The sequence below is a fragment of the Paraprevotella sp. genome (assembly GCF_986071375.1).
Genome location: NZ_CFQRNQ010000007.1, coordinates 57,672 through 153,429, shown reverse-complemented (window position 1 = coordinate 153,429; position 95,758 = coordinate 57,672). Strand labels below are relative to the sequence as shown.

Annotated in this window: 53 protein-coding genes, 1 tRNA gene and 1 pseudogene (1 of these 55 running past the window's edge); 34 read left to right on the top strand and 21 right to left on the bottom strand. The window is 51.4% G+C overall.

Annotated features, from left to right (window positions below):
• The first annotated feature begins 195 nt into the window (after positions 1-195).
• The 4 genes from AC5RDV_RS05700 (at position 196) to AC5RDV_RS05685 (ending at position 6,796) form a co-directional block, all read left to right on the top strand.
• A complete protein-coding gene (locus tag AC5RDV_RS05700; protein WP_282747703.1) occupies positions 196-1,104 on the top strand; it encodes an AraC family transcriptional regulator in 909 nt (302 codons plus the stop codon).
• Positions 1,105-1,195: 91 nt separating this feature from the next.
• Positions 1,196-3,919, top strand: coding sequence for a GH92 family glycosyl hydrolase (locus AC5RDV_RS05695; RefSeq protein ID WP_282747704.1), 2,724 nt, complete (start codon positions 1,196-1,198; stop codon positions 3,917-3,919).
• Positions 3,920-3,930: 11 nt separating this feature from the next.
• Positions 3,931-5,682 (top strand): class I mannose-6-phosphate isomerase, encoded by a 1,752-nt coding sequence (locus AC5RDV_RS05690; RefSeq protein WP_282747705.1) that lies wholly within the window; start codon positions 3,931-3,933, stop codon positions 5,680-5,682.
• Between the two features lie 13 nt (positions 5,683-5,695).
• On the top strand, positions 5,696-6,796 hold the full coding sequence (locus AC5RDV_RS05685; protein WP_282747706.1) for an ROK family protein: 1,101 nt from the start codon (positions 5,696-5,698) through the stop codon (positions 6,794-6,796).
• A gap of 596 nt (positions 6,797-7,392) precedes the next feature.
• Here the strand turns inward: AC5RDV_RS05685 and AC5RDV_RS05680 are convergent.
• Positions 7,393-8,004: a hypothetical protein gene (locus AC5RDV_RS05680; protein ID WP_282747707.1), complete on the bottom strand. Its 612-nt coding sequence runs from the start codon at positions 8,002-8,004 to the stop codon at positions 7,393-7,395.
• 166 nt (positions 8,005-8,170) lie between these two features.
• Positions 8,171-10,399, bottom strand: coding sequence for a polyribonucleotide nucleotidyltransferase (gene pnp, locus AC5RDV_RS05675; RefSeq protein WP_282747708.1), 2,229 nt, complete (start codon positions 10,397-10,399; stop codon positions 8,171-8,173).
• Positions 10,400-10,584: 185 nt separating this feature from the next.
• Here pnp and AC5RDV_RS05670 point away from each other — a divergent pair, with 185 nt between their 5' ends.
• Positions 10,585-11,739: a TlpA disulfide reductase family protein gene (locus tag AC5RDV_RS05670; RefSeq protein WP_282747709.1), complete on the top strand. Its 1,155-nt coding sequence runs from the start codon at positions 10,585-10,587 to the stop codon at positions 11,737-11,739.
• A 20-nt stretch (positions 11,740-11,759) separates the two neighbouring features.
• Here the strand turns inward: AC5RDV_RS05670 and AC5RDV_RS05665 are convergent, their stop codons facing one another.
• Complete coding sequence (locus AC5RDV_RS05665; RefSeq protein ID WP_282747710.1) at positions 11,760-15,746, bottom strand: two-component regulator propeller domain-containing protein; 3,987 nt, start codon at positions 15,744-15,746, stop codon at positions 11,760-11,762.
• Positions 15,747-16,111: 365 nt separating this feature from the next.
• On the opposite strand from AC5RDV_RS05665, the gene AC5RDV_RS05660 reads away from it, so the two are divergent.
• From AC5RDV_RS05660 to AC5RDV_RS05645, 4 genes and pseudogenes are all read left to right on the top strand, one after another.
• On the top strand, positions 16,112-19,762 hold the full coding sequence (locus AC5RDV_RS05660; RefSeq protein ID WP_282747711.1) for a hypothetical protein: 3,651 nt from the start codon (positions 16,112-16,114) through the stop codon (positions 19,760-19,762).
• 94 nt (positions 19,763-19,856) lie between these two features.
• Entirely contained in the window at positions 19,857-22,037 is a 2,181-nt protein-coding gene (locus tag AC5RDV_RS05655; RefSeq protein WP_282747712.1) for a fasciclin domain-containing protein, read from the top strand.
• A gap of 77 nt (positions 22,038-22,114) precedes the next feature.
• Positions 22,115-22,825 (top strand): annotated as a pseudogene (locus AC5RDV_RS05650) (rhamnogalacturonan acetylesterase); the annotation flags it as partial.
• Between the two features lie 72 nt (positions 22,826-22,897).
• Entirely contained in the window at positions 22,898-24,259 is a 1,362-nt protein-coding gene (locus tag AC5RDV_RS05645; RefSeq protein WP_428388211.1) for a family 43 glycosylhydrolase, read from the top strand.
• A gap of 721 nt (positions 24,260-24,980) precedes the next feature.
• Here AC5RDV_RS05645 and AC5RDV_RS05640 read toward each other — a convergent pair.
• The 5 genes from AC5RDV_RS05640 to AC5RDV_RS05620 form a co-directional block, all read right to left on the bottom strand.
• Complete coding sequence (locus AC5RDV_RS05640) at positions 24,981-27,338, bottom strand: glycosyl hydrolase 115 family protein (protein WP_428388135.1); 2,358 nt, start codon at positions 27,336-27,338, stop codon at positions 24,981-24,983.
• Between the two features lie 50 nt (positions 27,339-27,388).
• Positions 27,389-28,996 (bottom strand): sialate O-acetylesterase, encoded by a 1,608-nt coding sequence (locus AC5RDV_RS05635; protein WP_282747713.1) that lies wholly within the window; start codon positions 28,994-28,996, stop codon positions 27,389-27,391.
• Between the two features lie 150 nt (positions 28,997-29,146).
• Positions 29,147-33,193 (bottom strand): beta-galactosidase, encoded by a 4,047-nt coding sequence (locus tag AC5RDV_RS05630; RefSeq protein WP_282747714.1) that lies wholly within the window; start codon positions 33,191-33,193, stop codon positions 29,147-29,149.
• 13 nt (positions 33,194-33,206) lie between these two features.
• Positions 33,207-35,915 (bottom strand): discoidin domain-containing protein, encoded by a 2,709-nt coding sequence (locus AC5RDV_RS05625; RefSeq protein WP_282747715.1) that lies wholly within the window; start codon positions 35,913-35,915, stop codon positions 33,207-33,209.
• A gap of 79 nt (positions 35,916-35,994) precedes the next feature.
• Positions 35,995-37,980: a beta-L-arabinofuranosidase domain-containing protein gene (locus tag AC5RDV_RS05620; protein ID WP_282747716.1), complete on the bottom strand. Its 1,986-nt coding sequence runs from the start codon at positions 37,978-37,980 to the stop codon at positions 35,995-35,997.
• A 444-nt stretch (positions 37,981-38,424) separates the two neighbouring features.
• On the opposite strand from AC5RDV_RS05620, the gene greA reads away from it, so the two are divergent.
• Together greA and AC5RDV_RS05610 are read left to right on the top strand one after the other, a co-directional pair.
• Positions 38,425-38,892, top strand: coding sequence for a transcription elongation factor GreA (gene greA / locus AC5RDV_RS05615; RefSeq protein WP_008629428.1), 468 nt, complete (start codon positions 38,425-38,427; stop codon positions 38,890-38,892).
• Between the two features lie 5 nt (positions 38,893-38,897).
• On the top strand, positions 38,898-39,305 hold the full coding sequence (locus AC5RDV_RS05610) for an HIT family protein (RefSeq protein ID WP_008629426.1): 408 nt from the start codon (positions 38,898-38,900) through the stop codon (positions 39,303-39,305).
• Positions 39,306-39,382: 77 nt separating this feature from the next.
• Here the strand turns inward: AC5RDV_RS05610 and AC5RDV_RS05605 are convergent, their stop codons facing one another.
• Positions 39,383-40,468 carry a mannose-1-phosphate guanylyltransferase gene (locus AC5RDV_RS05605; RefSeq protein WP_008629418.1) on the bottom strand — a complete coding sequence of 362 codons (1,086 nt, stop codon included), beginning with the start codon at positions 40,466-40,468 and terminating at the stop codon, positions 39,383-39,385.
• Positions 40,469-40,558: 90 nt separating this feature from the next.
• Positions 40,559-41,233 (bottom strand): nitroreductase family protein, encoded by a 675-nt coding sequence (locus AC5RDV_RS05600; RefSeq protein ID WP_021979398.1) that lies wholly within the window; start codon positions 41,231-41,233, stop codon positions 40,559-40,561.
• 203 nt (positions 41,234-41,436) lie between these two features.
• Between AC5RDV_RS05600 and AC5RDV_RS05595 the strand changes: the two genes are divergently transcribed.
• From AC5RDV_RS05595 to AC5RDV_RS05585, 3 genes are all read left to right on the top strand, one after another.
• Positions 41,437-43,980, top strand: a complete 2,544-nt coding sequence (locus tag AC5RDV_RS05595; RefSeq protein ID WP_282747717.1) for a glycoside hydrolase — start codon at positions 41,437-41,439, stop codon at positions 43,978-43,980.
• An 84-nt stretch (positions 43,981-44,064) separates the two neighbouring features.
• Positions 44,065-44,146: transfer RNA gene (locus AC5RDV_RS05590), tRNA-Leu, on the top strand.
• Positions 44,147-44,466: 320 nt separating this feature from the next.
• Positions 44,467-45,069 (top strand): DUF1349 domain-containing protein, encoded by a 603-nt coding sequence (locus tag AC5RDV_RS05585; protein ID WP_428388214.1) that lies wholly within the window; start codon positions 44,467-44,469, stop codon positions 45,067-45,069.
• A 567-nt stretch (positions 45,070-45,636) separates the two neighbouring features.
• Here the strand turns inward: AC5RDV_RS05585 and AC5RDV_RS05580 are convergent.
• From AC5RDV_RS05580 to ruvB, 5 genes are all read right to left on the bottom strand, one after another.
• Positions 45,637-46,419 (bottom strand): class I SAM-dependent methyltransferase, encoded by a 783-nt coding sequence (locus AC5RDV_RS05580; protein ID WP_276787462.1) that lies wholly within the window; start codon positions 46,417-46,419, stop codon positions 45,637-45,639.
• Between the two features lie 133 nt (positions 46,420-46,552).
• Positions 46,553-47,446: a glycerophosphodiester phosphodiesterase family protein gene (locus AC5RDV_RS05575; RefSeq protein WP_282747718.1), complete on the bottom strand. Its 894-nt coding sequence runs from the start codon at positions 47,444-47,446 to the stop codon at positions 46,553-46,555.
• Between the two features lie 102 nt (positions 47,447-47,548).
• Entirely contained in the window at positions 47,549-47,926 is a 378-nt protein-coding gene (gene crcB, locus AC5RDV_RS05570) for a fluoride efflux transporter CrcB (RefSeq protein ID WP_282747719.1), read from the bottom strand.
• A 13-nt stretch (positions 47,927-47,939) separates the two neighbouring features.
• Entirely contained in the window at positions 47,940-48,365 is a 426-nt protein-coding gene (ybeY, locus tag AC5RDV_RS05565) for an rRNA maturation RNase YbeY (protein ID WP_008629410.1), read from the bottom strand.
• A 14-nt stretch (positions 48,366-48,379) separates the two neighbouring features.
• On the bottom strand, positions 48,380-49,414 hold the full coding sequence (ruvB, locus tag AC5RDV_RS05560) for a Holliday junction branch migration DNA helicase RuvB (RefSeq protein WP_008629409.1): 1,035 nt from the start codon (positions 49,412-49,414) through the stop codon (positions 48,380-48,382).
• A 94-nt stretch (positions 49,415-49,508) separates the two neighbouring features.
• On the opposite strand from ruvB, the gene AC5RDV_RS05555 reads away from it, so the two are divergent.
• Genes AC5RDV_RS05555 through AC5RDV_RS05540 form a run of 4 tightly spaced genes read left to right on the top strand, consistent with a single transcriptional unit; the run spans position 49,509 to position 55,852 of the window.
• On the top strand, positions 49,509-50,744 hold the full coding sequence (locus tag AC5RDV_RS05555) for a nucleoside recognition domain-containing protein (RefSeq protein WP_282747720.1): 1,236 nt from the start codon (positions 49,509-49,511) through the stop codon (positions 50,742-50,744).
• A 21-nt stretch (positions 50,745-50,765) separates the two neighbouring features.
• Positions 50,766-52,268 (top strand): lipopolysaccharide biosynthesis protein, encoded by a 1,503-nt coding sequence (locus tag AC5RDV_RS05550; RefSeq protein ID WP_008629402.1) that lies wholly within the window; start codon positions 50,766-50,768, stop codon positions 52,266-52,268.
• A 5-nt stretch (positions 52,269-52,273) separates the two neighbouring features.
• Positions 52,274-53,668, top strand: coding sequence for a TIGR00341 family protein (locus AC5RDV_RS05545; RefSeq protein WP_008629400.1), 1,395 nt, complete (start codon positions 52,274-52,276; stop codon positions 53,666-53,668).
• A gap of 18 nt (positions 53,669-53,686) precedes the next feature.
• Positions 53,687-55,852 (top strand): S46 family peptidase, encoded by a 2,166-nt coding sequence (locus AC5RDV_RS05540; RefSeq protein WP_195995995.1) that lies wholly within the window; start codon positions 53,687-53,689, stop codon positions 55,850-55,852.
• Positions 55,853-55,931: 79 nt separating this feature from the next.
• On the opposite strand, the gene AC5RDV_RS05535 is transcribed toward AC5RDV_RS05540, so the two are convergent.
• On the bottom strand, positions 55,932-57,926 hold the full coding sequence (locus AC5RDV_RS05535; protein WP_008629397.1) for a DEAD/DEAH box helicase: 1,995 nt from the start codon (positions 57,924-57,926) through the stop codon (positions 55,932-55,934).
• Between the two features lie 215 nt (positions 57,927-58,141).
• On the opposite strand from AC5RDV_RS05535, the gene AC5RDV_RS05530 reads away from it, so the two are divergent.
• Both AC5RDV_RS05530 and AC5RDV_RS05525 read left to right on the top strand, forming a co-directional pair.
• Positions 58,142-59,074 carry a carbohydrate kinase family protein gene (locus AC5RDV_RS05530; RefSeq protein WP_282747721.1) on the top strand — a complete coding sequence of 311 codons (933 nt, stop codon included), beginning with the start codon at positions 58,142-58,144 and terminating at the stop codon, positions 59,072-59,074.
• A 181-nt stretch (positions 59,075-59,255) separates the two neighbouring features.
• Positions 59,256-62,480, top strand: a complete 3,225-nt coding sequence (locus tag AC5RDV_RS05525; protein ID WP_282747722.1) for a hypothetical protein — start codon at positions 59,256-59,258, stop codon at positions 62,478-62,480.
• A 95-nt stretch (positions 62,481-62,575) separates the two neighbouring features.
• On the opposite strand, the gene AC5RDV_RS05520 is transcribed toward AC5RDV_RS05525, so the two are convergent.
• From AC5RDV_RS05520 to AC5RDV_RS05510, 3 genes are all read right to left on the bottom strand, one after another.
• Complete coding sequence (locus AC5RDV_RS05520; RefSeq protein WP_282747723.1) at positions 62,576-63,592, bottom strand: outer membrane beta-barrel protein; 1,017 nt, start codon at positions 63,590-63,592, stop codon at positions 62,576-62,578.
• 724 nt (positions 63,593-64,316) lie between these two features.
• Positions 64,317-64,850: an LOG family protein gene (locus tag AC5RDV_RS05515; RefSeq protein ID WP_130893835.1), complete on the bottom strand. Its 534-nt coding sequence runs from the start codon at positions 64,848-64,850 to the stop codon at positions 64,317-64,319.
• Positions 64,851-64,882: 32 nt separating this feature from the next.
• Positions 64,883-65,863, bottom strand: coding sequence for a LuxR C-terminal-related transcriptional regulator (locus AC5RDV_RS05510; RefSeq protein ID WP_345894535.1), 981 nt, complete (start codon positions 65,861-65,863; stop codon positions 64,883-64,885).
• A gap of 240 nt (positions 65,864-66,103) precedes the next feature.
• Here AC5RDV_RS05510 and AC5RDV_RS05505 point away from each other — a divergent pair, with 240 nt between their 5' ends.
• From AC5RDV_RS05505 to AC5RDV_RS05465, 9 genes are all read left to right on the top strand, one after another.
• Positions 66,104-67,405, top strand: a complete 1,302-nt coding sequence (locus tag AC5RDV_RS05505) for a hypothetical protein (RefSeq protein WP_282747725.1) — start codon at positions 66,104-66,106, stop codon at positions 67,403-67,405.
• Between the two features lie 45 nt (positions 67,406-67,450).
• Positions 67,451-68,644: an imelysin family protein gene (locus tag AC5RDV_RS05500; protein ID WP_282747726.1), complete on the top strand. Its 1,194-nt coding sequence runs from the start codon at positions 67,451-67,453 to the stop codon at positions 68,642-68,644.
• 109 nt (positions 68,645-68,753) lie between these two features.
• A complete protein-coding gene (locus AC5RDV_RS05495; RefSeq protein ID WP_281528826.1) occupies positions 68,754-70,196 on the top strand; it encodes a di-heme oxidoredictase family protein in 1,443 nt (480 codons plus the stop codon).
• Positions 70,197-70,255: 59 nt separating this feature from the next.
• Positions 70,256-71,467, top strand: coding sequence for a porin (locus AC5RDV_RS05490; protein ID WP_282747727.1), 1,212 nt, complete (start codon positions 70,256-70,258; stop codon positions 71,465-71,467).
• A gap of 32 nt (positions 71,468-71,499) precedes the next feature.
• Positions 71,500-72,210: a hypothetical protein gene (locus tag AC5RDV_RS05485; protein WP_282747728.1), complete on the top strand. Its 711-nt coding sequence runs from the start codon at positions 71,500-71,502 to the stop codon at positions 72,208-72,210.
• Positions 72,211-72,217: 7 nt separating this feature from the next.
• A complete protein-coding gene (locus tag AC5RDV_RS05480; protein WP_040603150.1) occupies positions 72,218-73,357 on the top strand; it encodes a Rid family hydrolase in 1,140 nt (379 codons plus the stop codon).
• 29 nt (positions 73,358-73,386) lie between these two features.
• A complete protein-coding gene (locus tag AC5RDV_RS05475; RefSeq protein WP_282747729.1) occupies positions 73,387-75,435 on the top strand; it encodes a cytochrome c biogenesis protein CcsA in 2,049 nt (682 codons plus the stop codon).
• An 80-nt stretch (positions 75,436-75,515) separates the two neighbouring features.
• Entirely contained in the window at positions 75,516-77,903 is a 2,388-nt protein-coding gene (gene feoB / locus AC5RDV_RS05470) for a ferrous iron transport protein B (protein ID WP_130893828.1), read from the top strand.
• A 302-nt stretch (positions 77,904-78,205) separates the two neighbouring features.
• Positions 78,206-79,456 (top strand): M16 family metallopeptidase, encoded by a 1,251-nt coding sequence (locus tag AC5RDV_RS05465; protein ID WP_276787558.1) that lies wholly within the window; start codon positions 78,206-78,208, stop codon positions 79,454-79,456.
• Positions 79,457-79,630: 174 nt separating this feature from the next.
• Here AC5RDV_RS05465 and AC5RDV_RS05460 read toward each other — a convergent pair whose 3' ends face one another.
• A complete protein-coding gene (locus tag AC5RDV_RS05460; RefSeq protein WP_282747730.1) occupies positions 79,631-82,102 on the bottom strand; it encodes a M6 family metalloprotease domain-containing protein in 2,472 nt (823 codons plus the stop codon).
• A gap of 559 nt (positions 82,103-82,661) precedes the next feature.
• On the opposite strand from AC5RDV_RS05460, the gene AC5RDV_RS05455 reads away from it, so the two are divergent.
• The 5 genes from AC5RDV_RS05455 to AC5RDV_RS05435 all read left to right on the top strand — a co-directional run bounded on the left by AC5RDV_RS05455 (position 82,662) and on the right by AC5RDV_RS05435 (position 93,659).
• Positions 82,662-85,145 carry a leucine-rich repeat domain-containing protein gene (locus AC5RDV_RS05455; RefSeq protein WP_282747731.1) on the top strand — a complete coding sequence of 828 codons (2,484 nt, stop codon included), beginning with the start codon at positions 82,662-82,664 and terminating at the stop codon, positions 85,143-85,145.
• 97 nt (positions 85,146-85,242) lie between these two features.
• Positions 85,243-87,849, top strand: coding sequence for a zinc-dependent metalloprotease (locus tag AC5RDV_RS05450; protein WP_282747732.1), 2,607 nt, complete (start codon positions 85,243-85,245; stop codon positions 87,847-87,849).
• Positions 87,850-87,861: 12 nt separating this feature from the next.
• Positions 87,862-90,942 (top strand): SusC/RagA family TonB-linked outer membrane protein, encoded by a 3,081-nt coding sequence (locus AC5RDV_RS05445; protein WP_282747733.1) that lies wholly within the window; start codon positions 87,862-87,864, stop codon positions 90,940-90,942.
• Between the two features lie 25 nt (positions 90,943-90,967).
• Complete coding sequence (locus AC5RDV_RS05440) at positions 90,968-92,728, top strand: RagB/SusD family nutrient uptake outer membrane protein (RefSeq protein ID WP_282747734.1); 1,761 nt, start codon at positions 90,968-90,970, stop codon at positions 92,726-92,728.
• Positions 92,729-92,768: 40 nt separating this feature from the next.
• Positions 92,769-93,659, top strand: coding sequence for a T9SS type A sorting domain-containing protein (locus tag AC5RDV_RS05435; protein WP_008629343.1), 891 nt, complete (start codon positions 92,769-92,771; stop codon positions 93,657-93,659).
• A gap of 109 nt (positions 93,660-93,768) precedes the next feature.
• Here AC5RDV_RS05435 and AC5RDV_RS05430 read toward each other — a convergent pair whose 3' ends face one another.
• Positions 93,769-95,758: the 3' portion of an alpha-L-fucosidase gene (locus AC5RDV_RS05430; protein WP_282747735.1), read on the bottom strand. 1,145 nt of this gene lie beyond the right edge of the window; 1,990 of the gene's 3,135 nt are visible here — the last part of the coding sequence; its start codon lies off the right edge, out of view — the gene reads right to left on this strand; it ends in the stop codon at positions 93,769-93,771.

Genomic DNA, 95,758 nt, shown 5'->3' with positions numbered 1-95,758 from the left:
TAGAGCACCTGACTGTTAATCAGGGGGTCGTTGGTTCAAGCCCATCCTGAAGCGCAATCTACGAAGAGTGTTTGTCTACACGACAGGCACTCTTTCTTTTTTTAACGATTCTTCGTTCTCATTCTTTCGGCGGATTCTTTTAAAATCCGTATTTTTGCAATCCACATCATCCATTTACACCTTATTATATTATAGATGATAAAGATTAAAGAAGGATTCAAAAACGAAAGGGTAGTGTCTGTTTCGGAAAAGCTATTGGAGGAGTACAGGAAAGACCCCTTAGTTCGGAACCTCTATATCCGTAAAATAGGCTACTTTCCGCAAGCACGCTTCCACTTCATCCAAAAAGCCGACGGATGTGACTATGCCATGCTCATCTACTGTATAGATGGAAAAGGTTGGTATAAAATCAACGGCCAAACTTACATACTCCGAAAGAACGAGTTTGTCATCCTTCCCTCGGACACTCCTTACACTTTCGGTGCGTCATCCCGTAATCCTTGGAGTATTTACTGGCTTCATTTCCAAGGCACACAAGCCCACCGTTTCCTCCCTTCGGGATATGCCCCGCAGCCTCTACAACCGGGAGACGACTCCCGTATACAAGACCGCTTGCGGCTTTTTGACGAGATATTCCATAATTTCTCCATGAACTACCGCAAAGAATATATGCTGTATTCCTGCCTATGCCTATACCAATTTTTAGGTTCCTTCACTTTCCTGAAGCCCTACCGCAACATTACCTCTACTACGGGAAGTCCTTCTTTCGCTCACCGCGTTATCCGTTTTATGCATGAGAATGTGCAAAACAATCTCACTTTATCCCAACTTGCCGCACAATTCAAATACTCCCCCTCCCATTTCTCGGATATGTTCCGGCAGGAAATAGGTGGTTCTCCCATTCACTATTTCATTCAACTAAAGATGCAGAAAGCCTGCCAACTGTTAGAATTCAGCGAACTAAAAATCAATGAGATATCGCAATCCTTAGGTTTTGAAGACCCGGCCTATTTCTCACGGACTTTCTCCAAAATCATCGGTATCCCGCCCTCACTCTACCGAACGCAGGAAAACCAACGTCGGCAGTTGCACATCGTACCGTAAGAAAATACAAGCAAATCGGAACATAATCAAAGCCGCAAAATCCACAAAATGCTTTTCTTTGCATCAGTTTTTATTCTACATTTGAACGAATATGAAAAGAAAAAGCATTGGAATTGTTCTTTTAAGTGCACTTTCTCCTTACGCCATGAAAGCGACGAGCGACAACATCGCCCCTTTGGCCCAGATTACGGCTTCCTCGTCCATGGAAGGCTACGAAGCCTCCCGTGCCATTGACGGAATAATCCGGGTGTTCGACCAAGGTGAATGGCGTTCGCAAAGCCAAACCAATTTCTATGGCCAAATAGAATACCCTTCACTCACCTTGCAATGGGAAAAGCCCTACACCATCGGGGAAATCCTCCTCTACGACCGCCCGGACCCAGACAGCCACTTGGCCGGAGGAATTTTACATTTCAGCGACGGCAGTGAACTCAAAGTGTTTGAAATACCTAATGACGGAAGCCCCAAATCAATTAAGTTCCCTGCCAAGACGGTAGAGTGGGTCAAGTTTGAATCCACCGATGCCGACGGCCTCCATCCCGGACTGTCGGAAATAGAAGTCTATACCGCCAAAGATTCGCGCAAAGATTTCGTATCAAAAGTAGATCCTTATATCGAATCTGCCCGAGGACGCTATTTCTTTTTCGTCACCGGAAGCCAGCCTTTCGGCATGATTAGCGCTGCACCACTCACTCGTAACAAGAACCAGTACGGAGGAGGATACAACTACAATTCCACAGAGGTGTTAGGTTTCCCCCAAATTCACGACTGGATGCTTTCTGGCGTCACCCTGATGCCCACCACCGGTAAAGTAGACCCGACGCAAGGCGAACAAGGTTGGAAATCGCCATTCCGTCACGAGGGAGAAATCGTCCGTCCTGGTTTCCACCGGATGTTTTTGGAACGTTATCAGCTGTGGGTGGAACAAACAGCTTCCGACCGTGTCAGTTTCTACCGCCTGACCTACACCGGAAAAGAAGATAATATCCTCAACCTTCTACTCAACCTCGGAGGTTATGTATCCACATCCACAATGTTCAATGCCGATGTGCGTAAAACCGGAGACCGCGAAATCGTAGGTTCTGTTGATACGGGAGGACGTTTGTGGGGCGGTCCGGAAAGAATCAGGATATACTATGCCCTACGTTTTGACAAAGCCATGGGCTGCATGGACGGTTGGGATGGCACGCAACGTTTCCAGGACACCGACAGGCTGAAAGGCACAGGCACGCTCAACGCCCGCAACGAAGGCATGAGCTACTATGACGCTCCGACTTCCGGTGTAAGTCTCAAATATCCAGTAGCTACGGGCGACACGGTATTGGTAAAGTGCGCCATCTCCTATACCAGTGCCGAAAACGCCCTCGCCAATTTGGACTCAGAACTCACACACTGGAACTTCGACCAGGCTTGTGCCGACTCACGTGCGGAATGGAACCGTTATCTGGGGCGCATCGAAGTGAAAGGAGGTACGGAAGCTCAGCAGACCAAATTCTACACCGACCTTTGGCATGTCCTGTTAGGCCGCCACAAGATAGACGATGCCAACGGATGTTATCCGGATTACACCGACGGCACACGCCAAGGGTCACAAACGGTCAACGTGAAATACCATACCCGCACGCTGCCCAAAAACAACCAAGGACGGGCACGGTTCCACATGTACAGTTCGGATGCCTTTTGGCTTACGCAATGGAACCTGAACATCCTTTGGGGGCTGGCCTGGCCGGAAGTGCAGGACAACTTCGCTGCCTGCCTCGTGCAGTATGCCCGCAACGGCGGCCTGTTGCCGCGCGGTCCCGTGGCCGGAGGCTATTCTTACATCATGACCACTTGCCCGGCCACACCACTCATCACCAGTGCCTACCAGAAAGGCATACTCACCAAAGTGCCTGCCCAAGAGGCATTCTGCGTCATGGCATCCAACCACCGGGGCGGTGGCATGATGGGCAGCACGGACGAAATACGCGACTATGAACGTTTGGGCTACTTCCCCGGCCATGCAGGCAACACGATGGAAGCCGCCTTCCAAGACTGGGCATTAGGCCAGATGGCCCTCAAGATGGGAAAGAAAAAGGAAGCCCGTTACTATGACCGACGCAGCCACGGATGGACAGCCTTGTTACACCCCGAAAAGAAACTGGTGTTCCCCAAGAGCTCCAACGGCGAATGGCTGCATACCGACGGCCTGAGCGGATGGGGATGGACAGAATCCAACGCCTGGCAGGCCACTTGGTCGGTATCGCACGATATTGACCGGTTGGCCGACATGATAGGCGGAAAGAAGGAAGCAGCCCGCATGTTGAACCATGCCTTTGAACAAGCCGCCCCGCAATCATTCGTTTTCGGCTACACCGATGGCTACGTAAGCTATGCCAATCAACCGGGCTGTTCCAACGCACATGTGTTCAACCATCTCGACGCACCGCGCCTATGCCAGTACTGGGTACGACAAGTCAATGAAAAAGCCTATGGAGCCACTACACCGGATAAAGGATATGGCGGACACGATGAAGACCAAGGGCAGATGGGCGGCGTGAGCGCCCTGATGTCCATAGGACTATTCTGCCTGACGGGTACCTGCGACACTCACCCATATTACGATATCACGTCGCCCGTGTTCGATGAAATCATCATCCATCTCTCGCCCGACTATTACACAGGAAAGGACTTCCGTATCAAGACTTACCATAATTCTGCCGAAAATTGTTATATCGGCAAGAAACTGTTCAACGGGCAGCCCCTGGCCGACTTCCGCATCAGCCACAAGGATCTGACGCAAGGCGGACTTCTGGAATTATGGATGGAAAAATAAAAAACACAAATATGAGACAAAGCAATTACGACAAAACCCCATTCACAGCCGTGGAGGGGAAACTATGGAAAGGTTGGGAGGACATCTGCGGCGAAATCCGGCGCGTTTGTCCCACACGCCCCTGCGGACAGACTTACGTAATCCGCATCGAATGCTACCAAGGCGTACATCACGACGAACTGCGCGAAGCGTTTTCTTCGCTCTCCCCGTCCTTATGGATTGATACCGAAAGGCTGTTCAAGTCGCCCGGGACCATACAGGAAATGACCTTTCCTTATGTGACGGACGACCGCCTCTTCGGCTTCCGGTCACATTTCAAATATGCTGATTTTTTAGACCAAGAGAAGACGCGCGAGGCACAAGCCCTCATTGCCGCCACCGAAGGATGTGTTGTCGTCTACGGGCATGGCGCGGCCTTAGTGGCACCAGAAGCCGGCCTGACCGTATACGCCGACATGCCCCGTTGGGAAATACAGCAACGGGCGCGGCGGCACGAAATACACAATCTCGGCGTGGACAACCGCGCAGAAGAGCCTTCGCGGCATTACAAGCGCGGCTACTTCGTGGACTGGCTTGTATGCGACGACTTGAAGAAAAAGTTGCTGCCCACGGCAGATTATTGGTTAGACACCACGATTCCCGGCCGACCGAAGATGATTAAGGGCGACACGTTGCGCCTCGGGCTCGAACAGACCGCCCGGCGACCATTCCGCGTCGTGCCTTTCTTCGACCCTGCACCATGGGGCGGACAATGGATGAAAGAAGTGTGCGGCCTCGATCCTAAACAAGCCAACTATGGTTGGTGCTTCGACTGCGTACCGGAAGAGAACAGCCTCTTCCTGCAAGTCGAAAGCGAATTGTTCGAAATCCCTGCCAACGATTTGGTGTTCCACCAGACCCACGCCTTGCTTGGCGGTCCCGTAGAATCGCGTTTCGGACAAGACTTTCCCATCCGTTTCGATTTCCTCGATACCATGGGCGGCGGAAACCTGAGCCTTCAGGTCCATCCCACCACGCAGTATATCCGCGACACATTCGGCATCTATTACACACAAGACGAAAGTTATTACCTGCTCGATGCGGAAGAAGGAGCCACCGTCTACCTCGGCTTGAAGACCGGCACCGACCCTACGAAAATGATTGCCGCCCTCAACCGCGCACAGGAGACGGGCGAACCCTTCGAGGCAGAAAAGTACGTCAACCGCTGGCCTGCCCGCAAGCACGACCATTTCCTCATCCCCAACGGCACGGTACACTGCTCCGGAGCCGGAGCCATGGTGTTGGAAATCAGTGCCACGCCCAGCATCTTCACATTCAAGCTGTGGGATTGGGGACGCTTGGGACTGGATGGCCGCCCCCGCCCCATCAACATCGGGCACGGCTCTCATGTCATCCAATGGGAACGCCAGACAGACTTTGTCCGCCGGCATTTGGCCAACCACGTGGAACCTGTGGCCGAAGGCGAAGGTTGGCGCGAGGAACGCACAGGCCTGCATGAGAACGAATTCATCGAGACACGCCGCCATTGGTTTACCGGCACCGTGCGTCACCACACGGGCGGCGGCGTAAACGTACTCAACGTGGTGGAAGGCGACGAACTCATCGTAGAAAGCCCCACGCACGCCTTCGAGCCGTTTGTCGCCCACTATGCCGAGACATTCATTATTCCGGCTTGTGTGGGTGAATATACAATCCGTCCCTACGGAAGTTCCATAGGCCGGGAATGCGGCACGATTAAGGCGTACATCCGTTTCAAATCCTAAATACCGTATCGACATGAATTACACCCAAGACCCGCGTATCGTCCTGACGTTAGATGCAGGTGGTACGAACTTTGTGTTTTCTGCCATGGCTAACGGGCAGGAAATCGTCAGCCCTCTGTCTGTCCCCGCAGTGACAGACGATGCAGCACGGTGCCAACGCACATTGGCCGAAGGCTTCCGAAGCATCCGGGAAATACTGCCTTATGCTCCTTCGGCCATCAGTTTCGCCTTTCCGGGACCGGCCGACTACGCGCACGGCATCATCGGCGACCTGCCCAACTTCCCGGGTTTCCGGGGAGGCGTGGCCTTAGGCCCCTATCTGGAACACGTTTTCGGCATTCCGGTTTTCATCAACAACGACGGCAACTTGTTCGCTTACGGCGAAGCCCTGACCGGCATCATACCGGAAGTAAACGACCGGTTGAAAGCCTGCGGCTCGCAACGGCGTTACCACAACCTGATTGGTGTGACGCTCGGCACGGGTTTCGGGGCAGGCGTTGTCATCCGAAACGAGCTGCTCACGGGCGACAACTCTACCGGTGGCGACATGTGGTGCCAACGCAATCACAAGTATCCGGAATATATCGTGGAAGAAAGCGTGAGCATCCGTGCCGTGAAACATGTCTATGCCCGGGAATCCGGTTCAGCAGAAAACCTTTCCCCCAAGGATATCTTCCAAATCGCCGAAGGGACACGGAACGGCAATCCGGAAGCAGCCCGGGCAGCCTTTGCCGAACTGGGGCAAATGGCCGCAGAAGCCTTAGCTTCCGCCCTCACCCTGATAGACGGCCTTGTAGTCATTGGCGGAGGCTTGTCGGGTGCCTATAAATACATCCGCCCCGCCTTGTTTGAAGGTTTGCGCGGCACACTGGGCATGCGCGACGGCAGCCGTTTCCCCCGTTTGCAGATGGAAATATACGACTTGGAAGAAGAGAAAGAATTTGAAGCCTTCGCAACCACCCCAAAACGCCTCATTCCTGTCCTGGATGCCGACAGGACCATCCCCTATGACGCGTTCAAACGTACGGGAATAGCCCTCACCCGGCAAGGGACCAACCGTTCCATTGCCTTGGGAGCCTATACATTTGCCTTGCGGCAATTAGACAGGCCATGACATTTTGTTAATATTCCCATTCAGGAATCCCTTTTTTGTCCCCAAGGCCGGAAGCCGCCGGAAATACGCGATTCTCGCGGATTAGGGGACGGACAATTTGACAACCACCAGAGGCTCCAGCCTTTCACGAAACACAACGAAAAGGCACAACTTCCGCTGATATGAAAAAGGTAATGTAAGCATAAAACAAGATTCACAAGACAATCTGTCATTCCTTTTTAGCACAGCAAAACACCTCAAATAGAGAAAAAACGGGCCTCGGAGGTGCATCGCCACCCCGTTTTCGGGAAAACTTCGCACCGACATGCAGAGGGTTGGCGAACAACATGCGGACAAAAAAAATGTTTTTTCAGCCAAACGAAAAATCATTTGGCTGAGACTGAATCACAAATTCACTCAACAAATACAAAAAACAAACCGAAAACCGTCTAAAAGGTTAAAAGAACCAAACGAGAAGACTTCACAACCACTCTATTTACCTTCCTTTGCAGGATTCCGTTTTGACATTATGTCAGCCTCAGTCTAGCCTGAAAGACAAAATTAGGGGGCAGCCCCCGAAATCAGGAACCACCCCCACATCCCACGCCGAACCGGGATCAGCGGATGACCTCGCCTTGAGGTATCCGGTGTTTAGGTCGTAAATCTTCCACGTACAAGCCGGACATATGCTTTTCCGAACCGTCGAAATTAAAACGCGACTCACCGGAAGGTATAAAGAAATCCACGGTCTTCACTTTTTTGGGAAGCGGAGGGAAAACCAATACGAAACGAACAAACTTGTCCCTGCTGTCCTTTATCCAAAAACATGTATCCGTAGGATAATACTCCACTTCGCGCAACATGTAACGGTCGCCTCTCTTGTTGTCGATAATGGCCCATCCTGAATTAAAATTAAAAAACCACCAGTCCTCTGGGCAACGGTACGTAGCCGTGACATAAGTCGCGTCCTTCGCACGGTAAAGCTCATAAGCCCCCCTACCGAAAAGCACCTGCCCCTCTTGCTGATTCACTGTATAAGGTGCCTTATAGATAGGGAACGTGTGCTCATTGTCCATTCTGTAATAGGGCGAAGCCTTGCGTTCCTGATACAGCGCGGCACGGTTCTCCGGACGCATATCGTAGGCTCTCCGCCGGCTTATGGCACATGAACTCAGCCATAGCACAACCGCCAACATTCCTATAAGGCTTTGGGCACTATTCACACTCATAACATGTCCTTTTTGATGTCACTTTGCAAATATGACGTTTTTCTTATAGATAACCAAATATTTTCCCATAAATTTGAAAAGAAAAATATGAGTGTCTCCAAATCAAAAAGGCTGTCCGCAGGATAGCAGACAGCCTTTCGGTTATCATTTTCGTTGATGAAACAATTTATTCGCCTCCTTGTCCGTCATTGCGCGGGCGACGTTCGCGGCGTTCGCCTCTCTCAGGACGCTCGCGACGGACTGGACGCTCTACGTAGCCTTCCGGCTTTTCGAGCAACACGCGACGGGACAACTTGAACTTGCCTGTCTTCTGGTCGATATCCACCAGTTTCACCTGAATGTGGTCGCCTTCTTTCAGTCCGGCTTCTTCCACCGTTTCCAGACGCTTCCAGTCGATTTCGGAAATATGGAGCAAACCGTCGCGACCCGGCATGAATTCCACGAATGCACCGTAAGGCATCACGCTGCGAATCACACCGTCATACACCTCACCGACCTCGGGCACAGCCACGATAGACTTGATTTTACCCAAAGCTGCGTCTATCACGTCCTTATTGGCGCCACTCACCTGTACGACACCTACACCGTCTGTCTCCTCGATGGTAATGACAGAACCTGTATCCTCCTGGATACCTTGGATAATCTTTCCACCCGGGCCGATGACAGCACCGATGAATTCCTTCGGAATCGTAATCTGGACGATGCGGGGCACATGCGGCTTCAACTCCGGACGCGGTGCAGGCATGCACTCGGTCAGCTTGCCCAAGATGTGTTCACGCCCGGCTTTCGCCTGCATCAGGGCCTTCTCCAGAATCTCGTAACTCAAACCGTCGCACTTGATATCCATCTGGGTGGCAGTCAGACCGTCGATAGTTCCGGTCGTCTTGAAGTCCATGTCGCCCAAGTGGTCTTCGTCACCCAAGATGTCGGACAGCACGGCATACTTTTCCTCACCCGGATTCTTAATCAAGCCCATGGCAATGCCGCTGACGGGCTTCTTCATCGGCACACCGGCATCCATCAGCGCCAACGTCCCGGCACAAACCGTGGCCATGGAAGAAGAACCGTTGGACTCCAGGATATCGGACACGACACGCACCGTATAAGGGAAATCTTCAGGGATTTGCCCTTTCAGGCCGCGCCAAGCCAAATGGCCGTGACCGATTTCACGACGGCCCACGCCGCGTTGCGCCTTGGCCTCTCCCGTGGAGAACGGCGGGAAGTTATAGTGCAGTAAGAAACGCATCTTGCTTTGGTCGAGCACTTCGTCGATAATCTTCTCGTCCAACTTCGTACCGAGCGTACAGGTAGAGAGCGACTGGGTCTCGCCACGCGTAAAGATGGCCGATCCGTGGGGACCCGGCAGCGGACTTACTTCGCACCAGATAGGGCGGATGTCCGTAGTGGCGCGACCGTCGAGACGCTTGCCTTCGTCCAACACGCAACGGCGCATGGCATCGCGCTCCACGTCGTGGTAGTAACGGTCGATCATCGCGTTCTTCTCTGCCAATTCGTCTTCCGACAAGTCAGCGTGTGCTTCGGCATACGACAGTTTGAAGTTCTCGCGGATTTCCATGAAAGCATCCTCACGGGCATGCTTGTCGCGGTTGCCTTCCTGGGCGATACGGTACGCTGCGTCGTAGCAAGCCTTCTTCACTTCTTCGCGCAAGTCCTCATCGTTCACCTCATGGCAATACTCCCGCTTCACTTCCTTACCGGCTTCCTTCTCCAACTCTTTCTGGAGGCGGCACATCGGTTTGATGGCCTCATGGGCTACCTTCAAGGCGTTGAGCAAGTCCTGTTCGGTCACTTCCTTCATCTCGCCTTCCACCATCATGATGTTCTCTTCCGTGGCACCCACCATGATGTCCATGTCGGCCTGTTCCAACTGGGCGAAAGTCGGATTGACCACATACTCGCCGTTGATGCGTGCCACACGCACTTCGGATATCGGGCCTTCAAACGGTATATCGGAAACTGCCAATGCGGCAGATGCGGCAAAACCGGCCAATGCATCCGGCATGTCCACGCCATCGGCAGAATACAAAATCACATTCACATAAACTTCTGCGTGATAATTGCTGGGGAACAAGGGACGCAAAGCGCGGTCCACCAGGCGGCAGGTCAGAATCTCATAGTCAGAAGCCTTACCCTCACGCTTGGTAAAACCTCCGGGGAAACGGCCGGCAGCGGCGAATTTCTCTCTGTACTCTACCTGCAAAGGCATAAAATCTGTTCCGGGAACGGCATCTTTGGCGGCACAGACAGTGGCCAAGAGCATCGTGTTGCCCATAGTGAGCATAACGGCTCCATCGGCTTGTTTGGCCAATTTCCCGGTCTCGATGCTGATGGTTCTTCCATCAGGCAATTCGACTGTTTTCTTAATTACGTTCATTTGGTTTCTTAAAATGTTTCATCAATAAATCGGGCAAATGTACGCATAAATATTGATAAATCAGACTTAAAGCCCGTAAAAAATGGCACAACATGGCTTTTTTCCGAAAAAACCGTAGTTTCATACTCCGAGAGAAGCCGAAAGGCCCTATCTTTGTAAATGGTTTGTAAACACATGATGCCGAGATGAAAAAAATGACATTCGCCATGGCCGCCCTCATGATACTGGCTACGGCTTGTAAAGACAAGAAAGAACAATTTGAAATCAACGGACGGATTGCCGAAGCCGACGGCAAGACACTCTACTTCGAGGCTGTCACCTTGAACGGCATAGAAGCACTTGACTCTATCCGCCTGGACGAAAACGGCGACTTCCGTTTCCATGGCATGCGTCCTTTCAATCCGGAATTTTACCGCCTGCGTATCGACCGGCAAATCGTCAACTTGTCCGTAGACTCTACGGAGACCATACACGTGGAAGCCACGTGGCCCGCCATGGGCACCGGCTATGAGGTGGAAGGCTCACCCGACTGCCAAACCCTAAAGGAAATCAACGGCAAACTCATCGCCTTGCAACAATCCGTCAGGGACATCATGACCGACAAGACCCTGACGTTAGGGGAACAGGAACGGCTCGTCCGTGAAAAAATAGACATCTACAAGGAGGAAATGAAAAAGAAGTACATCATGGAAGCCCCTGCTTCTGCCCCGGCTTACTTCGCCCTGTTCCAGACCGTAAACGGAAGCCTCATCTTCAACCCGGTAAGCAATCCGGACGACATCAAGTTCGTGGGAGCCGTGGCCACGGCATGGGACGCGAACTATCCAGGCACCAACCGCACGGAAAACTTGCACAACATTGCCATACAAGGCATGAAGAACACCAAACGCCCCACTCCCGTATCATTGGCAGACATCGACCCGGAAAAGATATCCGCTTCGGGCATCATCGACATAGAATTGCCGGACATACACGGTAAAAACCGCAAACTTTCCGACATCAGGAATAAGGTCGTGCTGTTGGACTTCACTGCTTACTCCCTTCCGTCTTCACAAGAACGCATCATGCAGATGAGGGGACTTTACGACCGGTACGCCGCACAGGGATTTGAGATTTACCAAGTATCCATCGACCCCGATGAACATTACTGGAAAACGGCATGCGAACACCTGCCCTGGACTTGCGTCTATGAGAGCCGAGGAGAGGCTTCGGGCTATTTAGGCTCTTACCTCGTGCGCCGCCTTCCCACCTTCTTCCTCATCGACCGCCACGGCGACCTTGTGGCGCGGGACGAGCAAATAGAAGACTTGGAAAAAGCCATCGGGAAATTATGTGAATAGGGCATCACATGACACACGCCTTAACGCTTTGTGTATTTCGAGGGTGAAACGCCATATTCTTCCTTGAAGCAGCGTCTGAAATGACCCACATCGTTAAAACCGCTGGAGTATGCGGCTTCCGTCACGTTGAGCCCTTGTTCGGTCATCAGGTATAAACTGCGTTTCAGCTTTATCTTCCGGATGAACTCATTGCCCGACAGGCCGGTCAACCCTTTCAGCTTACGGTAAAGCGTGGACACGCTCATGTTCATCTTGTCGGCCATGAAAGGGATATCCAACTTATCCTGACTGATATGCTCCGTCACCACGTCGGTAAACCGACGGATAAACTCTTCGTCCAATTTGCTGAGACGAACCTCTCCGGCAGGCATTCCACGTTCTTCGTCTTTTGCCTTTCCCACAATCATCCGAGCCAGTTTCCTGCGCATGTCCAACAGGTTACGTACCCTGCTGTTCAGCAACGTGGCGCTGAACGGTTTGGTCAGATAAGAATCGGCACCGCTATCATATCCTTCTTCCTTGTCCCGGATGGAATCTTTGGCCGTCAGCAAAATGACCGGTATATGGCTGGTACGTACATCTTCTTTCACCCTCCGGCATAGCCCAATCCCGTCCATCTCCGGCATCATGATGTCGCTGACGATGATATCCGGCACAAGACGTTGGGCTTCCCTCCATCCCTCCCTGCCATTCATGGCTGTTACCACCCGGTATCCTTCATCGAAGGAAGAGGCCACGTAATCCCGGATATCATCGTTGTCCTCAACAACCAACACAAGCGGCCTGATGTCAGCCTCTTCCCCTTCGTCAGCCACATGCTCTCCGGCCATCTCCGCCGCAACTTCCGAATGGAGAGCCGACGGATAAACTTGGTCGGCCCAAAGGCGGAATACGAAAACGGAACCTTTCCCCGCTTCGCTTTCCACTCCCAGCACCCCTTCGTGCAAATCGGCCAAAGACTTCACCAAAGCCAACCCGATACCTGTACCTGAGGCCTGATGCTTTCCCTCTGCCTGGTAATAGCGGTCGAAAACATGAGGCAAGGCCTGAGGTGCAATCCCATATCCGGTATCGGACACGGAAATCTCGGCATACGGCCTTCCTTCTTCCTCTCCACGGCACAAACGCAAACATATATGCCCCTCCGGCGTATATTTCATCGCATTGCTCAATAAATTGTTCAGGATGGTTGTCACGACTTCCGCATCGAAATACATCCGGAACTCTTCTTCCGGAACTTCTATACGGAAATCCACTTTCGGGTTCCGGTTCAGTTCCTTGTAGCGCAAGCCTATCTCGGTCACCAAACGTCCCAATCTGCCTTTGGCCACCCGAAGCTGCCGGTTTTGCGTTTCCACCTTACGAAAATCCAACAATCGGTTAATCAGGTCGAGCAACTGCAAAGCACTCTTATGCACCAAACCGACTTTCTTGCGGTAAACGTCCGACAAATTCCCGTCTCCGGCCAAGTCTTCCAACGGGCCGAGTATCAAAGTGAGCGGCGTACGCAGTTCATGCGTGATGTTCGTGTAGAAACGAAGCCGCTCGTTGTTCAGTTCCTGTTCGTCGCGCATCCTTTTTTCTTCTGCCTCCATGGCGGCTTTGGCGGCTAATTTGCGTTTATAGGCACGCATCCAAAGCCACAAAGCCGACAAGGCCAGTAATCCGTAAAAAGTCCAGGCATACCAAGTCAGCCATAACGGAGGATGGATGCGGACAGACATCATAGCCACATTCTTTTCGTCCCACTCCCCATTCCTCAGCCTGGCCTTCACTCGGAAGGTATAAGTCCCGAAAGGCATGTTACGGAGCGTAATCTGGTTTTCCGCTCCGATATTAACCCATTCCCGTTCCAATCCTTCTATCTTGTAGGCATATTCCACCTGCCCGTTCTGTGCATAATCGGGCACGGAGAAACTTATACGGAAAGCATTGCGATGATAAGGCAATTCAATCTCCCCGTTTTCTCCCGGTAAAATCAATTTTCCGCCTCTCCCTGTACGGCTGTCCATTTCCCGGCACTCGATGATTTGTACACTGCCTGCACGGCGGGACATCGTATCCAATCCCAAAGGATTGAAACAGCAGATACCCTTCATCGAACCGAAATAAAGCGTACCATCCGCCCCCCGGCAAGCTGACCGTTCAACGAGATTTCCCATCGGGACCCCATCACGGTAATCATAATTCTCAAACCGCTGTTTCCGTTCATCCCAATGAGAGATGCCATTGTTGGTGGAAACCCATATCCTTCCATGCGAGTCTTCTTGAACGGAACGTATGAAAACGTCCTCCAAACCATGCTCATGACCATAAAAAAGAAATGAATCAGGACGGCGAGTGTCCCTGACATACCCCAACCCGGCACGCGTGGCAATCCAAACCCCGCCTCGGGAATCCTCGAACAGTGCATTTACGGAACCGTCCGGAAATCCCATATCGGTGTTCAGCTCAGCCGCTACACGCCGGTTACGGTCGAACACTTTAACTCCCCATCCATAAGTCCCGACCCAAAGCTTGCCTTGCCGGTCGCGAAGGATACCATACACGCTTTTTTCCTCCAACTGGCGATTCAGTTCCGTCTCCTTATGTATCTTTCCACCACTATAAGTATACAATCCCAATACGGTCCCCATCCAAACCTTTCCGTCCTCCCTAAAAAAGGTAAACACACTCAAGTCGCGCACATCCAAAGGCATACGCTCAATCCTTCCCGTCCGGACTTCCATCTTCAGGAGGTCGTTACCAGAAACACCTATCAACAAAGCCCCCATGCCGTCACCGACGATGGCACTCACCCATCCATAGAACCGTGACAAATAAGGCGACAAATCAAAACGTTCCAACAACCTGCCGCCGCGATACAAGAACAATTCATTTTCCCCGCCTACCCACAACCGGCCCTCTTCGTCCTTATACATCCCATACGCAGGCTTACTGCCCAAAGTCCGGAACAACGGACGATTGTGGCTGACAAAATCCAAGCCGCTGTTATAATTTCCAATCCAGATATTGCCAAATGAATCCTGTAGGATTTTGCGGATATTGCCGGACGAAAGTCCTTTCCCGTCCCCTTCCGGCAACAAGTTCTCAAAAACCACTTCTTCAGGATGCTTGAAAGCCATCTGGTGCAAATCCAAGATACTCACACCGCCCATATCGCAAGCGATCCAAAGTTTACCGTCCGCCATCTCACAAATGTCGTAAACACAATCCGACACCAAAGAAGAAGGATTACCCCGGCCATGCCGGAATACCGTAAAATTGCCGGCAAAGGGATTCCACAGGGCCAATCCCCGTCCGGTCCCTACCCAGATATGCCCCATGCGGTCTTTGCAGATAGCATATATCCTGTCCTCCGGCAAACTCTGCGGTGAAGCCGGATCGTGGAAGAACCGGCGTACGGTCTTACTCTTCAAATCCACCATGCTCAGCCCGCCGCGATTGTGACCGACATACAATATTCCGGCATCCTCGAAAGCACACAAATTAGAATGATAATCCAAATGGACGCCCATCTCGGACAAGGTGGAAAACTTTTGTGTACGGGTGTCAAAATGAATGGGATCCGCATGATGGGGTGTAATCCAAATCCCTCCGTCGCCGGCCTTTGCCAAATGCACCACATTCTCTAACTTTAAACCGTTACGGTTTTCGTAGGTACGGAAACATCCGGTTTGGCCATCCCAAGCACAAAGTCCACTGAACTTACCGCCAATCCACAACACATCTTCTGCCTCATCATAAAGGAGCGTGTTCAAGGCATCGGACGTAAGTCCCGAATCATGCGCTTTGTAGACCATGAAACTGTTTCCGTCGAAACGGTTCAGCCCGACATCCGTAGCGACCCAGATGCAACCACGCTTGTCTTGTGCCATGCCAAGCACAAAATTATTTGAGAGACCGTTTTCCACTCCCAAATGCTGCATATCGTATGGCCGGGCTGTCATAAGCGTCACATGGCATTCCCAAAGAAAAAGCATAAAAAAACAAACGTACCGTCTCATGGCCTTAGAATTTTACGATCCAGTTTTCCGCAAAGATATGATAAATTAAACGGTTCCACCATCCCATCGTATGCTTTTTGCAACAATAGCCCTCTTTTTGACCGATTTCACACTATCTGCATATCCCCATGGAGAGTTTGACGGAATTCCCCTTCTTTCAGAATGATTCCGCACGCTTGCCGAGGAAGCAAGCCATTAACTTTGCGTCAAGCAAACCAAATGGAAGTATATTCACCATTGAAATTGGTGGAATCAGTGTGTCTACTTCCTTGCTACGTCATTTAATTAATAAAAACAACACTGCGGCCCGTGCTACACACACACTGATTTAGCCCGGTCGGCAGACTAACTTCAATTCTAACGAAATGAGAAACAAATTACTCGTTGCCATGGCATTATGCAGCGCAACTTCATCCACGTTGCCCTTGTGGGCGTCTGAAAACTGGCCCGACCCGGCCTTGACCTTTGTTGACCCGGCTTTGACTCCCGACGAGAACGGAGGCGGTGTATATTATGTCTACCATGTAGCCACCCGGAAATTCATGTGCGATGGCAATTGGAAAAACAACTGGGGCACGGAACTCATCGTGGCCGAAGAGGGAAAGAAGGTCACACTGAGCTACGGGCAGGACTATGAACTGAGCCGCCGTCCCGTCACGGACGGGTCTTATAACGACGCATACGGTTGGCGCATGTCCATGATGGAGGGGAAGACGAACAGCAAGCTCCATGAATTCTACATTCCCAGCGAACTTGTACTCTGCGTGGACCATGACAAACAAGGACACATCCTGTGGAAAATCGTGAAACAAGACAATGGTGCTTACCGCATCAAAATCGCCGATGAAGATCCCCTATATGGTGAAAGCTCACAATATGCCGGATGTTACATCGGAATCAACGAAGGCGACTTCGGGGTCAACCCGTTAGTCATCGAAGGAACGGAAGGTGTCGTGAATCCACAATACGACTGGAAGTTTGTGGAACCAACTGCCTATGACATTTACCAAGCCAAAAAGAAGTTACAAGCCCAGTTAGACGCGGCAGACGCGGCAAACTTCCAAGACATAACGGATTATGCCAACCTTTATAAAAGTGAAAAGGCAACTGTCGAAGAACTGGAGAAAGCTACTGAAGATTTAAAAGCCGACATCTTGGATTTCAAATACAGTTCCGCTTCCGCCTCCAACCCTATAGAAGTAACAGAATTGATGGCAAATCCTTCATTTACGGACAACGACGAAGGATGGGACAAATGGAGGGAACCCGCCAATGAACAAGATAATTTCTCCCGTAAGACCGGTTCACATACGGCATCCGACGGCACGGAAATCTCTAATTTCTTCGAACGTTGGAATCCTTCCTCTCCTCAAAAGGATTGGTCTATCACACAAAACCTTACCAATCTGCCTGATGGAAAATACCGCCTGAAAGCCTATATATTCTGCCCAATCAACGAAGGGGACACCCAAGCCGAAGGACGTTACCTGTATGCCCGCACTTTGGTGGGCGAATCACGTCAGAAAGCCGAAATCACCCAAAGCAAAGTGTTCACTCCGACCACGTTGGACTTCTCCGTCGTGGGTGGTACGGCCACTGTCGGATTCCGTGTAGAAGGAGCTAATTCCCAATGGACAGCCGTGGACAACTTTTCCCTGCAATTCTTGGGCCAAGAAGGAGCACAAACCCTACATGACGTCTTAAAGCAAAACATTGCAGATGCAGAAACAAAATACGCCGAATACACAAATGCCAACGAGACATTCAGCAAAGACGGGCAACAAAAGTATGAAGAGACCATAAAGACAGCCAAAGAAGCGGCCAATAACCCGCAACTGGACAACGAAACCCTGATGGGAATCATCCAATCAGTCCAACTTCGCATGGATTCCTTGGCTTTGGATATTGCAGCTTACAAGACCCTGCAAGCCAAAAGCAATGAACTGGAAACCGCGTACGATGAATCTCCATACTCTGAAATCGGTTTGCCACCTTACGAAAAATATTTAGACGAACTGTTGGACAGCTATCGCCAAAAAACATTCAACCCCAACGAGGTGGACAGCATCCAACCGCGCGCCGACCGCATATTGAAGGAAGCCGTCGCAGAATCCTTGAAATCACCGGATGGCATCCGCGATGCCACCGGACTATTTACCAACACAAATTTCAGCAACGGCACCAACGGATGGACCAAATCGGGCAGCGGGCAACTCTCAAGCAAGCTCAACCGCATGGCAGAAGTATGGAACGCCAAAGACAGCGACTGCGAAGTGTACCAAGAAATCAACGGACTGCCCGAGGGCTCATATAAAATCACGATGCAAGGATATTATTCACCCAGTATCACCAATGCAAACAATTGGAAAGAGAACTGGGGAACAGAAGGAGACACGAGCAACGACATCCTGGCATTCCTGATGGGCAACGATGCCCAAGCCAAACTCTGCCACATCATGGACTACCCGATAGAGGAAAGCGCGCTGCCCGGCACCGATGGATTTGAACAGATTACATGGACTGACGACCCTGCCTACCAAAACAAATGGCTGACCAAGAATTCCGCCACATCGGCAGACTTGTTTGAAAACGACGAAACTTGTTACCTCAACAGCGTGGTTTGTTATGTAGGCCAGGATGGCAAGCTTCGTATCGGAATAAAAATAAAAGGTTCCGCCATCAGTTGGTGGGAATCGAGAGTGTTCTTCGACAATTTCAAAATCGAATATCTTGGTGCAGGCGACATGAGCGGAGCCACTTCAGCCATCAACGCATTGATAGAAAGTGCGGAAAGCATGCTCAATCAGGAAGACCTGACCACCCAGGAGGCGCGCAACAGCCTAACTGAAGCCATTTCTTCTGCCCGGGAAGCAATAGCTGCGGGCTTGACGCAAGAATCTTATGGCAAACATGTGAAGGCGTTGAACGAGGCTATCACGGCAGCTCAGAATGCCACTGAAGCCGCCACCAGATTCGATGCCTTGGTTACCTATCACGACATCAAATTCATGAGTACCGGAGATTACAGTTACGAGCAATTTGCCGGCACCCCGGAGTTCGATGCCTTTAAAGCCCTTATCGGCGAAAAAATGGTACCCGCTGTGGAAAACTTGCAATCCATGGACGAGATTGAAAGATTGACAGCTGAAATCAATGAGGCTTACAATAAAATGGTAGCGACTTCCATCGACGTATCGGGAGCAACACTCGACAGCCCGGCTGACATGACATCCATGCTGCAATCCCCAAGCTTTTCGGAAGTGAACGGGGACGGGGAAACCGTAGGTACCATACAGGGTTGGACTACAAACGGGAACCAATATGCCATGTCGGCCAACAACTATGAGTTCTACAACTTGAAAGAGGCCGACATCCATCAAACCGTTTACGGCTTGCCTAAAGGATATTACCGCTTGGCATTCGACGGATTATACCGTGCAGGCGATGCCATCCCTGCCGCCCTTTCACGACGGGAAGGCAAGGAACCGCAGAACGCACTGGTATATGCGGAATCCGGTGAAGGCAAATGGAACGAACCCTTGGCATCCATTTTCGAGGGCATGGGAGAATACAAATATACCACGGGCGACCAAGTCCTGCCGGATAGCCTTTTCCCCGAATCAAAAGCCTTGTACCACATCATAGTAAACAACGTATCGGGCGCTGACCTTGCATTCCAAGAAGGTTTGTATGCCGGTGACTTCTCGTTCTATGTATCCGAGACAGGACAGCCAGTCACGATTGGAGTGCGCAAAGACAGTCTTGTAGCCAACGACTGGGCCGTATTCGACAACTTTACATTATTATATTATGGCGACGGGGATACCAACAAGCCGGATGACTTCGAGTCGGCCATCGACGGTGTCACTGCCGAGGGCAAGGCCAAGATAGTAAGTTCAGCATGGTACACCCTTGATGGCGTGCGCGTGAAGGAACCAAGACAACGCGGCATCTACATCCGTCAAGACCTGATGGACGATGGGACACGGAAAGCCATAAAGGTTATGGTACGTTAACCCATGCCATAACAAAAGCTTGTTGAACAAGCCATTGGCGGCGTTAGGCATCCATTTGTTTAATTCTGCCAATGGCTTTAAAACTTCCAAAAAGATGAACAAAGACTGGCTCAAAACATTCAAATCTTGCTGCGTAGTCCTGTTTCTGGCCGCACAGATAAACGTATTCACCGGTTGCCAAGACGACCTGCCGGTCGACAGCTACTACACTTTCACCGGAGAAATGATGAGCGACTTCCTGAAAAACAGGGAAGATTTCAGCCTCTTCAGGCGCATCGTGGAGCGTGCCGGAAAGTTGGACTTCCTGGGTACCCGGGGCGCACGTACCCTATTCCCGCCCATAAACTCCGGTGTGGAAGCCTTCTTGAAAGAAAAAGGGTATGCTTCGGTCGAAGACATTCCCGTCTCCTATTGCGACACCCTGCTGAAAGCCTGTCTGGTGGAACGAATCATCTATACTTATGATTTAGGAAAGACCCAACAGGAAAACAACCAGTTAGACCTGCCCTTGATTATACAGACCGACGGCGACACATTGGATGCCAACCACATGGTGCTCAGCATCATCAACCGGCGTGCGGCCATCATCAACGAACTTAAAAACGACTCCGTGGAAAACGGCGTAGTACATCCTGTGGACAAAGTGCTGATTCCCAATACCAGTCTGGGAGCCACTTTATTGGATGAGAACCATAGCCAGTTTTCCATCTTCTATGAAGCCCTCCGGCGTACCGGACTGTTGGATTCTTTGGCTCGATACCGGGACGAAAGCTACGAGATATGGAAGGAGGACTATCCCCGATTCAAACCCAATATCGTCTGTGGCCACGACACGGACATCTTTACGGCCAAACGTCCCGACCACCGGTATAGCGGTTTCACCTTGCTGATTGTCCCGGACGAAGTCCTCTATGAAAAATACAGCGACCGCTTCAACGAAGACATGACCATGGAGGAGAAAATCGATGCCCTTTACCGGTTGGCAGAAGAAAAGTACGACGACCATGCAGCCGCAGAAATATTCGGATTAAACAAACCGGTGCCGGAAAACCCCGAAGGTAAGACCTATAAACAACTGTTCTGGAACAAGCATTCCCTGACCGACCGGCACAACCCGCTCAAAATGTTCCTTTCCTACCATATCCTCGACCGGCTCTTCGAGAGCACGGCCAAACTGGTAAACTGTTGGGGGGTGCACACCCAATATGCCAATCCCACCGAATGGATCAGCACCTTGCTCGACTTTTCCACCATCAAACTGGAAAAAGTATATTCGACCGTAGACCCTGCCGTGGAACATCCCACGGACTTCTACATCAATCATAGCGTGGCTAGCATTTACAACTCCGGCCAACGGGTACGCGGTGCACACTTGTCCCTCCCCGATGCCGACAACTTTTCACTCAACGTAGCCTATTATTACGTGGACGACGTATTGGCCTACGACGAGACCATGCGCAACAATGTCATGAACACGCGGATGAGAATCGATTTCTACACCGTATGGCCGGAACTGACAAACAATAAAATAAGGTTATGCGGCAACGTGACACAGCCATACGGCTCATACGACAACACGGAAAACGGGACAGAAGGTGGAGGATACAACTACTACATTCCCTCCAACTACATCAAAGGACTCAAAATGAACGAGAACGCCATATTTTTCGCCCAACGCCCTAAAATAGGCATGACTTCCGCATTCGACGATTGTGTCAGCATCTTAGGAACATACGACTTGACGTTCCAACTTCCCAACGTCCCCCCGGGCACGTATGAACTGCGTTTGGGATACGGCAGCATGCCCGACCGGGGCATCGTGCAGATGTACGTGGACAATGTACCCCAGGGACTACCGTTGGATATGCGCGAAGAAGGGGACAGCCCCATCATCGGAGGGCTTTACAACGGATGGAACGGGTGGCGGAACTCTGAAGAGAATGCCAATGGAATATATACCTCCGAAGAACTGGAAGAAAATGCCAGGGTCATGAAAAACAACGGTTACTACTGTGGCCCTAAGAGCCTCTATTCCGGCAACGACGGTACGAGCGGCCCCCAATACAGTGCCGCCAAATGTACTCTCCTTTATAACCTGAGGGCTACGCTGCGCCGCAAAATTTGCAACGTGAACATAAAGGCAAATACCCCCCATACCATGCGCATACGTTCGGTGTTCACCCCGACCGGAAGAGGAGTCTTCCATCTCGATTACATTGAGTTGGTGCCCCTCGGCATTTGCGGTCCCGGTGGCCTCGGAGAAGACCAATATTAACCTACCTGCAATATCCCCGAAGAAAGTTTCGCCACTTTCTCGGGGATACATACACGAATCTTACATCAACCCACAATATGCAATACAAACTTATCTTTTCATGCCTCGCATTCCTGTTCTTTTCCGCCTTCACCCTGAAAGAGAAGGCGGTTACCATTTTTTTGATTGGAGACTCTACCATGGCAGACCGGAGCACAGCTTCCGGAAGTCCGGAACGGGGATGGGGCCAAATGTTACCTTGTTTCCTCAACGGACGCATCCGTGTAGAAAACCATGCTGCATGCGGACGCAGTTCCTTAAGCTTCATCCGTGAAGGACGATGGCAGGCCGTACTCGACCGACTGCAAGCCGGAGACTATGTCATTATACAATTCGGACACAACGATGAGAAAACCGATACGGCATTACACACTGTGCCCGGAGGTTCTTTCGATGAAAATTTGAGACGGTTCGTGCGTGAAACCCGTGAGAAAGGGGCTCATCCCGTCCTGATGAACTCCATCGTAAGGCGTAATTACCCACCTACTCCGGAGACACCTCACCAATACATTTATGAAAAAGAGGGCAACACACTGGTGGACACACACGGTGAATACCTCTTGTCACCTCGCCGCATAGCCCACGAAATGGACGTGCCGTTCGTGGACATGGCCAAGCTGACCCACGACCAGGTCGCGGAAATGGGACCGGAACTATCTAAAAAACTGTTCATGTGGATACCGCCCGGACGATATCCTTCCTTACCGCAAGGCAAGGTAGACAACACCCATCTTAATATATGGGGGAGCAAAGTCTTTGCGGCCATTGCCGCCAAGGCTTTGTCCCAAAAAGTGCCCCGGTTGTCCAAATACATCCGGCATATTGACCCACAGACCGTCCAAGACACCGAAACAACCTGTTTCGGCCAAAGTACGGGCACGGCGATAGTCAACGGCATCCCGTGGTTCGACGACCGGGGCGGCATCGTCAACGCCCATGGTGCCTGCATCGTGGAAGAGGACGGGCGTTATTACCTGTTCGGCGAATGGAAGTCGGACAAGAGCAATGCCTTCCCGGGCTTTTCCTGCTACTCTTCCGATGACCTGGTCAACTGGAAATTCGAGAACGTGGTCTTGCGGGTGCAACCGGACGGCATCCTCGGCCCCAACCGCGTGGGCGAGCGTGTCAAGGTCATGAAATGCCCCAAGACGGGGGAATACGTCATGTTCATGCACGCCGACGACATGGGATACAAAGACCCGTATATCGGTTACGCCACATGCAAGACCATCGACGGGGACTACCAGTTGCAAGGCCCGTTGCTCTATCAAGGGAAACCTGTCAAGCGTTGGGACATGGGCACGTTCCAAGACACCGACGGCAAGGGTTACCTGCTCATCCACCACGGCCCCATCTACCGCCTGAGCGACGATTACCGCTCCGTGGAAACGGAAGTGGCCCACGTCAAGGACTCCGGCGAATCCCCTGCCATGTTCAAAAAGGATGGCATATACTACTTGCTCTATTCGAACCTGACCAGTTGGGAGAAGAACGACAATTTCTACTTCACCGCCCCACGGATAGAAGGCCCGTGGACGCGACGCGGCCTGTTCTGCCCGGAAGGCAGCCTCACCTACAACTCGCAGACCACTTTCGTTTTCCCCCTTCGGCGCGGCAACGACACCATTCCGTTGTTCATGGGCGACCGTTGGTCGTATCCCCATCAGGCTTCTGCCGCCACTTACGTGTGGATGCCCCTGCTGACGGAAGGCACAAGAATATCCATTCCCGAATACTGGCAAGCATGGGACATACGCACGCTCCGGCCCACGGATGCCCTGAAAGGCGGCAAGATTGTGTCTCCTGCGGACGGGCCGTGCCCTGACAACTGGAAAAAGGAAAACGGGGCCATACTGTCCGACACGCGCGGAAGCACGTTGGAAATGAAGTTCAAAGGCACCCACGCAGCCCTCATCGGAGAAGCCGGCCCACATGGAGGGTATGCCCGTGTGAGCATCCTGAATGCCCGACAAGACACGCTCTACTCCTCACTCGTGGACTTTTACAGCAAATACCCCGACACGGGCATACGCGCCATCACGCCCCACATGCCTATGGACAGCTATATGCTTTGCGTGGAAGTGACCGGCATCAGTCCCGTATGGACCGACAAGTCAAAGAAGATTTACGGCAGCAAGGGATGCCGCATCGGCATCAGGCAAGTCTGCATCTTTGAAGAATAAACGGAACAGCCCAGCAATCGTCCATGCAGATGGAAAATAACTTGAAAGCATCCTCGAAAAGGATGCTTTCATTTTGACAATATGCCACCCATGGCCTCACGAGAATCCTTTATTCATACCCTGCACGGGACAAGAACGGAAATATGCGATTCTCGCGCAGTGTAAAAGAAACTGTTTGCGAGCCATAAGGGGGTCCCGGCTGCCATAAAGCAACCCGGAAAACCGCAACCTGCGCCCATGAACCACGGGCACGTAAGCAAACAAGCGGAATGGCACGACAAACTGGCATCCGTCCGGGACAAGCGGAAACTCTTCATACAGAAGAAAAAATCAACGATTCAGGGAGGTCATGACTCGCTTTCAGTCCGGTTTCGGACCGACATGCAGAGAAAATCCGCACGACATGCGGAGAAAAAAAATGTTTCTTGCGCCAAACGAAAAATCGCTTGGCTGAAAACGGTTCGCCTTTTTGCTTAAAATAAGTAAAAAACAGGGCTGAATGGTAAAAGGATGTATCCAAAAAGCCTTCCCGACCTCCCTAAAACAGATGTAGAACACGAAGATTCCGGCCTGCCCAACCGGGATTTTACTGTCATTTTGATAGCAAAACGGCAAAAACGGCAGAAGAATCCATCCTGAAAGGCAAACGGAAAGGGGCCGCCTGCGGCAATACCGCCGGACGGCCCCACGCTGTTTCATGCCACAGCTTGCCTGCTGCTCCTTACGGAAGGTACAGCATCACCTGGTCCAAGACTACGCCTTCGTCCAATGCACGGACAGCAAGCCGGTGCTTCCGCTTCCCCCCGAGCGGCAACACGACGCGGCGGACGGCCTGGTTCCGCAGCACATTCTCTTTCCACTCCTCGCTACGCCCCAGGGTCTCATAGCCAACCGGAGCGGAATCCGTCCCGTCCAACGACAAGAGGAAACGCAGGCGGTTCCCCTCCACCGGATGGTTGGGCAGCAGACGGACCTCCACCTCCACGGAATCCTGTCCGGAAAGGTTGAAATCGAACGACAGCTCAGTGCCTTTCTTCACATGGACGGCCTTCCCTTCATAGCCCAGGCCCTCGCATGCCACGTAACAACCACGGCTACACTCATTCCCGTTCCAACGGAACAGGACCTCACGTCCTTCCGGCAAAGCATCCTGCACAGCCTCACGCTTCACAGGCTCGAACACCGGCAAACGGCGCGGACGATAGTCCATCATCTCGTTCCACTTCCCGCCATTGGCTATGCCTTCATTGTACCGCCGCGTCAAGGCCACAATACTGTCGTAGGCCATGTCGCTCAAATTCCAACCGGCCTCACCGTGGCGTGCCAGTTGGGCGTAAAGCATTTTTTTGTTCATCTCCGCAGCCGCCTGCACAGGGTACTGCACCAACTGGTAGTAAGCATCCCGGCGACCGGCATCCACACGTAAAGCCCACCGCCCGGCCTCGTCGGAAATCTCCCGGTAGTCCGTCAAGCGTTCCTGTATCTCCCTGCGGCTCCAAGGCAAATCCTTCACCACGCGGTAAGCCCGGTCACGCTCTTCCTCGCGCGTATTGCCCATAAACTCCGGTTTGCGGACGTATGCCAGACGGTAATGCTCCTCCATGACCGGACGCAGGGCTTTCCCGGCCTTCCGGCCAAACTCCCGGCACAGGAATCCCTCCAAATGGGCAGACACGCCTTCTGCGGCCACCTTGTCCATGTCCCACGCCATATCGAGGAACAATTCCGTCTGGTATTCAGCCGGTTTGATGTCACCCACGTTGAGCACCCACACTTTCCGGATGCCACGGTCGTACGCCAGTTTCATCTGTTGGAAAAGCAAGGCCGGGCTGAAAGTGCCCAACCAAAGGTAGTCGTGCGGACGCCCCCAATACGACACATGGTAATAAATCCCGTTGCCGCCCTTCCGGGCACGTTCCTCAGGCGTGGGGAAGTGCCGGATATAACCGTAATTGTCATCACACCACATCAGGGTGACATCCTCCGGCACCTGAAGCCCTGCACGGTAGACCTCCAACACCTCTTTGTAGGGAATGAACACTTGCGGCACCGCCGTCACGTCGGAATCCACGTGCTGCCGCAGCAAATCCCTTTGGTCGCGGATGACCCGCTCCAACACGGCCTTCTGTTCGTCCACGGTCTTGGCTCCCTGCATCTGCCCGTCGTGCACGCCACGCATCCCGATGGTATAGAAGATTTCCTGCCCGGCCACTTCTTTCACACGATCTTCCCAAAAATCGCGCACTGCCGCATGGTTGCGTACATAGTCATAATCTCCTTTCCCTCGCCTACGCCATTCCCCGGCCGTACTGGATGCCATCGGTTCACAGTGCGAACCACCGATATAAATTCCGAACCGCCGGGCCACCTCGCGGTTCCCGTCCGTCAGGAAGAATGGCTCGGTGCATTCGTGCATGGCAGGCCAATAGAGGTTGGCCCGCAAGCGCAGGAGCAACTCAAAAATGCGCTCGTTCGTGCGCGGCCCGATGCGCCCTTTCTTATGCCAAGGTTCGTAACAGGTGCTGCTCCACGGCATCAGTCCCCAATCCTCGTCATTGATGAAGATGCCCCGATATTCCACGGAAGGGAATTGCAAATCACGGTAGCCCGCAGGCAATTCAAAGTGCGTACGAGTCTCGGGAGTGGCATCCGCCCACCATTCCCACGGCGAGACACCCAATAGCCGCGACACTTCCATCAGGCCGTATGCCGTGCCGTGGCTGTCGCTTCCGGCCACAAGCAGCCGCCCGTCGGGGAGTACCGACAAAAGGAAAGCCTGTTTCCGCCCCTCCAAGGCATCAAGGTCAGCCCCCGTTTTCTCGACAAGACCACCCTCGCCGACCGTACCGGCCACGATGTCTCCCCCTGCCGGCAAAATCCGCAGGGAATCGCCCAAGACCGCCCGTACGTCGCGCTGCAAAATCGACAACGCCGTATGCACCACGGGCTTCTCGGACGGGGACAGTTCCACACCGGCAGCCCTCCCGGCCTGCAAGACGAAAGCCATGCCACGCGCCGACAACCGGCCGGGCCACACACAACACAACAGTCCACAAAAACTCACTATAAACTTCTTCATATCCTTAAATTGATTTACCATACGGCCACATTCCGGCCCACTATGCAACATCATTCATTCACATCCAAACCCTCAAGCCAATTTTCCAGTTCGTACATCCACCGGCCCTTATAAGCAAAAGAGTCCTTCATCCCCCATCCATGGCCGCCATCGGGGTATATGAACATGGACACGGGGACATGATTTTCCCTAAGGGCATTGAAATAGCGCAAACTGTTCTCAGGACTGACGGCAGGGTCATCTGCCGAAAGTATGATGATGGCGGGAGGCGTCTTCCCGTCCACTTGCCTTTCAAGCGAATAGCGTTCTGCCAATAAAAACGGGGCATCCATGCCTATCAAATGGTTGCGTGTGCCCCAATGCGTTATTTCCGGCGACATCGATATGACCGGATACATCAGGATTTGAAAATCCGGCCTGCCCAAGCTATCGCCCAACGTGGCCACGCTTGCGGCCAAATGTCCCCCGGCAGAAAATCCCATGATACCGATACGGTCAGGACTTATACACAACTCATCGGACTTGCCGCGTAACAGGCGTATGGCATCCCGGGCATCGTCAAGGGGAATGTTGCTTTGCCCGCCGGGCAAACGGTATTTGAGGACAACACACAAGTAACCTTTTCCGGCAAGCCATTCGGCCACTTCGTTCCCTTCATGCCCCATGGCATGATGCCCATATCCCCCCCCGGGACATATTACAACCGCCTTGCCATTTGGGATTTGGGGATAGTGCCATGTCAAAAGACTGTCCACCCCATTGGCAACCGGCGGACGGGACGCACCTGCCGGAGGAGCATCTACAAGCCCTAACCCGACTAGCTTGTCAAACATGAGCTTACCGACATATTCCGTCCATGCCCCGTCGAAGTGCAACCCGTCGGCCTGTAGCCCGGCATCGCTCAAGTCAATGACATGGACATTGGGCAACTCCCGGGCCACCTGAAGTTGAGCCGCCTCCACAAGCGGGTCATATTGGCGGGAAGCATGGGGTACAGTCCCGAATATGAACGGCAATGTCTTATCCTTTTCCTTACCGGTCACGGCATATATCCGTTCGCGCATGAACGTGATCATTTCCTTGAAATTCCGATAATAATCCCCGGCCTTGGTACGGTCGCTCTCCCCCTGATGCCACATGATGGCCTTCACATCATAACCGCCAGGCAATTTCGACAGGGTCGTCCCTGCACACTTGGCAAAACCTTCGGTAAGCGAAAGAGCCAACGACATTCCCCCATGGGCATCACTGTGGGCCTTGTTCTTCCTGAGCCATTCCCTACCGGCATACCATACAGGTTTGCCAGGCTCAGTCGCGCCGGGAGCAATGGATGTCCCTCCGTAGGTACATTTGATGGCATAGAAATCGGCATCCATGGCCCGGTCTATGAAATAGTTCGTCACATCGCAAAAGGCGAAAGTATCCCCAAACCTGAAATCACCAAACTTGCCCGTCTGCGCGGAACGTACAAAAGCGTAACGGAGATGGCCGTAAGAGAAATCCTTAAGGTATACGGGAAGGTCTTCCACTGTCGCCCTCCCCTCTGCATTGGACTGCCCGGCCGCGATGAAAACACTTGCCGGGTTCTGAGGCAAGACCGTAACCGTACACATCGCCAACGCCAATGAAAAAATAAGCTTACATCTATAACCTCCCATAATTGCATGCAAATGCCCCAACCTGAAATCCATATATGTTGTCATGTATTATAAAAAGCCAACGTGCATTGTTTCCCGATGCCATAAGCTATTCAAACGCTCCACGACATGAAAGAAAGAAGCACGTTGGCACTCAACAAAACTAATTACCTATTCACGAAACATTATTTTAGTATTACTTGCTTTGCCTTTCACTATATAGACACCTCGCGGCAACCCTTCAACGGCTTCTTCCGGCATGCCGTTCCCCGATTTCACACGGATGCCTTGAAGGGTGTACACCTCAAAGTCCTGTGGGGCCGCGCCGGAATCCGTCAAGCCGAAAATCCCCGAACCCACCGGAACAAGTTTCACATGGTCAAACTCAATGGTGGTCTGTCCTCCGTCTGTCTTGATGTCCAACCCTATGGGCAGGCTACCGTCTCCATTCACCTCTGCTTCCACTTCATAAAAGGCAGAAGCCCCGTTACGCACGGACGCCTCCGCATCCCCGGCAAAAAGCCGGATGCTTCCGCCACCAAAGGAACATACCAGACCGGCAGACAAGCGGTAGCGCCCCTCAGGCAAACCCGTGACCACCTGCATTATCTTGCCGTCAAGGCCACCACCGTGCCACAACTGCCAATGATTCTCGTTACCTTTTATCACAGTCCCGTCGCCTTTGGCTTCCACACTGATCTTAGAGGTCGACGCATGGGTCGTATTCGTCCAACCATAAGGTGCCCCGTCCACCATGTAACTGTTGTTGAACTCGGGGTTCACCACGTATGATTCCTCCCCCGTGCCTTCTTCACCTATCTCCAAACGCACGCAAGCCGTTCCGTCCAACGTGACTTTCCTGTTTACGACTTCCCCGTCGGTTTCGCGTACCCACCGTCCTTCTTCATCCATATAGCCGAAAGAGACATCCGTAACTTTCATGGTGGCCGGCAACACGAAAGTCCCCCGGGCCGTGGAAAGGAGCAATATCTCATGGGCACTATGCCGCACAGCCACAGCCTGGACCCGCGATGAAGACGGAAGGAAGGAAATGCCTTCAAGACCGGTTTCCGTAGACACTGAGTTTCCTGCATAATTATAGACGTATAAACCTTTCCCGTGCGATTTGACGGCAATGTCCTGGTTGGCCAAGTTCAGCATTTTGTTCCTTTGGCGCACTTCTCCGATGTGCCCGCGTTCTACCAGTTTATGGCCATCCGCCCCATAAAGGGCATTACCGTCCACCACACAATAATTATAGTAATCGAACGACTTGTCACCGGCCAAGGCCGCCATCTGGTAAACAGGCGAGTTGGCATCCTTGGCATCTATCTCCATAATCATACGGAAATTCTTCCCGTTCGTCCCCAACTGCCCGTCCATGTTTCCTTTTACCTTTGAGGCATTCGTGCCATAAATGTCAATACCTACAAAGTCTATGTTCGTCCCTCCGCTATTGCGTTTTCTTTCGTTGGCCGAAGTCCGTCCACTCGTTTCGTAACTCACGCAATTCAAACGTGTCCAGACTTTGTACTTGGATTCCTTCACGGCAGCCCCCACGTGATGGTAATAATTGATGATTTCATCCGGTGTGGCCGGATTGCCGCCATGCCCTCGGGCCTCGTTGCCCAACTGTACTCCCACCACGACATGGGGTGCCCCGTTGTTGGCATCCCAAAGGGCCACATGCTCCATCACTTGGGACAGCACGTAACGTTCACGGTCGCGCAGGTCCGTGTCGCGCCAATCCAACGAATATTCAAAAGTTTTTTGGAGCATATTAAACTCGGATGTGCCATCGATGGAACATACATAATCCGGCGTACGCAGTTCCTTCCGTCCGTTGCAGTTCCAAAGGTATTGCACACGGCCGCCACTGCTCCAGCTGAACCACAGAAGCTCCATCTTCATGCCATATTTCTTGCACCACCCCATATACTTGTCCAAAATCCGCCAGTCGAAAAGGTCCTTCTCTGGTTCCACCTCCCGCCAGAAAACCGGAATGGACACCGTGTTGAAACCATCCGATGCCGCCTGTTCCATCACGGCTTCAAGCTCACTGTCGTTCCACCCTTCATAACCGTAAAGCTTGTCCAAACGGACCTGCACATTGGTCATGTAGAAAGGACGCCCGTCCACACGGAGCACATATTTCTCCACTCCATTCCCCAAGCCATAGTCCACCTCACTTACCGTCTGTGCCATCGCCGGACGGGTGTACTGGGAATCATAATACCGTGCCTGTGCCATGCGGAGTTCCTTCATCACGACCGACATGTCTTTCCCTACCGGCGAATCGTAGGCAGCCTGTGCCCCGGCTATGGCATCCACAAAATCCTGCCTGCCCGGATAGTCGGATTTGTCCAACATGGCTTGGGCTTTCTTTATCGCGGCTTTCAAATCGGCATGAGCCACCAATTCCTTCTGGTCTGCCGTTATCCGATCCAACATGGGAGCTATTTCCTCCCGCCGGTCTTCCTTGCTTTCATATAAAGCATGTGCTTCCGCCAACGTCTGCAAGAAACGGTCTTTGACGGCATAATCCGATGTTTCCACAATTTGTTCCAAACGATTGAAAGCATCCTTTAAGACCTTATATTCGGCCACAATGCCATCATATTCCTTCATCACAGCGTCCAACAAGCCGACAACTTCGATTAACCTCCCGGCAGAAGCGTCTTCTTCAAGCGACTCGGCCGCATCGATAGCCCGGCGATATGCGCCAAGATTATTAAATCCGGGCAAGTCATCCGCACCGGAAACCATGACGAGCGTATCGGCTTTCGCTTCCTCGAGCATGCCTTTCATTATCTTCATATATCCTTCCCGGTCGTTTCCGCAATAGGTCAGCTCGAAATTATCCATGTCTATTGTCGGGCTTCCGCTTGCATCCACTTCCAATCCCAATTCAAGCGTACCGTTGAACACGATTCCCGAAGTTTCATATATTTTAGGATTGCCAGACAGGACGGAAGTCCTGCCCTCGTTTGCAAAAAGTTGCACTTTGCCATTAAAGGATGAAGACACTGCGGCCTTTACACTGTATTTCCCGTTTGGAAGACCGCTTACGGCCTGACTGGCCTTTCCGTCCATTCCACCGCTGCCGGTCCACAATTGCCAATGGTTTTGTCCGCCAGGAATAATCCCCCCGCCTTTCTCCCCCGTACTGATTTTAGACTGTGCGGAAAAGGAAAGCGTCCAGCCCACAGGGGCGTTGCCCGCAAATGTCCCGTCCGAGAAACCGGCATTCACCAAATAATCCGTCATCTCCATGCTATGGCCGTCACTCAATACAAGATTGTCTGGCGCAAAGGCATATCCCCCCAAGTAAACCACATTGCTTACTTGTCCTTCAATGCCTTTCGTTTCCGTGTCCACTTCCACCAGTTCAATATCGTCAATCCAATCGACTTTCGACTCAGCCCGATACAAAGAGAACCATACATTTTCCGGCAATACCTCCGGGGTCTGTATGAGCAAAGCATAGCTGCCCTTGCCCATACCGGCTGCCGGTGTGACATGCCCTTGCAAATCCGCAATATCGCCCTTGCAACGGTCGGTACCTAACAATATACGGTAGGCCGCATTGCCATTGCCATATCCTTCGGAAGTCCAGTAATCGTAAGTCAACAAATAGGCCGTGTTCGGTTTCAACGCCTCCGGTTCCAACTGCTGCATCAGGTAACGGCTTTCGCTATGCATGACCAAAGACTTCAAACCGTCACTCCGGTAGGACGGGTTTTCCCTCACGTTCGTCTTGCCGGTTTCTCCTCCCCAGGTTGGCTTGCCTCCGTCCCATGTTTCCCACACGTCCGGTTGCCAACGACCGCCCGAAAAGTCCGTTTCCACTTCCTCGAAACTGCCATTACGTATGACGTTGGTTTCCGAAAGGGTGTATTGTGGCTTTACCGCCACTTTCTTCTTGTACAACCCATTCTCAAACACATAGGCTGTGCCGTCGTGGCAGGCTACACGCAACATACCGCCGTCTTCCATCGTATGTTCCACATTGCCAAAAGCAATTCCTACCGGACATCCGGCCGGAACAGACATTTGCAACGTATAATCACCGATATTCGGAATGAAACCCTCGACATCCGTCACGTTTGCCCCGCCAAAATCTCCTTTTAAAGGCATGTAAGGCAAAACCTCGGCCCTTCCGTTACCGGAAGCCGCCACCAGAATGGCCATGCCTGCAAGCACGCTACTGATTTTCATCGCTTTCCAACCTTTAGTCCAACAATTTCTTTTCCACTTTCACGCTCCCGTCGCCATAACAGGTTTTCACGACATACATGCCTTTTCCGGAAGGCTCGGACACTTCCATACCTTGTAACGTGTAATACTTCGTATCCACCACCGCCAAGCCTGATTCGACACTTTCCACATCCGTCCCACGGATAGATAATTGGAAATCCACTTTGGCACTTTGGCAATACTGGTCGCTATATATAAAGGTATAAACGCCCACGTTCTCATCCGACACTTTATCAATCCGGTATTCGTTTGTATGTCCCATTTCCCCGTCCGGACCATAGAAAGCCCAACTTCCACCAGAACTCCCGGTCTTGGCCGTAAGGGTCACGGTACTCCTTTTACGTACCGTCGGATTTGTATTATAAAAAGGAGAGCTTTCTCCCAAACGCCATGATCCATTCACCGATGCAGGTGCAAAAGAATCCGGTGCCTCTTGCAATATATCGATTTCAGAGATGCTGGCATACTGCCCCGCCAATGCCACCAACCGGAAATAACGAGCCTTGACAGGCTCAAAATAAACCCCGGCATAATAAGGCAACCACGTGCCTCCGGAGACAGCCTCCCATTGTTCTCCATCGGTACTTACCAAGAACATATAGTCACGCACCAAGCCATTGGAAGAATTGTCCATGCGCGGAGCACAAAGGAAACCGGCAATCTCATGTTCTTCTCCCATGTCAACCTCGATGTGGTGGGGAGCCGGTGCCACGCCTCCGCTATACCGGGTGTGCCATTTCGTCTGTAGGTTCCCGTCGATGGCATTGGCTGCCGCTCCGTTCTCCGAGCCGGTCTCCTGGCTGCTGAATGCCCTCACTTTCCATTTGTCTTTCGGGACGTAGCATGACTGCGCGACATCCCGGCATTGCCCCGTGGACAAATCCAAATCAAACTGGGGCTTATAATCGAATACGATGGAATTTCCATTAAAAGATATAGGGAACATGATGGTCTTGGATTCAGCCAATCCCGGGTCTTGCCAACGGTCGCCGACATACACATACGACGTGCCTTTGGAACCGGTAACCGTCAGGACAGAAGCCGCCTGGGTGTCATACGCAATAGAATTACCGATATTTGCACGCGAAGACCATCCGGAAGTAAGCGATTTGGAATAAGAAAAAGTCGCTTGGTTCGGATCCCAACCGGAACAGGCCGAAAACATCATGAAATAGGTATCGCCATGGCGCACGATGGCCGGTGCTTCGCGCGACTGCCACTTAAACAGTTCCGTATATTCCACCGCACTTAAATAATCGTCCGACAGCCTAAAAAGCCCCAAATGCTGGTTCTCCTCGATGGTGGATATGAAATAGGCCGTACCGTCATTATCCACAAAGACATTGCAATCCCGCGACTTGACCCCCAACGGACGTCCTGCCCAATGGAACTTATAATCCCCGTTCACGGAGTCGCAATAGAAAACAGCAGCTTCGGAAGCCCCGTAGTTCCCTTGTTCCCAATGGCACCACACGACATACTTTCCCGTCTTACGGCAATACATAAGTTTGGGACGCTCGATGAAACGGCCATTCCCCAAAGACGGGTGCGTCACACCGTTCTTAATGATCTTACGCTCAAACTTCCAATGCACGAAGTCTTTGGTTGAATACATGTTCACATCTGGATTCCATGTATTATTACGGTCTTCGCCTATCATGTACCACGTGTCGCCGACTTGCAAGAAACCTGCTCCGTGAGCCTGTACCGGCTCACCTCGGTCGTCCACCCATAAAGCCCCGTTACGGATAGTCATCCAATTGGACGGACGGGTGTCCAGATAGTCCTGTGTGGCTTTCTCCAATCTGGAAACCGCCTCCATCAAATCTTGCCCTTCCGGATTGTCAGCCAAAGGTTCAAGTTCCTCTATCACTTTTCCAAACAATGATTTTCCGGCATAATCGCTGCCGTCATACAGTTTCTTCGCATTGAGCAACGCCCGTTCAAAAGCCCCATACTGCACAGCTAACCGGTCGTATTCATTGATAGCTGCATCCAATCCTTGCAGTGCGGCTACTAACTCATCCACCGAATCCCCTGTTTCCTTTGCTGTTTCAATCGCCTTGCGAAGACTCGTCAGGTTATGGCAGTTTTCCTGTGCCGCGCCTTCCTCTGCCACAGCCAACAGGATGTCCAGTTCCTCTTTATAAGCCTCCACATCGTGTCCTTCATACAACAGACGGAAATGGTCGACCGCTGCCCAATTGGCATCCGTACCTTTCAGCCTGAACCCGATTTCCAATGTGCCATTCACGGCTACGGCACGAAGTTGGTATTCACCACCCTTATGGACAGACGTTTCATGCCGTCCGGCATACAGGAAAGCTCCTTGACAAACTTCCGGTTCCCCCTTTTGATTCACGGCATGCGCATCGACAACCACCTTAAACACACCGACCGGAAGTTCCGAAACGACTTGGTGCAAATCAGCATCAGGCAACGTTTGGGAATCAGCAACCCACCGTTCCATATAAATCTTGCCATCCTTCGTCCATCCTTCTCCTGTCGGTGAATCATTCGTCTGTGTCCAAAAGCCGGCATTTGCCCAACCCGTCGCCCCGTCTTCAAAACTCGGGTTTACAATAGAAGTCGTCATTTCGGTAGGATTATCCCGAAATGCAGCCTCGGCCATACCTTGGCCAAAGGTTAATACAGCCAGCAAACATAATTTCATTCTGTTCATGGGTAATATTTTTTAAGATTAAAATGATAACATAGTCTGTTTCTTACACCCCACATGCTTTTTATAAGAGACTAAACACCTATTCCTTATACAACCAAATACCGTAAGTAAACATCTCTGCATTCTTTTCCGGTTTCTGTCCGGACGGACGGAACCATTGCCCGATGTCAACAAACGGTGTGAGCAAGACTTCCACTTCACTTCCTTTATACAATGCTTTCGTACGATAAACAGGTCCTACCATATTGGCATAAGGCTTATCCACCACAGATGGCTTAACGCTTACATTCAATCGTATATCCTTTGCCAAGTCCACATCATCGTTACAAAGTTGTTTGTTCCACACCATATCCAAGCAATAAACCATAGGACCACGTAGAAAAGCGTATGGAATTCTGTCCGTCGGTTCTTCTTTATACATAATCTCTCCCCTGGGAAGTGTATAAGTAGTGTATTTGCTATGGTGTTCACGCATCACCCACCTTTCCTCCATAGGAAAGACAATACTAACCTTGTCCCCTTTAGACCATTTACGGGATATTTTTAAATAAGTCCCCGGTTCCACGCCTATCACATTTTTCCCATTTACAGATACCCGAGGAGCCTTACACCAACTGGGAATACGCAGATTCAACACCCTGTCAACAGCCTTCTCTGAAAGGACGGTCAACTCCATATTCTCCGCCTCCGGATAATTACCGGAAATCTGAAAAGCGAAATCCTTTCCTATATAATGGGACGGCAGATACTGGTTCACAAAAAACTCCTTACCTCTTTCCGCATACATAAAAGTGGGCAACATGGAAATGATACGGTGCCCGCTTGCCGTACAGCAGTCAGGACCGTGAAAATAACTAGCGGGCTTCGTTCCGTTCGGGGCTGTATGGTAACGGCAAGTACCAGTCTCGCAATCTTGAGCGGCAAATACATGATTCATCATCAAACGTTCCATTGCATCCGCATATTTAGACTCCCCGGTCAGTTCCAATAACATCTGCGTAAGTTGCATCCATGACATTGTGGCACAAGTCTCAACCACATTCCCCGATACCGGTTTTACATAGCCGTGTTCATAATGTTCAGCCACGCTGACTCCACCGGTAATATACATTTGGCGCTTGTGGATATCCTCCCACGCTCCCTCTACTTTACGGAACAAAGACTTGTCGCCTGTAATACGATATAGGCGAAGAAAACCCATAAAATTCATTTGGAACGTATGTGAATGCACGTAAGGCTGAAGTTCGTCAACCCCCAATGTGCCGTCTGCCACAGAATCCAATCGGGAAAAAGCATCCCAACCGCTCCATTTGTCAATGTTGTCAACGACCCATTTGCTCCAATCCAAATATTTCTTCTTTCCGGTCAGTTCATATAACCGTGCGACAGGGTCACAAAGCAATGTTCCTTCCCATGAATAATGTACTCCATGCCCTGCAAAATCAGACAAGGCATCCACCCGTTTGCGCTTATTCTCCGGTGCCCGCAAATCCGAAGGCCAAAATTCCAACTTATCGGGACCAAAATATTTCAAAAAATAATCTGCCAACTTTTCAACAGCGACCAGTGCCTCTTCATCTCCAGTCTGTTCGTATACTGTCATAAAGGCATGAAAAACAAAGTATAATTCATAGGCATCCATACCCCTGACAGGTCTTTTGCCAGAACGATAACTCCGGGCCGTAGCTCCCAAATAACCATTATCTTCCTGTGAGTCAATAATACGTTTCAATACAGCATGAGCCTTCGATAACAGTTCATCATCACCACCCTGAATAGCCGACAAATAGGCGGATTCAATCCATTTGCCATGTTGTTCGGCTTTTGTCCAGTCCCACTGGATATGCTGTCGTTCCACGATAAAATCCACATATCTGTTTATAGGAAAATTCTTCAGATAAATATCACGGTTCAACTTCATGCGTCCTCCATAGAAACCTGTTATATTCTTCACAGAAGAAACGGGAACCGGATTCTCCAATAACACGACTTTGTCATGACTTCTGGCGTTAAGTTTCGTCATCAAACAGACTAATACTAAAACTGCATAAATTTTCATATTCATATTTTCTAATAATGAATTGTTTTATGGTTAATATGTTTTCTTTCCACCATATTGAATTTCTTCGGTGGTTTTCATTTACCGGCAATTCCACTTCTCATCCGACAATACATCATAATGCTAATTTTCTTAGCCATTTGCACTGATTAATGTATTCTTGGTTCTGTACCACAAAGATAAGGGTATAGCAAGGAAAGCAAGGAGCAGAATCGTGCAAAAAAGAGCCAAAAATCATTCATAACCTGTTTTTAATACTTTTTTCCCCATCCCCATCCCCGGCAAAATAGAAAAAAATGCAAAAATCTTTGTGATTCAGATTTTAAAGCTTAACTTTGCATCGAATCATTAAAGGAAAAGGCAAAAGGGTTCCGGCTGATTAAGGCCGGAATTCTTTTGTTTTTATCTTTTCAAGTAAAAACGCATAATAATAATTAAGGAGGAATAATTATGGCTTATATGTCACAAGAGGGCTACGACAAACTGGTGGCCCAACTCAAAGAAATGGAAACCATCGAACGTCCGGCAGCTTCGGCAGCCATCGCAGAGGCACGCGACAAGGGTGACCTGAGTGAAAACTCGGAATACGATGCCGCCAAAGAGCATCAGGCTATGTTGGAAATGAAAATCAACCAGCTGAAAGCAGTCATCGGGGATGCCAAAATCATCGACACCTCGAAACTGAAAGCCGACACAGTACAAATCCTGTCCAAGGTAGAAATGCGCAATGTGAAGAACAACATGAAGATGACATACACCATCGTGTCTGAAACGGAAGCCAACCTGAAAGAAGGCAAAATCTCTGTGCAGACCCCCATCGCGCAAGGCTTGTTAGGCAAGAAAGTAGGCGACGTGGCAGAAATCAAAATCCCGCACGGCACCGTACAACTGGAAATCACGAACATTTCATTTGAATAACCGCCATGGCTACCATATTCAGTAAAATCGTAGCCGGAGAGATTCCGAGCTATAAATGCGCAGAGAACGACCGTTTCTATGCTTTCCTCGACATCAATCCTTTGGTGAAGGGCCATACGTTGGTCATTCCCAAACGCGAAGTGGATTACATCTTCGACTTGTCAGACGAAGAAATCGGTGCGATGCAAGTCTTTGCCAAGCACGTAGCAGAGGCCATCAAAAAGGCTTTTCCCTGCATCAAAGTAGGACAAGCCGTTTTGGGACTGGAAGTACCCCATGCGCACATCCACTTGATTCCCATGCAGAACGAAAAGGACATGCTTTTCAGTAACCCTAAACTGACGTTCACGGATGAGGAGTTCAAGGCCATTGCCAAAGCTATCTCGGATAACTACATGGCAGGTATTCGATAACACAAAACACACGACAAAATAAAGGCGCGGCTTCGTGAGAAACCGCGCTTTTATTATACCTTATTATAATAAGAAAGCTAAATAAACTCTTCTCCCAACTTCATCTGGGCATCTGTCATCATACGCCTTAATGCCGCACTGTCATCCTTGGGGCAAATCATCAGCACATCGCCTTTTTCTGCCACGACAAAGCCCTTCAATCCATCAATAACGGCTATCCTTCCCTTAGGCAAACAAATGACATTCCCTTCACTGTTGTACAGCAAGGCTTCGGTATTAAGCAACACGTTGTCCTGCCGGTCGTGCTGCGTATCATTGTGCAGGGAGCACCATGAGCCCAAATCCGCCCATCCGAAGTCGCACACCTGTACATAGACATTCTCGCTCTTTTCCAAAATACTATAATCCAATGAAAGGTTCGGCAAGGTATCGAAATGGGCCGGCACGCGACAGAAATCATCTTCGTCAATGGCATCGATGGCCTCCGTCAGGCTGTCCCGATAGTCTGGCACCAAATCATGAATCGCCTTCATCATGGTACGGACGTTGTACAGATATAACCCTGTATTCCAGTAAAACTCCCCGCTTTCCATGAATACACGGGCAAAATCCAACGCGGGCTTCTCCGTAAAGGACTTCACACGGGCAAACGCCCCTTCCTCCATATTCTCATGGGCTTGGATATACCCGTACCCGGTATCGGGACGGGTCGGCTTTACTCCCATGGTCAGCAGACAATCCGAATGCCCCACGAAGTCCAATCCTTTCAGCACGTCATCATCGAAGTTTTTCTCCTCCAGAATCAACTGGTCGGCGGGAGAAACTATCACATTGGCGTGCGGACAAAGGTGGCTGATGCACGTCGTAGCCCACGCCACGCTCGGCAAGGTGTTCCGCCGGATAGGTTCTTTCAATATTCTGTCTTGTGCCACATCCGGCAACTGTTCCCTTACCAAATCCGCATAATGCTCGTTGGTCACGATAAAAATATGCTTGGTATCGATAATCTTGCGAAAACGGTCGTAGGTCTGTTGCAATAAAGTACGCCCCGTTCCGAACCAGTCGAGAAACTGTTTGGGCAACTCTTTACGACTTACAGGCCACAAACGACTGCCGATGCCGCCGGCCAATATCACACAATAATTCTGGTCTTTTGCTTCCATAATTCAAAGGCTAGTGTAAACTGTCGCTAAGTTAACCCTTTTCACGAACAAACTCGAAAAAGGAATTTTAAAATCACTTAAATACACAGTTTATTCCACAAACTTAACCTTCTCCGCATCTCTCGGTTTGGCAGCGGGAGACTCGTCTGGATAACCCACAGCAATGGCATACAGCAGAACATAATCTTCCGGGAGTTGCAAACGTTCCAGATAAGAAGCGGCCTCCTGATTGCCTGTCATGAAAGCAATCGGACCGCCAAGGCAACAAGTTCCGAGTCCTAAAGACTGTGCTGCCAACACCATGTTTTCACCTAAAAGCCCGCAGTCCAACTGGCCGCTTCCGTCCTTCGGGGATGCGATGAATATTACGGCCGGAGCATTCCGGAACATATTCTTGAAACCGGGTTCTTCGGCCGCCTTCGGATTGGCTTTTTTGAAAACCTCCGTGATTCCATTGATATAATCGGCATTGTCCACCACACGCACCTGCCAAGGCTGACGGTTCATCCCGCTGGGCGCATTGATACCGCAATTCACAATAGTCTCCAGTTTCTCGCGTTCCACCGGTTGGTCTTTGTACTTACGAATACTGCGCCGGGACATTATGGCCTCGACCACCGCATTTCCTTGCTCTGTATCCACACTATCGGACATGACCGCCTCCGTCTTTCCACCCGAAGATGTACAAGAACCCAACAGGGTCAGCCCCAACCCGAATGTGCCGCACAAGCACATACCGAAAACAAAATTCTTCAATGTATTCATACGCTTCTTCTTTTGATAAATAATAAATAAGTAGTCTTCGCAAAACTAATAAAAAACGCCTTCAAAGCCAACTTTTTCCTCATAATCTTCCGGTAAGAAGCCATAAATACTTTCAGCTATAAACTTTTATCCCCTTTTTGCTTGTTATTCTTGCAGATTCATCGTACTTTTACCCCATCAACCTGATTTCAAATTCAAAACAGATGAAGAACAGACTTTACACTTATCTGGCCGGTTGGATATTTCTGTGGTTGCCGGCCCTGCTTTTGGCACAAACCATCAACAGTCCCACGGCATTTTTCCTCATGCACTCCAGTGGAAACCATGTGGCCAAAGACGCCCAAGGAGGAGCGGTATTGGAAGCCGCAGATGCCCCGTCGCCCCAAAAACTTACATTCATCCCCGACGGCAACGGATATTATGCCTTGCAATCGGACGACGGACAAGGTTATCTGTCACTGAGCGGACAATGGAACACGTCCTTCACAACCGACCCCTCATCGGCAAAAGCCTTGTATGCCATAGAGAACTCCGGAAAGTTCTTCATCAAGCTGCGCTGCAAATACAACAACAAATATTTAGGAACGGACGGGACAACAGCGTCGTCAGCCGTGTATTCGGACAAAGACGGGACGGACACCCGGCACCTGTGGTACCTTACGACCGACGTGCATCAGGCTCCGCCTGCCGACACCTCAGTCTACGTCATCAACCCGGCCGTTACCCGCCAACAGTTCGAGGGATGGGGCATCTCGCTCTGCTGGTGGGCTAACATGTGCGGGAAGTGGAGCGACGAGAAGATAGACGAACTTGTGGATTGGCTAGTCAGCCCGGACGGACTGGACTACCGTATTTTCCGCTACAACATCGGTGGGGGAGACGACCCGCAAAACCGGAACTGCACGCCGCACCACATGGGAAGCGGAAAAGGCCTGCGTGCGGAAATGGAAGGCTTCAAAGACAGCCCGGACGGTGAATACATTTGGAACCGTGATGCCACACAACGTAAAATCATGCTGAAAATCAAAGAGAAGCGTCCGGATGCCATATTCGAGGCCTTCAGCAATTCCTGTCCCTACTACATGACTTACAGCGGATGTTGTGCGGGTAATACTGATGCGTCTGCCGACAACCTGAAACCGGAATACTATGAAGCATTCGCCCATTATCTGGTAGACGTGTGCCGACATTATAAAGAGGAATACGGCATAGAGTTCCGTACGCTTTCGCCTTTCAACGAACCGATGACGAGTTATTGGGGAGCCAACGGAGGACAAGAAGGATGCCATTTCGACATTGCCTCGCAAGTGGCTTTCCTCAAAGTGTTGCACCCCATCCTGAAAGCCTCCGGCCTGAACACCGTCATCTCGGCCTCGGAAGAAACCGATGCCGCACAGTCGGTCAGGGACTTTGAAGGTTATCAGGCCGCCGGAGTGCTGCCCCTCGTCGGACAATGGAACACGCACACCTACTCGGCCACCACGCAGGCACGCAGCCAAATCAGTGCCCTCTGCAAGGAACAGGGCATCCGTCTATGGATGAGCGAAGTAGGCAGCGGCGGAAGCGGTATTGCCGGAAACCTGAACCTGGCACAGAAACTGATGGACGACATACGTTACATTATGCCTGTGGCGTGGGTGGACTGGCAATACGTGGAGGAGGGCAACGACCAATGGTGCCTGGTGCAAGGCGACTTCACGAAACAGACCTACCACAAAGTGAAGAACTATTCCATCCGCCAACACTTCAGTAAATTCATCCGTCCGGGCTACACATTCCTCACGTCGTTGAACGGACAGACACTGGCAGCCCGCAACCCGGAAGGCGACAGCCTCATCATAGTGGCCATCAATCCGAACGCCTTACCCGTCGTGCATCGTGCCGATTTAAGTTTTTACGAATCCATAAGCAACGGGCTGACGGCACTCCGTAGCTCGGAGACCGAGGATTTGTCCCCAACGGCCGATTACACACTCGAAGACCGCATACTGACCTACAAGCTCCCAGCCTACAGCATCATCACGTTCGTCATCCCCGTGGAAGAAAGCGCGGATGCCGACAACGCCATACGCCCCGGCCTTCCTTACTGGATATGCCCCCGTAACGCAGCCGACCAAGCCCTGCAGGCATCCGGCGGCAAGGTGACTTTACAACCTCTGTCATACACTCCGGAACAAACTTGGAAACTGCAACCGGACGGAAACGGATATACCTTTACCAACGGCAACGGTGATATCCTGACCGACCACTCGCCGGACTATGCGTTAGGATATGAAACTTCTCCCCAAGCCGGACAAAGCTTTACCCTCACTCCCATCGACCGGCTCTTTTATAAAATCATGACAGAAGACGGGTCGAAGGCTTTCGACTTGGAAGGCGAACATCATACGGCCGGCACAACAGTCGGTCTGTGGGAATACGGTTCCGCTCCGACTGCCTGCCACCGCCAATGGTTCTTTATGCGCCAACCGGACAGCGGAAACCCGGATGCCGTTCCGGGCATCTCCTTTCCCGATGATACATCCCGGCCCCTTTTCCGTCTCACTTGCGAACCGGGAAACATACTCCGGGCAGACAAACTTTCGGATACCCCTTGCAGGCTCGGCATCTATGCCCCTTCAGGAGGCTGCATTTACCAGACCTTACTTCAGGACGAGACCCTACGAGTCCCGCTCCATCCGGGCATCTACATCGTCAGTGGCATAAGCCGCTCTGCCCGCTTCCATCAAACGATTTTCATAAAATAATGCCGGAATAAGAAAAAAAACCGGCTAAAGTTTTGCAAATATAAAAAAAACGCCTACCTTTGCACTCGCAATCAAGAGAGATGCGCCCAGATGGCGGAATAGGTAGACGCGCTGGTCTCAAACACCAGTGGGGCAACCCATCCCGGTTCGATCCCGGGTCTGGGTACAAAGAAAAAGTCAAACGATTTTTATTATCGTTTGACTTTTTTCGTTTTTTCAGGAGAATTCCCCCAAAAACATCCTGTTTTCATTTTGCCGGAAAGTAAAAACGACGTATTTTTGAACCGGAAACCTTCAAAAGGCATTCAAAACAACCCCAATATAATCATACCATTTATGAGAAAAGCATTTATCCTCCCGGCACTTATCGCTGCCGGACTGGCTGCGCAAAGCTGCCAACAAAAGAATCAGGAAAAAAACATGGAGGAAGAGGTCACGGCCGACACTACGGCGATTTCCGCCAAAGTAGCTTCCTGCAACGTCCGCATGGATGGCATCACGTTCACGGGTGCACTCAACGGGGCAGACACTTGCGTCACCGTGAAAGACGGACGTGCAATAGAATTCCGTTGTACGGAGAAACTCGACTTCTTTTGCGACCCCAACGGCGGACAGTTGAGCAACACCACCCTGCCTATCCTGCTCACGGAAGTGGACAACAGCCAACCTTTCACGCTCACGGCCAAAGTGACGCCGGGATTCACCACGGAGGGGACGTACAACGCGGCCGACCTTTTCGTGTATGCCAACGACACGTTGTGGCAGAAGTTCGCTTTTGAACAGGACGAGCGCGGAAACCACCGTATCGTCACGGTGCGCACCCAGGGGACTTCCGACGACAACAACCATGAACGGCTCACCGTACCTTCCGTCTATCTGAAGATTTCGTCGGACACGCGCACAATAGCCAGTTATTATTCCCTTGACCAAAAAGAATGGCAGATGGTGCGGCTCTATAAAAACTACTATCCCGGCAAGATATGGGTAGGCATCGCCAGCCAATGCCCCCAGAAGGACGAATGTACAAGCCTTTTCGAGGAAGTCTCGCTGCAACAGACTGCCGTGAGCGACTTCCGTATGGGAGAATGACAAGGCAACCGTTTTCATTCTGTCACCGTTCGCCGTGACCGACATGGCAAAAAGTCAGCCCAAACAGCTTCTTACGGAATCTTCCCAAAGCGGAAACGGGCAGGATAGGAACGCATGGCTGCATAAATATTCACTTCAAACGGCATATATGCGGAAAAATATCGCATATATGCCGTTTTTTCTCATGAGAATAAAAAATCATTCGGCTGAAAGAAAAAAATCATTCTCAGCAGATTGAAAAAATGAAATGACGAAAAACGGGAAAAAACCTCTCCCAATCCGTTTTCCAAACACCACAAAACGTATTTTTTCCTCTATTTGAACCTCTCCGACTTGTCTAAACAGACTGTCAAAAAGTAAGGCCAAACCCACCGACGCCGACAGGCCGTCCCGAACCATACAGGCAATTCCAGACATGCCGTTCTTTTATGACAGTCCAACGCCTTTTCAGCTATCTTCGTGCATGCCCGCCGAAGCCCGAGATTGCGATATTTCAAGTCACTCCCCGACCCTACGCCAAATACGCGAGCCACGCACAGGCCGGAATGACATTTTGACAAACGGCATTCACCCTCTTTCGGGCTGCACGAGATAGAAACAACTTGTACTGAAAAAATTACGCACGTATGGCAGGACGGAAAGCGCACCATGGAGCTTACGGGGCTTCAGGCCGAATTTCGTCTCGTAATGCGGATTGATGAAATAGAGTTGCCGGTCTACGACCCGATAGCCGGTGGCATACAATGCCGCCTGAAACTTCTCTATGGGGCAACGTGTGCGCTTGATGTTCATCAGTTCGCGGATGGTCGGCCCGTCTTCACCGGCTGCGGCCAACACGCCCTTATAGAGCGGAGAAGGCAGAAGATGGAGGAACGGGAAATGAGACACCACTTTGCTGTGCGCTATTTGCTGGTGGCCGCCGAAAGGCATTTGCCATGCCGGAAAGGCCATAAACACCACGCCGCCCGGCGCAAGATAGCGTTTCAGGCCTTTCAGGAAACCGGCCTTGTCGTTGATATGCTCTATCACATCGTGCACCAATATCAGGGAGAATTTATGCTCCAGTTCCGTCAATTTGAAAATGTCGGACGCGACAAAAGTACCTTCCGCCCCTCTCTCGGCAAAAAACTTACGGGCCTCGGCAACACGTCCGGCAGCAATGTCCACTCCTGTCACCGAACAACCCAACTTCGCGAACGAGAACAGGTTACCCCCTTCGCCACAACCCACTTCCAACACCTCTTGCGGAAGTTCAGGGAAGCATTTACGGATATAAGGAATATAATATTTCTCTGTCGTACGGGCCTGCTCGTCAAAATAACGTTCGCGGTCGGAATGGCGCTCTTGCATGTTAAATTCTCATTTTATTTTCGCCAAAGTTAATAAAAAACTATTATATTGAAGGGGCTGTCCGGATAAAATCTTCCAGACGACCTCTTTTTCCATCTTACCGTTCAGGCTCTACGGTGGGAACCGGACTGGTTCAAAGGTTCCTTCTTCCTTTTTTCTCCAAATATTCAATCAACTCTTCCGGACGGTCGGTCTGTATGACAGTGGCCCCGCGATCGAGCACCCAGCCCCAGTGGGCATCGGGGTCGGACAGGGCTTTCTCGTCTTCATGGCCACCGCACAGGCTCGCCCACAACGTATTGATCCAGACACGGCAATCCGATGCGGCTATCACCGGCAAGTAGGACAACTTGGCAAAACGGTCTGTCTTGAAAATAACCTCCACGGCCTGCGGGCGGAATGCGGAAAGGAACGAAGCGACGTAGGGTATCGCTCCCTCGCCATCGAGATCCACCACGGGCATATAAAGAATGTCCTTGTAGCCGGAAAGCTGCCGTTCCACCTCCTCTACCGTGCCGCGCCCCTTCAGCACCACATGGTCTTCCGTACCCGTCTTGCGGATAATCGGCGCAATCTCGGACAGGTAATCTCCGCCCTTGTCGATGTTCACCAACACCGCCCCCTTGCAAGCCGTCAGGGCTTCCTCCAGCGTGGGTATGGTCTCGTCCGAAAGATTTCCGTCCGCCCGGCGCAGGCGGAAACGCTTCAGCTCCTCCACCGTGTAGTCTGCCACGTTGCCTTTGCCTTCCGTCGTGCGGTCGATGCTCCCGTCGTGCATCAGCACGAAACCGCCGTCCTTCGTCCGTTGGATGTCAATCTCCACCATGTCCACCCCCATGTCTGCCGCCCCTTTGATGGCCGCCACGGAGTTCTCGGGCGCATGCCGCCAGTCGCCCCTGTGGGCCACGACGAATACATAATCGGAGCGGCTGTCTTGCAGTTCCGCCCTCAACCGGCTGATATGCCCGTCAGCCTGTACGCACAGTGCCAGACACCACAGCCCAACCGTAAAAAGAATCTTTTTCATTTCCCTTTCATGTTTAACCGGAGTAAAAGTAGTCCTTTCCGTGGGAAACGCCGGAAAAGATTTACGTCTAAGATTGACAATCTTGTGTCTTCGGGACGCAAATCAGAAAACACGTACCAGAAAATGGCCGAACCACACGGCCAACAGCCCCAAGGCAAAGCTCAACACCGCGTATGCGGCAAACGACCAGAACTTGTCTGAAAGGAAAAGGATGTAGTTCTCGTGTACGAACGTGGAGAAGGTGGTAAACCCTCCGCAAAAGCCCACCGTGAGGAACAAACGCCACTCGGGGGACAAGACATCCGTCCGCTCAAACCAACCGTACAACAAGCCGATGAACAGGCAACCCGCCACATTGACGACCATCGTTCCCAACGGGAGATGAGTAAAATTGCCCGCCGAGACCCACCGGGTCAGCCCGTAGCGGGCCATGCCGCCCACGAAACTACCGGCTCCGACGCACAACAAGGTCTTCCACATTTGCCTCCTCCCGTCATTGGGCCAATGAAGAACGCAAAGCCAAAGCCTTGTCTTCGGCCGCCTCCATGATTTCACGTTCGCCCGGCCCCTTGTCGTTAATGCCGCAAAGGTGCAGGATACCGTGTATGATGACACGGTGCAGTTCCTCTTCGTAGGTTGCCCCCACCTGCTCGGCGTTGGTCCGCACCGTGTCGAGGCTGATGAAGAGGTCGCCCGAAATCACGTCACCTTCGCAATAATCAAACGTGATGATGTCCGTGTAATAATCGTGCCCGAGATACTGGCGGTTCACCTCCAGAATCTTCTCGTCGTCCACGAAGATATAGGCAATCTCGCCTACCCTTTTGCCGTAACTCGCAGCCACGGCTTTCACCCAGGCCGTGTTTTCGCGTTTCTTGATGGAGGGCATCTTCACGCCGTCCGTATTGTAAGTAACCATCTCTTTCCTATGTTTTAATCGTCAAACAAACTGCCTTGCAACTCCGTCGTGAAACGGCTGCGCCCCAAATGCTTGTAAGCCATGTCCGTCACCTCCCGTCCGCGCGGCGTGCGCTTGATGAACCCTTCTTTGATCAGGAAAGGCTCATACACCTCTTCCACCGTCCCCGCATCTTCCCCGATGGCCGTGGCGATGGTCGTAATGCCAACCGGCCCGCCCTTGAACTTATCAATAATGGTAAGCAGAATCTTGTTGTCTATCTCGTCCAGTCCGTAGCGGTCAATATTCAGAGCTTCCAATGCATAACGTGCAATGGCCATGTCCACCCGTCCCGTGCCGCGCACCTGGGCAAAATCGCGCACGCGCCGCAAAAGCGCATTGGCGATACGGGGGGTTCCACGGCTGCGTCCGGCAATCTCCATGGCAGCATCGTGCTCGATGGGTACGGAAAGAATGTGCGCCGAACGTTCCACGATGCGCGAAAGCACCTCAGCGTCATAATACTCCAGATGCAGGTTGATGCCGAAACGGGCACGGAGGGGAGCGGTAAGCAGGCCGCTGCGCGTAGTGGCACCCACCAACGTGAAGGGATTCAAATCGAGTTGTATGCTGCGCGCCGACGGGCCTTTGTCTATCATGATGTCTATCCGGTAGTCCTCCATGGCGGAATAAAGATATTCCTCCACTACGGGACTAAGCCGATGGATTTCGTCGATAAAGAGCACGTCGTTCGGCTCCAGCGAAGTCAGGATACCGGCCAAATCGCCCGGCTTGTCCAGTACAGGGCCGGACGTGACCTTGAAACCCACGCCCAGTTCGTTGGCTATGATGTTGCTCAACGTGGTCTTCCCCAATCCCGGAGGACCGTGCAACAAAGTATGGTCGAGGGGCTCGCCCCTGTACTTGGCAGCCTCGACGAAAACTTTCAGGTTTTCCACCACCTTCAACTGTCCGCTGAAATCCCCGAACTGGAGCGGACGCAAGGCATTCTCGAACTCGCGCTCGGCAGACGAGTTTGAGGAACGGCGTATGTCGAAATCTTCTTCCATTGTGCGGCAAAGATAGCATCTTTTCCGCACAAAACGGGCATGCGTCCCATTTTTTATGTAACTTTGCCTTTCAATCATGTAACGAGAGATTTCTATGGTTCTGAATTACATTTGGGTGGCATTCTTCGGCATCGCATTCCTCATCGCGGCAGGGAAGTTGGTATTCGCAGGCGATGCCGGCGTGTTTCCGGCCATCATGGACTCCACGTTCAGTTCCGCCAAGACGGCTTTCGAGATTTCCCTCGGCCTGACCGGCGTGCTCTCGCTTTGGATGGGCATCATGAAAATCGGGGAACGGGGCGGAGTGGTCAATATATTGGCACGCGGCCTCAGCCCGCTCTTCTGCAAGCTCTTCCCGGACATTCCCAAGAACCATCCCGTCATCGGAAACATTTTCATGAACATCTCTGCCAATATGTTGGGACTGGACAATGCGGCCACGCCCTTGGGACTGAAAGCCATGGAAAGCCTTCAGGAACTGAACCCGAAAAAAGACACAGCTAGCAACCCGATGATCATGTTCCTTGTGCTGAACACTTCGGGACTGACCATCATCCCTGTCAGCATCATGGTTTACCGGACCCAAATGGGAGCGGCACAGCCCACGGACGTGTTCATCCCGATTCTGTTGGCGACCTTTGCCTCCACGCTGACGGGTATCATCGTCACCAGCCTTTATCAACGCATCAACCTGCTAGACAGGGTGGTCGTACTGGCATTGGGAGGGGCCTGTCTGGCCGTGGCCGGCATCGTGTACGGCTTCAGCCGGTTGGACAAAGAAGAAATGAACTTGTGGAGCACGACTATCGCCAACGTGTTGCTGTTCTGCATCATCATCGCTTTCATGGCTGCCGGTGTCAGAAAACGCGTTAACGTGTACGACGCTTTTATCGAAGGAGCAAAAGACGGTTTTACCACAGCCGTACGCATCATTCCCTATTTAGTCGCCATCTTAGTGGGCATCGGGGTATTCCGTGCTTCGGGTGCCATGGACTTGTTGACAGACGGCATCGCCGCTGTCGTCAAAGCCTGCGGCGGCGATGCAGGCTTTGTCGGTGCCTTGCCTACCGCACTGATGAAACCGCTGAGCGGCAGCGGGGCGCGCGGCATGATGGTGGATGCCATGGAGACCTACGGTGCAGACTCCTTCGTGGGGCGGTTGAGCTGTATTTTCCAAGGCGCGACAGACACCACCTTTTATATATTGGCCGTTTACTTCGGCAGCGTGGGCATCACCCGCACGCGGCATGCCGTGGCTTGCGGCCTGTTGGCCGATTTGGCAGGCATAGTGGCCGCCATCGGTGTGGCTTATCTCTTTTTCGGGGCATAATAGAAACAAAACGGACGAAATATGGCAGAATTGAAATCGGTGGCCAAAGACACCGCCATCTACGGACTAAGCAGCATCATCGGAAGATTCCTGAACTATTTGCTGGTTCCGCTCTATACGGCCAAGATGACCGTAGAAAGCGGAGGCTATGGCATCGTGACCAACATTTATGCCTACGTGGCGCTTTTGATGGTCATCCTCACGTTCGGCATGGAAACCACGCTGTTCCGTTTTGCCAACAAAGAGGGGGAAAACCCGCAAACCGTCTATAGCACGACACTCACCATGGTAGGTGGCCTGTCTCTGTTGTTTGCCTTGCTCGTACTCTCTTTCCTTAATCCGATAGCTTCTGCCATGGGGTATGCCGAACACCCGGAATACGTGGGTGTCATGGCGGTCACGGTAGCCTTGGATGCCTTTCAATCTATTCCTTTCGCATGGCTGCGCTACCAACACCGTCCCATCAAGTTTTTTGCGTTGAAGATGCTGTTCATCGTGCTCAACATCACGTTGAACATCCTTTATTTCGTCGTGCTTCCGGCATTGTACGTCCGCCACGCATGGGTGGGCGCAATCTATGACCCGTCTGTCGGACCGGGATATGCCTTCATCCTGAACCTTGCCTGTACATCGTTCATCACCTTCTTCTTCATTCCCGAACTGACAGGATTCAAATATCGGTTCGACACCCGGCTGATGAAACGCATGTTGGGCTACAGTTGGCCCATCCTGATTCTTGGCATTGCAGGCATCCTGAACCAGACGGCCGACAAAATCATCTTCCCGTTGGTGTACGGTGACGCAGAAACGGCCAAGTCCGAACTGGGCATCTACGGTGCCTGCGTGAAGATTGCCATGATAATGGCCATGATTACCCAAGCCTTCCGCTATGCTTACGAGCCGTTCGTGTTCGGCAAGGCTAAGGACAAGAACAGTGGGGAGACCTATGCCTCAGCCATGAAATTCTTCATCATCTTCACCCTTCTGGCATACCTCTGCGTCATCGGCTACATGGACATCCTGAAACGCATCATAGCACCCGATTATTGGCCTGGCTTACGTGTTGTCCCCATTGTCATGGCTGCCGAAATCATGATGGGGATATACTTCAATCTTTCGTTTTGGTATAAGCTCATCGACAAGACGATTTGGGGGGCCTGGTTCTCGACTGCCGGTTGTTTGGTCCTCTTTGCGGTCAACATCGTCTTTATCCCGACATACAGCTACATGGCTTGTGCCTGGGGCGGTTTCGCCGGATACGCCACAGCCATGCTCCTGTCCTACATTGTGGGACAGAAGAAAAACCCCGTCCGCTATCCGTTGAAATCCATCGGCATCTACGTACTGATTGCCGGGGGCTTCTACGCCATCATGGCCGGTACGCCCGAAGAATGGCCCGTATGGACACGGTTGGGCATTAACACGGTGCTCATCCTGCTCTTCGTCGGACATATCCTGAAACACGACCTGCCGGTACGAAGCCTACCGGTCATCGGCAAATATTTTCGTAAACCTCAAAAATAAAAGCAATGGAAAACAAGACAAAAAAGGAACGAGGTTACCTCAACCTGTTCATTCGTAGGTTGCTGAGCTTACGTAACGACAAAGCTCCCGAAGAAGAAACGATAGCTTCCATCAAGGCCAGCGTGGAATTCCGGGGTGCCAATCTATGGATTCTGATTTTTGCCATCTTCGTGGCTTCTTTAGGGCTGAACACCAACTCGGCCGCCGTCATCATCGGTGCCATGTTGATTTCACCTCTCATGGGACCTATCATGGGCATGGGATTAGGCGTAGGTATCAATGATTTCGAATTGCTCAAAAGGGCGTTCCGAAGTTTCGCCACGGCCACCATTTTCAGCGTACTCACTGCCACGTTCTATTTTGCCATCACCCCGATAGATGAAGCCCAGTCGGAACTTTTGGCCCGCACCTCGCCCACCATTTACGATGTGCTCATCGCCTTATTCGGCGGATTGGCCGGCATCGTGGCCTTGTGCAGCACCGGGCAACGAGGCGGTAACGTAATCCCAGGCGTAGCCATAGCCACAGCCATCATGCCTCCCCTTTGTACCACAGGCTTCGGCATAGCCACCGGAAACTGGATTTATGCCGCCGGAGCTTTCTATCTCTATCTGATTAACTCCATATTCATAAGCCTTGCCACTTTCATCGGAGTCAACATCTTCGACTTCAAGAAGAAGGTGTTCGTGGACAAACAACGGGAAAAAAGAGTGAAACACATCATCGTCACCATCGCTGTATTGACGATGTTACCCTCAACCTTGCTGACTTACATGTTGGTACGTGAAAACTTTTTCACCAGCAAAGCCAACAACTTCGTGGCACAAGTCGTCACATCGGAACAAACTCAGGTAATAGCCAAAGAAGTGGACTATCATACCAAAGAAATCCGCCTCGTGACCATCGGTGAAGAAATCCCCGAAAAAGAATTAACCCGAATGAAAAGCCAAATGGAAAATTTCGGACTGGAAGATGCCAAACTATCCATTGTACAAGGAACAAAAAATCTTAGTGCCAGCGAACTGAAGACCATGCTGAATGATCCGGCAAGCAGGCAAGCCGACAAAAACGCGCAACTCTTAGCCAACGAACAACAACGTGCGGACAAACTGCAAAAAGAACTGGACGTTTACAAAAAGACCGAATTACAGGCTCAGTCCATCAGCGCGGAAATGGCTACGCTCTTTCCAGAAGCGGCTCGTGTCAGCATTGCCCGCACTTTCTCCTATGCTGTTAGTGACAGCCTGCAAAAGGATTCACTGACCTTAGTCAGCCTCACCCTAAAAAAGAAACTGAATACCGAGACGCGCGAGAAGATGGAAGAATGGCTGAAAACCAGACTTAAAACACCCGACATGAAACTCATCGTCGGGACTAAAATAGAAAATAACGACAAATAACCCTATTAACAAATAAACATGAAGAAAAAGTTTTTAACGTTACTCGCTTTCGTTTGTGGCCTCAACGGTATGAAGGCCGACGAGGGCATGTGGATGCTCAGCCACATTTCACCCAAAAGCATGAAGGTCATGAAAGATTTGGGACTGCAAATGAGCGAAAAGGAATTGTATAATACGAAAGGGACCTCGCTGAAAGACGCTGTGGTAAGTTTTGGCGGTTTCTGTTCCGGTGTCGTTGTCTCACCGGATGGTTTGGTCTTTACAAACCACCACTGTGGCTTCGGCAACATACAGGCTTTGGCCACACCTGAAAACGACATCCTGAAGAATGGATTCGTGGCCCGCACCCAAGCGGAAGAACTTCCGGCAAAAGGTCTCTATGTACAGATACTGCAAAGGACGGAAGACATCACTAAACGGGTAAACAAAGCTTTGGACAAATACTACAAGGAACATGCCGCCGAGATGGCCACATTGGGTGAAAATGCCAAGGAAAAAATGCGTTGGAACGGTGTGGATTCCATCTGCCTGGCCATAGAAAACGAATATGCGAAAAAATACCCGGAGTTGGTTTGCGAAGTCAGTCCTTATTACACGGGAAACGCTTTCTACGTCAACGTATATAAACAATACGATGACATCCGCCTTGTGTTCGCGCCGCCTCAAAGCTTAGGCAAGTTCGGCGGTGAAACGGACAATTGGATGTGGCCGCGCCAAACCTGTGACTTCAGTGTCTTCCGCATTTATGCCGATAAGGATAACCAACCTGCCGGATACAATGCGGACAACCGCCCGTTGAAAGCCGAACGTTATGCTAAAGTATCTTTGGATGGTTTCAAGAAAGGAGACTACTGTATGACCATCGGCTATCCCGGACGTACTAACCGTTATCTCTCTTCTTACGGAATCGTGGAACGCATGGAGAATACCAACGAATCCCGAATCAATGTACGCGGCTTAAAGCAAAGTATATGGAAGAAATGGATGGACAGTGATCCGAAAATCCGTTTGCAGTACGCTTCCAAATATGCCAACAGTTCCAACTATTGGAAAAACAGCATCGGCATGAACAAGGCCCTTAAAGAGTTGAAAGTCGTAGAACAGAAGAAAAAACAAGAACAACAAATCAACGAATGGGCACAAAAAAGCAAAAAAAGACAGGAAAACTTTGGTAACTTGGCTCCCGAACTCGAAAAAGCGTACGCAGCCCGCAAAGACGGTAACCGTGCCATCGCGTTCCTCAACGAGTCTTTCCTTGGAGGTCCCGACTTGCTGCGTATCGCCATGTACTTCAACAACCTGCAAAGCGCAGGAGAAGAAACGGGAAAGGAAACGTGGAAAAACCGTCTGCGTCAACAATACAAGGACTGGAACAAAGAGGTCGACAAGGAAACGATGACGGCCTTGATGGACAACTACGCCAAACAAGTAAAACCCGAATATCTGCCGGACTTCTATCAGACGATAGAAAAGGAATACGATAACGACATCAGCGCCTACGTGGATGCCATGTTCAAACAGTCGGTCCTGACCGACACAAACTGTGTCAACCTGACGCTGACCCAAGAACAAAAAGATAATGACATGGCACTGAAATGCCTGAAGAGCGTGATGGAACTTGGCGGAAAGGTATCTGACGGAATCAGCCAGTACAACATGGATGTGGCAGAAAAGGAAAGACTGCTTTGCGAAGCCATACTTGAAATGGAAATGGACCAACCGCATTATTCGGATGCGAACTCGACCATGCGCCTGAGTTACGGCTTCGTAGACGACTACACCAGTGCTGCCGGACACCAGAACTACTTTACTACCATGCCGAGCCTGTTGGATAAAGTCGCACAAAGCGACAAAATCGACGAATATAAGGTGGAACCGGAAGTAAAGGTCCTGTTTGAAAAAGGCGACTTCGGCCCTTACAAAGACAAGGAAAGCGGCGAAATGCAGCTCTGTTTCCTGACGAACAATGACATCACCGGCGGAAATTCCGGTAGCCCGATGTTCAACGGCAAAGGCGAACTTATCGGACTGGCTTTCGACGGCAACTGGGATGCCTTGAGTAGCGACATTACTTTCACACAGGATTTGACCCGTTGCATCGGTGTGGATATCCGTTATGTACTCTACATCATCGACCGATGGGGAAGAGCCGAACGTCTCATCCAAGAAATAGGTGCACGATAAAAAACAAAGAAACGGCAAGCAATAATGCAAGACTCCCGGTTTGCATATCTGTAGCAAACCGGGAGTCTTGCATTATTGCTTATTTTTTCGGGAAGCGGCGTGCCCATCCTTCTTCCGAGAAGTCCGGCTCATCACCTACCAAGTCCTTTCCTCCTTGCGGCAAATCTTTTCCGCCTTGTGGTTGAAAGAACTGTTTCCAATCATCTTTCGTATATTTCTTACCACGTGGTTCGGTGTAACCCCGTTCCTCACGAGACGGCTTGGCTGCTTTCCGTGCATTATCCTTATTGGCAACATCCTTGTCCTTCTTGCCTTTCCTTTTGCCGGACATGGCCTCCTCATAGGTTTTTCCTCCACCGCGTCTCTTGCGGTCGCGACCACCCTTTGCGTCACCACCGCCCCGACCGCCACGGCCGGACCGACGGTTCGACTTACCATCTCCGGCTTCGTGAGCCTCTCCGGTAGCCACTTCCACGTTGACTTTACGTCCCTTCACCTGCACACCGGAAAGCCCGTGCAACACGCGGTCGGCCTCACCGTCGGGCACCTCAAAGAAAGAAAAGCTCTTCATCAGGTCGATACGCCCGACTTCTACCTTGCCTTGCACATGGTCGTTCACCAGTTTCATCACCTCTTTGGCATAGAAACCGTCCACCTTACCCACGTTAAGGAACAACCGGGTGTATCCCTCTTCGGGCTTGCGCCCGCCGCGTTGGCCTTTCTTGCCGCCTTTCTCCCCACGTCCCGTCGGTTCGCTGATTTCAGGCGCGTTGGCATAGTATTGCAGGAAACGTCCGAACTCCCGGCTCACCACACGCTTGATGAGGTCTTCCTTGTCGAGCCATTCCAACTTGCGGTACACTTCGGGCAGGAACTGTTCGATTTCCTCCTCATCCACTTCCACACGCTCGATGTCGTCTATTACCTTATATAATTGTTTGGCGCAGATTTCCTTGCCACTGGGCATCTCTCCCTTCACAAACTCCTTGCCGATAACCTTTTCTATCTCGCGGATTTTGGAACGTTCGCGCGTGTGAACGATACAAATGCTCGTCCCTTTCTTGCCTGCACGCCCTGTACGCCCGCTGCGGTGCGTGTAATTCTCGATGTCGTCCGGCATGCCGTAATTGATGACGTGCGTCAAGTCTTCCACGTCGAGTCCTCGCGCCGCCACGTCGGTAGCCACGAGGAACTGTACGCGGTGTTGGCGGAATTTCTGCATCGTCAGGTCACGTTGTTGCTGCGAAAGATCCCCGTGCAACGAGTCGGCATTGTACCCATCCTGTATCAATTTATCTGCCACTTCCTGCGTTTCCAAACGCGTGCGGCAGAAAATAATGGCATAAATCTTGGGATAATAGTCCACGATGCGTTTCAATGCCAGATATTTGTCCTTGGCATGCACCATGTAATACACATGGTTCACCGTTTCTGCTCCTTCATTACGCGAACCTACCACGATTTCCTTGGCATCGCGCAAGTATTTCTTCGAGATACGCTCTATCTCACGGCTCATCGTGGCAGAGAAGAGTAATGTGTTGTGATTTTCGGGCACTCCGGCCAGAATCTTGTCGATACTCTCCGTGAACCCCATGGAAAGCATCTCGTCAGCCTCGTCCAACACCACGTTTTCCACATGCTCCAGCGAAGCTGCCTTGCGCTCCATCAGGTCGATCAGACGGCCCGGCGTAGCCACAATGACCTGTACGCCCTTCCTCAGCGTACGGATTTGCGGTTCGATGTTCGCACCGCCGTACACCGGCAACACGCGCACACCGGGCAAGTACTTAGAGTAGTTCTCCAAATCATCCGCTATCTGCAAACAAAGTTCTCGGGTGGGACTTAAGATCAAAGCCTGCGTTTCGTTCCGGCTAGCATCCACTTTCTGCAAAACAGGAAGGCCGTAAGCCGCCGTCTTCCCTGTACCGGTCTGCGCCAGTGCCACAACATCGTTATTCACTCCCAGTAAATAAGGAATCACTTCCTCCTGTACCGGCATCGGGTGTTCATACCCCATTTCCTCAATAGCTTGTCTGATTTCCGCAGAAACACCAAGCTCCTCAAAAGTTTTCAATACGTTAATTATTAAATTAATACACCAAAGGCAGCGCACGGCGCATACTACATACAAAAACAACCCTTCAGTGTATCATCACGCCTGAAAACCGCCTTCCCTAAAAATTAGGTGCGCAAAGATACGACAAATCTTCGTTTTTTTCACTTTTTTCTACGACTTATTCCACTTTTTTATCGTATGTTTGCATTCACTTGTTTCTAAACTAGACATTCATGCGCAAAGTCATTGGGATGGGCGAAACCATCATGGACATCATTTTCCACGGGGAACAACCCACGGCAGCTGTACCGGGAGGCTCGTCGTTCAACAGTATTATCTCCATCGGACGGGCAGGCATCCCGGCTGTTTTCGTCGGCGAAACGGGACACGATGAAGTGGGACGGCGTATCGCGGATTTCTTGAACGCCAACCATGTGGATGCCAGTTTCCTGCGGATGCGCGACGATATCCAGTCTGCCGTGTCGTTGGCTTTCCTCGATGAACGGAACGATGCCCATTACATGTTCTACAAACAACCGCCACGTACGTTGAAGGGCTTCATCCACCCCACGGTGGAGGCCGATGACATCGTGCAGTTCGGTTCCTACTATGCACTCAATCCGCACATCCGCCCGCAGGTCAAGGCTTTTTTGGAATACGCGCACGGACAAGGTGCCATCTTGTATTACGACCTGAATTTCCGACGCACATACCAAGACCGCATAAAGGAACTGCTTCCGGCCATCCATGAAAATTTCCGGTTAGCCACTGTGGTACGCGGTTCGGCCGACGACTTTGAGGTTATGTACGGCCTACGCGACGCGGAAGAAATTTACCACCGCCATATCGCGCCCTACTGCCCGCTGTTCCTCTGTACCTGCGGTGCGGAAAACATCATGCTGTGCACCCCAAAAGGGAGTTCCCGTTTTCCGGTACCACCCGTGCGCACGGTAAGCACCATCGGAGCCGGTGACAACTTCAATGCCGGATTCATTTACGGATTGATACGCTATGGCATCCGCTGTACCGGTTTGCCAGACCTTTCCGAAGCACAGTGGGAACACGCCGTGACATACGGCATCCGGTTTGCAGCCAACGCCTGTGCCAGCATACATAATTCCATCGACGAAGACTTCGGACGGAAAATGTCCCGAAAGATGCCATAACGGCAAAAAGAGGTATCCGGAACAAGATAAATCAACATAGTTACCATCATTTTCAACATAATTGACATGCCTTAGACACTTTAAAAGCTAATTTTGCGTACAATATTGAGACTTTATTCAAACCTGTTCCAACAATCACACCAGGAAACAGGATATTATTATTAACTTAAATTTCTGTGGAATGAAAAACAGATTCTTCCATCTCTTGATGATTGGGACTTTGGCTTGTTGGAGCCCCCAACCGATTTTCGCACAAACGGATGTGACGGAAACCTATTTGAAAAACCCAAGTTTTGAAAACCAGTTCACGGATTGGGAAAACAGCGGCATGCAAAGCCAGACCAATACCTCTTTTCAGTTAAAAGAGGGTAACACGTACGTGGAACGATGGACAGGACAAGGCGGCCAAGTGGCCGACTGCCATGTCAACCAAACTCTGACTACGCTGAAGAACGGAGTCTACAAGTTGACTGCGGCTGCGCAAAACATCCAACAAAACAGCCCTGCCACACAAAGTGGAGCGTATGTCTTTGCCGGCAACGCACAAGTAGCCGTCGGAGCCGCTAACGATTACTCCCTTGAATTCACGGTCATCGAAGGACAAGCCACCATAGGTTTCAAGACCGAGAACGCCACAGGCAACTGGGTTGCCTGTGACAATTTCCGGCTTTACGCACTCAATAACGATTTGGCTGAAATCCAAGAGGAATTGCAACGCCGCATTGAAAAAGGCCAGGCACTGGTATCCGAAAAGATGCAAAAAGACGTGCTCAAGGAATTGAACGCGGCACTCGAAGCCGCACGTCAGGAACTAAACAGCACTACGGACGACAATATGGCTCCCGTAGCCATTCGCCTGCGCCAAGCCACCGAAGCCGCGCAAACCTCCATCCACGCCTATCAGGAATTGCAAGCCGCTATAGACAAGTCACTTGAGGCTTACGGTGACGGAACCCTGAACGGGGCGGCTGAATTCCACGCCGTCATCCAAGAAGCGCAAGCCTTGGCTGAAAACCTGGATGCAAACGCGGAAGATTTAGCAACAGCCGTTGAAAAATTAGGGACAGCCCTTTTGGCTTTCCGAGTAGCTAACCCAACCGGTGACACGCCTGCCGTCGTGACCGACACGCGCTATGCGCGCGGTTCTACCATGGCATTCGGACGGAGCACCATTACTGGAGTGCCTGCAACAGAACTTGCCGAACAAGGTTTCTGTTGGAGCACAGACCCAGAACCGACCATATTGGACAACCGGACCACCGAATATATAGAGAACAACGGGCGTATCTACGTATTGAGGAACCTGACCCCTTCTACCATTTATTACATACGGGCGTATGCCTTGACCAAAGGGTACGCCGTGGGTTACGGCGATGCCATCAAAGTCATCACCATACCAAAAGGAACCATTACGTGGTCCTACAACAACGGGGGAGATGCCGAATCCAATGCACGCATCAACGCAGCCGTAGGTTCCGCCGTAGAGTACTGGAACAACCTGACCAGCATACAAGGATTGCATTTAAGCGTCAATTTCGGGTCGGGCACCCCCACGGCAGACTGCAGCTATGGAGGATGGATGCGCGTAGGCCCCAACGCCAGTTACCAACGCACAGGCACCATCATGCACGAGATGGGACATGCCATCGGTGTAGGGCAACACGCCATTTGGTGGGACGGCAATATGAGAGCCAACGGTGACCGGGGCGACTGGTTGGGAGACCGCGCCAATGAAGTACTGCGCTTTTGGGACAACAACCCCTCAGCTGTCATGACGGGAGACAACACCCACATGTGGCCTTATGGCATCAACGGTGCGCATGAGGACAACGGTAGCGAAGCGCTTTATATCGCGAACGGCCTGATCACGCAAGGACTCGGAGAAGACGGATTGCCACCCACCGGAGGATTCTCTACCCCCGCTTACGTGTTCGAACAGGAGGACAACGTAAAATACTACCTCAAGAACGAGGACGAGGATGCCGGCCTATATTCCTCCTATCTGGTGGCCAACCCTAACACGACGACCGTCAAGTGCGAGGAAATGACAGCTGCCGAAGCCGAAGCCGATGACAACGCGGCATGGCATATCACTTTCGACCCGAAAACCTCTTACTACTCACTCCAAAACGTGGGGACAGGCAAGTATCTGACCTATAACGCTTCAAGAAAGAAATTCTTCACCAAGGAAAAAGACCTTCCCGCCGTAGACGAGAAATTCCATTTCATGAAAGGGCGCATCGACGTCAACATCGGCACCGAAGGCCATGCCCTCACGACACGGGGATATTGGATCATACATCCGGAAAAGGTGCTCAACCCGAATTGCATGGGTTCCAATGCCGGAGGAAGAATCGTCACGGAAGCATTCAATATCAGCAATTCGTCCAAGGGGCAACGCTGGGTCATACTCTCCGGCGAAGGGCTTCAGGCATTCGACCAGGCAATCAAGGACGAACGCAAGGCCGAACTCGAGGAAATGTTGGCACATATCAAGGCATTGGCAGAAACCCCACACACGGAAGACGAAAGCGGAACGGATGCCGCGCTACAAACCAAACTCTCGGAAATAGAGGAAAAAGCCAACCAGGCTGAAACCACCACCGAAGCCATCGCCACACTGACCGAAGAAGCCTTGGCTGCCGGTATGGCATTTCTGGCCGAAGCCACCCCCAAAAGTGTGGAGCACCCCTTCGACATCACATTCCTCATGTCTGATGCCAGCCTCAAGGACGGAGAAGGATGGTCCACCAAACCGGCCATCTCTTTCTCCTGTGGGGAATTCTTCGAGAAAGCATTCGACTTCAACCAGACCCTCACGGCACTACCGGCAGGAACTTACCAGTTTAAGGGACAAGCGTTCCAACGCCCGGGAAATACAGAAGACGTGTACAAAGCTTTCACCGCAGGACAGGACAATGTCAACGTAGTCATCTATGCAGGCGACGAAGAAGCCAAAATACAAAACATCGCCGCTGAGGCACAAACCAAAAAACTGGGCGGAAGCGAAACGGCTGTAGGCTCCAACCCCACCCGTTACGTGCCGAACAACATGCAAGCCGCCAGCTTTTATTTCGCAGCCGAACTTTACGATAACGGAGTCGTGACGCAATTGGATGAGGATGATTCCAAAATGAAAGTCGGCATGCGGTGCGAGGAAGTGCAGGCCGCTTACTGGACCATTTTCGACAACTTCCGCCTGTACTATTACGGCACCATGTCGCCCGACCAGGTGACTAGCATTCGGCAGACCGTGGCCGACAAGGCACAGTTGGACGGACCTTTCGCCACTCCAGCAGACGTGTACAGCCTCAGCGGAATCCGCGTACGCCAACAGGCCACTTCGCTTGACGGACTGCCACAAGGCATCTACATCGTAAACGGATACAAACTCGTTGTAAGGTAGTAAGGCCAAAAGATGCAGGCATAAAAATCTCCCGGTTACGCAACATACGTGACTGGGAGATTCTTTATGTCCTCCCGCAGAAAAGACATAAAGACCTAAAAATAAAATCGCAGTCCGCCTGTCACGAAGAAATGGAAACAACCGTCCAGCCCTTCGTGTTTCCCAGAATCGCCTAGTTCGCCCAAGCCGTCATCGGAGAAGAACTCCCTTGCAAAGTCTTTACCGGGAAACCAACCCAGTACGTACCCTCCGTTCACCCCAACACCGACGTGCTCGGCCAGACGGTATTCCAGTCCCAACTGGAAGTGCCCGCCCCAACCGTCCAGACCGTAATCCAACCGCGAGTTGCCGCGCACCTTTTCGCGCGAAAAGAATGCCCCCAAGCCCAAACCGGTCTTCACAGACCAATAATCACTGAAAAACAGCCGGGCTACAAATTCCGGCCCGATATAGAAGAAGTTCATGTGGAACCGTTCGTCGGCCAACTCCAACGGCGACTCGATTCCATAAGCCCGGGAATGGTAGGCCGAGAAGAACAGGCCACCGCCAAGCCCCCTCTGCCCCACCCAGTCCCATCCGGCCTGCACCTCCGTGCCCCGGCGCGGATGTCCCCATACGCCCACCCCTCCGGGCGTGCGCAACTCACTGGTAAGGAAACCTCCCCCTGCATTCAGGTAAAGCGTGCTCGTGCCGTCTTTCTCTTCATCCTTCACGATCTCATGGCCCGTATCCGTCCAAAAACGATTCGCGGCAAGCCCGCCCAACGCCAGGTCCACTTCCAGACGCGTACCCGGGAAACGTAACATGTAACCATCCATCCTGCACGACCGTCCCATGAAAGACGAAGATTTTTCCTTCACGGCAAAGGCGTTGCCACCCACCTTGGCCGTCTCCACCTTGACCATGGTCTCAACATCGCTTTCCGTACCCTTCTCCACAGAGGCACGCCCCAACACCTCGGCCACGGAAGGCAAGGTATCCTTTGCCTCGAAAAGCCGTACGTCGTATGCCCGCGTGACGGGATAAGACTTCACCACTTCCGTCATCACTTTCGGACTACATCCCGCGATGAAAAAAGACACACACCCAAAAACAAAAAACGTATTCTTCATTGCATTTTGTTTAACCGTTATACATTAGCATGATTCTCCCCTTGGAAGAAACGGACAGAAACGATTCCCTATAAATCTCCCCAAAGGCCGAAAGCCAATGCCCAAATTTATCATTTTTATTTTTAAGAAACAACATCATACCGCACTTTTAGGCCAAACGGTAACAAAATGTCAGCCTTTCTTTGTAAAAAGGGAATGAAAAAAATGAGTTCCGGAAGCAACCGGAAAGACTTTTTGCATATTTATGCGCATATTCCACCGATTTCCACCTAAAAAACCGCATATATGCAAATCAATCACAGGCGAACGATTTTTCGTTTGGCTGAAAGCGAAAAATCGTTCGCCGCATAACTTTCCGAACCTCACCGCAGAAAAGGGGAAAGAACCCGCGTGAACGGAAAAAAGAGGTCTCGGAAAAGCGGATTTTTCATCTATTTGCCCTGCCTCAGCCTACATAAAATCCCTGCCACATCTCCATGAAAATCCGCATGATGCTTACCCATATCCTCACGGTATGCCATACCACGGCTTTCCCTGTCCTCCGGAAAGAAAGCAAAAAAAGGGAACGGGTGACATTACGTCAAAAGGGAAACCGCCATGGTTGGCGTATTTGCGGGCAAAGCCTTGGCCGGAACGATATGAGCCATTCTCAGAAAGCCGGATTTGACACTTTGGCAAAAAGCCAGTCCGGCCTTTTACATCCTTACCATGGGCTTCAAAAAAACTACGCCAAGACGGCCTGGAGCTCTCCCCACGAACGTGCCACGACAAGGTATTGCCTCAAGGGAACATTGACGAAGCCTCGCCGGTCCATCTCCTGCAACACCGCAACCAACCCGTCCCAAAATCCGTCTAAAGCAAACAAAACCACTTTCTTCCGGTGATAACCGATACTATTCGCAGCCATCACGGTGAACACCTCGTCCAACGTCCCGATACCGCCCGGCAAGGCCACCAACACGTCGCTACGTTCCACCATGATGGCCTTACGGTCGCTCAAATCATGACACGGCACCACCTCGTCCACATAACGGCTCACGCGCCGGCGCGTTTCCAAGACAGACGGTACAATGCCCACCACATGCCCACCGGCATCTTTCACTCCGCGTGCGGCGCTCTCCATCAGACCGGAATCGGCTCCGCCATACACCAATGTCAGGCCGCGCTCTCCCACGAAGCGGCCAAAAGCCCCGGCCAAGTCATAATAGCTTGCCTCAAGCCGGTCCGAAGCGGCACAAAAGAGTCCGATATGTTCCATGTCTACCTAATTTAAAGAAAAGGCATTCACCCTTACAGTTTCACATCTTCCAAGTTAATCAGCCCGTTTACAATCGCATAAATGGTCAACCCTGCGGGAGAATGAATCTGGAGTTTACGGCTGATGTTACGCCGGTGCGTCATCACGGTGTTGACCGATATATACAACTGCTCGGCAATTTCTTTGTTCGACATGCCTTTCACCACGCAAACGATAACTTCTTTCTCCCGGTCGCTCAACGCATCATTCGCGCTATCCTCCCCGTCCTGTTCCTCTGTCTGGGGATTTTCCTCGCGGGCCTGTTCCTGGCGTTCGTCTTCCAACCGCACCACGGCTTCCAGAAACAAGGTGTCCTCCAAATGGCAATGGCTGAACAGGTCTTCTTCCGTCATGAAAAGGTCTATCAACACGTCGTTGAGCAACTGCGCGTTGCTATCCGTGGGATAGTACTTGATGATGATGCTTTTCAGTTCGGACAGGCTTTTTTCGAGCTGCGCGTGGTTGTCGTGATGCTGATGGGACAGCTTGTGGATGTTCACGTCCGGACTGGTTTTCACGCCCTTCATCAAATCGGTCACATACGTATGGATATGCTTGTCTTCGTAATCCATGTGGCGCCCGACTTCCGAAGCGAACTCGTCGTAAAACTTCAGGATGAGAAATGCAATCTGGTTGCGTGCCGAACAGTCTATCGCTTCTATCAATTTGCGCCGGATGGCCGGCAAACGGAACTTCACAAAGTAATCATGGGAACGGCGAAGGTAGTTCATCAATGCCGTGAGCGACAAAGACTCCACAATATCGGACAGATTCGACGTCCGCCCGTTGGGACGTATGAAATTCACCACTGCCAAAAAAGTGGGGGCATCTACTCCCGCCGCCAAACAGGTTTCGCTCACCGTATGGTCGCCAAACCCTAACGTAAGCCCGAACCGACTAATCACCTGCAAGATGCGGTAATCATCGCAAATGATATCTCCCATACGGTCGGTCTCTTTATATTTTTCAGACATGATACCTTAAATCGTTAAACTTCTTGCAAAGAACGGAAAAAAAAACGACCCTGACAATCGCTATAGTTGAGTATTATCAAAAAAATATTAGGTAAAAAACACCTCATGTAGGTATGCCGCCCTAATCCCCCCTCAAATGAGATTGCCCATTTTTGTGTATTGTTGTTTTTTAACCAACCCGGTAACTTTGCAGCGTCAAAACAAATAAAAGTGTAAAAAGACAAAAAAAACAACAACAAGATGAACCAACAGAAGAATCTGCTGACCGCCGCATTGGCCGTCCTGACAGCCTTTAGTAGTGTTTCGGCTCAAGGAGACGAAGACGGCAGCAGCACTTACGAGAAATTCCGCGTGGGCGGATATGGAGAAATGGTAGCCAACTTCAAAGATTACGGCATCAACCGTTATTGGGGCAACAAGATAGGAAATACCAAAACGAACCGTAACACCATTTCCATTCCTCGCTTCGTGGTCGCTTTCGATTATAAGTTCGCTCCCCAATGGGTGTTAGGAGCCGAAATCGAATTTGAAAGCGGAGGAACGGGAGCAGCCTACGAACTGGAAAACAGCGAAAACGGCGATTACGAAACGGAAATAGAAAAAGGCGGCGAAGTGGCTTTGGAACAATTCCACATCACGCGCCTCATCCTTCCGGAAATCAACATGCGGGTAGGCCACTTGATCGTGCCTGTCGGCTTGACCAATTCCCACCACGAACCCGTCAATTTCTTCGGAACGAGCCGCCCGGAAGGGGAAACGAAAATCATCCCCTCCACTTGGCATGAAACGGGTCTTGAATTGTTCGGTACGCTAGGTAAGGGATGGGCTACGTTCGACTACCAGGCTATGGTAGTGACCGGCCTCAACGCCAATGGTTTCGACCGGAAGACGTGGGCCGGAAGCGGCAAGACCAGCATCTTCGAGTACGACAACTTCACCTCACCGGCCTACGTGGCACGTGTAGATTACCGTGGAGTACCGGGCCTGCGCGTGGGAGGTTCATGGTATTTCTGCAACAATATAGGTGCCAATGCAGACAAGCCCACGACTTACACGAGTTACGGCGATATCCCGGTAAGGATATATACGGTGGATGCACAGTACATCAACCGCTTCCTGACATTCCGTGGAAATTGTATCTTCGGCAATCTCGGCAAGAGCGACAAGCTGAGCCAAGCCAACCTGAATTTAGGAAACAACAGCCCTTATACCCGTGCCGTCCCTATCGCCAAGAAGGCAGTGAGCTACGGCACAGAGTTGGGCTTGAACTTACAGGGCATAGCAGGCACTCCCAAATGCCCTGCCCTCTACCCGTTCGCCCGATATGAATACTACAACCCACAGGAAGAAGTAATCGCCCGTCAAGGAGCCGATGACCGAGAAAAAGTAAGCATGTGGACAGCCGGCCTGAACTGGAAGGCCCTGCCGAACCTGGTGTTCAAAGCAGACTACACGACCCGTAAAATCGGCAGCGGCAAATACAACAGCGAAAATGAATTTGCCATTGGCGTGGCCTATGTAGGTTGGTTCTGGAGCAAATAACAAGAGACTATATCATTTCAAATCATATCAAAAAAAATCAAAGTCATGAAAAAGAAATTTTTCTATTCAGCCTTATTCCTGATGGGAATGGCCTTTACAAGTCTCACAACCGCTTCTTGCAGCGACGACGATGACAACAATGGCGGTCCGAAGCCTGACGAAAAGTTCGACGCTGCCGCAAATTTGAACTATACTCCGGAAAACGCCGCCAGTTGGCGCAACTACTCACTCCAAGTAGCCAAGCTGTTGCAGAAGGATGCCACGACCCTCTATGACAGTTGGGAGACTTCGTTCCAAGGCGGAGAAGCTTTCAAAAAGACTTTCATAGAACACAACGGCGGTACTTACACTTCCGCATTGAGCTGTATCGAACAGATTATCGACAAGTGCGTGGAAATCACGGACGAGGTGGGCAACTCCAAAATCGGCGACCCCTACAACAAATGGACGGCCGGACAGCAGACCGAGGCCCTTTACGCCGTGGAATCTTGGTATAGCTTCCATTCACGCGACGACTACTCCAATAACATCCGTTCCATCCGTAACTCTTACTTCAACAGCATGGACAGCACGGTTAGCCAGTACTCATTGTATAACTTGGTACAAAAAATCAATCCTGCGTTGAACACGAAGATTGCCAACGAAATCGAAAGTACTAAGAATGCTATCCTTGCCATCCCGCAACCGTTCCGTAACAATATCGGTGACGCAAAGGTACCTGTGGCACAATCGGCTTGTGTCGCCTTAGGGATAACGCTCACCCAAGAATTAAAAGGTGCCATTCAGGCAGCATACGCAAACGGAACCATTACCGACGCGGAAATGGACAGCGTAGTCAACGGCTTTGTGAACAAGGTGGTGTTGCCTACTTATAAGGACTTGAAAGAAAAGAACACCGCCCTCTGCGCTGCCGTCCAGAACTTCTACAACAATCCGAGTGATGCCACTTTCGAGACAGCCTGCGATGCTTGGTTAGTCGCACGTACTCCGTGGGAACAGAGCGAAGCTTTCTTGTTCGGTCCGGTAGACATCCTCGGTCTTGACCCGAACATGGACAGTTGGCCTTTGGACCAGGTTGCCATCGTCAACATATTGGAGTCTGGCAATTTCGACGACCTGAACTGGGAAGACGGTGACACGGAAGAAGAAATCACAGCCTCACAAGAGGTAAGAGGCTTCCACACCTTGGAGTTCCTGCTGTTCAAGGATGGTAACCCGCGTACCGTTGCCGCACAGTAAACCCAACTCATAACCGCACTGTATAAGTGTAAAAGTGGAGACAGTCCTCACAACGGTTGTCTTCACTTATGTGGTATAAAAAAGACTTATAAAAAACAGACATATCACAATGAACCATACTGTAAAATATTTAGCCCTGTTCTCCTTAGCCTTTAGCCTCGCCGCTTGTGACGACGACGGATTGGACGTGAGGGACGTGGAAATCCCGCAAGGTTACGCCCTTTCGGCCGGAATCTCTACCATTTTCCTCAACAGTTCCGTGGCCTATGACACGCAGGCCGACTGGATTGATGCCGACCCCGATTATGCCATGCGCTTCCGCGACGGCGACGGGCTGTACGACGACACGCGTACCATCTCGGGAGGTCTTGGTCCGGTCTATGCAGGATATTCCTGCGGAAGCTGCCACCGCAATGCCGGGCGCACGAAACCGGAGTTATGGAACGGTGGAGGCAGCTTCGGCGAAGGGGGAAGCGGCTCTTACGGTTTCTCTTCCATGTTGGTGTACATCAGCCGCAAGAACGGCGCATTTTTCCAGAACTACGGACGCGTACTTCATGACCAAGCCATTTACGGTGTTAAACCGGAAGGCAAGCTGAACGTCAAATGGCATTACGAAAAAGGGGCATTCCCCGACGGGGAATACTACGAACTATGCTATCCCGAATACAGCATCAGCGAATGGTATGCCGACAGCATCGCGCCCGAAGACTTGTTCTGCACTGTCAGAATCCCGTTGCGCCATGTCGGCATGGGGCCGATGATGGCCATCGACCGCCACGAAATAGAACAACTGGCTGCGAAGAGCAACTACCCGGAATACGGTATCAGCGGACGCGCCAACTATATCACGGAAAAAGGGAAACTGCAATTAGGGCTGAGCGGCAACAAAGCACAGCATGCCGACCTGACCGTGGAGCTTGGCTTCAGCAGTGACTTGGGCGTCACGAACAGCCGCTATCCGGAAGAAATCTGCGAAGGACAGCTCCAGATGCAGGACGGAAGCATGATGGGACTGACATACGACCAGTTGGACATCAGTGCGGAAGAAATGGAAGATGTGGACTTGTACATGCAGGGGCTTGGCGTACCGGCCCGTCGCGACGTAGATGACCCGACGGTAAAACGCGGGGAGGAGATGTTCTACCAAGCCAAATGCCACTTGTGCCATACCGTCACGCTGCATACCCAACCCCGTGGTTCCACCTTGTTGTTAGGTACGCAACTGACTTGGTTGGGCAGCCAGACCATTCACCCTTACTCCGACTTCCTGCTTCACGACATGGGAAGCGAAATCATGGGTGTAGGATTGAACGACAATTACGTAAGCGGGCTGGCTCGCGGCAATGAGTGGCGCACCACCCCGCTTTGGGGTATCGGGCTACAGGAAAAGGTCAACGGTCACACTTACTTCTTGCACGACGGACGCGCCCGTAACTTTACCGAAGCCATTTTGTGGCACGGCGGAGAAGGGGAAGCCTCGAAAAACCTGTTCAAACAGATGAAGAAAGAAGACCGTGCGGCACTCATCCGATTCCTGCAATCCTTATAACAAGACGACGAAAGCCTCTTGACAGAACAAGCATCAAACAAAGAAAAAAACAGAAAACAATGAAAAAAATATTTGCGATGACCCTATTGGCGGCTCTCCCTCTGGCCGCCATGGCACAATATGAAGAGGGCAGCGAAAACGGCGTGGTGTCCCTGGCCGGACGCGAAGGGTTCTCCATCCAGACGAAGAAAGCCGACTTTGTGTTCAAACCTTACCTGTTGGTGCAGACTGCCGCACACATCAACTGGTACGACGACGAAGGGTTGGACAAGGCTTACAACCAAGACAACTTGGCCAATTCAGGGTTTGCCGTGCCGTACGCCGTACTCGGATTCACAGGAAAGGCGTGGGGCAAGGTTTCGTTTAACCTCTCCATCAATGCGGCTGCCAGTGGAGGAGCCATCCTTCAGCAGGCATGGATCGACGTGGCTATGAAAGAAGCTTTTGCCGTACGTATCGGTAAATTCAAGACACCCTTTTCCCACGGTTACCTGACGACGTTGGGCGAAACCATGATGCCTACACTCCCGACTTCGTTGACTGCGGCTGTCATCATGCCTTATTCGTTGAACGCCGTCACACCGAACATCGGGACGGGATTCGACCTCGGCGTGGAAATCCACGGTTTTGCGGCCAATAAGTTCGGATATGAAATAGGAATCTTCAACGGTACCGGCGCATCGGTCAACACGGCTACGAAAACCATCAGCGATGACTGGCACATCCCGTCCCTACTCTATGCCGGACGTTTCACTTTCATGCCGAAGGGTATCATGCCCTCCACGCAGGGTAACCCCGACCGTCTGCACGAAGACAAATGGATGTTAGGCGCAAGTGCCAACCTGAATGTGGAAAGCGAGAGCGAAAGTACCAACGACACCCGCGCCGGACTGGAGTTTGCCATGCTGAAGAACAAGCTTTACATCGGAGCCGAAGCCTACTACATGCACGTGGGATTCACCGACCGGCAAAAGATAGACAAAACTTACGATTTCTTGGGCGGCTACGTCCAAGGCGGTTATTTCGTGGCTCCCCGCGTACAGGTTGCCGCACGTTACGACTTCTTTAACCGCAACGGCGTAGACACGAATGGTTTCCTCAACATGCCGGCCGTAGGATGCAATTATTTCTTCAAGAACTGCAACTTGAAACTGCAAGCTATGTATCAGTTCATCGGACGCACCGGACACGACACGCAACTCGACCGTGATAACGACGACCTTGGGCTGGCCAAGCACTCAGGCACCATACAGTTGCAATACTCTTTCTAATATTCGTTAATTCAGCCGATAAAGAATTTACAATGAAAAAAAACTATGGTATATTTGTTCTCCTGTCTGTAGCAATGGGACTCACCGCCTGCGACGACGGCTCCATCCCACGGAAGGAACACATGGCTACGCATACCGGTTTTACGGCCAAACTGACCGGTCACATCACCGGTGCGGACAGTTGGCCGGAATATTACCAACTTGTATTGGCCGGGTTCGGAGACAGCGAATACGCGACCACGCAAGTGCTCGTCAGCCCCGACGCGAACAGCAACGTGAGCCTCACCCTGCCTAACATCGGGAGCGAGGTGAAAACCATCGAGCTATGTGTGACCAACCGGTTGCGCAAACGCGTCCTGACGTATCAAAGCCTGGATGCGGCCTCGATTTCGGGAGACACACTCTACATGGAAGCCGGACAGGTGGATGCTCACATGTATGCGGCCATACAAGAGAACATATTCGACAAGACTTGCGCACAGTGCCACGGGGGAAGTACCTCTCCTGCAGCCGGACTTTACCTGACGGCCGACAAGAGCCATGCCAACCTTGTAAACCAACCCTCCACAGAGGTTGCCGGTGGCATACGTGTCATTCCGGGCAACGCCGAGGAAAGCATCTTGCATAAGGTAATCAATCCGGGCAATGAACTCGGCTTAGGTTTCAGCCACGAGAATATGATAACATCATCAACCGACCTGCGGCTCATAGACGAATGGATTAATGCAGGTGCCAAAAAATAGAAATAACATGGATAAAAGCAAAGTATATTGGGAAGATTTGGGCGTAACTGCGGAAATATCCGCCTTTGCCCCACAAGGTAAAATAGAAGAGTTCCACGCCATGCTGCATGTGGAGCCGAAAGCCGAACTCTTCGACGGCCAACTCAAACGAATCTACGAAGGAGAAAAACGGCTGTTACAGTTGCCACAGGTCATGGGTGCCGATGTCATCCTGAAACGGTACTTCCTTAGCGATTCGACCAACCAACAGCCTTTGATGAAGCAAGAAGCGGACTGTTCCGTGTCCGTCATCCAACAGCCACCGCTTGACGGCAGCAAGGTGGCCGTGTGGCTATATCTGCAAAAAGGCAGTAAAGTAGCCAATGTAAACGGTGTCATCGTGGCGGAACACAACGGTTACCGCCATTTATGGAAGATGGGCATGCACGAACACAAGGGCGACTCGGCCTGGCAAACAGAATCCCTGCTCATCAGTTACGAGGAGACTTTACAAAGCTTCAACGCCACGTTGGCAGGCAACTGCATCCGTACGTGGTTTTTCGTACGCGATGTAGACACCCAATACGCCGGCATGGTGAAAGCACGTAAGGAAAACTTCGCCGAGCAAGGACTCACCGAACGGACCCACTACATCAGCAGCACGGGCATCGGCGGACTGCCTGCGGATACACGGGCTTTGGTACAGATGGGAACGTATGCCCTTACGGGGTTTGAGCCCTCACAGCAACGCTATTTGTACGCCCCCACCCACCTGAACCCTACTTACGAATACGGAGTAACCTTCGAGCGAGGTACCGTCATGGAATACGGCGACCGTGCCCATGTGTTCATCAGCGGCACGGCCAGCATCAACAACAAAGGGGAGGTGGTGCATGTGGGCAACATCGTGAAACAAGCCGAACGCATGTGGGAAAATGTAGGAGTCCTGCTTGAAGAAGGCGGCGCATCTTTCGATGATGTCATGCAAATCATCGTTTACCTGCGCGACATCTGCGACTACCAGACCGTGAAAGAGATGTTCGACCGACGATTCCCCGACATGCCGAAAGTCATCACTTTGGCACCGGTATGCCGGCCTACATGGCTTATCGAAATGGAGTGTATTGCCGTGAAAAAGCGTTGCAACGAAAAGTATCGCGACTTTTAAGGACTTATCCGGTACATTCCCCCAACATCATGAAGTCAGTTCCTTTCATACTACTCTTTTTGGCTGCCGCAGGCATCGGTATATCCACGTTTGTGGAAGATGCCCACGACACGCCTTTTGTCCAAACCTACGTTTACGGCACTTGGTGGTTCAAACTGTTATGGACCACCGTAGTGGTCACTTCGGCCGCACTTTTCGCACACCGTAAAACGTGGAAGAACCTTCCGCTTCTCATCCTTCACCTCAGTTTCGGCGTGATATTCGCCGGAGCGCTCACCACCGCCTTTACCGGACATAAAGGCATACTGCACTTGCGTAAAGGCCAGCCTACAGGAGAATATGTCAACGAACGGAAACAGGTGGCACGCCTGCCTTTCATGATGCGTTTGGACAGCTTCCGTATAGCATATTATCCGGGCACGGAAGCTCCTGCCGACTACGTGAGCCAAATCTCCTGCCAACATATCGACGGTGACATCTTTGCCCGGCCAATTGTTTCCATGAACCGGATATTTTCTGCACAAGGGTACCGTTTTTACCAGTCTTCCTACGACGAAGACGGGGAAGGCAGTTGGCTTTCGGTAAACTATGACCCTTGGGGGACGGGCATCACCTATGCCGGTTTCTGCCTGATGGGGTTGGGGTGCCTGCTCCTGCTGTGCGCCCGGGACGGAGGTTTCCGCCGTCTGTTAAGGCATCCGCTGATTCGGAAAGGCGGACTGTTCCTGATAACCTTGTTTTGGGGCTTTCAACTGAAAGCCGACCCGGCCTTGCCCGTAGTCAAGCGGATACAAGCCGACAGTCTGGCTATCCAACAAGTGGTCTACAACGACCGCGTCGCCCCGTTCAACACACTTGCACGGGATTTCGTACAAAAAGTATACGGACGGCCAACCTTCCACGGAATCACCCCGGAACAGGTGGTGAGCAGTTGGATGCTCTACCCCGAAGAATGGAACCGCACCCCCATTATCCGCATCAAAAATCAGGAGTTGCGCACCGCTTTGGGCCTGAAAGAAGAATATGCCTCGCTCGATCATTTGTTCGACGGGACACAATACAAGTTGCAGCCTTTATGGCAACGCGAACAAGGCAACCGGAGCAAGCTGGCCCAGGCCATACAGGAGACGGACGAAAAAGTAGGACTCATCCTCATGCTCCGGCAAGGCACGCTCGTCCGTCCGCTGCCGCCCGACGTTCCACATCTCAGTAGCCAGAAAGTCAACGCCGAACTGTGGTACAACCGTATTCCCTTCAGCAAAATCCTGTTCATGGCCAACCTCACTTTAGGCTTTGCCGCCTTCGGATTATTCATGTTCAGGATGTTGACAAACCGTAAGGAGAAATCCGTAAGCCGACGGGTATGGGGCACAGCCCTCTGCCTCACCACCCTGTTCCATGCCACAGGATACGCCTTGCGCGGTTACATCAGAGGCGGTTTCCCCCTGAGCAACGGATACGAAACGATGCAGTTCGTCGCTCTGGCAGTCCTCCTGACCGCCTGCCTGCTCCAACGGAGGTTCCCTTTCACCCGGCCTTTCGGTTTCCTGCTTTCCGGATTCACCCTGCTCGTGGCCTACTTGGGTGAGATGAACCCGCAAATTACGCCCCTCATGCCGGTATTGGCATCCCCGTGGCTGAGTTGGCACGTGTCGCTCATCATGATTTCATACGGCCTTTTTGCTTTCACCTTTCTGAACGGCCTCCTGGCCTTGTGCCTGATAGGGAAACAAAAAAACACCGCTTCGCCGGTTACGGGAGAACAAATCGAACAACTCACCTTGTTGAGCCGCCTTCTGTTATATCCGGGCACTTTCCTGTTGGGCATAGGCATTGTGTTGGGAGCCGTATGGGCCAACGTGTCGTGGGGCAGTTACTGGTCGTGGGATCCGAAAGAAGTGTGGGCACTTGCGGCGTTCATCATTTACGGCATCTCTTTCCACCGTAACAGTCTGCCCTGTTTCCAACGTCCATGGGTATTCCATGGCTATATGGTCTTTGCCTTCGCCGTAGTCCTGATGACCTACTTCGGAGTCAATTATCTGCTTGGCGGCATGCACAGCTATGCCAATTCTTAACAAAATCACCACTATCAGGTATTGCACAAGCCGGAAAATGCAAGTAATTTTGCACGCTGTATAATTATATATAAGTAGTAATGATGAGATTATCGGATGTCAACACGAACGAAACCGTGATGATATCGCACATAGAAGGCAGCGGAGCCTTCAGAGCCCGCTTGAGCGAAATGGGGTTTGTTACGGGGAAAAAAGTCAAGAAGTTGTTTTGTTCTCCCGTGGGGAATCCTATCGTCTTTGAATTGATGGGTGGGCAAATCGCACTCCGGAAAAGCGAAGCGGAAAAAATTCAAGTCACCGTTCCGGGAGAAGCGGATGCTTCATCTCCGGTGCAGGAAACGGATGCCCCAACCCCGTCCACAGGCATCCCCACAGACCTCCCGAATCGAAAGCTCCGTTCAGACCGGCATCAACGAAGAAACGGAACCGTCGTGCCGCCATCCCCCCACACGGGATGCCCCAGTTGCGGTCCGTCCAAACACCGTATCACCACCCACACGCCGGCCGAAGCCGGAGTGATTACGATAGCTTTGGTCGGTAATCCGAATTGCGGCAAGACCTCACTTTTCAATGCAGCCTCGGGGGGACACGAACGTACCGGTAATTACAGCGGAGTGACCGTCAGCAGCGTGGTCGGGGAAATGGTCTTCGAGGGTCGGAAAATCCGTCTGGTCGACCTGCCGGGAACCTACTCTATCCGCGCTTTCAGTCCAGAAGAAGCGTATGTGGCACACGAACTGGAAAGCGGCCGGATAGATGCCGTCATCAATGTGCTTGACACAACCAATCTGGAGCGGAACCTGTTGCTCACCATGCAACTGAAGGAACGGAACCTGCCGCTCGTCGGAGCCTTGAACATGTACGATGAGTTTGAAGAAAGCCAAAGCACGCTCGACATCGAGGAACTAAGCCGCCGATTAGGCATGCCTCTCTACCCCACCGTAGCCCGCCAACGCATGGGCATCGATGCCTTATTGGAAAAAGCCATAGAACTGGCAAACCAACACATTGAACTTCACCGTGCGGGCATACAAGGACATACCCACGAGGCAGCCTGTTGCAACGACCCGGAACATTGTACGCACTGTACCGGGAAAGGAGCCAGACCGGGAAATATGGAAGCGGACAAAGGAAGTGGCATGGCCTGTCCCTGCCCCGAACGCGAACACGAAGACGAGGAACGTTACTCCCATATCGGACAAATACTCGACGGGGTCTATATCAAGAAACACGGACGCAGCCACCGCGTCACCACAACGTTAGACCGGTTGTTGGCCAACCGTTGGATAGCCTATCCGTTGTTCGTGGCCATCATGTGGTTCATCTTTTGGGTCACGTTCACCATCGGACAATATCCCATGGACTGGATAGACGGCGGGGTGTCATGGCTCATCGCCCTCTGCGAGAGCCAAATGCCCGAAGGCACGCTGCAAGCTTTGGTTTGCGACGGCATATTAGGCGGTGTGGGCAGCGTCATTGTCTTCTTGCCCAACATCCTGATTCTTTATTTCTTCATCTCCATATTGGAAGATTCGGGCTATCTGGCACGTGCCGCCATGTTGGCCGACCCGTTGTTCGACCGGCTGGGACTGCACGGAAAATCCTTCATCCCCATGCTGATGGGTTACGGATGCAACGTGCCGGCCGTCATGGCTACCCGTACGATAGAAAATCCCAAAAGCCGTATGATTACCATGTTGGTCACTCCGATGATTTCATGCAGCGCACGCATTCCGGTGTATGTGGTCTTTGCCGGGGCATTCTTTCCACAAAACGCTTCCACCGTCATGCTCTGCCTTTACATGTTCGGAACAGGAATGGCCTTGTTTGTCGCATGGGTATTCAGCAAGATTTTCATGCGCCAATACGAAAGCCATTTCGTCATGGAACTCCCTCCTTACCGCCTGCCCAGTTCACGCGGTGTCTGCCGCCATACGTGGGAGAAAGGACGCCAATACTTACGTAAGATGGGAGGCATCATCTTGGTGGCCAGCATCGTGATTTGGGCTTTAGGACATTTCCCCACGGGCAACGGTGAGCTGACGGAAGCCGAACAACAGGAACAATCTTACATGGGCCGGATAGGCCATGCCATCGAACCGGCCATCCGTCCGTTAGGTTATGATTGGCGCATGGGCGTAGGTATCATAGCCGGTGTCGGTGCAAAAGAACTGATGGTCAGCACACTGGGAGTTCTATACAACTGCGCGGCCGAAGACGCGGAACCGGAAACCACCGAAGACGCTTCGCAGACCCGTCTGGCACAAATACTGAGCCAACACACCGCACCCGAAGCCGCATTGAGTTACATGGTCTTCGCCCTGCTTTATTTCCCTTGCCTGGCCACGATTGCAGCCGTCAAAGGAGAAAGCGGCACATGGAAGTGGGCCATTTTTACGGCGGCATACACCACCGTACTGGCCTACGTGACGGCTTTTGCCGTCTACCGCATGGCACTGTTCTTTTAAGCAAAACATAAAACTTTCCGGCAAGGGGAAAGCCCAAAGGCACTTTCCCCTTGCCGATAGTAAATACCGGACGGACAACTGCGGACAGCAAACGGAATAAAAGGAAAATCGCGATTAAGCGAGCGCAGACCGAGCTTGCTCGAAGTCTGCCGAGTGGGAGCGATTTATGCAAATAACGGCCTGTTTCCTTTTCCTTTCCCGTGGTTTGCAGTACCTTTGTGCGGCTAAACACAAAACATAACGACATGGCAACAACATCTCCTGCTTCGGCTGTTCCCTATACCCATACCCTTCCCTGCGGCATGCGCGTCATCTGTGCACCGTCGGCCACGGACGTGGTATATTGCGGCATCGCCGTCGATGCCGGCACGCGTGACGAACTGCCGGACGAAAACGGATTGGCACATTTTTGCGAGCACCTGACTTTCAAAGGGACGCACCGACGCCGCTCGTGGCATATCCTGAACCGCATGGAAAGCGTGGGAGGAGACTTGAACGCCTATACGGGCAAAGAGGAAACCATTTACTATACGGCTTTCCTGAAAGAACACTTCGCACGTGCCGTGGACCTGTTGGCCGACATCGTATTGGGCAGCACCTATCCCCAAACGGAGATGAACAAAGAAGTGGAGGTGGTCATCGACGAAATAGAAAGCTACAACGATTCGCCTTCTGAATTGATTTTCGATGATTTCGAAAACCTTATCTTTTGCGGGCACCCCTTGGGACGTAACATCCTGGGCGAAGCCGGACGCCTGCGCGGATTCCGCAGCGAGGACATCCAACGTTTCGCCCGGCGGCTGTACCGTCCCGATCGGATGGTCTTCTTCGTCTACGGACGCATCGAACCGGCACAGGCCTGCCGGGAAATCACCAAAGCCCTGAAACGGGTGGCCTCCTCCTTGCCCGAAAACCATCCTTTCCAAACGCTTCTCCAAGCAGACGCTTCCCCTGCGCGGCCTGACGGGAACGATGCCGGACGCACGGCTGTACCGGAATACCGCCCCCAGACCGTCACGCTGCACAAAGACACCCATCAGGCGCACGTCATGATAGGCGCACGGGCTTACAGTGCCCGCGACCCGCGCCACCTGAGCCTCTACCTGCTGAACAATATCTTAGGAGGCCCGGGCATGAACTCACGCCTCAACCTGAGCCTGCGCGAGAAGCACGGCCTTGTATATACGGTGGAAAGCGTCATGACCACTTACACCGACACCGGCTTGTGGAGCGTATATTTCGGCTGCGACCCTCACGACGTGGCGCGTTGCCGCCGCCTCGTGCTGAAAGAACTGAGACGATTGGCCGAAGCCCCGTTGGCACCCCATGCGTTGGAAGCCGCCAAACGGCAAATCAAGGGTCAGATAGGCATCTCTTACGACAGCTTTGAGAACGTGGCGTTAGCCATGGGAAAAACGTTCCTGCATTATGACCGGGCACGCGACCTGAACCGTCTATACCAAAAGATAGACGGGCTGACGGCAGAAGGCCTCCATGCCGTGGCACAAGAGCTTTTCCGTCCCGAAAACTTGACATTCCTCATCTACCAATAACCCGTTCAGAAGGCGCGGAAATCACTGTCAGCACAAACGAAAATCAATCTGCGCCAAATGATTTTTCAATCTCAGTCGATTGATTTTTCATTTGGCGCAGATTGATTTTCCACTTTCCGGAAGGTCGTCAACCCTCTTCCGAAACGGGCTTCAGGACAGACTTAACCTACTCTTTTACTTCAAGATAACCTTTCGCACGACAGGCGTTCCGTCCCCATCGGTCTCGCAGACTACAAGATAGAGGCCACGGCTCATCCCGGACACATCAAAAATATATACATTCCCGTCAGGACGGGCAAGGGCTGCCTGCATGCCTTCCGCTGTCACGAGACGCACTTGGCGCAACGGAACGGACGACCGTACCATAACGCGCCCTTGTGCCGTCCCGACCGTCACGTCCGGCATCGCCCCTACCTTTTCCACGCCGGAAGGGTCATACACCAATATGACTGCTTCCGAATCAGAAGTCTCGCCGAAACTTCCGGTAGCCCGCACGGTATAGATATTTTCACCAACAAGCGGCACGGCATCCGTAAAGTTCACATCCAATGTCTCGCCCAATTTGACACCGTTGCGATATACGGCATAACCCTCCACCAAGGTTTCCGACGGAGCGGAATAAATCTCCACGTCATCGATTTGCCACCAATAAGACAATCCCACATCGTTCGTATCGTAGGCATGGAAAGCCACGCGCATGCGGTCGGACTGATAAGCGGAGAGGTCGATGGTGATTTTCACATATTGGTTCAGCACATCGCAGTCTTTGATTAAGTCGTACACCGGTGCCCATGTTTCCCCTCCGTCGGTACTCACTTCCACATAATAGTATTGGTCCTTGATGTCCTTCTGCGGAGCAATGGACTTGCTCCAGAATGACAATTCACGGCCATAAGCGAACACTGGAGAAATAAGGCGTTCGTCCTGATGCTTATCCTCCCAAGCACTCTTCATGTACATGGAATAATTTCCGCTGTAAGGCATGTAATTCTTGGCAGCCTCCTGCCACGTCCATCCCCTGTCACCGGCGTTCTTTATCGTCCAACCATTCGGATTGGCCGTATCTTCAAAACCGTCCGACAACACGGGAGCCCCCTCTTGCGGAGCCGTCCATGCCAGTTCCACCTTCCCGTCCTCCGTCACACGGGCGGACAACCCGGACGGGGGCAGGATGACATTGGACTGTTGATGTACGGTCAATATGGTTTTCAGCCCGGCATCCGAAGGCGAGGTGAAGGCCAATTCTGCCTTGCGCGTCTGCGCAGTGGCATTTTCAGACAGGGTTTCCAAAGTGACAGTGGTCTTTCCCGCCTCTCCCTGCTGCGGCGACAGTTTCAACCAATCGGGTAAGCCGGACACAGTCCAGTCCACATCAGCCTCCACCGAAAACTCGAGCTTGTCGCCCGCCGTGCCGCCAAACGTCACAGCTTCTTCGGACAGTTTGATCTGATGTCCCAGGTTCTCCAGATTGAACGAAAGGGTCTCGCCGCACGACGAGATATTCGTCAATGCGAAACGTGCCACCGTACCGTCGCTGTAAAAGGGCTTCACTTCCGCGTCTCCCCCGAAAGCCGTACGCCCGCTCTCCTCGCTGAAAGCCGCCTTTTCTATGTCCCCGTCGGCCGTCACCGTACCGCCTGGCCGGAAAACGTATACTTCGTCCAGACGGGTTGTCCCGTTATAGTTCACGTTACCGCCCGTATAAGCCGGATTGATGCGGTAAACCAACAAGCCGGATTCCGGCAGGCCGCCGTCAAACGTGCTGCCCTCCCTGCGGCGGTATTCCACCACAAAATATTCTTCGGAACCGACGGGCTTGATTTTATAAGCCACATTCTCTTTCTTCTCTCCCCCGACCGGGTTCAACACGTATGTGCCCGGTTCCGAAATCTCAGGAATCTCGTCCAACCAACCGCAATAGCGATACTTCGTGTAAGCCGACATCTGTTGGGGTACAAGAAGATTGTCCGACATCAAGTCCCAGACTCCGACGGGATTTAAATTGTCATTCACGTGATATAGGTCATACGTACCGAGAGAATGCGACATTTCGTGGCAAATCACTCCGGTGTTCAACGGTATGGGTTCCAACGAAGCCCAACCGTTCGCATCATCGAACACCATCAGGTAACCGACCAGTTTCTTACCTTTTATATATATGGCCTTTTCATCGGGCAAAGCCAGGTCGGAACGGTGGGGCCACAATAAATACTTGTTACTGAGGTCCGAACGTCCGCTCAGCACGATACACATGTTATCCACGATGCCGTCGCCGTCCGCATCCAACGTTGCGTCCTCCGGAAGCGCATCGGAAAGCCAGGCCGCCACTTCGCGGATAAGGGCTTGTTCCCGCGCCGCTTTGTCCACCTCGTCCTCATAACCTATGTCGTTGATTTCCCCTTTCGGCTTGTAATATCCCCGCTCCCTGTTGGCACGATAAGAAATGACCTTTCCGTCCACCGCCTTCGGATAAAAACTGCTTTTCCAAGAAAGCTGCCCGTAAGAAGCCTCACGAAAATAGCTGTATACGGAATTCGCCCCTGACGTAGCGTCATTAAACAACTGTTCATACATCGAAAAAGGATGCTCGAACATCTCGTCGTTATCCTCATCCAAGAAACGTACGAAACAAACTAAATTACTCAAATTTCCCTTGTTCTTCCCGGCTTGAACTGGAATAACACACAATATCCCCAAGAACAGGAGAAAAAAACTACAAGAATAAACTTTCACCATAACCCTTCGGCATTTGATTGATACTATGCGCAAAGATATTCATTTTTCCATACGACGCCGAGATTTACTTTCTTTTTTTCCATTCTTGGATGTAAAAACAGCTTTAAAATTCCTCATTTGCGTAAATCGGATACATTCCGAACAGTTCTACTCCTACACCATACAAGTTGGCTAAGAGTACATTGAAAACATATCTCTTAATAAGAGAGCGATTGCATAATTATGCAACTCTATAACACCCTCAAAGATAAGCAAAAGGATGAAACCCACAAAACAAAATGCATGTTTTCATATAACAAAGACTATAATTAAGTTCATCAAATAAGCATTTGACTCTTCATTTTGTAAGTGTGACTGCCAGGTGTAAATGAAACATCGCTCTCTTATTAAGAGAGCAACCGGTTCGCAGGAAGAATAAAAACGGACAAAAAGAGACTAAAAACTATTTCCTAATTAAAAACAAACGTCTATGAAGAAGTATCTACTCTCTATCCTATTCGCCATGTTCGGCATCGTCACTTATGCACAAACCGAACCGGCCATCACGTTAACCGTTGAAATCGACGGTAATGCACGCAATTTGGTCTTTGCCATGACAGAAACCGGTCATAAACTGCAAATCGACTGGGGAGACGGAAAACTCGTGGAAACAGAAGAAATTGCCGTAGCAGACGAATACGGTGCGACTACTACCGTAACCGGTACGCCCACCGGGGAAGGTATCATCAAAATCTATGGCAACGGCATCACTGTATTCGGCTGCGACTCACACCTGGAGGGAGCACATGTAACAGCCATTAACACATCGGCTGCCACCGACTTGAAAGAACTGAACGTGTATACCAACGCACTGAAGACATTGGACCTCAGCCAAAACACGAAGTTGGAAAAGCTGAACTGCTACAACAACGACTTGGAAACACTCGACCTCACGGCAAACAAGAAACTGACACGCCTGGATGCCAAAGACACGCCCTTGGCCAAAATTGACTTGACCCAAAACAAGGAACTGAGCTATTTGTCGCTCAACAACTGCCCGATAGAAGCCATCGACCTGTCGAACAACACGAAACTGTCGAGCCTGTACCTGCTGAACTGTAAACTCGCAAACATCGACCTGAGCAAAAACACGGCTCTTACTTATGTCAACTTGAACAACAACCAACTGACCTCTTTGGATGTGACAGCAAGCGAGGCTTTAGGCACCTTGTTCTGCATGGGCAACCAATTGACGGAACTTAAGGCCGACAATGTGACCAAAAGCGTGAACTGTAGCAAAAACAACTTCACGTTGGCCACCTTGCCCGCACTGCCTTGCAAGACTTACACTTATGCCCCGCAAAACGCCTTGCAAATCATGAAACGAATATGGCAGGGTGAGAAAATCGACCTTTCCGCACAAGACAACCTTACCGGACTGACTACCGAAGCACAAAAAACCACATTCGTATGGAAAACAGGCGACACCGAACTGCAGGCGGGCACGGACTACACAATGGAAAATGATGTATTCACGTTCCTGAAAGCTTTCGACGAACCTGTTTACTGTGAAATGACCACAGAGGCCTTCCCTAAATTTTCAGGCACAAATACTTTTAAGACCGCACAGACTACCATTGAAACCGAGCCGGAACTTTACTTGACGCTTACCGCTGACGTGGACGGCAATGAACGTAACCTCACATTCGCATCCACAACGGAAGCCAACCGCATCATGGTGGATTGGGGCAACGGACAGCGTATGACAACGGACACCATCGCATTGGCAGACGAATATGGTACGACTACCACCGTGACCGGTACACCTGCCGGAGAAGGCCACATCAAAATCTATGCCCGCGAAATCTCTGTCTTCGGCTGCGATTCACGTGTGGACGGCGCACAAGTGACTGCCGTCAACACATCGGCCGCCACCGACTTGAAAGAACTGAACGTGTATACCAACGCACTGAAGACATTGGACCTCAGCCAAAACACGAAGTTGGAAAAGCTGAACTGCTACAACAACGACTTGGAAACGCTCGACCTCACGGCCAATACGAAATTGACCCGCTTGGATGCCAAAGACACGCCCTTGACCCAAATAAACTTAACTCAAAATACGGAATTGGATTACTTGTCGCTCAACAACTGCCCGATAGAAGCCATCGACTTGTCGAACAACACGAAACTGTCGAGCCTGTACCTGCTGAACTGCAAACTCGCAGACATCGACCTGAGCAAAAACACGGCTCTTACCTATGTCAACCTGAACAACAACCAACTCACTTCGTTGGATGTGACGGCAAGCGAGGCTTTAGGCACCTTGTTCTGCATGGGCAACAAATTGACGGAACTCAAAGCCGACAACGTGACCAAAAGCGTGAACTGCAGCAAGAACAACTTCACGTTGGCTACCCTTCCCGCACTGCCTTGCAAGACATTCACCTATGCCCCGCAAAACGCCTTGCAGATTGCAGCGGAAGTAAAAGCGGACGAAACCGTAGACCTCTCGGCACAAAACCATATTACCGGACTGGCAGAGAGCCCACAAACGACCACTTACACGTGGATGACCGAGGACGGCACGGCACTCGTAGCCGGAACTGACTATACCGAAGAAGACGGCGTGTTCACCTTCCTGACGAAGCAAGACTCGCCCGTGTACTGCGAAATGACGACTGAAGCTTTCCCGAAATTCAGCGGTTCAAATACGTTCAAGACCACAACTACACTCGTGGAAGGCGGAAGCAATATAGAAGGCACTCGCCACAATGCCCCTGCCATTACGGCCACACGCGGCAACGTGCTGGTAACAGGATTGACAAACGGTTGCGAAGTGAAGGTTTACAACCTGTCCGGACAGGCCATTGCCGTACGGGCTGCAACCGGAAATGCCGTGAACTTCAGCCTCGAACCGGGCTTGTATATTGTAAAAGCGAATCACATTGCATGTAAAGTAAACGCCCAATAATATAGCACATATACCGGAGAGGAGGGTAAGACGAGTTCTCATCCTCCTCTCTTATCTTCTGCTGTCTACAAATCAATCATTCAAAAATAAGACGATTATGAGAAAAAGTACAGGAATAACTCTCGCCTTGTTGGCCACTTTGGCTGTCTGCCAACCAACCGAAGCCAAAAGAAAGAGCAAAAAGAACAAGAATGCAATAACGGCATTGGTAAAAGACTCCGTCAATGCCGATTATAAAAAAGTGACCAAAAACGCCGCCGTACAGAAAGGCTTGTTCACCACCTTATACAATGCCAAAGAAGGAAAACTTTACTTCGAAATCCCGGACTCCGCTTTCGGGCGTACCTATATCCTGGCCAACCGCGTAGCGGCTACGAGCAACACACGGGATTTCGTAGCCGGACAGATTGCCACACAGCCGCTATTAATCCGCTTCAGCAAGGACGAACGGAACGTGTACATACACCAAATACAAAGCAGCGACATCGTAGCGGGGACAGACCCCATAGAATCGGCTTTCGACAAGAACTTTTATGACCCCGTGCTGAAAGGGTTCAAAATCGCGGCCCAAAACGGAAAGAACGTGGTAATCGACGTTACGGCTTTCTTCGGTGCCAACGAAAAAGCCATCAGTCCTATCAAGACCGATAATCCGTTAAGCAAACTGCTCGGAGGAGGCAACTCACTCAAAGGAACTTTCGTACCGGATGCTTCTGGCATCGTCAGTTCGAAATGTTTCCCGGAAAACATCGAAATCAAAAGCCGCCTTTCATTCACCCTCACCCCGCTCGGCCAACCTTACTCGGTCATCATGCACCGTTCGCTCTTTGCATTGCCCGACGACCCGATGCCGATGCGCCTGCAAGACAACCGCGTAGGTTTCTTCTACTCCGACAAAAGCATATATACTTCGGAACAAGACCGCCTCATCCGGCGCACGTTCATCCATCGTTGGCGTTTGGAACCGAAGAAAGAGGACTTGGACAAATACTTCCAAGGCGAACTGGTGGAACCGCAGAAGCCCATCGTGTTCTACGTAGATTCCGCTTTCCCCGAAAAGTGGCGCACGGCCATCCATCAGGGCATCGAAGACTGGAATACGGCTTTTGAAGCCGCCGGTTTCAAGAACGCCATCAAAGCTGTGGATTATCCTAAAAACGACCCGGACTTCGACCCTGACGACATGCGCTACAGCTGCTTCAAATATGCTGCGACATCCACGGCCAACGCCATGGGGCCCAGCCATGTGGACCCGCGTACGGGCGAAATCCTTACCGGTGACGTCATCTGGTACCACAACATCATTTCCCTTCTCCACAACTGGCGTTTCGTGCAGACGGGAGCGGTAGACCCAAGAGTACGTTGCCAGGTATTCGACGACGACGTGATGCGCGAATCCATCCGTTATGCAGCCGCCCACGAAATCGGCCACACGCTCGGACTCATGCACAATATGGGGGCCAGCTACTCTTTCCCCGTAGATTCGTTACGCAACCCTTCTTTTACGCAGAAGTACGGCACGACACCGAGTATCATGGACTATGCCCGCAATAACTTCGTCGCCCAACCGGGTGATGTCGAACGGGGTGTAAAACTGACACCGCCCGTATTGGGCGTGTACGACATCCACGCCATCAACTGGGGCTACCGTTTGATTCCCGGTGCCTCAACTCCCGAAGCCGAAAAACCGACATTGGACCAGTGGATAGCCGAAAAGGCAGGAGACCCCATGTATGAATTCGGAGCACAACAGCTTTTCGGCACCGTAGACCCGACCGACCAAACGGAGGACTTGGGCGATGACCATATCAAAGCCGGCAACTATGGCATCAGCAACCTCAAGATTCTAATGCAAAACCTTGAAACATGGAACATGGAACGCGGCGAACGCTACGACGAGATGGAAAACATGTACCGCGAAATCGTCAACCAATACAGCCGTTACCTGCGCCACGTCATGCCTTATATCGGGGGTATCCGTTACGAAGAGAGACGGCAAGGAGACGGCAAGGAGACGGCCAAACACTATATCGACCGCAACCGGCAGCGTGAAGCCATGCTTTGGCTATTGGACCAAGCCCGCACTTACAACGAATGGTTGACAGTGAAAGAACTGATTGGTAAATTTGAAATCAACATGAACGTGAACGACAAATTGCAAACCATGATTGTCAGCTCGCTCATCAACTCGGCCACACTTTACCGTATCCAAGAAGGCGGTCTCATGGATCCGGCAAACAACTACCGCCTCGACGAATATCTGGACGAGGTCACCACGGCCCTCTTCAAGGCCCCGACCGGAGGCCGTTTGTCTGATGCCGAACAAAATTTGCAAGCCGCAGCCATCTCCGTCATGCTGAAAAATACGGGACTGGCCCCTACGACAAAAGCCTCGACAAGCCTCGTTGGCTACACGGATGTTGCCCCAAACCCAACCACCGGACAGGAAACTGCACAAGAAGATGCTTTCGATGAAATAGCTTCAAACTTCCCTTGCTCTTGCGGCATGAGCCACGGCAACGAGTTTGCCCGCATCAACTTCGGACTGCCCACGCTGACCAAGGAACAAATCGGCGCTCTCATGACCGGACGCTTGCGCAAAGTGCTCAACCTTTACAAGTCGCGCCGCGCCGCTGCAACCGGTTCCACTAAAGATTTCTACGATTATCAGATCCTGCTCATCGAGCGGACATTTGCCAATTAAACGCATTACACCATGGGAAAAAGAATAACTGCGCTGTTCATCGGCGCCTTGTGCCTGGCCGGGGGACTGGCGGCACAAACCCCACAACCCATATTGAAAGGCAAGGTGATAGACCGCGGAGGCGAGACTGTCATCGGAGCCCACGTCAAATGGAAGAATGCACAGGGAGGAGCCGTAACCGACCTGGACGGTAACTTCTCCATTCCGGAAACTGGGACGGAACTGGTCATCTCATTCCTCGGATACAAAACCCAGACCATCAAAATCAAACCCGGACAGAAAAACCTTGTAGTCACGTTGGAAGACGACGCACAGGACCTGGACGAACTCGTCGTAGTGGGATACGGCACGCAAAAGAAAGCTTCGCTCACCGGCTCCATCGAGACCATCAAGAGCGAAGACCTGCTGAGCCTGCCGACGGCCAACCTCGATGAAGCCCTTTACGGGCAAGTGGCCGGCCTGCAAGTCATGCAAACCACCGGTGACCCGAGCAGTGCCAAGGAAGCTAACCTGCATATCCGGGGTATCAATAATTCTCCTTTGCTTGTCATCGACGGTGTGCCGCGTTTTGGTACGACCACCAGCGACGGGGAAATGCGCTTGTCTGACCTGAATCCTGACGACATAGAGAGCATCTCTATCCTGAAAGATGCCGCTGCCGCTGCCGTATACGGTGCCCGCGCCGCCAACGGGGTGATTTTAGTACAGACCAAACGGGCTTCCGGCAATCAAAAAGTCTCGGTCAACTACCGAGGCCAGATGAACATCCAACAAGCCACGCAATTGCCGGACTTCCTTGACGCTTACGAATACGCCAAACTCTACAACCGTGCCGTGGAGAACACGCCGGGAACCACCAATATGGCCTATACTCCCGAACAGTTGGAAATGATACGCACGCACTCCAATCCGAACGTGTACGGCGATGAAAACTTGTTGGATTACCTGGACAATGTGGGGTATACCACTACGCACAGCGTATCGGCCAACGGAGGTAACCAATACGTGAAATACTACATCTCGGGCGGATATACCCATTCCAAAGGTTTATACAGCGGAGTCAACCGCGACCGTTTCAACTATTCGGCCAAACTGGATGCTACCCTGACCAAAGGCTTGGTGCTCTCGCTCGACCTCACCGGTTCGCGCTCCAACAGCAAGAATTCCAGTTATACGACCATCGACAACGCTTATAATTTCTCGCCGTTGCAGGTTTTGCGTTTTGACAATGGTTATCTGGCCAGTGCTGATGGCAGCAACCCGCTCATCAACGTGGAAGGTCTTGGCGGCTACATCAAAGACACGGGAAAGATGAACACCATCACGGCCAACTTGCGTTGGGAGCTGCCTTGGGTGAAAGGCCTCTCCGTCTATGCCCGGGCTACGTTCGACAACAATACCCGCATAGAGAAAACCTTCAATAAGCCTGTTACGCTCTACACTTACGACCAACAGACAGGACAGTTCGATACCGACCCGAACACGGTCTACCCGACCGCCAAAGTCTCCATCGAACAAATCGACCGTTTTGTAGACAACCAACTTTATGAAGCCGGAATAAATTACAACCGTACATTTGCCGCCAAACACGACGTAGGTGCCATGCTCGTAGCCAACTACCAACAGACGCACAACCAATACATGACGGGCGAAAACCAAAACGCCAGCATCTATCCGGAGACCATCGGGACAGCCGTGACCGCACGCCTGTTAGGCAGCGAGACGTACAACCAACGTGCGTCCCTCATCGGACGACTGAACTACGGCTATGACTACCGTTACTTTGTGGAAGCTAGCTTCCGTGTGGACGGTTCCACTTATTTCCACCCCGATCACCGGTGGGGCTTCTTCCCTTCGGTATCGGCCTCGTGGGTGCTGTCTAACGAAACGTTCTTCAAAAACTGGAAACAAAAGGTGCTCTCCAATGTCAAGTTCCGGGCTTCCACAGGTCTGCTCGGCGATGACGGACTGGTCGGAGAGTACTCTTACCTGCTCACTTATATAGAGTCTACAAGAGAGGGTTATAACATCGGGGGGAATTACCGTCCGGGCATCATCATGTCTACAGGCAATTATCCCAATCCCGAACTGACGTGGGGAAAGTCGCACGACTATAACATCGCTGCAGACCTGGGTTTCTGGGACAACCGCTTCGGCCTGACCTTCGAACACTATTGGCGTTACGAAACGGATAAAATCACAGCAGCCCCGTCTTATCTCTACCCACCTTCGACCGGTGTGGACGGCAACGTGCCCAACATGAACTTCAGCAAACTGAAAGCCTGGGGTTGGGACTTGACATTGACCCACCGCAACACCGTCGGCAAGGTGAAGTACAACGTAGACCTGACACTGGCCAAGAGCCAGGACAAATATCTGGATTTCGGCGATGAGTCGAGCGTTACTCCTAACCTGCGCCGTGTGGGACGCAGCAGCATGGTATGGTCGATGTATGAAGCCGAAGGCCTGTTCCAGTCGCAAGAAGAGATTGACAACTGGCCGCTCGATCAAGACGGACAAGGCAATGCCACACTGGCCCCCGGCGACATCAAGTACAAAGACCAGGACGGAAACCACGTATTCGACACCAAAGACTTGGTTTACGTGAAAAACTCTTCCAACCCGGACTTTAATTTCAGCCTGCGCCTCGGTGCAAGTTACAAAGGATTTTTCGTCAACGTCATGTTCCAAGGCGCCACAGGTTACCAACAGAATATCAAGGAACTTTACACCACGAACAGCGGAAGCTTACAGCGGTTCCAGAAATACCACCTGACGGACACTTGGACACCGGACAATCCCGGTGCCTCACTGCCGCGCATCAAATTTGCCACGGCTAATGACAACAACCGTAAAGAGTCTACTTTCTGGGTAAGAGACTGCGACTTCCTGCGCCTGAAATCCCTGTCATTGGGCTACGCCCTGCAACCGGCCGTGCTGAAGAAACTCAAGTTGACGTCGGCCAGCATTGCCTTGCAAGGCAGTAACCTGGTCACTTGGTCTTCACTCAGCGACTTGGGGATGGACCCGGAATCGTTGCGCGGCTATCCTATCCAACGTTCTTACGGAATCACCTTGAATTTAGGTTTCTAAGTCTAACTTCTTAAAACGAATTGTTATGCTTCTCAAAAAATATATCTTCTGCGGATTGTTTGCCGCCAGCCTTACCGCTTTCACGGGCTGCGACGACCTGTTCCGCGACACACCCGTAGACAAGATGTCGGAAAAAGACATCTGGAAGAACCCCATGCTTTTGGACGAATATGTCTTGCCATGGTACCGGAACATGAACTCCGGCTTCTCTACTTACGTTCCCACAACCATCTCTTTGGTCAAAAGTGCTTCGCGTTACTACATGCCCTGGTTCGGCGATCAGATAGTGCCCTCCAAGAACGACTATTACAATGCCGGTTACGGTGATTTACTGAAAAGCAACACCAAAGAAATCACTAACTGGGCACAAGTACAATGGTCGAACTACTATACACAGATACAGTCCGTAAACCGCTTGTTTGTCAACCAAGGCGAGATTGCCGAAGGTAGCCAAAAACAGCGTATATTGGGCGAGGCACATTTCTTCCGCGCCTACTATTATTATATGCTCTGGAGGCAGTTCGGCGGGGTAATGCTCATCCAAGAGCCTCTCGACCCGTTGAATGACAGCCGGAAATATCCGCGGGCCTCATACGAAGAAATGGTACGGGCCATCGTGGACGACGCCCGGGCTGCCGCCACCGTCCTCCCTTTGGAATATGATGCTACGGACGAAGGGCGCATCACCCAAGGAGCAGCTCTCATGTTGGTGGCTAAAACATTCCAATGGGCTTCGAGCGACGTATTTCAGAATCAGGAAAAAACGTATCTGGGCTTCAGCGACGACCGTTCTCACGACATGCTCGACTCGGCACGGGTAGCCTACGAAACCCTCATGGGCCTGCAGCATTACGACTTGATACAGATAGCCGGAACGGATGAGGAAAGTATCAAACAAGAATACCGGAACATATTCCTCACCAAGAACAGCAAGGAATCCATTCTTGAAGTACAGCACTCTGACGACGGCAATTACGACACGGGCTTCGGCCATAAACTGGATCGTGACGCCGCCGCTCCCCACTTTACGGGCACGACAGCCGCTTATACGCCCACGCAGAACCATGTGGATGAATATGGCATGCGCGCCGGCCTCACTTACGATGCACAGCACCCTTATGTGGGACGCGACTACCGCTTCTACGCCAATATCCTGTATGACGGCTCCACCTATAACGGGCATGTCATGGACATACACTACACACGCGAAGGCAACAACGAAATCCCGGGAGAGGACCTGACGGCCTACGGCACGTCCACCACAGCAGCCGTGACCCGCACGGGCTACTATATGGGCAAGTTCGTCAACGAAAAACAACAAATCAACAACGACGAAGCCTACGCCAGCAGCCAGAATTACATCATCTGGCGTTATGCGGAAGTATTGCTGGATTATGCAGAAGTAATGTTCCGGTTGGGCAACACAGAAGCGGCACGTACCCAGGTGAACGCCATCCGCCGCCGTGTACACATGGACGAGTTACCCTCGCTCACATGGGAGCAACTTGTGAATGAACGCCGCGTGGAACTGGCTTTTGAAGAAACGTCTTATTGGGATTTTTTCCGTTGGGGCATAGCTGAGGAAAAGCTGAATGGAACGAGCAACCCGCTTAAAGCGATGAAAATCGTGAAACGTGGCGAAACAACCACTTATTCCATCAGCAACATGAACCGTTTCCCACAACGTGTACGCGTGTTCCAAAAGATGCAGTATTACCTTCCCATTCCTTGGGACGAGATACGCTACCACGGCATCGACCAAAATCCGGATTGGGTAGAAGTATAACATAGATATTAGTGATTGTTTAACTAAAAAGAGAAAGAAAATGAAAAAGATTATCAGTACCTTAATTTTAGGTTTGGCCTGTACCATCGGAGTACAGGCACAGGAGTACAACCTGTTTTATGATGTCGACGCAGACGGTTGGCTTTGGTTTGACTCCCAAGAAAAGATAGACAAGTATGTAGGCCTTTGCAACGAAGCGGACAATAAAATTGACCCGAATGGCAAAATCATTCAAATGGTACCGGCAGACATCGCTCCCGATTATCCTCCCACTTATGCCGACCCGTTCTGGGAAGGTGCCGGAGAAGGCGGTGAAATCGGCGCAGAAGGTTTCCGTACGGGAGCCATCGTCACAGCGGCCTCATCGGCTAGTATGAGTACAAACGGAGGAGGCTTTGCTGTCCTCATGCCCTCTTGCTCCACATACAGCATTTGTCTGTCCCGTGAAGGAAGTACATACGTACGTATGATGGGGTCTAAGGATATCAATACTGTATTCACCAACTATGATGTCATCAGTGCAGCTTATTCCACTGTATTCAAACCACTGTTTCGCGGAGGGATTTTCACTTGGACAGGCATAGAAAACCTGACGAACGGTAACGAAGGAGCCTATTCACTCAAAAGCAACCAACCGATTTATGCTTATTTCCAGTCGTTGACTGCCGACCCTATTTACATCCACGGCATCCGCGTGACCACTCCGACCAACAGCACGGTGGACATCAAGGAAACCGTAGCCCCGAAGTCCCGCATCTTCTTTGAGGGCAACCGCGTGGTGCTGAATGAAACAGCCGACATCAAGGTGTATAACGCCAATGGACTGCTGATGAACGCCGCCCATACCGACCGTATGGATCTGTCTAACATGCCCAAAGGCATCTATATCGTGAAAGCCGGTGACTCTGTCCGCAAATTAGCCGTGCAATAATCCGCAAACTTTCCGGATTCATGAATACAAAAGAAATCTCCGCTAAGCCACATTCACTTAACGGAGATTCCTTTTTTTAACTTTTGAACACCAATAAAATCCTAATCCACTATTTTAAAATTTTACGACCATTCTTTATGTAGATCCCCCGATGAGGTTCCTTACTTAATTTTTGCCCCTTCAAATTGTATAAACGGCCTTCCTCTGAAACAAACCCTGTTTTGGCTGAAGACACGGCATCCCCACCCTGCTTGGGAGAGTAAAGCAGTTGTACTTCTTTCACACGAAACTCTTGCGTCTCACCACCTAAATTCAAACTCGCTTGCCATCCCACATAAATATCTTGAGGTCTGTCAACCATGAATGTAATGGAACGCCAACGTTCATCCTTTTCTCCTACTTTATTAAGAGAATACTTCGCCAAAGAATTGCGTACAAGTTTTTTTGTGGTCATCAGTTCGGTGGCAGCAAACATATAGGCACTGGATGTCAAGCCATAACTTGTTTGAAATTGGACTTTTAGCGTATAGGTTCCAGGTTCCAAGTACAATTTACGATAAATGCGTGCGTCAGCGAGTGAGCCTTCTTGGTTTCTGCTACGGTCTTGCCATACTCCCAACATCAAACAATTATAACCCGGATGATTATCTATACCATTTTTTACCCCCTCAGCCCCATTGGGGATTTTAAAGTTTTCTACTTGCCAATATTTGGGAGTTGCGAAACGCGTAGTTACATTTTCGTCCAAACGGGAAAAATTGGAACGTTCGTAAAGAAACGGCAAGGTCACATCTTTCATATCCACAACCAGGCTTTCATCATAACGAAGCAATTGCAAACGGGTGGCCCTGAATTCTTGTGTACTGCTCCCCATAAGCAAATTAGCCTGAAACCCTAACGTCACATCTTGCTCTTCTTCTATAATAAAAGTAATCCCCCACCAACTTCCGTCATTAGGTGCCGTGTTTAAGCGTGCCCAAGCAATAGACTTAGCCGGTATATCCGCAGTTTGCAGATTTTCAGCATTACCAGGAGTTGCAAACATATAAGCTTCATCCGGTAATTGGTAAGCAGCATTGAAAGTCGCTCCAAAATAGTATGTACCAGGCGTGAAACGTATGGTACGCCGTATGGAAGCCTGGGATAAATCACAATCCGTTGCAGCATTCCGGTCATCCCATACCCCCAACATCAATGCCTCCGTACCACCATAAGCATCAAGCCCCTGCTTGACCCCATCGTTCCCGTTTGGAATATTAAAATCCGTCACCGTCCAATTGGCAGGTTTCCCGAATCTTTTCCCATTTCGTGTATCCGGTGTACGACTGAAACCGGCAGCTTCTTCAAGTTTATCAACAGTCAAATCTTCGCCCGTATAAAGAGGCGCGGCAGCAGGAGTAACATCCTTACCAAGGCAATCCTCAAATGCCTCACGTAATTTCCGCAAGGCTGCGGCTTGCTCACCGGCAGAGCCTTCAAGACATGCTTCAGCTTCTTCTGCGGCATACTTCAAATCAGACAATGCAGTCACATTAGGGCTACCTGTATTGACAGGCTTTATGCTACCATCAGCTCCTTCGGTAAGAATTTTGCAATAATCGACCAACTCAGCGAGTGAAACCGGTTTGTCCGTACCCGGCTCAAAGGTTATGGCAAACACAGGAGCAATATCATTTGTTTTCTTTTCAGGCAATTGCACCGTAAGCCCTTCCATCGTAAGCTTATGCTCCACAACACCGTGACCTAACAGTTCAATGCTTTCAATTTCACCGGAAAAATGTTCGCTTGCGCGCCCTAAATGACGGAATGTGAAAGTCCGCTGCGCAGGCCAACGCATAACGGTGGCAAAAACAGTATCGACATCCTGCTCCGTCTTGGCGTATTTAACGACATAACGCACGTCCTTTGCCGAATAATCGTTGCCTTCATTAAATCCTTGGTTATTAATCGGGCGCGATGCTTCTGCAGAGGGTCCCTCCCCAAATGATTTCCATACACGTGTACCGTATATGGAACGTGAATTCTGATCCATCCAGGCTTTCACGTCGGCAATGAATTTCATCTCCTTGTCATCCAACGTACCATCCCCTTTGATAGGA

What these genes read in the sequence shown, in the direction of transcription:
- AC5RDV_RS05700 (WP_282747703.1), top strand. Translation starts at nt 196, where the DNA reads ATGATAAAGATTAAAGAAGGATTCAAAAACGAAAGGGTAGTGTCTGTT.
- AC5RDV_RS05695 (WP_282747704.1), top strand. Translation starts at nt 1,196, where the DNA reads ATGAAAAGAAAAAGCATTGGAATTGTTCTTTTAAGTGCACTTTCTCCT.
- AC5RDV_RS05690 (WP_282747705.1), top strand. Translation starts at nt 3,931, where the DNA reads ATGAGACAAAGCAATTACGACAAAACCCCATTCACAGCCGTGGAGGGG.
- AC5RDV_RS05685 (WP_282747706.1), top strand. Translation starts at nt 5,696, where the DNA reads ATGAATTACACCCAAGACCCGCGTATCGTCCTGACGTTAGATGCAGGT.
- AC5RDV_RS05680 (WP_282747707.1), bottom strand. Translation starts at nt 8,004, where the DNA reads ATGAGTGTGAATAGTGCCCAAAGCCTTATAGGAATGTTGGCGGTTGTG.
- pnp (WP_282747708.1), bottom strand. Translation starts at nt 10,399, where the DNA reads ATGAACGTAATTAAGAAAACAGTCGAATTGCCTGATGGAAGAACCATC.
- AC5RDV_RS05670 (WP_282747709.1), top strand. Translation starts at nt 10,585, where the DNA reads ATGAAAAAAATGACATTCGCCATGGCCGCCCTCATGATACTGGCTACG.
- AC5RDV_RS05665 (WP_282747710.1), bottom strand. Translation starts at nt 15,746, where the DNA reads ATGAGACGGTACGTTTGTTTTTTTATGCTTTTTCTTTGGGAATGCCAT.
- AC5RDV_RS05660 (WP_282747711.1), top strand. Translation starts at nt 16,112, where the DNA reads ATGAGAAACAAATTACTCGTTGCCATGGCATTATGCAGCGCAACTTCA.
- AC5RDV_RS05655 (WP_282747712.1), top strand. Translation starts at nt 19,857, where the DNA reads ATGAACAAAGACTGGCTCAAAACATTCAAATCTTGCTGCGTAGTCCTG.
- AC5RDV_RS05640 (WP_428388135.1), bottom strand. Translation starts at nt 27,338, where the DNA reads ATGAAGAAGTTTATAGTGAGTTTTTGTGGACTGTTGTGTTGTGTGTGG.
- AC5RDV_RS05635 (WP_282747713.1), bottom strand. Translation starts at nt 28,996, where the DNA reads ATGGGAGGTTATAGATGTAAGCTTATTTTTTCATTGGCGTTGGCGATG.
- AC5RDV_RS05630 (WP_282747714.1), bottom strand. Translation starts at nt 33,193, where the DNA reads ATGAAAATCAGTAGCGTGCTTGCAGGCATGGCCATTCTGGTGGCGGCT.
- AC5RDV_RS05625 (WP_282747715.1), bottom strand. Translation starts at nt 35,915, where the DNA reads ATGAACAGAATGAAATTATGTTTGCTGGCTGTATTAACCTTTGGCCAA.
- AC5RDV_RS05620 (WP_282747716.1), bottom strand. Translation starts at nt 37,980, where the DNA reads ATGAATATGAAAATTTATGCAGTTTTAGTATTAGTCTGTTTGATGACG.
- greA (WP_008629428.1), top strand. Translation starts at nt 38,425, where the DNA reads ATGGCTTATATGTCACAAGAGGGCTACGACAAACTGGTGGCCCAACTC.
- AC5RDV_RS05610 (WP_008629426.1), top strand. Translation starts at nt 38,898, where the DNA reads ATGGCTACCATATTCAGTAAAATCGTAGCCGGAGAGATTCCGAGCTAT.
- AC5RDV_RS05605 (WP_008629418.1), bottom strand. Translation starts at nt 40,468, where the DNA reads ATGGAAGCAAAAGACCAGAATTATTGTGTGATATTGGCCGGCGGCATC.
- AC5RDV_RS05600 (WP_021979398.1), bottom strand. Translation starts at nt 41,233, where the DNA reads ATGAATACATTGAAGAATTTTGTTTTCGGTATGTGCTTGTGCGGCACA.
- AC5RDV_RS05595 (WP_282747717.1), top strand. Translation starts at nt 41,437, where the DNA reads ATGAAGAACAGACTTTACACTTATCTGGCCGGTTGGATATTTCTGTGG.
- AC5RDV_RS05585 (WP_428388214.1), top strand. Translation starts at nt 44,467, where the DNA reads ATGGATGGCATCACGTTCACGGGTGCACTCAACGGGGCAGACACTTGC.
- AC5RDV_RS05580 (WP_276787462.1), bottom strand. Translation starts at nt 46,419, where the DNA reads ATGCAAGAGCGCCATTCCGACCGCGAACGTTATTTTGACGAGCAGGCC.
- AC5RDV_RS05575 (WP_282747718.1), bottom strand. Translation starts at nt 47,446, where the DNA reads ATGAAAAAGATTCTTTTTACGGTTGGGCTGTGGTGTCTGGCACTGTGC.
- crcB (WP_282747719.1), bottom strand. Translation starts at nt 47,926, where the DNA reads ATGTGGAAGACCTTGTTGTGCGTCGGAGCCGGTAGTTTCGTGGGCGGC.
- ybeY (WP_008629410.1), bottom strand. Translation starts at nt 48,365, where the DNA reads ATGGTTACTTACAATACGGACGGCGTGAAGATGCCCTCCATCAAGAAA.
- ruvB (WP_008629409.1), bottom strand. Translation starts at nt 49,414, where the DNA reads ATGGAAGAAGATTTCGACATACGCCGTTCCTCAAACTCGTCTGCCGAG.
- AC5RDV_RS05555 (WP_282747720.1), top strand. Translation starts at nt 49,509, where the DNA reads ATGGTTCTGAATTACATTTGGGTGGCATTCTTCGGCATCGCATTCCTC.
- AC5RDV_RS05550 (WP_008629402.1), top strand. Translation starts at nt 50,766, where the DNA reads ATGGCAGAATTGAAATCGGTGGCCAAAGACACCGCCATCTACGGACTA.
- AC5RDV_RS05545 (WP_008629400.1), top strand. Translation starts at nt 52,274, where the DNA reads ATGGAAAACAAGACAAAAAAGGAACGAGGTTACCTCAACCTGTTCATT.
- AC5RDV_RS05540 (WP_195995995.1), top strand. Translation starts at nt 53,687, where the DNA reads ATGAAGAAAAAGTTTTTAACGTTACTCGCTTTCGTTTGTGGCCTCAAC.
- AC5RDV_RS05530 (WP_282747721.1), top strand. Translation starts at nt 58,142, where the DNA reads ATGCGCAAAGTCATTGGGATGGGCGAAACCATCATGGACATCATTTTC.
- AC5RDV_RS05525 (WP_282747722.1), top strand. Translation starts at nt 59,256, where the DNA reads ATGAAAAACAGATTCTTCCATCTCTTGATGATTGGGACTTTGGCTTGT.
- AC5RDV_RS05520 (WP_282747723.1), bottom strand. Translation starts at nt 63,592, where the DNA reads ATGAAGAATACGTTTTTTGTTTTTGGGTGTGTGTCTTTTTTCATCGCG.
- AC5RDV_RS05515 (WP_130893835.1), bottom strand. Translation starts at nt 64,850, where the DNA reads ATGGAACATATCGGACTCTTTTGTGCCGCTTCGGACCGGCTTGAGGCA.
- AC5RDV_RS05510 (WP_345894535.1), bottom strand. Translation starts at nt 65,863, where the DNA reads ATGTCTGAAAAATATAAAGAGACCGACCGTATGGGAGATATCATTTGC.
- AC5RDV_RS05505 (WP_282747725.1), top strand. Translation starts at nt 66,104, where the DNA reads ATGAACCAACAGAAGAATCTGCTGACCGCCGCATTGGCCGTCCTGACA.
- AC5RDV_RS05500 (WP_282747726.1), top strand. Translation starts at nt 67,451, where the DNA reads ATGAAAAAGAAATTTTTCTATTCAGCCTTATTCCTGATGGGAATGGCC.
- AC5RDV_RS05495 (WP_281528826.1), top strand. Translation starts at nt 68,754, where the DNA reads ATGAACCATACTGTAAAATATTTAGCCCTGTTCTCCTTAGCCTTTAGC.
- AC5RDV_RS05490 (WP_282747727.1), top strand. Translation starts at nt 70,256, where the DNA reads ATGAAAAAAATATTTGCGATGACCCTATTGGCGGCTCTCCCTCTGGCC.
- AC5RDV_RS05485 (WP_282747728.1), top strand. Translation starts at nt 71,500, where the DNA reads ATGAAAAAAAACTATGGTATATTTGTTCTCCTGTCTGTAGCAATGGGA.
- AC5RDV_RS05480 (WP_040603150.1), top strand. Translation starts at nt 72,218, where the DNA reads ATGGATAAAAGCAAAGTATATTGGGAAGATTTGGGCGTAACTGCGGAA.
- AC5RDV_RS05475 (WP_282747729.1), top strand. Translation starts at nt 73,387, where the DNA reads ATGAAGTCAGTTCCTTTCATACTACTCTTTTTGGCTGCCGCAGGCATC.
- feoB (WP_130893828.1), top strand. Translation starts at nt 75,516, where the DNA reads ATGATGAGATTATCGGATGTCAACACGAACGAAACCGTGATGATATCG.
- AC5RDV_RS05465 (WP_276787558.1), top strand. Translation starts at nt 78,206, where the DNA reads ATGCGCGTCATCTGTGCACCGTCGGCCACGGACGTGGTATATTGCGGC.
- AC5RDV_RS05455 (WP_282747731.1), top strand. Translation starts at nt 82,662, where the DNA reads ATGAAGAAGTATCTACTCTCTATCCTATTCGCCATGTTCGGCATCGTC.
- AC5RDV_RS05450 (WP_282747732.1), top strand. Translation starts at nt 85,243, where the DNA reads ATGAGAAAAAGTACAGGAATAACTCTCGCCTTGTTGGCCACTTTGGCT.
- AC5RDV_RS05445 (WP_282747733.1), top strand. Translation starts at nt 87,862, where the DNA reads ATGGGAAAAAGAATAACTGCGCTGTTCATCGGCGCCTTGTGCCTGGCC.
- AC5RDV_RS05440 (WP_282747734.1), top strand. Translation starts at nt 90,968, where the DNA reads ATGCTTCTCAAAAAATATATCTTCTGCGGATTGTTTGCCGCCAGCCTT.
- AC5RDV_RS05435 (WP_008629343.1), top strand. Translation starts at nt 92,769, where the DNA reads ATGAAAAAGATTATCAGTACCTTAATTTTAGGTTTGGCCTGTACCATC.